General features: G+C 65.0%; 122 protein-coding genes, 1 tRNA gene and 1 other RNA gene (1 of these 124 cut by a window edge). 70 read left to right on the top strand and 54 right to left on the bottom strand.

Annotation, left to right across the window (positions count from 1 at the left end; genetic code table 11):
• The 5 genes from minC to AUL32_RS09630 all read right to left on the bottom strand — a co-directional run.
• Positions 1-388: the 5' portion of a septum site-determining protein MinC gene (gene minC / locus AUL32_RS09650; RefSeq protein WP_061977849.1), read on the bottom strand. It extends 362 nt beyond the left edge of the window; the window shows 388 of its 750 coding nt (coding positions 1-388); the start codon lies at positions 386-388; its stop codon lies off the left edge, out of view.
• Between the two features lie 212 nt (positions 389-600).
• Complete coding sequence (purU, locus tag AUL32_RS09645; protein WP_062114186.1) at positions 601-1,464, bottom strand: formyltetrahydrofolate deformylase; 864 nt, start codon at positions 1,462-1,464, stop codon at positions 601-603.
• A gap of 108 nt (positions 1,465-1,572) precedes the next feature.
• A complete protein-coding gene (locus AUL32_RS09640; protein WP_062114184.1) occupies positions 1,573-2,334 on the bottom strand; it encodes an SDR family NAD(P)-dependent oxidoreductase in 762 nt (253 codons plus the stop codon).
• Between the two features lie 84 nt (positions 2,335-2,418).
• Entirely contained in the window at positions 2,419-2,895 is a 477-nt protein-coding gene (locus AUL32_RS09635) for a TspO/MBR family protein (RefSeq protein ID WP_062114181.1), read from the bottom strand.
• Positions 2,896-2,907: 12 nt separating this feature from the next.
• Positions 2,908-3,405, bottom strand: coding sequence for a DUF3429 domain-containing protein (locus AUL32_RS09630; protein ID WP_062114178.1), 498 nt, complete (start codon positions 3,403-3,405; stop codon positions 2,908-2,910).
• Between the two features lie 134 nt (positions 3,406-3,539).
• On the opposite strand from AUL32_RS09630, the gene AUL32_RS09625 reads away from it, so the two are divergent.
• Both AUL32_RS09625 and AUL32_RS09620 read left to right on the top strand, forming a co-directional pair.
• Positions 3,540-4,664, top strand: a complete 1,125-nt coding sequence (locus AUL32_RS09625) for a glycosyltransferase family 4 protein (RefSeq protein ID WP_156421403.1) — start codon at positions 3,540-3,542, stop codon at positions 4,662-4,664.
• Between the two features lie 172 nt (positions 4,665-4,836).
• Positions 4,837-5,988, top strand: coding sequence for a DegT/DnrJ/EryC1/StrS family aminotransferase (locus AUL32_RS09620; RefSeq protein WP_062114300.1), 1,152 nt, complete (start codon positions 4,837-4,839; stop codon positions 5,986-5,988).
• Between the two features lie 37 nt (positions 5,989-6,025).
• Here the strand turns inward: AUL32_RS09620 and AUL32_RS09615 are convergent, their stop codons facing one another.
• The 4 genes from AUL32_RS09615 to rfbC are packed head-to-tail and all read right to left on the bottom strand — an operon-like array spanning position 6,026 to position 9,504.
• Positions 6,026-6,985, bottom strand: coding sequence for a rhamnan synthesis F family protein (locus AUL32_RS09615; RefSeq protein WP_062114172.1), 960 nt, complete (start codon positions 6,983-6,985; stop codon positions 6,026-6,028).
• A complete protein-coding gene (gene rfbD / locus AUL32_RS09610) occupies positions 6,982-7,866 on the bottom strand; it encodes a dTDP-4-dehydrorhamnose reductase (RefSeq protein ID WP_062114169.1) in 885 nt (294 codons plus the stop codon). The genes AUL32_RS09615 and rfbD overlap by 4 nt, the downstream gene beginning before the upstream one ends.
• Positions 7,867-7,871: 5 nt before the next feature.
• Complete coding sequence (gene rfbB / locus AUL32_RS09605) at positions 7,872-8,930, bottom strand: dTDP-glucose 4,6-dehydratase (RefSeq protein ID WP_062114166.1); 1,059 nt, start codon at positions 8,928-8,930, stop codon at positions 7,872-7,874.
• Position 8,931: 1 nt separating this feature from the next.
• The gene (gene rfbC, locus AUL32_RS09600; RefSeq protein WP_061976553.1) at positions 8,932-9,504 is read right to left on the bottom strand and encodes a dTDP-4-dehydrorhamnose 3,5-epimerase; all 573 of its coding nucleotides are present in this window, start codon (positions 9,502-9,504) and stop codon (positions 8,932-8,934) included.
• A gap of 141 nt (positions 9,505-9,645) precedes the next feature.
• On the opposite strand from rfbC, the gene rfbA reads away from it, so the two are divergent.
• From rfbA to AUL32_RS09570, 6 genes are all read left to right on the top strand, one after another.
• A complete protein-coding gene (gene rfbA / locus AUL32_RS09595; RefSeq protein ID WP_061976554.1) occupies positions 9,646-10,518 on the top strand; it encodes a glucose-1-phosphate thymidylyltransferase RfbA in 873 nt (290 codons plus the stop codon).
• 146 nt (positions 10,519-10,664) lie between these two features.
• Positions 10,665-11,504, top strand: coding sequence for an ABC transporter permease (locus AUL32_RS09590; RefSeq protein ID WP_062114163.1), 840 nt, complete (start codon positions 10,665-10,667; stop codon positions 11,502-11,504).
• Between the two features lie 6 nt (positions 11,505-11,510).
• Positions 11,511-12,266 (top strand): ABC transporter ATP-binding protein, encoded by a 756-nt coding sequence (locus AUL32_RS09585; RefSeq protein ID WP_061976556.1) that lies wholly within the window; start codon positions 11,511-11,513, stop codon positions 12,264-12,266.
• 405 nt (positions 12,267-12,671) lie between these two features.
• On the top strand, positions 12,672-14,084 hold the full coding sequence (locus AUL32_RS09580; RefSeq protein WP_192847447.1) for a circularly permuted type 2 ATP-grasp protein: 1,413 nt from the start codon (positions 12,672-12,674) through the stop codon (positions 14,082-14,084).
• A 121-nt stretch (positions 14,085-14,205) separates the two neighbouring features.
• On the top strand, positions 14,206-15,147 hold the full coding sequence (locus AUL32_RS09575) for an alpha-E domain-containing protein (RefSeq protein ID WP_061976558.1): 942 nt from the start codon (positions 14,206-14,208) through the stop codon (positions 15,145-15,147).
• 137 nt (positions 15,148-15,284) lie between these two features.
• The gene (locus tag AUL32_RS09570) at positions 15,285-16,031 is read left to right on the top strand and encodes a proteasome-type protease (RefSeq protein WP_062114158.1); all 747 of its coding nucleotides are present in this window, start codon (positions 15,285-15,287) and stop codon (positions 16,029-16,031) included.
• Positions 16,032-16,042: 11 nt separating this feature from the next.
• On the opposite strand, the gene AUL32_RS09565 is transcribed toward AUL32_RS09570, so the two are convergent.
• Positions 16,043-16,405 (bottom strand): gamma-butyrobetaine hydroxylase-like domain-containing protein, encoded by a 363-nt coding sequence (locus tag AUL32_RS09565; RefSeq protein WP_061976560.1) that lies wholly within the window; start codon positions 16,403-16,405, stop codon positions 16,043-16,045.
• A gap of 107 nt (positions 16,406-16,512) precedes the next feature.
• Between AUL32_RS09565 and moaA the strand changes: the two genes are divergently transcribed.
• Both moaA and AUL32_RS09555 read left to right on the top strand, forming a co-directional pair.
• Positions 16,513-17,547: a GTP 3',8-cyclase MoaA gene (moaA, locus tag AUL32_RS09560; RefSeq protein ID WP_062114156.1), complete on the top strand. Its 1,035-nt coding sequence runs from the start codon at positions 16,513-16,515 to the stop codon at positions 17,545-17,547.
• Between the two features lie 75 nt (positions 17,548-17,622).
• Positions 17,623-17,859, top strand: a complete 237-nt coding sequence (locus tag AUL32_RS09555; RefSeq protein WP_061976562.1) for a YMGG-like glycine zipper-containing protein — start codon at positions 17,623-17,625, stop codon at positions 17,857-17,859.
• A 166-nt stretch (positions 17,860-18,025) separates the two neighbouring features.
• Here AUL32_RS09555 and AUL32_RS09550 read toward each other — a convergent pair whose 3' ends face one another.
• A complete protein-coding gene (locus AUL32_RS09550) occupies positions 18,026-18,295 on the bottom strand; it encodes a hypothetical protein (RefSeq protein ID WP_061976563.1) in 270 nt (89 codons plus the stop codon).
• Positions 18,296-18,600: 305 nt separating this feature from the next.
• Between AUL32_RS09550 and AUL32_RS09545 the strand changes: the two genes are divergently transcribed.
• From AUL32_RS09545 to AUL32_RS09520, 6 genes are all read left to right on the top strand, one after another.
• Positions 18,601-19,509, top strand: coding sequence for a DMT family transporter (locus tag AUL32_RS09545; protein WP_062114154.1), 909 nt, complete (start codon positions 18,601-18,603; stop codon positions 19,507-19,509).
• The gene (gene mobA / locus AUL32_RS09540) at positions 19,506-20,126 is read left to right on the top strand and encodes a molybdenum cofactor guanylyltransferase (RefSeq protein WP_062114152.1); all 621 of its coding nucleotides are present in this window, start codon (positions 19,506-19,508) and stop codon (positions 20,124-20,126) included. The genes AUL32_RS09545 and mobA overlap by 4 nt, the downstream gene beginning before the upstream one ends.
• Positions 20,127-20,233: 107 nt before the next feature.
• A complete protein-coding gene (locus tag AUL32_RS09535; RefSeq protein WP_062114150.1) occupies positions 20,234-21,031 on the top strand; it encodes an ABC transporter substrate-binding protein in 798 nt (265 codons plus the stop codon).
• Positions 21,032-21,235: 204 nt separating this feature from the next.
• On the top strand, positions 21,236-21,949 hold the full coding sequence (locus AUL32_RS09530) for an ABC transporter permease (RefSeq protein ID WP_062114297.1): 714 nt from the start codon (positions 21,236-21,238) through the stop codon (positions 21,947-21,949).
• Positions 21,946-22,734, top strand: coding sequence for an ABC transporter permease (locus AUL32_RS09525; protein WP_061976567.1), 789 nt, complete (start codon positions 21,946-21,948; stop codon positions 22,732-22,734). Before AUL32_RS09530 ends, AUL32_RS09525 begins: the two co-directional genes overlap by 4 nt.
• A 73-nt stretch (positions 22,735-22,807) precedes the next feature.
• Entirely contained in the window at positions 22,808-23,677 is an 870-nt protein-coding gene (locus tag AUL32_RS09520) for an NAD(P)-dependent oxidoreductase (protein ID WP_062114294.1), read from the top strand.
• 19 nt (positions 23,678-23,696) lie between these two features.
• Here the strand turns inward: AUL32_RS09520 and AUL32_RS09515 are convergent, their stop codons facing one another.
• Both AUL32_RS09515 and AUL32_RS09510 read right to left on the bottom strand, forming a co-directional pair.
• Positions 23,697-24,182, bottom strand: a complete 486-nt coding sequence (locus AUL32_RS09515) for an Lrp/AsnC family transcriptional regulator (RefSeq protein WP_062114147.1) — start codon at positions 24,180-24,182, stop codon at positions 23,697-23,699.
• 56 nt (positions 24,183-24,238) lie between these two features.
• Positions 24,239-24,802, bottom strand: coding sequence for a uracil-DNA glycosylase family protein (locus AUL32_RS09510; protein WP_062114144.1), 564 nt, complete (start codon positions 24,800-24,802; stop codon positions 24,239-24,241).
• Between the two features lie 205 nt (positions 24,803-25,007).
• Here AUL32_RS09510 and AUL32_RS09505 point away from each other — a divergent pair, with 205 nt between their 5' ends.
• From AUL32_RS09505 to AUL32_RS09495, 3 genes are read left to right on the top strand one after another with little or no spacing between them, the layout of a single operon-like run.
• Complete coding sequence (locus AUL32_RS09505) at positions 25,008-26,513, top strand: sensor histidine kinase (RefSeq protein WP_062114141.1); 1,506 nt, start codon at positions 25,008-25,010, stop codon at positions 26,511-26,513.
• 47 nt (positions 26,514-26,560) lie between these two features.
• Complete coding sequence (locus tag AUL32_RS09500) at positions 26,561-26,764, top strand: DUF1289 domain-containing protein (RefSeq protein ID WP_062114139.1); 204 nt, start codon at positions 26,561-26,563, stop codon at positions 26,762-26,764.
• A gap of 1 nt (position 26,765) precedes the next feature.
• Entirely contained in the window at positions 26,766-27,461 is a 696-nt protein-coding gene (locus tag AUL32_RS09495; RefSeq protein ID WP_062114136.1) for a retropepsin-like aspartic protease family protein, read from the top strand.
• A 6-nt stretch (positions 27,462-27,467) separates the two neighbouring features.
• On the opposite strand, the gene AUL32_RS25165 is transcribed toward AUL32_RS09495, so the two are convergent.
• Positions 27,468-27,620: a hypothetical protein gene (locus AUL32_RS25165; protein ID WP_156421135.1), complete on the bottom strand. Its 153-nt coding sequence runs from the start codon at positions 27,618-27,620 to the stop codon at positions 27,468-27,470.
• A 52-nt stretch (positions 27,621-27,672) separates the two neighbouring features.
• A complete protein-coding gene (gene dusA, locus AUL32_RS09490) occupies positions 27,673-28,695 on the bottom strand; it encodes a tRNA dihydrouridine(20/20a) synthase DusA (RefSeq protein WP_062114133.1) in 1,023 nt (340 codons plus the stop codon).
• A gap of 293 nt (positions 28,696-28,988) precedes the next feature.
• Here dusA and AUL32_RS09485 point away from each other — a divergent pair, with 293 nt between their 5' ends.
• The 7 genes from AUL32_RS09485 (at position 28,989) to AUL32_RS09455 (ending at position 36,566) form a co-directional block, all read left to right on the top strand.
• On the top strand, positions 28,989-29,270 hold the full coding sequence (locus AUL32_RS09485; RefSeq protein ID WP_019996367.1) for an acyl carrier protein: 282 nt from the start codon (positions 28,989-28,991) through the stop codon (positions 29,268-29,270).
• Positions 29,271-29,409: 139 nt separating this feature from the next.
• Positions 29,410-30,606, top strand: a complete 1,197-nt coding sequence (locus AUL32_RS09480) for a beta-ketoacyl-ACP synthase (RefSeq protein ID WP_062114130.1) — start codon at positions 29,410-29,412, stop codon at positions 30,604-30,606.
• A gap of 67 nt (positions 30,607-30,673) precedes the next feature.
• Positions 30,674-31,960, top strand: a complete 1,287-nt coding sequence (locus tag AUL32_RS09475) for a beta-ketoacyl-ACP synthase (RefSeq protein WP_062114127.1) — start codon at positions 30,674-30,676, stop codon at positions 31,958-31,960.
• Positions 31,961-31,982: 22 nt separating this feature from the next.
• A complete protein-coding gene (locus AUL32_RS09470; RefSeq protein ID WP_061976576.1) occupies positions 31,983-33,032 on the top strand; it encodes a zinc-binding dehydrogenase in 1,050 nt (349 codons plus the stop codon).
• Entirely contained in the window at positions 33,029-33,949 is a 921-nt protein-coding gene (locus AUL32_RS09465; RefSeq protein WP_062114124.1) for a lipid A biosynthesis lauroyl acyltransferase, read from the top strand. Before AUL32_RS09470 ends, AUL32_RS09465 begins: the two co-directional genes overlap by 4 nt.
• Positions 33,950-34,055: 106 nt before the next feature.
• Entirely contained in the window at positions 34,056-36,011 is a 1,956-nt protein-coding gene (locus tag AUL32_RS09460) for a putative bifunctional diguanylate cyclase/phosphodiesterase (RefSeq protein ID WP_062114122.1), read from the top strand.
• Positions 36,012-36,236: 225 nt separating this feature from the next.
• The gene (locus AUL32_RS09455) at positions 36,237-36,566 is read left to right on the top strand and encodes a response regulator (RefSeq protein WP_061976579.1); all 330 of its coding nucleotides are present in this window, start codon (positions 36,237-36,239) and stop codon (positions 36,564-36,566) included.
• A 230-nt stretch (positions 36,567-36,796) separates the two neighbouring features.
• On the opposite strand, the gene AUL32_RS25595 is transcribed toward AUL32_RS09455, so the two are convergent.
• Positions 36,797-36,943: a hypothetical protein gene (locus AUL32_RS25595; RefSeq protein WP_187301269.1), complete on the bottom strand. Its 147-nt coding sequence runs from the start codon at positions 36,941-36,943 to the stop codon at positions 36,797-36,799.
• A gap of 341 nt (positions 36,944-37,284) precedes the next feature.
• On the opposite strand from AUL32_RS25595, the gene AUL32_RS09450 reads away from it, so the two are divergent.
• Positions 37,285-38,235, top strand: a complete 951-nt coding sequence (locus AUL32_RS09450) for a lysylphosphatidylglycerol synthase transmembrane domain-containing protein (RefSeq protein WP_062114119.1) — start codon at positions 37,285-37,287, stop codon at positions 38,233-38,235.
• Between the two features lie 64 nt (positions 38,236-38,299).
• Here AUL32_RS09450 and AUL32_RS09445 read toward each other — a convergent pair whose 3' ends face one another.
• The gene (locus tag AUL32_RS09445) at positions 38,300-39,139 is read right to left on the bottom strand and encodes a DUF1194 domain-containing protein (RefSeq protein WP_062114117.1); all 840 of its coding nucleotides are present in this window, start codon (positions 39,137-39,139) and stop codon (positions 38,300-38,302) included.
• Between the two features lie 232 nt (positions 39,140-39,371).
• Here AUL32_RS09445 and AUL32_RS09440 point away from each other — a divergent pair, with 232 nt between their 5' ends.
• Positions 39,372-41,105, top strand: a complete 1,734-nt coding sequence (locus AUL32_RS09440) for a hypothetical protein (protein WP_156421402.1) — start codon at positions 39,372-39,374, stop codon at positions 41,103-41,105.
• A gap of 84 nt (positions 41,106-41,189) precedes the next feature.
• Here the strand turns inward: AUL32_RS09440 and AUL32_RS09435 are convergent, their stop codons facing one another.
• The 6 genes from AUL32_RS09435 to AUL32_RS09410 form a co-directional block, all read right to left on the bottom strand.
• Complete coding sequence (locus tag AUL32_RS09435; RefSeq protein WP_062114114.1) at positions 41,190-42,662, bottom strand: aspartate aminotransferase family protein; 1,473 nt, start codon at positions 42,660-42,662, stop codon at positions 41,190-41,192.
• 13 nt (positions 42,663-42,675) lie between these two features.
• Positions 42,676-43,689: an NAD-dependent epimerase/dehydratase family protein gene (locus tag AUL32_RS09430; protein ID WP_062114112.1), complete on the bottom strand. Its 1,014-nt coding sequence runs from the start codon at positions 43,687-43,689 to the stop codon at positions 42,676-42,678.
• The gene (locus AUL32_RS09425) at positions 43,689-44,129 is read right to left on the bottom strand and encodes an EamA family transporter (protein WP_061977853.1); all 441 of its coding nucleotides are present in this window, start codon (positions 44,127-44,129) and stop codon (positions 43,689-43,691) included. The genes AUL32_RS09430 and AUL32_RS09425 overlap by 1 nt, the downstream gene beginning before the upstream one ends.
• A gap of 87 nt (positions 44,130-44,216) precedes the next feature.
• Positions 44,217-45,572, bottom strand: a complete 1,356-nt coding sequence (locus AUL32_RS09420; RefSeq protein WP_082659471.1) for an FAD-binding oxidoreductase — start codon at positions 45,570-45,572, stop codon at positions 44,217-44,219.
• Positions 45,565-47,007, bottom strand: coding sequence for a UbiA family prenyltransferase (locus tag AUL32_RS09415; protein WP_062114110.1), 1,443 nt, complete (start codon positions 47,005-47,007; stop codon positions 45,565-45,567). Before AUL32_RS09415 ends, AUL32_RS09420 begins: the two co-directional genes overlap by 8 nt.
• 176 nt (positions 47,008-47,183) lie before the next feature.
• A complete protein-coding gene (locus AUL32_RS09410; protein ID WP_061976587.1) occupies positions 47,184-47,486 on the bottom strand; it encodes a YkgJ family cysteine cluster protein in 303 nt (100 codons plus the stop codon).
• A gap of 313 nt (positions 47,487-47,799) precedes the next feature.
• Here AUL32_RS09410 and AUL32_RS09405 point away from each other — a divergent pair, with 313 nt between their 5' ends.
• Positions 47,800-48,981 carry a site-specific integrase gene (locus tag AUL32_RS09405; protein ID WP_082659469.1) on the top strand — a complete coding sequence of 394 codons (1,182 nt, stop codon included), beginning with the start codon at positions 47,800-47,802 and terminating at the stop codon, positions 48,979-48,981.
• 6 nt (positions 48,982-48,987) lie between these two features.
• On the opposite strand, the gene AUL32_RS09400 is transcribed toward AUL32_RS09405, so the two are convergent.
• Positions 48,988-49,320 (bottom strand): hypothetical protein, encoded by a 333-nt coding sequence (locus AUL32_RS09400; protein ID WP_156421401.1) that lies wholly within the window; start codon positions 49,318-49,320, stop codon positions 48,988-48,990.
• 157 nt (positions 49,321-49,477) lie between these two features.
• On the opposite strand from AUL32_RS09400, the gene AUL32_RS09395 reads away from it, so the two are divergent.
• Positions 49,478-49,699, top strand: coding sequence for a helix-turn-helix domain-containing protein (locus AUL32_RS09395; protein WP_062114104.1), 222 nt, complete (start codon positions 49,478-49,480; stop codon positions 49,697-49,699).
• Positions 49,700-49,765: 66 nt separating this feature from the next.
• On the opposite strand, the gene AUL32_RS09390 is transcribed toward AUL32_RS09395, so the two are convergent.
• The 5 genes from AUL32_RS09390 to AUL32_RS25160 all read right to left on the bottom strand — a co-directional run bounded on the left by AUL32_RS09390 (position 49,766) and on the right by AUL32_RS25160 (position 52,039).
• Positions 49,766-50,347 carry a hypothetical protein gene (locus AUL32_RS09390; RefSeq protein WP_062114101.1) on the bottom strand — a complete coding sequence of 194 codons (582 nt, stop codon included), beginning with the start codon at positions 50,345-50,347 and terminating at the stop codon, positions 49,766-49,768.
• Positions 50,344-50,661 carry a hypothetical protein gene (locus AUL32_RS09385; RefSeq protein WP_062114099.1) on the bottom strand — a complete coding sequence of 106 codons (318 nt, stop codon included), beginning with the start codon at positions 50,659-50,661 and terminating at the stop codon, positions 50,344-50,346. Before AUL32_RS09385 ends, AUL32_RS09390 begins: the two co-directional genes overlap by 4 nt.
• A gap of 42 nt (positions 50,662-50,703) precedes the next feature.
• Positions 50,704-51,327 (bottom strand): peptidoglycan-binding domain-containing protein, encoded by a 624-nt coding sequence (locus tag AUL32_RS24505; protein WP_082659467.1) that lies wholly within the window; start codon positions 51,325-51,327, stop codon positions 50,704-50,706.
• Positions 51,251-51,703, bottom strand: coding sequence for a hypothetical protein (locus AUL32_RS09375; protein ID WP_062114093.1), 453 nt, complete (start codon positions 51,701-51,703; stop codon positions 51,251-51,253). The genes AUL32_RS24505 and AUL32_RS09375 overlap by 77 nt, the downstream gene beginning before the upstream one ends.
• A 66-nt stretch (positions 51,704-51,769) precedes the next feature.
• Positions 51,770-52,039 (bottom strand): hypothetical protein, encoded by a 270-nt coding sequence (locus tag AUL32_RS25160; RefSeq protein ID WP_156421400.1) that lies wholly within the window; start codon positions 52,037-52,039, stop codon positions 51,770-51,772.
• A gap of 469 nt (positions 52,040-52,508) precedes the next feature.
• Between AUL32_RS25160 and AUL32_RS09370 the strand changes: the two genes are divergently transcribed.
• The 14 genes from AUL32_RS09370 to AUL32_RS25140 all read left to right on the top strand — a co-directional run bounded on the left by AUL32_RS09370 (position 52,509) and on the right by AUL32_RS25140 (position 60,430).
• Positions 52,509-52,736 carry a DUF4160 domain-containing protein gene (locus tag AUL32_RS09370; RefSeq protein WP_062114090.1) on the top strand — a complete coding sequence of 76 codons (228 nt, stop codon included), beginning with the start codon at positions 52,509-52,511 and terminating at the stop codon, positions 52,734-52,736.
• Positions 52,729-53,205, top strand: coding sequence for a transcriptional regulator (locus AUL32_RS09365; RefSeq protein ID WP_062114087.1), 477 nt, complete (start codon positions 52,729-52,731; stop codon positions 53,203-53,205). Before AUL32_RS09370 ends, AUL32_RS09365 begins: the two co-directional genes overlap by 8 nt.
• A gap of 1 nt (position 53,206) precedes the next feature.
• The gene (locus AUL32_RS09360; RefSeq protein WP_062114084.1) at positions 53,207-54,070 is read left to right on the top strand and encodes a hypothetical protein; all 864 of its coding nucleotides are present in this window, start codon (positions 53,207-53,209) and stop codon (positions 54,068-54,070) included.
• Between the two features lie 71 nt (positions 54,071-54,141).
• A complete protein-coding gene (locus AUL32_RS09355) occupies positions 54,142-54,552 on the top strand; it encodes a hypothetical protein (RefSeq protein WP_156421399.1) in 411 nt (136 codons plus the stop codon).
• A 57-nt stretch (positions 54,553-54,609) separates the two neighbouring features.
• Entirely contained in the window at positions 54,610-55,032 is a 423-nt protein-coding gene (locus AUL32_RS09350) for a hypothetical protein (RefSeq protein ID WP_062114078.1), read from the top strand.
• On the top strand, positions 55,032-55,232 hold the full coding sequence (locus AUL32_RS09345; protein ID WP_062114075.1) for a hypothetical protein: 201 nt from the start codon (positions 55,032-55,034) through the stop codon (positions 55,230-55,232). The genes AUL32_RS09350 and AUL32_RS09345 overlap by 1 nt, the downstream gene beginning before the upstream one ends.
• A gap of 11 nt (positions 55,233-55,243) precedes the next feature.
• Entirely contained in the window at positions 55,244-55,447 is a 204-nt protein-coding gene (locus AUL32_RS09340) for a hypothetical protein (protein ID WP_062114071.1), read from the top strand.
• Complete coding sequence (locus AUL32_RS25155) at positions 55,444-55,716, top strand: hypothetical protein (RefSeq protein ID WP_156421398.1); 273 nt, start codon at positions 55,444-55,446, stop codon at positions 55,714-55,716. Before AUL32_RS09340 ends, AUL32_RS25155 begins: the two co-directional genes overlap by 4 nt.
• 17 nt (positions 55,717-55,733) lie before the next feature.
• The gene (locus AUL32_RS09335) at positions 55,734-56,138 is read left to right on the top strand and encodes a deoxycytidylate deaminase (RefSeq protein ID WP_062114069.1); all 405 of its coding nucleotides are present in this window, start codon (positions 55,734-55,736) and stop codon (positions 56,136-56,138) included.
• A gap of 48 nt (positions 56,139-56,186) precedes the next feature.
• Positions 56,187-56,336 carry a hypothetical protein gene (locus AUL32_RS25150; protein ID WP_156421397.1) on the top strand — a complete coding sequence of 50 codons (150 nt, stop codon included), beginning with the start codon at positions 56,187-56,189 and terminating at the stop codon, positions 56,334-56,336.
• An 8-nt stretch (positions 56,337-56,344) separates the two neighbouring features.
• The gene (locus AUL32_RS25960; protein WP_244497767.1) at positions 56,345-57,736 is read left to right on the top strand and encodes a dATP/dGTP pyrophosphohydrolase domain-containing protein; all 1,392 of its coding nucleotides are present in this window, start codon (positions 56,345-56,347) and stop codon (positions 57,734-57,736) included.
• Positions 57,733-58,389 (top strand): helix-turn-helix domain-containing protein, encoded by a 657-nt coding sequence (locus AUL32_RS09325; protein ID WP_082659461.1) that lies wholly within the window; start codon positions 57,733-57,735, stop codon positions 58,387-58,389. Before AUL32_RS25960 ends, AUL32_RS09325 begins: the two co-directional genes overlap by 4 nt.
• Before the next feature lie 69 nt (positions 58,390-58,458).
• Positions 58,459-59,091 carry a hypothetical protein gene (locus tag AUL32_RS25145; protein WP_156421396.1) on the top strand — a complete coding sequence of 211 codons (633 nt, stop codon included), beginning with the start codon at positions 58,459-58,461 and terminating at the stop codon, positions 59,089-59,091.
• Between the two features lie 79 nt (positions 59,092-59,170).
• Positions 59,171-60,430 (top strand): PIN-like domain-containing protein, encoded by a 1,260-nt coding sequence (locus AUL32_RS25140; protein ID WP_156421395.1) that lies wholly within the window; start codon positions 59,171-59,173, stop codon positions 60,428-60,430.
• Between the two features lie 88 nt (positions 60,431-60,518).
• Here the strand turns inward: AUL32_RS25140 and AUL32_RS09320 are convergent, their stop codons facing one another.
• Both AUL32_RS09320 and AUL32_RS25135 read right to left on the bottom strand, forming a co-directional pair.
• Entirely contained in the window at positions 60,519-63,482 is a 2,964-nt protein-coding gene (locus AUL32_RS09320; RefSeq protein ID WP_082659459.1) for an Ig domain-containing protein, read from the bottom strand.
• Positions 63,482-63,733, bottom strand: coding sequence for a hypothetical protein (locus tag AUL32_RS25135; protein ID WP_156421394.1), 252 nt, complete (start codon positions 63,731-63,733; stop codon positions 63,482-63,484). The genes AUL32_RS09320 and AUL32_RS25135 overlap by 1 nt, the downstream gene beginning before the upstream one ends.
• 248 nt (positions 63,734-63,981) lie before the next feature.
• On the opposite strand from AUL32_RS25135, the gene AUL32_RS25130 reads away from it, so the two are divergent.
• Positions 63,982-64,935 carry a hypothetical protein gene (locus AUL32_RS25130; RefSeq protein ID WP_156421393.1) on the top strand — a complete coding sequence of 318 codons (954 nt, stop codon included), beginning with the start codon at positions 63,982-63,984 and terminating at the stop codon, positions 64,933-64,935.
• A 9-nt stretch (positions 64,936-64,944) separates the two neighbouring features.
• Positions 64,945-65,292 carry a hypothetical protein gene (locus AUL32_RS25125; RefSeq protein WP_156421392.1) on the top strand — a complete coding sequence of 116 codons (348 nt, stop codon included), beginning with the start codon at positions 64,945-64,947 and terminating at the stop codon, positions 65,290-65,292.
• A gap of 66 nt (positions 65,293-65,358) precedes the next feature.
• Here AUL32_RS25125 and AUL32_RS09315 read toward each other — a convergent pair whose 3' ends face one another.
• The 7 genes from AUL32_RS09315 to AUL32_RS09290 all read right to left on the bottom strand — a co-directional run bounded on the left by AUL32_RS09315 (position 65,359) and on the right by AUL32_RS09290 (position 72,534).
• The gene (locus tag AUL32_RS09315) at positions 65,359-65,637 is read right to left on the bottom strand and encodes a hypothetical protein (protein ID WP_062114060.1); all 279 of its coding nucleotides are present in this window, start codon (positions 65,635-65,637) and stop codon (positions 65,359-65,361) included.
• A gap of 128 nt (positions 65,638-65,765) precedes the next feature.
• Positions 65,766-65,942 carry a hypothetical protein gene (locus AUL32_RS25120; protein WP_156421391.1) on the bottom strand — a complete coding sequence of 59 codons (177 nt, stop codon included), beginning with the start codon at positions 65,940-65,942 and terminating at the stop codon, positions 65,766-65,768.
• Between the two features lie 67 nt (positions 65,943-66,009).
• Positions 66,010-68,928 (bottom strand): toprim domain-containing protein, encoded by a 2,919-nt coding sequence (locus AUL32_RS09310; protein ID WP_062114057.1) that lies wholly within the window; start codon positions 68,926-68,928, stop codon positions 66,010-66,012.
• 1 nt (position 68,929) lies between these two features.
• Positions 68,930-69,346 carry a VRR-NUC domain-containing protein gene (locus AUL32_RS25115; RefSeq protein ID WP_062114055.1) on the bottom strand — a complete coding sequence of 139 codons (417 nt, stop codon included), beginning with the start codon at positions 69,344-69,346 and terminating at the stop codon, positions 68,930-68,932.
• Between the two features lie 28 nt (positions 69,347-69,374).
• Positions 69,375-69,668: a hypothetical protein gene (locus AUL32_RS25590; RefSeq protein WP_062114052.1), complete on the bottom strand. Its 294-nt coding sequence runs from the start codon at positions 69,666-69,668 to the stop codon at positions 69,375-69,377.
• Entirely contained in the window at positions 69,665-71,254 is a 1,590-nt protein-coding gene (locus tag AUL32_RS09295) for a DEAD/DEAH box helicase (protein ID WP_062114049.1), read from the bottom strand. Before AUL32_RS09295 ends, AUL32_RS25590 begins: the two co-directional genes overlap by 4 nt.
• 2 nt (positions 71,255-71,256) lie before the next feature.
• Positions 71,257-72,534 carry a DNA-methyltransferase gene (locus tag AUL32_RS09290; protein ID WP_062114048.1) on the bottom strand — a complete coding sequence of 426 codons (1,278 nt, stop codon included), beginning with the start codon at positions 72,532-72,534 and terminating at the stop codon, positions 71,257-71,259.
• Between the two features lie 459 nt (positions 72,535-72,993).
• Between AUL32_RS09290 and AUL32_RS09285 the strand changes: the two genes are divergently transcribed.
• The 14 genes from AUL32_RS09285 (at position 72,994) to AUL32_RS09225 (ending at position 80,565) form a co-directional block, all read left to right on the top strand.
• A complete protein-coding gene (locus tag AUL32_RS09285; RefSeq protein ID WP_062114044.1) occupies positions 72,994-73,647 on the top strand; it encodes a helix-turn-helix transcriptional regulator in 654 nt (217 codons plus the stop codon).
• A gap of 113 nt (positions 73,648-73,760) precedes the next feature.
• The gene (locus AUL32_RS09280; RefSeq protein WP_156421389.1) at positions 73,761-74,291 is read left to right on the top strand and encodes a hypothetical protein; all 531 of its coding nucleotides are present in this window, start codon (positions 73,761-73,763) and stop codon (positions 74,289-74,291) included.
• The gene (locus tag AUL32_RS25110) at positions 74,288-74,464 is read left to right on the top strand and encodes a hypothetical protein (RefSeq protein WP_156421388.1); all 177 of its coding nucleotides are present in this window, start codon (positions 74,288-74,290) and stop codon (positions 74,462-74,464) included. Before AUL32_RS09280 ends, AUL32_RS25110 begins: the two co-directional genes overlap by 4 nt.
• The gene (locus AUL32_RS09275) at positions 74,461-75,432 is read left to right on the top strand and encodes a YqaJ viral recombinase family nuclease (protein ID WP_062114033.1); all 972 of its coding nucleotides are present in this window, start codon (positions 74,461-74,463) and stop codon (positions 75,430-75,432) included. The genes AUL32_RS25110 and AUL32_RS09275 overlap by 4 nt, the downstream gene beginning before the upstream one ends.
• Positions 75,429-76,373 carry a hypothetical protein gene (locus AUL32_RS09270; protein ID WP_062114030.1) on the top strand — a complete coding sequence of 315 codons (945 nt, stop codon included), beginning with the start codon at positions 75,429-75,431 and terminating at the stop codon, positions 76,371-76,373. The genes AUL32_RS09275 and AUL32_RS09270 overlap by 4 nt, the downstream gene beginning before the upstream one ends.
• 3 nt (positions 76,374-76,376) lie before the next feature.
• Positions 76,377-76,583 (top strand): helix-turn-helix transcriptional regulator, encoded by a 207-nt coding sequence (locus tag AUL32_RS09265; protein WP_062114028.1) that lies wholly within the window; start codon positions 76,377-76,379, stop codon positions 76,581-76,583.
• Between the two features lie 183 nt (positions 76,584-76,766).
• Positions 76,767-77,273 (top strand): HNH endonuclease, encoded by a 507-nt coding sequence (locus AUL32_RS09255; protein ID WP_062114022.1) that lies wholly within the window; start codon positions 76,767-76,769, stop codon positions 77,271-77,273.
• Entirely contained in the window at positions 77,263-77,736 is a 474-nt protein-coding gene (locus AUL32_RS09250) for a helix-turn-helix transcriptional regulator (RefSeq protein WP_062114019.1), read from the top strand. Before AUL32_RS09255 ends, AUL32_RS09250 begins: the two co-directional genes overlap by 11 nt.
• Positions 77,736-77,978 carry a Thoeris anti-defense Tad2 family protein gene (locus AUL32_RS26515; RefSeq protein WP_062114011.1) on the top strand — a complete coding sequence of 81 codons (243 nt, stop codon included), beginning with the start codon at positions 77,736-77,738 and terminating at the stop codon, positions 77,976-77,978. Before AUL32_RS09250 ends, AUL32_RS26515 begins: the two co-directional genes overlap by 1 nt.
• A complete protein-coding gene (locus AUL32_RS09240; protein WP_062114008.1) occupies positions 77,975-78,817 on the top strand; it encodes a thymidylate synthase in 843 nt (280 codons plus the stop codon). Before AUL32_RS26515 ends, AUL32_RS09240 begins: the two co-directional genes overlap by 4 nt.
• 83 nt (positions 78,818-78,900) lie before the next feature.
• A complete protein-coding gene (locus AUL32_RS09235; protein WP_156421387.1) occupies positions 78,901-79,428 on the top strand; it encodes a hypothetical protein in 528 nt (175 codons plus the stop codon).
• A gap of 162 nt (positions 79,429-79,590) precedes the next feature.
• Complete coding sequence (locus AUL32_RS09230) at positions 79,591-80,013, top strand: hypothetical protein (RefSeq protein WP_062114003.1); 423 nt, start codon at positions 79,591-79,593, stop codon at positions 80,011-80,013.
• Between the two features lie 11 nt (positions 80,014-80,024).
• Positions 80,025-80,336, top strand: coding sequence for a hypothetical protein (locus AUL32_RS25105; protein ID WP_156421386.1), 312 nt, complete (start codon positions 80,025-80,027; stop codon positions 80,334-80,336).
• On the top strand, positions 80,329-80,565 hold the full coding sequence (locus AUL32_RS09225; protein ID WP_062114001.1) for a hypothetical protein: 237 nt from the start codon (positions 80,329-80,331) through the stop codon (positions 80,563-80,565). The genes AUL32_RS25105 and AUL32_RS09225 overlap by 8 nt, the downstream gene beginning before the upstream one ends.
• A gap of 90 nt (positions 80,566-80,655) precedes the next feature.
• On the opposite strand, the gene AUL32_RS09220 is transcribed toward AUL32_RS09225, so the two are convergent.
• The 5 genes from AUL32_RS09220 to AUL32_RS09200 form a co-directional block, all read right to left on the bottom strand.
• Positions 80,656-80,731 (bottom strand) — tRNA-Lys (locus tag AUL32_RS09220).
• Positions 80,732-80,878: 147 nt separating this feature from the next.
• The gene (locus AUL32_RS09215) at positions 80,879-81,307 is read right to left on the bottom strand and encodes a PilZ domain-containing protein (protein ID WP_062113999.1); all 429 of its coding nucleotides are present in this window, start codon (positions 81,305-81,307) and stop codon (positions 80,879-80,881) included.
• Positions 81,308-81,520: 213 nt separating this feature from the next.
• Positions 81,521-82,540, bottom strand: a complete 1,020-nt coding sequence (gene ilvC, locus AUL32_RS09210) for a ketol-acid reductoisomerase (RefSeq protein WP_062113997.1) — start codon at positions 82,538-82,540, stop codon at positions 81,521-81,523.
• Positions 82,524-83,189: a TetR/AcrR family transcriptional regulator gene (locus AUL32_RS09205; RefSeq protein WP_082659486.1), complete on the bottom strand. Its 666-nt coding sequence runs from the start codon at positions 83,187-83,189 to the stop codon at positions 82,524-82,526. Before AUL32_RS09205 ends, ilvC begins: the two co-directional genes overlap by 17 nt.
• Positions 83,190-83,322: 133 nt before the next feature.
• Complete coding sequence (locus tag AUL32_RS09200) at positions 83,323-84,450, bottom strand: ATP-dependent DNA helicase (protein WP_061976591.1); 1,128 nt, start codon at positions 84,448-84,450, stop codon at positions 83,323-83,325.
• Between the two features lie 194 nt (positions 84,451-84,644).
• Here AUL32_RS09200 and AUL32_RS09195 point away from each other — a divergent pair, with 194 nt between their 5' ends.
• Positions 84,645-85,562: a sugar phosphate isomerase/epimerase family protein gene (locus AUL32_RS09195; protein ID WP_062113989.1), complete on the top strand. Its 918-nt coding sequence runs from the start codon at positions 84,645-84,647 to the stop codon at positions 85,560-85,562.
• Between the two features lie 64 nt (positions 85,563-85,626).
• Here AUL32_RS09195 and AUL32_RS09190 read toward each other — a convergent pair whose 3' ends face one another.
• From AUL32_RS09190 to miaA, 6 genes are all read right to left on the bottom strand, one after another.
• Positions 85,627-86,220: a LysE family translocator gene (locus AUL32_RS09190; RefSeq protein WP_062113986.1), complete on the bottom strand. Its 594-nt coding sequence runs from the start codon at positions 86,218-86,220 to the stop codon at positions 85,627-85,629.
• A gap of 79 nt (positions 86,221-86,299) precedes the next feature.
• A complete protein-coding gene (ilvN, locus tag AUL32_RS09185; protein ID WP_061976594.1) occupies positions 86,300-86,881 on the bottom strand; it encodes an acetolactate synthase small subunit in 582 nt (193 codons plus the stop codon).
• Between the two features lie 60 nt (positions 86,882-86,941).
• Positions 86,942-88,735 (bottom strand): acetolactate synthase 3 large subunit, encoded by a 1,794-nt coding sequence (locus AUL32_RS09180; protein WP_062113983.1) that lies wholly within the window; start codon positions 88,733-88,735, stop codon positions 86,942-86,944.
• Between the two features lie 202 nt (positions 88,736-88,937).
• Complete coding sequence (locus tag AUL32_RS09175; RefSeq protein ID WP_082659454.1) at positions 88,938-89,786, bottom strand: DUF1206 domain-containing protein; 849 nt, start codon at positions 89,784-89,786, stop codon at positions 88,938-88,940.
• Between the two features lie 73 nt (positions 89,787-89,859).
• Complete coding sequence (locus tag AUL32_RS09170) at positions 89,860-90,633, bottom strand: transporter substrate-binding domain-containing protein (RefSeq protein ID WP_062113977.1); 774 nt, start codon at positions 90,631-90,633, stop codon at positions 89,860-89,862.
• 98 nt (positions 90,634-90,731) lie between these two features.
• Positions 90,732-91,649, bottom strand: coding sequence for a tRNA (adenosine(37)-N6)-dimethylallyltransferase MiaA (miaA, locus tag AUL32_RS09165; protein ID WP_062113974.1), 918 nt, complete (start codon positions 91,647-91,649; stop codon positions 90,732-90,734).
• An 18-nt stretch (positions 91,650-91,667) separates the two neighbouring features.
• Here miaA and serB point away from each other — a divergent pair, with 18 nt between their 5' ends.
• Together serB and AUL32_RS09155 are read left to right on the top strand one after the other, a co-directional pair.
• The gene (gene serB, locus AUL32_RS09160; protein ID WP_062113971.1) at positions 91,668-92,549 is read left to right on the top strand and encodes a phosphoserine phosphatase SerB; all 882 of its coding nucleotides are present in this window, start codon (positions 91,668-91,670) and stop codon (positions 92,547-92,549) included.
• Positions 92,549-93,103 (top strand): GNAT family N-acetyltransferase, encoded by a 555-nt coding sequence (locus tag AUL32_RS09155; RefSeq protein ID WP_062113968.1) that lies wholly within the window; start codon positions 92,549-92,551, stop codon positions 93,101-93,103. Before serB ends, AUL32_RS09155 begins: the two co-directional genes overlap by 1 nt.
• Before the next feature lie 3 nt (positions 93,104-93,106).
• Here AUL32_RS09155 and AUL32_RS09150 read toward each other — a convergent pair whose 3' ends face one another.
• The 4 genes from AUL32_RS09150 to AUL32_RS09135 form a co-directional block, all read right to left on the bottom strand.
• Positions 93,107-94,777, bottom strand: a complete 1,671-nt coding sequence (locus AUL32_RS09150) for a DegQ family serine endoprotease (protein WP_062113966.1) — start codon at positions 94,775-94,777, stop codon at positions 93,107-93,109.
• Between the two features lie 245 nt (positions 94,778-95,022).
• On the bottom strand, positions 95,023-96,057 hold the full coding sequence (hflC, locus tag AUL32_RS09145) for a protease modulator HflC (RefSeq protein WP_062113963.1): 1,035 nt from the start codon (positions 96,055-96,057) through the stop codon (positions 95,023-95,025).
• Positions 96,057-97,283 (bottom strand): FtsH protease activity modulator HflK, encoded by a 1,227-nt coding sequence (gene hflK, locus AUL32_RS09140; RefSeq protein WP_062113960.1) that lies wholly within the window; start codon positions 97,281-97,283, stop codon positions 96,057-96,059. Before hflK ends, hflC begins: the two co-directional genes overlap by 1 nt.
• Positions 97,284-97,466: 183 nt before the next feature.
• A complete protein-coding gene (locus AUL32_RS09135; protein WP_062113957.1) occupies positions 97,467-98,009 on the bottom strand; it encodes a dihydrofolate reductase in 543 nt (180 codons plus the stop codon).
• A 189-nt stretch (positions 98,010-98,198) separates the two neighbouring features.
• On the opposite strand from AUL32_RS09135, the gene thyX reads away from it, so the two are divergent.
• The 6 genes from thyX to AUL32_RS24495 all read left to right on the top strand — a co-directional run bounded on the left by thyX (position 98,199) and on the right by AUL32_RS24495 (position 102,621).
• Positions 98,199-99,146 (top strand): FAD-dependent thymidylate synthase, encoded by a 948-nt coding sequence (gene thyX / locus AUL32_RS09130; RefSeq protein ID WP_202814390.1) that lies wholly within the window; start codon positions 98,199-98,201, stop codon positions 99,144-99,146.
• Positions 99,147-99,250: 104 nt separating this feature from the next.
• Positions 99,251-100,663, top strand: coding sequence for a sensor histidine kinase (locus AUL32_RS09125; protein WP_192847446.1), 1,413 nt, complete (start codon positions 99,251-99,253; stop codon positions 100,661-100,663).
• Positions 100,664-100,747: 84 nt separating this feature from the next.
• Positions 100,748-101,114: a transfer-messenger RNA gene (gene ssrA, locus AUL32_RS09120) on the top strand.
• Between the two features lie 53 nt (positions 101,115-101,167).
• Entirely contained in the window at positions 101,168-101,776 is a 609-nt protein-coding gene (locus AUL32_RS09115; protein ID WP_061976606.1) for an SspB family protein, read from the top strand.
• Positions 101,777-101,782: 6 nt separating this feature from the next.
• Positions 101,783-101,971: a DUF4169 family protein gene (locus AUL32_RS09110; RefSeq protein WP_062113952.1), complete on the top strand. Its 189-nt coding sequence runs from the start codon at positions 101,783-101,785 to the stop codon at positions 101,969-101,971.
• On the top strand, positions 101,968-102,621 hold the full coding sequence (locus AUL32_RS24495; protein ID WP_082659448.1) for a ribbon-helix-helix domain-containing protein: 654 nt from the start codon (positions 101,968-101,970) through the stop codon (positions 102,619-102,621). Before AUL32_RS09110 ends, AUL32_RS24495 begins: the two co-directional genes overlap by 4 nt.
• A 544-nt stretch (positions 102,622-103,165) precedes the next feature.
• On the opposite strand, the gene AUL32_RS09100 is transcribed toward AUL32_RS24495, so the two are convergent.
• Entirely contained in the window at positions 103,166-106,900 is a 3,735-nt protein-coding gene (locus AUL32_RS09100; protein ID WP_082659446.1) for an AsmA family protein, read from the bottom strand.
• 195 nt (positions 106,901-107,095) lie between these two features.
• Between AUL32_RS09100 and AUL32_RS09095 the strand changes: the two genes are divergently transcribed.
• Positions 107,096-109,054 (top strand): ATP-dependent helicase (locus AUL32_RS09095; protein WP_062113946.1); only part of this gene is annotated, 1,959 nt, incomplete at its 3' end.

Raw genomic sequence — 109,054 nt, 5'->3', positions numbered from 1 at the left:
CGGGCGCGGCCTGCGGCGCGCTGCCGGGCTTGGTCGGCGCCGCGCTCGTCTCGTCCGGCATCTCGATATCGGCCGCGTTGCGGCCGCCCCGCATTTCGGGCGGCATTCCGGGTCCGAGAATGGAAGGCAGCGCGCCTTCGATGCCCATGACGCGGACATTGCGCTTGTTCAGTTCGCTGAGGAGCTCGGCCAGCTGCTCGCGGGTGATCGGCAGGCCGGCCACATCAAGGACGATGGGTCGGCCGAGAAAGAAGCCCGTGGAGCGGCGGGCGAGATCGTCCAGCTGTGCCAGCCAGTCGCGGAACGGCAGCTCGGGCGACAGGACCAGCGCCAGGAAGGATCGGCCGCGGAGGCGGACCGCTTTGCGGTTCGGTAGGACTTCGGTCATCTTCATTAACGCTTTGTTGCTGGTGGAGTTAAACCCCTCAGCCTTAACTGAGGGTTAACTCTCGGCCGAAGAGAGGCGGACGGAGGGAACAAACGGCGCGATGGGCAAGCGATCGGACTCTCGCGACCTGCTGGCGGAAACAGAAAAGGCATCCCCTTCAGAGGGATGCCTCCGATCTCTCGCGTAGGGTCGCAGCGGGAGCCGCGCGCCGATCAGTCGCGGAAGATCACCGTCTTGTCCTTGTTGGGGATCACGCGGTTCTCCAGATGCCAGGCGATCGCCCGCGACAGGACGCGTCGCTCGATGTCGCGGCCCTTGCGCACCAGGTCGTCCGGCGAGTCCTGATGCGAGATGCGCTCCACGTCCTGCTCGATGATCGGCCCCTCATCGAGATCGGCCGTCACGTAATGCGCCGTCGCGCCGATCAGCTTCACGCCGCGCCGATGCGCCTGGTGATAGGGCTTGGCGCCTTTGAAGCCGGGCAGGAACGAATGGTGGATGTTGATGCACTTGCCCGAAAGCCGCGCTGAGAGCTCGTCCGACAGGATCTGCATGTAGCGGGCGAGCACCACGAGATCGGCGCCGGTCTCCTCTACGACGCGGACGATCTCGGCCTCCTGCTCGCGCTTGGTCTCGCGCGTCACAGGAAGGTAGTGAAACGGGATGCCGTCGAAATCGTGATGCGCATAGGTCTCGCGCGGATAGTTGGCGACGATGCCGACGATGTCCATGCGAAGCTCGTCGATGCGCCAGCGGTAGAGAAGATCGGCAAGACAATGGTCGAAGCGCGATACGAGGATCAGCACCTTCTGCCGATCTTCGGCCCCCGAAATGCGCCATTCCATGCCGAAACGCTCGGCGATGGCGCCGAAGGCGCCGGTCAGGCTCTCGATCCGCACCACGGATTCCACCATGGCGAAGCGCACGCGCATGAAGAAGCGGCCGGTTTCGGGATCGTCGAACTGGTGCGCCTCGCGAATATCCGCACCATTGTCGAAGAGATGACGCGACACGGCGGCGACGATGCCCGGGCGGTTCGGGCAGGACAGGGTCAGGATATGGTCGGGGCTGGGCACGAAGGCACTCCGGCGAAGACGGGAAACTGACCCTCCCCTAACCGATCGCGCCGCAGCATGAAAGAAAGCCGGCGGCGCGACGGTCAGGTCAGCGTGTCGCGATCAGGATCAGATCGACCCTGCTTCGACCATGTAGTTGTTGGCCGTGCACATGGCCGAGTCGTCAGACGCCAGGAACAGAACCATGCGGGCGAGATAGACCGGATCGATCGGCACGGGCAGGCACTGGCGCTTGAGATGCGCGTTCAGTGCCTCTTCGGTTACCCAGAGCGTCTTCTGGCGCTCTGTCATGATCCAGCCCGGCACCACGGTGTTGACGCGAATGCGGTGCGGCCCGAGGTCGCGCGCGAAGGAGCGCGTCATACCGTGCACGGCAGCCTTGGAGGTCGTGTAGACCGGCATTCCGCCGCCCGCTTCCCACCAGGAATTGGAGCCGAAATTGATGATCGACCCGCCGCCAGCGGCGATCATGCCGGGCGCGACGGCCTGGATGGCGAAGAACATGTGACGCAGATTGGTGGCGATCCGCTCGTCGTAATAGTCGGGCGTCACGTCCTCCCAGCCGTGCCGATCGTCCCGCGCGGCGTTGTTGACGAGAACGGTGGCGGGGCCGAGCCGGGCGTCGAGTTTGGCGAAGGCGGCGCGCAGGGCTTCGATGTCGCGCAGATCGCAGGGCTCGAAGGCGACCTCGTGCCCCTCACCCGTCATGGTCTCCGCGAGCTTGGCGCCGCCTGCCGCGTCGATGTCCACGAAGCCGACGCGCGAGCCCTGGTCCGCGAAGGCGCGCACCATGTCGGCGCCGATGCCGGACGCCCCGCCCGTGACGAGCACCGTGCGTCCGCGAAGGCTGGGATAGATGGCAAACGACATGGTGTTCTCCCAAAGGCGTGCCGGTGTCCGGCTACTTGAAACCCGGGGCTTGGGCTCTGCGCTCCGGCCGGTCAAGTCTTCCACTTAAGCAAAAACCCCGCGATCGCGGTTCAAGCGCCAGACCGAAAGGTTGAGCGCCCCGGCGATGCAGACCCAGGCGAGGTAGGGTACGAGAAGCAGCGCCGCCGCATGGCTGTGCGGCCAGAAGGCGAGGATGTTGGCCGCGATAGCCAGCGCCAGCAGCGTGATGTCGAGAAAGGCGAGATCGGGCCGCTTGCGCCCGAAGAAGAGCATCGACCAGAGAAAGTTCAGCACCATCTGCACGACGAACAGGCAGAAGGGGATGAGCACAAACCCCGCCTCTCGCCAGACCAGCCAGCCGCTGACCGCGATCAGAAGATAGAGCACGCTCCAGACGATGGGAAAGGCGCGGTTGGGCGGCGTCCAGGACGGCTTGACGAGCGTCCGGTACCAAGTGCCCGGCCGGAACACGATGCCGCTCGCCGCGATCAGCGCGGAGAAGAGAACGAAGCCGACAAGGATCAGGATCGACGTGGTCATGACAAAGCCTCCTCAGGCGAAGCCCGCGACCCGCAGGCCGAGCAAGGCGCGCGACAGGACCGCCAGTCCCATCTGATAGGGCCGCAACCCGGCGAAACTGCTCGGCACCTCGCCGGAACGCGCGGCCAGCGGGTCCAGCACGGCGAGCGAGAGATAGGCAAGGATCAGAACGACCGTCGCAGCCCCGAACCATTGCGCGCCCGTCAGGAGGATCGAGCCGAATCCTGCCAGAAACAGCCAGAGCATCATGGCGAGCTGCGAAATCGTGGCGCCGTCCGGTATGCGGAAGCTGACGCCGCGCCGGACGCCCGACAGGAAGGTGACGATCGCGCCGGCCCAGATCAGCGTCAGCGGCAGCACGGCGTCCGACCGCGCCGGCCAGACATAGAGGGACACCGCGCCGGCCGCGATCGGGACGATCGCGGCATAGGCGAAGAGGATGTCGATCAAGGGCGAACGGGTCGGTTCGCGGACGGGAATGGCGATCGTATCGGAGGCGCGCTGGTTCATGAAGTGCGAGCTAGGGGCCGCGTCCTTCGATTCTACTGCCGCCCCGGCTTTTCGACGCCATCCTCGTAGCGGCCCTTCCGGCCGCCAGCGGCTCGGGTTAGAGCAGGCGCATCGTCTCGAACACGGTCCCCGACTTGCCGAAGCTGCTTTTCGTCGTCACCGAAGACTGGTTCTTCGCCTCCCACTTCCTGCCCATGGCGCGCGTCGGGGTCGAAATGGGCTGGGAGGTCGTGGTGGTCGCCCGCGTGCGCGAACATGCGGGGGCGATCGAGGCGGCTGGCGCGCGGGTCGTGCCGCTGGAGGCCGAGCGGCGCAGCGTCAATCCGCTGCAGGCCCTCGCCACCGCCCGCAAGCTGGCCGCAATCCTGAAACGCGAGCGGCCCGATCTCGTGCATTGCATTTCGCTGAAGCCCATTCTCGTGGGCGGCCTCGCCTGCCGCATGGCCGGCATCCGCGCCCAGGTATTTGCGCTGACCGGCCTCGGCTTTCTCGGCGCGCGGCAGGACGGCGCCGGGCGCCTCGCCCGACGGGTTCTACGCCTTGCGGTTCGCCGCGTGTTGGAGACGAAGGGCACGCATTATCTCTTCGAGAACCGCGACGACCCCCGGCTTCTCGGGCTGAGCCTCGACGATCGACGGGTCACGATCGTCAACGGCGCCGGCATCGATCCCGATCGCTATCCCGCCACATCCCTGCCCGTCGGCGCGACGCTCAAGCTAGCCCTTGTTGCGCGGCTTCTCTGGTCCAAGGGCGTGGAGACGGCGGTGGAAGCGGTTCGCCTCGCCCGCGCCCGAGGCTGCGATGTCGCGCTCGATCTTTATGGCGCACCTGATCCGTCCAACCCCAAGGCCGTTCCGCTAGAGACCTTGCGGGAGTGGACGGAAGGCGATGGCGTCCGATGGCTCGGCGCGACGCGGGACGTCGCCTCGGTCTGGCGCGAGCACGATCTCGCCATCCTGCCCTCGCGGGGCGGCGAAGGCCTGCCGCGGACGCTTCTGGAATCCGCGGCCTGCGGGCGCGCCGCGCTGACCACGGACGTTCCCGGCTGCCGCGATCTCGTGCGCGACGGGGTGGACGGCTACGTCCTGCCGGTCGGCGACACCGAGGGTTTCGCGCGGCGCATCGAAGCTTTGGCGAGCGACCGCGCTCTGCTGCAATCCATGGGGAATAGCGCTGCCGCCCGCGTGCGAGGCTCCTACACCGAGCGCCACGTCATGGAGACGATTGCCGCTCTCTACCGTCGCCTCGTCGCCAGCTGAGGCGAAACGGCGGGGGAAAAGCTCGTCCTTTCGACATCACGCGCGGGTCGCCCGGGCGCATCAAACGTGATGCAGCGGCGCCACGCCCCGCTTGGATTTTTTCGCGCAATTCATTAGCGCTTTGCGCACCCGGAGGCGCCGGTCGCCCCCGGTTCTAAAAAAGGACGACATGATGACCCAAGCGATTCCGTTCATCGATCTGGCGACGCAGCGCGATCTCATCCGCGAGGGGATCGAGGCGCGTCTCGGCCGGATCATGGATCAGGGATCGTTCATCCAGGGGCCGGAGGTCGCCGAGTTCGAGGCCGGGCTGTCGGCCTTCAGCGGCATGGCGGAGACCGTCTCCTGCGCGTCCGGCACCGACGCGCTTCTGATGCCGCTCATGGCCTGGAACATCGGGCCGGGCGACGCCGTCTTCGTTCCCAGCTTCACCTTCGCGGCGACCGCCGAAGTGGTGGGCCTCGCCGGGGCGACCGCCGTCTTCATCGAGGTTCTGCCCGACACGTTCAACATCGATCCCGAGCACCTTCGCCGGACCGTCGCCGCCATCGCCCGCGCCGGCGAGTTGCGCCCGCGCGCCATCATCGCGGTGGACCTTTTCGGCCAGATCGCGGACTACGCACCGATCCGCGCGGTGGCCGACGAGTTCGGCTTGAAGCTCATCTCGGACGCGGCGCAGGGCTTCGGCTCGACGCGCGGAGGGCATCTGGCCGGCCATTGGGCCGACGTGCTGGCGACCAGCTTCTACCCCGCCAAGCCGCTCGGCTGCTATGGCGACGGCGGTGCGATTCAGACTGACGACGCCGAGCTTGCCGCGATCCTGCGCTCGATCCGCGTCCATGGCGGGGGCAGCGACAAATACGACAATGTTCGGCTCGGCCTCACCGCGCGGCTGGATTCCTTTCAGGCCGCCGTTCTCAACGAGAAGCTTGCGCTCTTCCCCGGCGAGATCGAAGCGCGCATGCGCATCGCCGCCCGCTATGGCGAGCATCTGGCCGGCGTCGCGCCGCAGACGATCGCGGGCGACGTCGTCTCGACCTGGGCGCAATATACGATCCGCGTCCCCGGCGGGCGGCGCGATGCGTTCATGGCCGAGATGAAGGAACGCGGCGTTCCGACCGTGATCTATTACGGCAAGGCCCTGCACCAGCAGACGGCCTATCGTCGCTTCCCGGTCGGCGGCAACGGGCTGCCCGTGACCGAGGCGCTTTGCGGCGAGGTCGTGAGCCTGCCCATGCATGCCTATCTCGACGAGGCAGTGCAGGACCGCATCGTCGAGGCGGTGGCGGACTCGCTGCGCGCGGTCGGCCTGCCCGCCGCCTGAGATAGAAGCGGGCAAGGCGCACCCGGCGCCCTGTCCGTCACCCGGCCTTGGGGCCGCGCTCGCGTCTCATCATCAGGCGGAAGCCGACTCGTGCGACGGCGAAGAGCGGGCGCGGCAGGTGGTGATAGAGATGATGCGCCACCAGCATCAGGCGCGGATGCCGGCGCCAGAGGTCCGGTACCGGGAGAATGAACGGGTTCTCCAGCGGCCGCAGTTCCGAGCGGGCCAGCGCTCGCAGGTCTTCCAGCGACGCGCCTTCGCGCGCTGCCCGGCGCAGCGCCGGAACGGCCTCGGCGGCCGTCGCGACCGTTCCCCGCCGCTCCGCGAGAAGCGCGAAAAGCCGCTCCAGCGCATGGGCCGTGGTGCCGTCCAGCTGGCCCTTCTCACGCTCGAACAAGGTTTCCAGCTTGGGCTCGGCCAGCGCTTCCAGCGCGCTGCGCCGAAACCAGAACATGGAACTGGCGGCGAAATGATCGGCCTCCAGCGCCTCCAGATCGAGCGGCAGTCGCAGCGCGGCCGCGACGCGCCGCAGCGCCTTCGCGTTGAGCCCGATCCGGCTTTCCAGAGGCAGCATGTGGTTGGCCGGGGCGACGAGGCCGAGCCTCGGCTCTTCCTCCATCAGGGCGAGCACGTCCGGCCCGGTCGCGGCTTCGTCGCGGCGAAGCAGGGTGCCGGTGAGGTGTTTGCGCCAGGCTTCGCCATCGCTGCGGTGCTTGGAGCGCTTGGTGTGGAGCTTCAGCCCGACCGAAAAGCTCGGGCCGACCTCGCGCAGCGCCCGCAGGAACGGCAAGACGTCCCGCCCCCGGTTCTCCACGTCGATGCGCCGCTGGCGCACGAGATGCGGGCTCTGCACCGTAACCAGTTCCAGCGCCGGGTTCGGGCAGGTCACCACGACCTCGAACGGCCGATCGAAGCTCTCGGCGATCTCCAGCGCCATCTCCGCCCAGACATCGGCGTAGAAGGCGTGGACGAAGATGACGGGAACGTCCGGCTTCAAGGCGCTTCGTTCGAGGCGAGTGCCGCCATGCAGCGGCTCACGCCGTCCGTCCAGACCGGCAGAGAATGGCCGAAGGCGGCGCGGAAGCGCGCGGTGTCGAGCCGCGAATTGGCGGGCCGGCGGGCCGGCGTCGGATAGTCCGCCGTGGTGATGGGCTCGACGCGAACCGTCTTGCCGCCCGAGGCGGCCAAGCGCTCGAACACGGCCTCGGCAAAGCCCGCCCAGGTCGTCTCGCCCTCGGCCACCATGTGGAACGTGCCGCGTGCCTCCGGTGCGTCGGAGACGAGCTTGCGGGCCACCGCCACGATGCCTTCCGCGATATCGGGCGCGTAGGTCGGCGTTCCCCGCTGGTCGCCCACCACACGCAGCTCGTCCCGCGTCTGCGACAGGCGGAGCATGGTCTTCAGGAAGTTCGCGCCATAGGGACCGTAGACCCAGGCCGTGCGCAGAATGGCGTGGTTCGGGTTCGCTTCCGCCACGAGCCGTTCGCCCTCCAGCTTGGAGCGGCCATAGACGCCCTGGGGCCCGGTCGGGTCGGTCTCGACGTAAGGCGCGCTCTTGTCGCCGGCAAAGACATAGTCGGTCGAGATGTGGATCACCGGAAGGCCGGCGGCCGCCGCAGCGGCGGCGGCGTTCCCCGCCCCTTCGGCGTTGACGGCGAAGGCCGCCGCTTCCTCGCTCTCGGCCTTGTCCACCGCCGTATAGGCGGCGGCGTTCACCACCACGTCCGGCCGGTGCTCGGCGATCGCGAGGTCGAGCGAGGCGCGGTCGGTGATGTCCAGCGCCGGGCGCCCGAGCGCCACGACCTCAAGGTCGCCGCGCGACAGAGCCAGAAGCGCCTGCGCGACCTGACCGTCGCGCCCCGTCACGAGAAGCCGCATCCCGCTCACCCCTTCGCGCCGAGGCGCTGGCCGCTATAGCGACCCTCGCGGATCGGCTGCCACCAGTCCCGATTGTCTAGGTACCAACGGACGGTCTTCTCCAGACCCGTCTCGAACGTCTCCTCGGCCTTCCAGCCGAGTTCGGTCTCGATACGCGTGGCGTCGATGGCATAGCGCAGGTCGTGGCCGGGGCGATCCGTCACGAAGTCGATCAGCGAGCGGCGCTCCGTGCCGTCCGCCAGCGGCGACAGGCGGTCCAGCGTGTCGCAGATCGTCTCGACCACGGCGAGGTTCGAGCGCTCGTTGCGCCCGCCGATATTGTAGGAGCGGCCGATCTCGCCCTTGGTCGCGACCAGCGCCAGCGCGCGGGCGTGATCCTCGACGAAGAGCCAGTCGCGCACGTTCTCGCCCCGGCCGTAGACCGGCAGGCGCTTGCCCTCCAGCCCGTTCAGGATGATGAGCGGGATGAGCTTCTCGGGGAAATGATAGGGCCCGTAATTGTTCGAGCAGTTCGAAAGCACCACCGGCAGATGGTAGGTGTGGTGCCAGGCCATGACGAGATGGTCGGACGAGGCCTTCGACGCCGAATAGGGCGAGGACGGCGCGTAGGGCGTGTCCTCGGTGAAGAGGCTGTCGTCCAGCGGCAGGTCGCCGAAGACCTCGTCGGTCGAGATATGGTGGAAGCGGAAGGCCGCCTTTCGCTCGCCCGTCAGCTCGGACCAGTAGGCCCGCGCCGCTTCCAGAAGCTCGTAGGTGCCGACGATGTTGGTCTGGATGAAGTCGCCCGGCCCGTCGATCGAGCGATCGACATGGCTTTCGGCGGCCAGATGCATGATCGCGTCGACCTCCTCCCGGCGAAGGATGTCCAGCACGAAGGCGCGATCGAGAATGTCGCCCTTCACGAAGGTATAGCGCGGGTCGCCTGCGATCGAATCGAGCGAGGACAGGCTCGCCGCGTAGGTCAGCTTGTCGAGATTGACGACGGAATGCTCCGTGTCGTTCACGAGATGCCGGCAGACGGCCGAACCGATGAAGCCGGCGCCGCCGGTGACGAGGATCTTCATGTCAGGCCTCGTTCTCGTAGACGAAAGGAGATTCGATGTCGCGAAGGTTCGGCGCCGCCTCGTCCTTGGCGGACAGGACCGGCTCGCGTCCGCCGAGCGGCCAGTCGATCGCGAAGTCCGGGTCGTCGAAACGGATGGAGCGGTCGTGTTGCCCGCTATAGGGCGCGCTCACCTTATAGAAGACCTCGGTGTGCGGAACGAGCGTGACGAAGCCGTGTGCGAAGCCGACCGGCACGAGGATCTGGTTGAAGCTTTCGGCCGAAAGCTCCAGCGACACCCACTTGCCGAAGGTCGGCGAGCCCTTGCGGATGTCCACCGCCACGTCGAGGATCTTGCCGCGCAAGACGCGAACCAGCTTGTCCTGGGCGAAGGGCGGTTCCTGATAGTGCAGGCCCCGCAGCGTAAACGCCTCGGCGGAGTAGGACTGGTTGTCCTGCATCCAGTCCTTGTCGACGTTATTGGCGCGAAGTCGGTCGCGGTTGAAGGTTTCCGAGAAGAAACCGCGGTCATCCCCGAATTTCCTCGGCACGATTTCCAATACGTCCGGAATAGCCAGAGCGCGGACTTCGAGCATGAAACAACCTTCGCCTGTTGGTTTTGAAAGCGTTTAACGCTATTGCCCGGCTTGCGGCAAGAAGGGAAGCAGCGCAGCTTGGCTCCCGCCTGCCGGCTTGAACGGTTGGTTAATGTCGACAGGACGGATGGAGCAGTGGCGATGAAGGGCATCATTCTGGCGGGCGGAAGCGGCACGCGGCTGCATCCGATGACGCTGACGGCGTCGAAGCAGCTCCTGCCGGTCTACGACAAGCCGATGATCTACTATCCGCTGTCGGTCCTCATGCTGACCGGCATCCGCGACATTCTCATTATTTCCACGCCGCACGACCTGCCCCGCTTCCGCGCCCTGCTGGGCACCGGCGAGCGCTGGGGCATGAAGTTCACCTATGCCGAGCAGCCGAGCCCGGACGGGCTCGCGCAGGCCTATCTCATCGGCGAGGAGTTCGTCGGCGGCGAGAAGTCGGCGCTGATCCTGGGCGACAACGTGTTCTACGGCCACGGCCTGCCGGAACTCCTGGGCAGTGCGGTGACGCGCGACAAGGGCGCCAGCGTCTTCGCCTATCATGTGAACGACCCCGAGCGTTACGGCGTCGTGGCCTTCGACGAGGCGGGCCGCGCCACGTCGATCGAGGAAAAGCCCCAAAACCCCGCCTCCAACTGGGCCGTCACCGGGCTCTACTTCTACGACGGGCGCGCCTCGGAGTTCGCCCGCGCGCTGAAGCCCTCGCCGCGCGGCGAGCTGGAAATCACCGATCTCAACCGCGTCTATCTCGAGGAAGGCTCGCTCAGCGTCGAATGCATGGGCCGGGGCTTCGCCTGGCTCGACACGGGCACGCCCGATTCGTTGCTGCAAGCGGCCGAATTCGTGCGCACGCTCGAGCATCGCCAGGGCTTCAAGGTCTGTTGCCCGGAGGAGATCGCGTTCAATCTCGGCTTCATCGACGCCGACCAGCTGACGCGCCTTGGCAAGGAACTCGGCAAGAGCCAGTACGGCGTCTATCTCCAGAAGATCGCCCAGGGCGGCCTCTGACCCCGGCCGCCTCGCGCTTGTTAGCAGCGGGGCGAATGGCTACTAGCTGAGAAGTCCGGGCGATCCGTCGCCCGGCAGCCTCCCGCTGCCCGCGTGCCGTGGAGGCGCCGGACCATCCGGCCCCGACAGAAGGACCATCGGATAGCATGGCTTTGACGGACGCTCCTGTTTTCGTCTCCACCGGTCACTCCGACCGGAAGGCCCGGATGCGCGAATGCGTAGCGGACTTTTCCAAGGGTCTGGGGATGCGCGAGCTCTGGCTGTTTCTGGGCTGGCGGGACGTGCGCAAGCACTACCAGCGCTCTGTGCTCGGCCCGTTCTGGCTGACGCTCTCCATGGGCCTCATGGTTCTCGGCCTAGGCATTCTCTATTCGCAGATCTTCGGACAGGCGATCCACGACTACCTGCCCTTCCTGGCGATCGGCTTCATCATCTGGGGCCTCATCAGCGGCCTGATCATCGGCGCCTGCGACGTCTATTCCGGCGCGGCCGCCTCGGTGCGGCAGGTGCGCATGCCGCTCAGCATCTACGTCTTCCAGTTCGTCTGGCGCCAGTTCATCACCTTCGCCCATAACTTCATCATCTATATCGTGGTGGCGATCTTCTTCGGCCTTTCGCCGGGGCTGAACGTGCTGATGTTCGTGCCCGCCCTCGTTCTGGTGGTGCTGAACGGCTTCTTCGTCACCATGATCCTGGCGCCGCTCTGCGCGCGCTTCCGCGACATTCCGATGATCGTGCAGAGCGTGGTGCAGATCGTCTTCTTCATGACGCCGATCCTGTGGGACCCTAAGCTCGTTCCCCAGCGCGCCGTCTTCCTTCAGGCCAACCCGTTCTACCATTTCATCGAGATCATCCGCGCGCCGCTTCTCGGCCGCGTGGCCTCGCTGGAGAACTGGACGATCTGCCTCGGGCTGACCGCAGTTCTCGGCTTCCTCGCCTTCCATTTCTTCGCGCGCTATCGGCCGCGCATCGCATATTGGGCCTGATCCCGAATGGCTTCGATCCAGTTCGAGAACGTCTCGGTCGACATTCCCGTCTTCAACGCGAGCAACCGCTCGCTGAAGAACAATGTCCTGTCCGCCGCCACCGGCGGCCAGATCCAGCCGCGCGACAGCGGGCGCATGGCCGTGCGCGCCATCGACAACCTGTCCTTCGAGCTGACGCATGGAACGCGGGTCGGCCTCATCGGTCATAACGGCGCCGGCAAATCCACCATGCTGCGGGTCATCGCCGGCATCTACACGCCGACAGGCGGGCGCGTGACGGTCGAGGGCGACGTCGCGCCGATGTTCGACATCGGCTTCGGCATGGACCCGGACGCGACGGGCTGGGACAACATCATCCTACGCGGCATGCTGCTTGGCTATTCCAAACGCGAGATCCAGGAAAAGGCGCGTGACATCGCGCTCGTCAGCGATCTCGGCGAATTCCTCGACATGCCGCTGCGGACCTATTCGGCCGGCATGTCCACCCGCCTCGCCTTCGCCGTCTCCACCTCGATCCGGCCCGAGATCCTCCTGATCGACGAGGGCATCGGCGCAGGCGACGCGGCTTTCCTGGCCCAGGCGCGCGAGCGCATGCAGCGCTTCATCAGCGAGGCCGGCCTGCTCGTGCTCGCCTCCCATGCCGACGACCTCCTGCGCCAATGGTGCCGGACCGGCATCTGGATGGAGCACGGCCGAATGCGCATGCATGGCGAGATCGAAGAGGTTCTCGCCGCCTATCACGCCTCGCTCGCGGGCGGTTAAGCTTCACCCCCTTCCCGACCCCGAGGGCACTTCGGGTTGACCGCGGATGGCTCGCTTTGAGCTTGGGGGCTGGCCGTATTCGATCGTTCGGGTCGCTCTGGCTGAGTCGCGCATCCCGCTTTCGCTCGGGCCTCGCCTGCGGGATCTCTGCCCTCGGCTTGAGCAGAGGGCGAATGACGAGCACTGCGACAGAGCCACAACCTGCCCGTTCATCGATTCTCGTGGGTGTTCCCGCGCCGTTCGATCAGGGAATGGGCAGCGACCGCTCAAACTCTGGGCGCGATGAACTCGCTTTGGGCATCTCCCCGTTCCGAACCTCAGGAATATCGGGAATGCCACCCGGCGAGGCTTGGCATTTGCCCGGTTTGGCCCATTCTTGTCGGGTCGAAACGCGGGGGGTTGGGGTTGAGTGCATTTGACGAAATGCTGGCGAGCGAAGCGGGCGTGCGCGAGCCGTATCGACGGTTCCAGTCCTGGTTCGAGACGCAGGTTCCCCAGACCCTGGCCCGTAAGGCCGGCGAGGCCGAGGGCTTCTTCCGACGCACCGGCATCACCTTCAACGTGTATGGCGAACAGGAAGCGGCCGAGCGCCTGATCCCCTTCGACCTCGTTCCCCGCATTATCGCCGGCCGCGAATGGGCCCGCCTTGCCGAGGGCATCGAGCAGCGCGTGACGGGCCTTAACGCCTTTCTCGACGATATCTATCACGATCAGGAAATCGTGAAGGCCGGCATCGTTCCCGAACGCCTCATCAAGGGCAACGAGGCCTTCGTGCCCCAGATGAAGGGCTTCCGCCCGCCCGGCGGCGTCTACACTCATATCATCGGCGTCGACATCGTGCGCACGGCCGAGAACCAGTTCTATGTCCTCGAGGACAACGCACGCACCCCTTCCGGCGTCTCGTACATGATCGAGAACCGCGAGACGATGATGCAGATGTTCCCGGAACTGTTCGCGCAGAACCGGGTGCGGCCGGTGGAGACTTATCCCCGGCATCTGCGCCGCTCGCTCCAGGCCGTCGCCCCCCCGGCCTGCAAGGGCACGCCACGCGTCGCCGTGCTCACCCCCGGCATCCACAATTCCGCCTATTACGAGCATGCCTTCCTGGCCGACCAGATGGGCGTCGAGCTGGTCGAAGGCACGGACCTCAAGCTGGTGGACGGGCGCATCGCCATGCGCACCACGCAGGGCTATCTGCCGATCGACGTGCTCTACCGGCGCGTGGACGATGCCTATCTCGACCCGCTCGAATTCAACCCGGACTCCGTGCTCGGCGTGCCGGGGATCATGGATGTCTACCGAAACGGCGGCATCACCATCGCCAACGCCCCGGGCACCGGCATTTCCGACGATAAGGCGATCTATTCCTACATGCCGGAGATCGTCGAGTTCTACACCGGCAAGCCGGCGATCCTCGAAAACGTGCCGACCTGGCGCTGCGCCGAGGAACAGAGCCTCGCCTATGTGCTGGAGCACCTCGACGAACTCGTGGTGAAGGAAGTCCATGGTTCGGGCGGCTACGGAATGCTGGTCGGCCCCGCCGCCTCCAAAGGCGAATGCGAGGCTTTCGCCGCCAAGCTGCGTGCCCGGCCCGGAAACTACATTGCCCAGCCGACCCTCGCGCTCTCCACCGTCCCGATCCTGACGGAAAAGGGCCTCGCCCCGCGCCACGTGGACCTTCGCCCTTTCGTGCTCGTGTCCGACACGATCAAGATCATTCCCGGCGGGCTCACCCGCGTCGCTCTCAAGGAGGGCTCGCTCGTGGTGAATTCGAGCCAGGGGGGCGGCACGAAGGACACTTGGGTGTTAGAGGACTGAACCGGAGGCGGCAGGTCGGGCGGGTTCCCGCTCGGTCCCTGTCGCTCCCTTCACCAGCCCTTCCGCTCCCGGCGGAAGTTCCCGGCGGCGCGCCGCGCAAACAGGATCAGAATCGCGACAGATGGCACTTCTCGGACGCACCGCCAACGGACTCTTCTGGATGCAGCGCTATATCGAGCGGGCCGAGAACATGGCCCGGCTTCTCGACGCGGGTCTTCGTCTGTCGCTGACCAATCTTTCCGCCGAGCCCGACGAATGGCAGTCCGTTCTGGTTTCGGCCGGCGTCGAGAACGGCTATCTCGCCAAATACGAGAGCTTCGAGCCGGCGCAGATCATCGACTACATGCTGCGCGACTTCGACAATCCGTCGAGCGTCCTGTCCTCCATGGGTACGGCGCGCACCAACGGGCGCATGGTGCGCACGGCGCTGACGCGCGAGACGTGGGAGGCAATCAACGAAAGCTGGTTGATCCTGCGCCAGCAGTTGGCAAGCCCGGTCGACGATCTGCCGGCCATCCTCGACCTCGTGAAGGCGCGCACAGCGCTGATCCGAGGCTCGTTCTACGGAACGATGCTGCGCAACCCGATCTTCGACTTCTGCAATCTCGGCACCTTCGTGGAGCGAGCCGACAACACCGCCCGCATCCTGGACGTGAAATACTGGGTGCTCATGCCCCGGCATTCCTCGGTCGGTTCCTCACTCGACAATTATCAATGGGGCTCGATCCTGCGCTCCGTCTCGGCGCTGCGCTCCTATGCCTGGGAATACGACGCGGATCTGAGGGCCGTCGACATCATCGATTTCCTTCTCCTCAACCGGCGCATGCCGCGCTCGCTTGCCTATTCCTATCGCTGCATCCACGACAGTCTGGACTATCTCGAACGCGCCTATGGGCAGGAGCGCGAGTGCCACGCCACGGCCCGCGCCATCTCGGCCCGGCTGGAGCAGCACACTGTCACCGAGATCATCGAGGCCGGGCTTCACGAATTCCTGGAAACGCTGATCCTCGACAACAACCGCCTGTCCAACGAGATCGCCCGAGACTTCAGCTTCTATTCCTGACCTCCCCATCCTGAAGGCTCGCGCAAGCTCTGGGGCCGTTTCGCGGCGCCGGGGCTTGTGATTGCGCCCGCGCACCGGCATATCCTCGCGCCCAAAGGCCCGTCCTCCGTCCACCCGGGGTCTCAGGAGCAGTCGAAGTGACCTATTGCGTTGGTCTTCTTCTCAATCGCGGCATGGTCTTCATGTCCGACACCCGGACCAATGCCGGGATCGACAACATTTCCGTGGTGACGAAGCTGCGCACCTGGAACGTGCCGGGCGATCGCTTCATCTGCCTCATGTCGGCCGGCAATCTGGCGACGACGCAGTCCACCATCTCGCTTCTGGAAGAGCGAGGCCTCGCCCCGCACCAGCGCACGCCGACGCTTCTGACGCAGCCGAGCATGTTCCAGACGGCCAAGCTCGTCGGCGAGACGCTGCGCGAGGTGATCTCCTATACCAACGAGCCCGGCAGCGAAGGCGGCAGCCGCTTTCTCGGCTCCTTCATCCTCGGCGGCCAGATCAAGGGCGGGCGCCCGCGCCTGTTCATGATCTATCCCGAAGGCAATTTCATCGAGGCAGGACCGGACAATCCGTTCTTCCAGATCGGCGAGCACAAATACGGCCGGCCGATCTTGGTGCGCACCTACGAGCCGGAGATGGCGCTGGAAGACGCGGTGAAGCTGCTGCTCGTGTCGTTCGACTCCACGATCAAGTCGAACCTCTCGGTCGGCCTGCCGATCGACCTTCAGCTCTATGAGACCGACCGGTTGGAAGGCGGCCATCGCCAGCGCTTCGACGATCGCGACCCCTACTACCGCCAGATCTCGGAAGGGTGGGGCGACGCGCTGAAATCGGCCTTCGACCAGCTTCCGCCTTTCAACGCCGCGCCGGCGAAAGCCTGACGACCGAACCCTTACGGATCGCGGCTGAGACCCTTGGCCTCCAGCTCGGCGAGATAGGCGTTCCACAGCCGCTCGCCGTCCCGCGCGAGCTGCAGGAGGTAGGACCAGGTGTAGATGCCGGTGTCGTGCCGATCGTCGAAGACGATGCGCACGGCATAGTGACCGACCGGCAGAATATTGGCGATCGCGACATCGCGCTTGCCGCCGAGCGTCACGCGCTGGTCCGGCGAATGGCCTTGCACCTCGGCCGAAGGCGACAGGACGCGCAGCATCTCGGCCGAAATCTCGGCCGCCGGCGCGCTGGGAAAACGCAAGGTCAGGCTCCGCCGGTCGGGCGAAACACGAATTTCCTGGGGGATCGGGCCTGCGGACATCGGGATTCTCCTCGGGCGCGGTGATGCGCCGGCTTGACCCGGTTGGCAAGCCTTTCCACATTCGGCTGACGACGCGAAGGAAAGGACGGCGGCTCCGGTCGCCCAGCATGAGCATCATCAAGCCTCTCGCCCCGTCCGCCGGCAAGCCCGCGCTGATCGATCCGTTCCAGCGGGCGATCACCTACCTCCGGGTTTCGGTCACGGACCGCTGCGACTTCCGCTGCACCTACTGCATGGCGGAGGACATGGAATTCCTGCCCAAGCGCGACCTGCTCACGCTGGAAGAGCTCGACCGCCTGTCCACCGCCTTTATCGAGCGCGGCGTGCGGCGGCTGCGGCTGACGGGCGGCGAACCGCTGGTGCGCCGCAACGTCATGAGCCTCATCCGCTCCCTGTCCCGGCATCTCAGGAGCGGGCAGTTGGACGAGCTGACGCTGACCACCAACGGCTCGCAGCTTCAACGCTTCGCGGGAGAGCTGGCGGACTGCGGTGTGCGCCGGATCAACGTGTCGCTGGATACGCTGGACCCCGACAAGTTCGCCCACATCACCCGGCGCGGAGAACTGCCGGCCGTGCTCGCCGGCATCGACGCCGCGCTGGCGGCCGGTCTCAAGATCAAGCTCAACGCGGTCGCGCTCAAGAACTTCAACGAGGGCGAGTTGCCTTTCATGCTGCGCTGGGCGCACGAGCGCGGCATGGACATGACGGTCATCGAGACCATGCCGCTCGGCGAGATCGACGAGGACCGCACCGACCGCTACCTGCCGCTGACGCTGGTGCGTAAGCGGCTGGAGGAGCGCTTCACGCTTGTCGACATTCCCTACAAGACCGGCGGCCCGGCGCGCTATGTCGAGGTGGCCGAGACCGGCGGCCGGCTCGGCTTCATCACACCGATGACGCATAATTTCTGCGAAAGTTGCAACCGCGTCCGCATCACTTGCACCGGCACGCTCTTCATGTGCCTGGGACAGGAAGACGCGGCCGATCTGCGGGCTGCGATGCGCGGCTCGGAGGGCGACGAGGCCCTGCACCGCGCGATCGACGAAGCGATCGGGCGCAAGCCGAAGGGGCACGATTTCGTCATCGATCGGGCGACCAAGCGCCCTGCGGTTTCGCGTCACATGAGCGTGACGGGCGGCTAGCGGACAAAGTGGAACCGAGGGGGTGAACGCGGCGTTTGCCCGACATGTTAACGCCAGCGTCCGAAAGGCCCCGCCATGAAACCTCTCGTTAAATCCTCGCTTGCTCTCGGTGCGATCATGATGCTCGCGACCGGCTGCACCACGACAGAGCGCACGGTGGGTGGCGCTGCGATCGGCGGCGTAGGTGGCGCGGCCGTGGGCAATGCGGTCGGCGGCTCGGGCGGCGCGATCATTGGCGGCTTGGCCGGCGGCACCGCCGGCGCGCTCATCGGCCGCGAGTCCGGCCGCCGCGCGAATGGTTATTACTACTAGGCCTGTTTCGGCGAAGAATTGCAAAACACCCGCTTCCGACCTTTGAGGGTCGCAAGCGGGTGTTTTGGTTTGAATAGAGTACCTATGCCGCAGAGGGGGAAAAGGGCAGATGCCCTTCCCTCCACGATCAGCCTGCGATTTCACACACCTTGTAACCGCCTCGCGACTAGTCGCGACCGTCGCGATAAGCGTTCATCGCGCCGGCCGGCGAGATCGCATAGGCTCCGCCAGAGGAAGAGGACGGCAGCGCCGCCGCGAAAGCCAGCGGCATGACGCTCGCCGCCATCGCACTTGCGGCGGCTACGCCAAGGCTGCCGGGGCTCGCCAGCGGGGTGCTGGCGGTGTCGACGCGGGTCGGCTCGGCCCAGGTCGCGCGCCATTGCGCCAGTTGAAGCGTGCGCAGCGTGTCTTCGGTGGAGGCAAATCGATTGATCATGACGGGCGATCCAAACTCGAACCAGAAGCGGTCTATCCCAACAGTTTCGATGCATGCCGGTTGCGACGAGTTCCGAAAGATTAGCCGGCTCCGCCTTTCGGATGTCTTGGAGCAAAACCTAAGATTATAGGCATCGCTCCGATCGCTCTTTGAGGAGCAAGACCATGGGCGTGCTCGTGGCTGAGCGATCGACGCGGGCCATGACAAGCCCGGCTCCCATCATCCCTTCCCCGACATCGCCGCTCGCCTTCCACGGTGCGAGTCTCTAGAAGCGCCTCAACCGTCGCAGCCAAGCGGACCCGATCATGCCCCCATCAGGCGGCTTCCTAGCCGGTGAGAACGCGCGCGCCAGTCTTCTGATGATCGGCGCCATGGCGTGCTTCTCACTGAACGATATGATGGTGAAACTCCTCTCGGCCACGATGGACTTTCCGCAGATCATGGCTCTCCGCGGCGTGATCGTTTCGACGCTCCTGATCGCGCTGGCCCTTTATCGCGGCACGCTGCGCCCGCTCGGCAGACTTCGCCATCGCAGCGTTCTCCTGCGCACCTTGGCCGATATCCTGACCACCGTCTCCTACATCTCCGCGCTCAAGCATCTGCCGCTCGGAAACGCCTCGGCCGTGTTCCAGGCGCTCCCCTTCACGATCACGATCGGCGCCGCGCTGTTTCTGGGTGAGCGGGTGGGCTGGCGGCGCTGGCTGGCCATCGCGGTCGGCTTTCTCGGCGTTCTCGTGATCCTCCGACCCACCGGCGACGGTTTCAACATCTATGCCGTCTGGGTTCTGGTGTCGGTCGTCTTCGCGGCCATGCGCGATCTCGTGACACGGCGCATGCCGGCTTCGATCTCCTCGCTTCAGGTGGCGACGGTAACCTCCATCGCTGTCGCGACCACCGGCTTTCTCATGCTCCCCGCCGTCGGCTGGTCACCCGTCTCTGCCACCAACTGGCTGACGCTCGTGTTCGCGGCCTTTGCCATCGGCAGCGGCTATATCCTGATCGTCGCCTCCATGCGCACCGGGGACATGAGCTTCGTCGCTCCCTTTCGCTATTCCATCCTTCTCTTCGCCATGCTGCTCGGCGCCACGGTCTTCGGCGAGCGGCCGGACGTCTACGAGATCGCCGGCTCGCTGATCGTGGTGGGGAGCGGGGCCTACACGATCCACCGCGAAGGCGTGGTTCGCCGCATGGCGCGGCGGGCCGCAGCGGCGTGAGGCTGTTCGGCGCCGTGCTGGCGGGGGGGCGCGCGACGCGCCTCGGCGGCGTGCCCAAGCCCCTGCTGGAGGTCGGCGACCGAACCATGGCAGACCGCGCGCTCGATCCGCTCCGCCCTCACGCAGAGCGGCTCTTCGTCTCGACACATCAGGGCGCGCTCTATGCGCCGCTCGGGCTCCACACGGTGGAGGATGGCCGGCCTGAGAAACTCGGGCCGCTGGCGGGCCTCGCCGCGCTCGCCCGCGCCATCCGGCAGGAGACCGACGCGCCCTTCTGGCTTCTCACCGTGCCTGGAGACACGCCCTTTCTACCGCCCGATCTGGCGATGCGGCTGCTGGATGGTGCTGCGCCCGGCGAGGTTCGGGTGGCGAGCTTTCTCGGCCGCTGGCAACCTACCGTCGCGCTCTGGCCGGGCGAAGCGCTGGAGGGCCTGCCGGACTGGCTGGAAATTCCTGGGCGCGATCTGTCGATTCGCCGCTGGATCGAGCGCCATCCCCACCAGCCCATTGCGTTTCCGCCCGTCTCGCAAGCGCCGGACGGCGATCCGTTTTTCAACGTCAACACACCGGAAGACCTGGCGCGCGCACGCGGCTGTTTCGAGCCGGGGGAAAGGTGACCGCGACCGGAGCGAAGGCTTGCCAACGGGCGAAGCGAGCCCTTATTGCTTGTGGAATGGGCATGCCCTTTTGTCGGGCTGCCAGGCTTCTGCGAGAAGGTTGAGCCATGCGATCCATCAAGACGGTTCTTTTCGCCCTGTCGGCGCTGGCGCTGACCTCGTCCCTCGCCTCGGCGCAGGAAAGCGACGCCAACAAGACCTGGACGGAGGTTCGTATCGGCTCCGAGGGCGCTTATCCGCCCTTCAACTCGCTCGACTCGTCCGGCCAGCTCAACGGCTTCGACATCGACATCGCCAATGCGCTCTGCGCCGAGATGAAGGTGAAGTGCACCTTCGTGACGCAGGACTGGGACGGCATCATCCCGGCCCTCCAGAACGGCCGCTTCGACGCGATTATGTCCGGCATGTCGATCACGCCCGAGCGCGAGAAGCAGGTCCTCTTCACCAACAAGTATTTCAACACGCCCGGCGCCGTCGCCGTGCCGAAGGACTCCAAGATCGCCGACATCTCGGCCGCCTCGCTGGCCGGCAAGACGATCGGCGCGCAGGCCTCCACGACCCATTCCCAGGCGGCGGAGAAGTTCTTCCCCGACGCCGACGTGCGCGTCTATCCCACGGCCGAGGAATACAAGCTCGACATCGCGAACGGCCGCCTCGACGCCGTGACCGATGACATCGTCGTGCTCGGCCCCTGGCTGGAAAGCACGGAAGGCGCCTGCTGCAAGTTGCTCGGCACGCTGCCGATCGACGAGAGCGTCTATGGCAAGGGTCTAGGCATCGCCGTTCGCCAGGGCGACACGAAGCTGAAGAAGATGTTCGACGACGCGATCGTCGCGATCCGCGCCAACGGCACCTACAAGACGATCCAGGACAAGTACTTCAAGTTCGACGTCTACGGCGGCTGAGCCATCGGCACCAGATGCCGGGCGGGGTGAGCGGCGGTTGAGCCGCCGCCCCGCCCTCTCCACTTCCTCCGCCGCGCGGGAGGGTCGCGCCGCCGATCTTCCAAGCTGGCGCGCGAGGTGCTACCAGCGGCCTCCCGAATTCAAGGCCAGGGAACCGATGAGACCAGTCCGCAGAGGCGCCCTTCGCTGCGTCCGGTGCGCTTCGTGACGAGCGACTATCTCACGCTTCTGTCCTACGGCGCGGACGGCTGGGGCGACGAGCTTCTGTCCGGTCTTCTCGTCACCTTCTCGCTGGCGCTGGCGACCCTGCCCCTCGGCCTCGTTCTCGGCCTTGCCCTGGCGTTGGCCAAGCGCGGTTCCGATCCGGCCTTGCGGCTGTCGGCCAATGTCTACACCACGCTGTTTCGCGGCCTTCCCGAGCTGCTCACGCTGTTCCTCGTTTATTACGGCGGGCAGAATTTGCTGAATTCCGTCAGCGGCGCGCTCGGCTTCGGCAATATCGAGATTTCCAGCTTCCTCGCCGGCATGATCGCGCTCGGCCTCGTGTTCGCGGCCTATTCCAGCGAGGTGTTCCTGTCCGCCTTCCAGGCCATTCCGAACGGGCAATGGGAAGGCGGCCGGGCGCTCGGCCTGCGCGAGCGGCGCATCTTCCGGCTGGTGGTCTTTCCCCAGCTGCTGCGAATCAGCCTGCCCGGCCTGTCCAATGTCTGGCTAAATCTTTTGAAGGACACGGCGCTCGTGTCCGTGGTCGGCCTCGCCGACATTCTTCGGCAGACCGGCGTCGCGGCGCGGGTGACGCGCGAATCCTTCTTCTTCTTCGCGCTGGCCTGCGTCCTCTACCTCCTCCTCACCTTCGTCTCCTCGATCGCGCTTCGGCAGTTGGAGCGCTGGACCCGGCGCGGGGAGATGGCCCGATGAGCGTTCGAACCTTCGTTTCAAGGTCGAGCTGGGGCGGCCTCGCCACACTCGGCGTGTGGCTGGCAGGCGGTATCGGCCTCGTCGCCTATCTCGTGTCGGCGTGGAACCCCGATCTCGTCGCGCGCTATGGGCCGCTCTACCTCCAGGGCCTTCGCACCACGCTGATTCTCGTTTCCTTGTCCTACCTTTTCGGCATGGCGCTGTCCGTGCCGCTCGCCGCCGGGCGCCTGTCGCAGAACCGGCTGGCGCTGGCGCTGACGGGCGCTTATGTCGGCTTCTTTCGCGGCACGCCCCTGATCGCCCAGCTCTTTCTGATCTACTACGGCTTCGGCAGTTTCCGCCCCGCCTTCGAGGCGGTGGGTCTCTGGTGGTTCTTCCGCGAGGCCTGGTACTGCGCGGTGCTGGCGCTGGCGCTGAACACGGCGGCCTATCAGACCGAAATCCTGCGCGGCGCGATCCTCAGCATTCCCAAGGGCCAATGGGAGGGCGCTCGCTCGCTCGCCCTGCCGCGCTGGGTCACGCTTCGCCGGATCATCGCACCGCAGGCGCTCATGGTCGCGCTGCGCCCCTATGCCAACGAACTAATCCTGATGGTGAAGGCCTCGGCCATCGTCGCCATCATCACGGTGTTCGATCTGTTCGGCGAAACGCGGCGCGCCTTCTCACGCTCCTTCGACTTCCAGACCTATGTCTGGGCTGCGTTGTTCTATCTCGTGATCGTCGAGATCGTGCGCAACCTGACCGCGCTCGCCGAGAAGCGCCTGACACGGCACCTCCAGCGCTGATCTTGTCGCTCCGCCACTGGGCGGAATGATGCTATGGGGCAGCCAACCTCCATCCATGCGAAAGGCACGCGGCGTGGCGAAGACGGCTTTCATCGGACTGGGCGTCATGGGCTTTCCCATGGCCGGGCATCTCACGGCCAAGGGCGGGCACGAGGTCACGGTGTTCAACCGCACGACTGACAAAGCCGAGCGCTGGGCGAGCCAGCATGGCGGCGCCTTTCGCGCCACCCCGCGCGAGGCGGCCGAGGGCGCAGACTTCGTCTTCGTGTGCGTCGGCAATGACGACGACGTTCGCTCCGTCGTGCTGGGTGCGGACGGCGCCTTGGCCGGCATGAAGCCCGGCGCCACGCTGGTCGACCACACCACGGCCTCGGCCGAGCTTGCCCGCGAGCTCGACCAGGCGGCGCGCGAGAAAGGCCTGCGCTTTCTCGACGCTCCGGTGTCGGGCGGTCAGGCCGGCGCGGAGAACGGGGTTCTCACCGTCATGGTCGGCGGCGAGAGCGAGACATTCGAGGCGGCGCGGCCGGTGATCGATTCCTACGCCCGTATGGTCGGCCTCATGGGCCCGGCGGGCTCGGGCCAGCTTGCCAAGATGATGAACCAGATCTGCATTGCCGGGCTGGTGGAAGGGCTCGCCGAGGCCATTCATTTCGGCCAGAAGGCCGGGCTCGACATCGCCACCGTCGTGGACGTCATCTCCAAGGGCGCGGCCGGCTCCTGGCAGATGGAAAACCGCCACAAGACCATGGCGGCCGGGCAATACGAGTTCGGCTTCGCGGTGGAATGGATGCGCAAGGATCTCGGCATCTGCCTCAGCGAAGCCCGCCGCAACGGCGCCTCGCTGCCCGTCACGGCGCTGGTGGATCAGTTCTATGCCGAGGTCGAGGCCGGCGGCGGCAAGCGCTGGGACACGTCCTCGCTCCTGTCGCGCTTGAACCGCTGACGCCGCATTTGCGGGAGGCTTAAGCCTCCCGCTGGTCCTTCTCCAGGATCATGTAGTCGAGCGGCAGTTCTGTGGTCGTCTTGATGCGCTCCATCGCGAAGGCCGAGGACACGTCGCGAATGTCGATCTTCGAGATCAGCCGCTTGTAGAACCCGTCATAGGCCGCGATATCGGGCACGACGACGCGCAGGAGATAATCCACGTCGCCGCTCATGCGATAGAAATCAACGACTTCCGGGAATTCATTCACCACTTCCGAGAAGCGCTTCAGCCATTCCGACGAGTGCGAATGGGTGTGGATCGACACGAACACGGTGACGCGCGTGTTGACCTTGTCGGGATCGAGGATCGCGACGCGCCGGCGAATGACCCCTTCCTCCTCCAGCTTCTGGATGCGGCGCCAGCAGGGCGTGGTGGACAGGCCGACCCGTTTGGCGACATCCGCCACCGCAAGGGTCGCATCCTCCTGAAGCAGCCTCAGGATCTTCTTGTCCAAACGGTCCATGGCCGCCTCTCACATCTGCACAACGTGCACTTTGTACAACAGGCGGGCACGTCTTGTCAGAGCAGGCGCGCGATCCTCCGCCGAAGTTCGGGCAAAATCGTCTCCTCGAACCAGGGATTGCGCGAAATCCATCCGCTGTTGCGCCAGGACGGATGGGGAAGCGGCAGAATCGTCGGCCCTTCGCACACCTCGCCCGCACCCGCCCGCCAGAGGTCCAGCGCCTCCGCAACGCTGCGCCCGGCCAACCCCGCTTTCCCCAGGTGCCAGAGCTGAGCGGTGCGGCCGACCGCCAGGATCAGCCCGAGCTGCGGCATGGTTGCGAACACCTCCCCATGCCAGCGCCGGCGGCATTCCGGGCGGGGCGGGCGGTCGCCGCCCTTCGGGTCGGTTCCGGGAAAGCAGAAGCCCATCGGCACGATGGCGATGCGAGTCGCGTCGTAGAACACGGCCTCGCCGACGCCCATCCAGGCCCGCAGGCGGACGCCGGACGGATCTGTGAAAGGCCGGCCGGAGCGATCGGCGAGATTGCCGGGCGCCTGCCCCGCGATACAGATGCGCGCGGTGTTCGACAGAGTGAACACGGGATTGGGCTCGCGCTCCAGCGGCGCGCCGAGCGGCATATCTCGGCAGATACGGCAGGCGCGAATCCGCCGATCGAGCGAGGCAATCGCACCGCATGGTGCGTCCGGCTGGGTCACAGCGGGCCCCTTTTCGTGCGCGGGATGTCGTTCCTTGCGGCTTGTCACCAGCTCTTAATCCAATTTCTTAAGCTTTTCGCAAGAGCATGAGGGACCGTCTGCGCGGCAACCTCGTGTTCTAGAATTCATGTCCATTGCGGCCCCTCCTTCCCTGAACGAGAAGCTGCCCCGGCGCGGGCAGGTGCCGCGGCGTGGAGATGTCGCGGAGACCGTGCGCTCGGCGCGCGACCGGCTTCTTTCGCCCGCCGGCCTGCCGCCGCGCATCGAGCTGGCGCTTCTGCGCCAGCATGTGTCGCAGCTTTTTCTCGGCCTGCCCGTGGTCGCGACGATCGTCGCGACGCTGGCGATCGCCATCGGGCTGCGCGAGACCTTGTTCGCCTGGAGCTGGATCGCCGCCAACATCGCCGGCTGCGGCCTCCTGGTGCTGGCCGTGCTCCGCTTCGAAACCTCGAACCGGCCGATCTTTCAGGCGCTGGCCTGGAAGCGTCTGTTTCTGGTCGTGCATTTCTTGGCGGGGCTGCCATGGGCGCTGCTCTGGCTCTGGCCTTTGTGCGGATCGTGCGGCCTCGTCGATACGCAGGCCCTGCGCTTTGCCGCCTCCATGGGCGCGGTGGCGACGATCGCGATCATCGGCGCGGCGCTAGGCGGTGTCGTGGTCGCCATGTTCCTGCCCTTGATCGGCGCCCTTCTCTACCGACTGGCGACCGGCACGGACGTTCTGGATCAGGCGATGCACGGGCTACTGATCGGCGCCGTTCCGTTTTTCGCCCTGGTCGCCGACCGGCTGCGCAAGGGCGCGGTGGAGCGGCTGCGCCATCAGGCCGAGAAGGACCAGCTCGTGTCCGAGATCGAGACCGCGCGCATCCAGTCCGACGAGGCGCGCCAGCGGGCCGAGCACGCCAATCTCGCCAAGTCGCAGTTCCTGGCGACGATGAGCCACGAGTTGCGCACGCCGCTCAACGCCATTCTGGGCTTTTCCGAGGTCATCACCAACGAGATTCTCGGCCCCGTCGGCAATGCGACCTACAAGGACTATGTCCACGACATCCACAATTCCGGCCAGCATCTCCTGGATCTCATCAACGAGATCCTGGACCTGTCGCGCGTCGAGGCCGGCCGCTACACGCTGAACGAGGAGCCGCTGCTTCTAGCCGACACCGCGCGCGAGGGCATCGGCTATGTCCAGATGAAGGCTGACACCAAGCGCATCTCGATCGTCTCCGAGTTCGAGCCCAACCTGCCGCAGCTCTGGGGCGACCAGCGCTCGCTGCGACAGGTGGTGTTGAACCTTCTGTCCAACGCGGTGAAGTTCACGCCCGAGGGCGGCCGCGTCGTCTGCCGCGTGGGCTGGACAGCCGGCGGCGGGCAATATGTCTCGGTCAGCGACAACGGGCCTGGCATCCCCGAGGACGAGCTTCCGACCGTCCTATCCTCCTTCGGGCAGGGATCGAGCGCGATCAAATCCGCCGAACAGGGAACGGGCCTCGGCCTGCCCATCGTCCAGGCGCTGATGGCCCTGCACAATGGCCGGCTGGACCTCAATTCCAAGCTAGGCCACGGCACGGAGGCCATCGCCATCTTCCCGCATTCGCGGGTGCTCGAAGTCATGCCGGCGTTACAGGATTTCGTCTGACGAAACCTTCATTTGCGCCATCCCCGACCCCGCCCCATCTGACCGATATGTCGACCCTCTCCCCTCCCACCACCTCGCCCTGCATCAAGGTCTGCGTCATCGAGCCCGCGAGCGGCTGGTGCCTGGGCTGCGGTCGCACGATCGAGGAAATCATGGCCTGGGGCTCGCTCAACGAGGGGGACAGGCTCACGGTCATGGCCGGGCTACCGGAGCGGATGAGCGCGCTCGCGGCAGGGCAGGAGGCGAGCTGACATGCGCTTTCTCGCCATCCTGGTCGCCCTCTTCGCGGGCATCGTCCTTCATTGGGCCTATGGCGCGGGCGAGCCGGTGATCGCGGGGCTCGACAGCGACCGCACGGCTTCCCTCCTTTATCTTGGCCTGTGGTCGATGCTCCTCGGCAGCAGCGTCTTCGTGCTGTTTCGCCATCGCTGGGGTGAGGCGTTTCGTGCGCTCGTCATCTGGGGCTTCGCCTTTCTCGTGCTGATCGGCGCCTATGCCTATCGCGACGAGTTCGCAGCGGTGCGCAACCGCGTCATGGCCGAACTCTGGCCGGGCTATACCGTCAGCGCCGGCACGGGCGGCGAGGTCATGGCCGTGCGCGCCGACGACCGGCATTTCCATGTCGACGCCAGTGTGAACGGGCGCCCCGTCTCGTTTCTGGTGGACACCGGCGCCAGCGTCGTGGCGATCGACCCGGCGGTGGCACGCCGGATCGGCATCGACACCGACCGCCTCGCCTATACCAGCCGCATCCAGACCGCCAACGGCGTCGCCCGCGCGGCGGAGGTGACGCTGGAAAGCGTGCGCATCGGCTCGATCGAGCGCCGCAACGTGCGCGCCGTGGTCTCGGAAGGCTCGACCATCGGCAGCAGCCTTCTCGGCATGAGCTTCCTCGGCACGCTCGGCTCTTTCGAGTTTCGCGGCGACCGGCTCATCCTTCGCGATTGACGCGATCTACTTCGAGATCATGCCCAGGAAGAGATAGCCGACGATCGACAGATTGCCGATCAGGCCGAACGCCAGAACGACCCAGATGAACAACCAGAGCGGCGAGCGCTTCGGCTTGGAGAATGGGGCGGGCGGCGGGCTGGGGCGTTTGGCCTTCAAGACGACGGGTCCTTTTCGATTGCGGCGAGGTAACGGAAAACGAGTGCCGCCGTCAGGCCGCGTTCTCGGCAGTGGGCGGGGCGAGTTCGACATGCGAAAACGCCTCCAGGATCAGGTCCGGCGTGGCGTCCGGCCGCCCGGCGCGCTCCGACAGGATCTGCCGCCAGCGCCGGGCGCCGGGCTGGCCCTGGAACAGACCGACCATATGCCGCGTGACTTGGGCGAGACGCCCGCCCCGCGCCATATGCGCCGCCGCGTAGTCCACCGTCTGGCTCAGAAGCGCGGGGTAGTCGACGGGCTGCGCCGGACGGCCATGGATCAGCGGCCCGACCTCGGCGAGATCCGACGGATTGCCATAGGCGCCTCGTCCCATCATCACGCCGTCCAGACCCGGAAGCTGCTCCGCCGCCATGCGCACGCTGGTCAGGCCACCGTTCAAGCCGATGAACATACCCGGCATGCGCGCCTTCAGACGATGAACGCGGCCGTAGTCGAGCGGCGGGATGTCACGGTTTTCCTTGGGGCTGAGGCCCTGGAGCCAAGCCTTGCGGGCGTGGACCCAGATGGCCGAGACGCCGGCCTCGGCGGCCGCATCGGCCAGCGCGTCGAGCGCGGCTTCGGGGTCCTGCTCGTCCACCCCAATGCGGCACTTCACCGTCACCGGAATCGACACGGCGTCGCGCATCGCCGCGAGACATTCGCCCACCAACGCCGGCTGCAGCATGAGACAGGCGCCGAACGCGCCGGACTGGACCCGGTCCGACGGGCAGCCGACATTGAGATTGATCTCGTCGTAACCGAACCCTTCCGCAATGCGAGCCGCCTCGGCGAGCTTGGCGGGATCGGAACCGCCCAGTTGCAGCGCCAACGGATGCTCCGCCGCGTCGAAGCCTAGCAGCCGTTCGCGATCACCATGCAGGACGGCGTCCGCCACGATCATCTCGGTATAAAGCAGCGCGTCCGGCGCGAGCAGCCGGTGGAAGAAGCGACACCGTCTGTCCGTCCAATCGATCATCGGCGCGACGGCGAAGAGCGGGCCTTGCGAGTAATGAGAGGGGCGTGGGGGGGCGGACATGGGACGTGCGGCTCTTCCGGTCTGACGGCTCCCGCCGGTGGAGGCGGCGTGCGGCTGGCGTCTGACCCCGACCGGGCCTGGGCGCGCCGACGGGAGCGGCATTTTCTTGGGCTTGCCCCTATATGCGTGACAAGACAGGCTTGCGCCACCCGCCGAAGGCTCGGGCGGGTGCGCGCTTGGCCATCCCGACCCGAGCGATCGGGGGCCTGGGCGCGGTGTGCTTTGCAAAATCGCCGTGATTGCCTATAGGGTCCCGACTCGATCAGCCAGCGCTCTTTGCGAAGGAAACCGTCTTGACTTCAACGTTCGACCGGGTTGCCGACATCATCGCCGAAACGAGCGAGATCGATCGGGACAGCATCACGCCGGAAAGCCACACGATCGACGATCTCGGCATCGACTCGCTCGACTTCCTCGACATCGTCTTCGCGATCGACAAGGAATTCGGCATCAAGATCCCGCTCGAGAAGTGGACCCAGCGCGTCAATGAGGGCGAGGCCAACACGGAAGAATATTTCGTGATGAAGAACCTCTGCGCCAAGATCGACGAGTTGCGCGCCGCCAAGGGTGCCTGACCCGAGCACTGACGAACAGGATGCGCCGGCCGATCCGACGCATCCACGGATACGACGACCGACCCTCCGGCGAGCGCCCTGGCGTTCGCGACCTCGATCCGGCGCCTGCGCGCGTCCGGTTCGCGCTGAGAGACCTTTGATGACCCAAGCCGCCCGCGACGTTCTCATCACCGGACTGGGACTGGTTTCCTCCCTCGGAGAAGGCGTCGAGGCGCATGTCGCGCGGCTGACCGCGCCGGGAACGCCGCAGCCGGTGCTCGAGGCGGAGCGCTTCGCCCCTTATCTCCTCCATCCCCTGCCCCAGATCGACTGGAGCCGCCAGATCCCCAAGAAGGGTGACCAGCGGCAGATGGAGACCTGGCAGAAGCTCGGCGTCTATGCCGCGGGCCTCGCGCTGGAGGATGCCGGCATTCCCGCCGACGAGGCGACGCGCGCGGGCATCGACATGATCGTCTCGGCCGGCGGCGGTGAGCGGGACCCGGAGGTGGACGCGCTGGTCATGTCGCGCGCGCGCGGCCTCGCCGAGCCGCAGCCCCTGATGAACGAGCTTCTGTCGAGCGAGCTTCGCCCGACGCTGTTTCTCGCCCAACTCTCCAATCTCATGGCCGGCAACATATCGATCGTCCATAAGGTGACGGGCTCCTCGCGCACCTTCATGGGCGAGGAAAGCGCGGGCATGTCGGCGGTGCAGATCGCCAGCGCCCGCATCCGCTCGGGCCAGAGCCGGGTCTGCCTCGTGGGCGGCGCCTTCTCGGCCGAGCGCAAGGACCTTCTGACCAATTACGAACTCGGCGGCTTCCTCTTGCGCGACCAGTGGCTTCCGGTGCCGAGCCGCGCGGGCGAGACGGCGGGCCTCGCGCCCGGCAGCATGGGCGCGTTCCTGATCCTGGAAGACGCCGAGCACGCGGCAGAGCGCCATGCCACGGCCTATGCCAAGCTGCGCTTCGTGGCGGGCGATCGCGGCGGGCGGGACGATTCGGCCTTCCGCCGCCGCTTCGGACGCCTGTTGGACGAGGCGGATGCACGGGACGAAGAGCTTCTGGTGCTCTCGGGCGCGACGGGCCTCGACGGCGTGACCGAAGCCGAGACCGAGCTTCTGCGCGAGCACTATCCTCACGCGGCCCATCGCGCCTATGGCACGGCGATCGGCCACGGGTTCGAGGCGCATTTTCCGGCCGGCGTGGCGCTCGCCGCCGCACTGCTCGCGGCCCGCAAGCTGCCCTCGCCGGCGGCGGGCGGCGAGGAGCGGCCGGCCGAATTCGAGCCAAAGCGCGCGCTGGTGACCGGCGTCGGCCATGTGCGCGGCGAAGGCGTCTGCCTGATGGAAGCGGTCTGAGGCGGGCTTTAGCCCACCTCACCCACGGATCGGCGCGGCGCACCGTGCCAGGGACGAAAAGACGATCATGGCTTCAAGCGATCTCGATTTCCTCGGCCGCCCGGTGGTCGCCATCACCGGCATCGGCGTCGTGTCCTCGCTCGGGCGCGGCGTCGCCGACAATTGGTCGGCGCTGGTGTCCGGCCGCTCCGGCATCCACACGATCACGCGCTTTGCCACTGACAATCTGCGCACCACGATCGCCGGCACGGTGGACTTCATGGCCGTCGAGCCTTGGAGCGGCATCGATCTTTCCTATGCGTTGGCGGAAGCGGCCGGCACCGAGGCGATCGCCATGGCGGGCCTCGACCCCACCGGCTTCGACGCGCCGCTGTTTCTGGCCGCCCCGCCGATCGAACTGGAATGGTCGCAGCGCCTGGCGCTCGACAAGCTGACCGGCGAAGCGCGCGAGGAGGCCGGCTATGACCGGCTGATGGAACTCGCCCGCCAGCACCGCTCGCGCGCCGTCTACGACCTCACCCTCTTCGGCGGCATTTCCGACCGATTGGCCGACAAGCTCGGCACGCGCGGCCTGCCCGTCACGCTGTCCACCGCCTGCGCCTCTGGCGCCAGCGCCATCCAGCTCGGCGTCGAGGCGATCCGGCGCGGCGATGCCGAGCGATGCATGGCCATCGGCACCGACGGCTCGGTCGGCGCCGAGGCGCTGATCCGCTTCTCGCTCCTCTCGGCTCTCTCGACGCAGAACGAGCGCCCGGAAAAGGCCTCCAAGCCTTTCTCCAAGGATCGCGACGGCTTCGTCATGGCCGAGGGCGCAGGCGCGCTGGTGCTGGAATCGCTGAGCGCCGCCAAGGCGCGGGGCGCCACCATCCTCGGTGTTCTGCTCGGCGTCGGCGAGAAGGCCGACGACTTCCACCGCACCCGGTCCAAGCCGGACGGCTCGCCCATCATCGCGACGATCCGCGCCGGGCTGGAGGATGCCGGGTTGCAGCCGGCCGACATCGGCTATGTCAACGCCCATGGCACCTCCACGCCCGAGAACGACCGGATGGAGTACACCGGCCTCTCCGCCGTGTTCGGCGACGTGCTGACCGGCGTGCCCGTCTCCTCCAACAAGTCGATGATCGGGCACACGCTGACGGCGGCCGGCGCGATCGAGGCGGTGTTCTCGGTGCTTTCCATGCGCGAGGGCACGCTGCCCCCGACGATCAACTACGACCAGCCCGACCCGGCCATTCCGCTCGACATGGTGCCCAATGCGGCGCGCTCGGCCGATGTTTCGGCGGTTCTCTCCAATTCCTTCGGCTTCGGCGGCCAGAACGTCTCGCTCGTGATCGGGCGCGAGCCGCGTAGCTAGGCTCTAAAGGGTTCATTTCTCCATGCAGGCTCTGCAGCTCGTCGCCGACAAGGATCTTCGCCGCGTCGAGATCGACGAACCCGGCGCGCCCGGCCCCGGCGAAGTCACCGTCCGCATCCAGGTCGTGGCGCTCAACCATATCGACGTCTGGGGCTGGCGGGGCATGGCCTTCGCCAAGCGCAAGATGCCGCTGACGATCGGGGCCGAGGCTTCGGGCGTGGTGGAGCGGCTGGGCGAAGGCACGTCCGGCCTCGTGCCCGGCCAGCTCGTGTCGATCTACGGCGCGCGCACCTGCGGCCTGTGCAAGGCCTGCCGCGAGAAGCGGGACAATCTCTGCGAGCACGTCTCGGGTGTCCACGGCTTCCATCTCGACGGCTTTGCGCAGGAACGGGTGAACCTGCCGGCCCGCCTTCTCGTCCCCGCTCCTCCGGGCTGCGACGCGGTCGGCGCGGCGCTCGCCCCCGTCACCTTCGGCACCGTGGAACACATGCTGTTCGACAATGCCAAGCTGGAGCCGGGCGAGACGATCCTCGTTCATGCCGGCGGCTCCGGCATCGGCACGGCCGCGATCCAGCTTGCCAAGCGCCATGGCGCAACCGTCATCACCACGGTCGGCTCCGACGACAAGATCGAGCCCGCACGCGCCCTCGGCGCCGATCATGTGATCAATTATCGCACCGACCGCTTCGAGGGCGTGGTGCGCAAGCTCACCAAGAAGCGCGGCGTCGATGTCGTGTTCGAGCATGTCGGCAAGGACACGTTCGCAGGGTCCATGCTCTGCATGAAGCGTGGCGGGCGGCTCGTCACCTGCGGCTCCACTTCGGGCGTTTCCACCGAGATGAACCTGATGATGCTGTTCCAGCAGCAGCTGAAGCTCATGGGGTCCTTCGGTTGCCGCATGGAGAACATGGCCGACGCCATGCAGAAGATGGCGCGCGGCTTGGTGAAGCCGGTGATCGACACCGAAGTCGGGCTGGACGACATCGCCGTCGCGCTCGACCGGATGGAAGGGCGCCGCGTCTTCGGCAAGATCATCCTCCACATGGACCGTGGGACCGGCACCGCCGGATGAACCCGACGCTCGCCAAGGCCTGGAAGATCCAGAAGAAGACGCGCGACTTCCTGGCCGCCAAGGCGCTGTTCGCGATCCTGCGCGTCCTGCGCCTTTTTCCCGCGCGTCAGGGACTGGAGGCGGCCGACCGTCTCGCCCGGATGATCGGCCCCCTCACCTCGCGCCACAAGCTGGCGGTCGAGAATCTGAAGCTCGCCTATCCCGAAAAGGACGCGGCCTGGGTCGAGACGACCGCTCGCGCCAATTGGGGCCAGATGGGGCGCATCGCGGCCGAGTACGTCTTCCTGGACGAGATCTTCGACTTCGACCCCGCGCGGCCGCCGGGCGAAGGGCTGATCGAAGTCGATGGGATCGACCTCTTCCTGGAACTGCGCGACAGCGGCAAGCCGATCATCTTCTTCACAGGCCATCTCGGCTGCTTCGAGCTCTTGCCGATCTGCGCCGCGACCTTCGGCCTCGACGTGACCGCGCTGTTCCGACAGCCCAACAATCGCTATGTGGCGCGCGAGGTGCTGGCCGCGCGCAAGACGCGGGGCGGGCACCTCGTGCCCTCCAAGGCGGGCGCGGCCTGGGCGCTTGCCAGCATTCTCGACCGGCAAGGTAAGGTCGGGATGCTGGTGGACCAGAAATTCGCCAAGGGCGTGCCGACGACCTTTTTCGGCCGCCCCTGCCGCACCAACCCGCTCCTGCCCAAGCTGGCCCGTCAGTTCGACTGCGACGTCTACCCCGCGCGCTCGATTCGCTTACCCAACGGACGCTACAGGCTGGAACTGCAGCCCCGGCTCGACCTGACGCGCACGGAGACCGGCGAGATCGACATCGCGGCCAGCTGCCAGCAGTTGAACGACGTGGTGGAAGGCTGGGTACGCGAGCATCCCGACCAATGGATGTGGTTCCATCGCCGCTGGCAGACGTAAGCCGCGAGCCGGATAAGGGAAAACCCGACCTTCCACGAGCACGAGGCCGCCCGGGCCAAGGATTTTTAAGGTTCTTCGTCTAAGGCTATCGGCAAGGGGAATGCCGATGCTTCGGAAACTGGGACGCAAATATGCCTCGACGGTGGCCGGCGCGATTGCCTTGCTGGCCGTGGTCGCGGCTGCCGGCTTCTATGCCGGACAAGGAGCGGTGGAATCCCTCGTGCAAGGCGAGGTAGAGACCAGGGCTCAGCGTTTCGCGTCCTTTCTGCTCGAAAATGGCCCCCAGCTCGACGCCCTCCTGACGGGCCTTTCCCGAACCGCCGACGCCGAGGTCGAGGCCCGCAATGCGGGCGCGGCGGCCAATCTCGTCAATTTCTCGATCTTCGACGCCAATGGGCACGAGGTCTTCACGCCGCGTTCGACGCGCCAGGAATGGCTCTTGCGCGAGCGCCCGGGCGGCACCGCAACGGGCGTTTCGCTTTCGACAGACTACCTGGAGAAATCCGGCCCTTGGATCGCAGTGGACGGCGCATCGGGCAGCAAGCCGACGGCGACGCTTCCCCTGTTTCGGGACGGCCAGCGCATCGGATTTCTTTCCGTCAGCCCCGACATGGCAGAGGAACGGCAGCGTTTCGTGTCCGACATCTCGTCGGTTGCCGCCAGCCTCTTCGGGGCCGCCATCTTTGCGATCGGCGTTCCCGCCGCGATCTTCTTCCTGCGTCGCCGGATGATCGAACAGGTCAACGAGCGCATCGAATTCCTCGACAATTTCGACCCCCTGACGCACCTTCTCAACCGGAAACGCTTTCAGGAACGGGCCGATAGCATTCTGGCGACGTCGCGCGCCACGCGCGAGCGCATGGCTCTTTGGGCGATCAACGTCACCAGCCTGTCGGACATCAACAGCGGCATGGGGCAGCAGGTCGGCGACGAGTTGCTGCGCACCCTGTCGGAGCGCATCGGAGCAGTGATCGACAAGGCCGATCTATTCGGCCGGATGAGCGGCGGCGACTTCCGCCTGCTCCAACGCAACAATCTGAGCGGCGTGCAGGCCGTGGAAACGCTCGCGCAGAAAATTCGCGAGACGGTGGAGATGCCGATCGAGATCGCCGGCCATACGATCGTGCCCAAGCTCGCCATCGGCGTGTCGCTCGTTCCCGATCATGGCCGCAACATTTCCGACATCGAGCGCCATGCCGATCTTGCCCGCACGGCGCACACGGAGGGCAAGTCCGGTTTCTACGCCGTGTTTGATCCGTCCATGGATGTGGAAGCGCATCGCCGGCGGCAGATCGAGCGCGACATGCGCATTGCCCTCAAGAACGACCGGTTCGAGCTCTTCTATCAGCCCATCGTCGGCGCCTCGGACGGCGTGCCCAAAGGTTACGAGGCGCTGATTCGCCTGCCGGACGACCAAGGCGGATTCATCTCGCCCGGCGAGTTCATCCCGATCGCCGAAGCGCGCGACCTGATGAAGCCCATCAGCGACTTCGTGATCGACGAGAGCATCCGCCAGATCGCGCTCTGGCCCGAGCATCTCTACATGTCGATCAACCTCTCCCCAGCGCAGTTCCAGGACAACGATCTCGTCGAGATCGTCAGCTCGGCGCTCCAGCGCCACGGGGTCAGCGGCAACCGGCTTCAGATCGAGGTGGTGGAAACGTTGCTGCTCGAGCGCAGCGACATCGTGCTGCACCAGTTGCGCGGCCTGAAGCAGCTCGGCATTTCCATCGCCATGGACGACTTCGGCACGGGCTACTCCTCGCTCGGCTATCTCTGGCGCTTCCCGTTCGACACGTTGAAGATCGACCAGTCGTTCATGCTCGCCTTCGACGCCGGGGAAGCCAATGTCCGACAGATCCTCGAGACGATCATCTCGCTCGCCCACAATCTGGGCATGCGCGTCACCACCGAAGGCGTCGAGACGGCCGAGCAGGCGCGCATGCTCGCAGCTCTGCATTGCGACGCTCTCCAGGGCTTCCATTTTTCCCGGCCCAAACCCGCGCGGCAGATCGACATCGCCCCGAATGCGACCCTGCGCAAGGTCGAAGCCGCCGCTTGAGACCGTAAGACATGGCCGCCGGCAAGCATCATGGCTCGCTACCATGCGGACTTATCGAGGCCCCTTTCTCTTTCCTGGCAAAGTCGAACCTCCTTAATACCCTGGCCACACGCGAGAGCTTGTTAAGAGTTAAATAATATTTACTTTAAACTGGAAATATTCTCAGCTCTTACGCGAACCGAACCGAAGTCGGCGCATTCTATCTTCAGGCAACGGAGTTGTGTGATGCGTGTCCTGATTGTCGAAGACGAACCGCTGATCGCGATGGATCTGGAAGACTTGGTGCTGGAAGCGTCCAATGCCGACTGCGTCTGGGCTCGCGATGTCGCGGGAGGCTTGATGCAGGTGGCCCGTGGCGTCGACTTCGCCCTTCTGGACTTCGACCTCGGTGGGCAGACCTCTCTCCCGGTGGCCCTGCGTCTGCAGGCGCAGTCCATCCCCTTCTGCTTCGTGTCGGGCAGCCTGTCCGACGTTCCGCTTTCGCTGCGGGCTGTTCCCAGCATCGCCAAGCCTTTCCGCCCCGCCGACATCCGGCGCTTGCTCGCTGTGGCCTGACGGCACGAGACGCAGTTCAGCCTTTCAAGGAGAGTCGATCTGGCGCCGCGCCCGAAAAGGGCACGGCGCCAATTTCGTTTGCTATGCGCAAAACTCTCATATGACGACGTTGAATGGCTGGAACATCATTCTGGTAGCATTGGCTTTCGTGCCGGACATGCCAAAAAGGCTGAACCGTCCATCGACGGTTCAGCCTTTCAAGATTGTCTTCGAGAGGAAGCGGCCTGCCGTTAGCGCGCGACATCTTTCACGGCTGCGCCCGTCGCATCGACGGTGTTGCCGACGTCGCGGCCGACGCCACGAACGGTGTTGGCGCATGCCGAAAGCGCCAGAGTGGCGACCAGGGCGAGAGCGACGGAAGTGACGCGACGGGGCATGCTGTGCTCCTATGGACGATGTTCTGGCCTCAAAACAAAGCTGCGGCGATTTGGTTCCCACAATTTCGTCACCTTCGCGACATGGCGAGGTCACGCACTGGGGATAGGCCCGACAGGATTGGGCGCGACGGGAGCGGCCGGGTTCGCCTGCGAAACCAGCCGGCCTTCGTTCGCGTCCTTGCGAGTGGGAAAATGGCTTTCTTCAAAGCCGCGTGTGCCCGATCCGTTTGCTTTGCCTTCACCATTTCAATGGCTTATGTGGCAAGGCGTTGGCAGCAGGAATACCGCGTCGAACGGCCGCCGGAAGGCGGGCCGGCGACACGGGGCGGGAAGGGATTCGCATGAAGTTGAAGGATGCCATCTGGCCCGTGATCGGCATCGGCGCCGTCGTATTTTCATGCTGGCTCCTGTTCCGCGAAGTGCGGACCATCTCGCTGGACCAGATCTGGGCGAGCTTCACGGCCATCACGGGATGGCAATGGACGGGCTCGCTCGCCAGTGCGGCACTGGCCTATGTCATGCTCGCCTATTACGACCGGTTGGCGCTCCGCCATATCGGCCGCTCGGTGCCCTTCCCCTTCATTGCCGCGACATCCTTTGCCACCTATGCGCTGTCGCACAATATCGGCGCTTCGGTGTTCTCGGGGGCCGTGGTGCGCTATCGCGCCTATCGCTCGCGCGGCCTGTCGGGCTCCGAGATCGCGCTGCTGATCGCCTTCTGCTCCTTCACCTTCGGCGTCGGCGTGCTTCTCGTCAGCGCCGTGTCGCTGCTGATTCAGCCGGACATCATCCAGCGCTATTTCGACATCCACTCTTCTGTGCCCCTCTTCATCGCGGGCGCGATCGTGGTGGCCATCGCCTTCTACGTGTTCGGGAGTTTCAAGGGCTTCCAGCCGCTGACCATCGGCAAGTTCCACCTACACTATCCCCGCCGCGACGTGGTGATCCGCCAGTTGATCGCCGCTCCGCTCGAAATCGTGGCCGCCGCCAGCATCATCTATTTCGCCCTTCCCCCAGAGCATAATCCGGGCTTCGTGGTGGTTCTGGCGATCTTCGTCGTGTCCTTCTCGCTGGCGCTCGTGTCCCATGCGCCGGGCGGCCTCGGCGTCCTGGAAGTGACCTTCCTCGCCGGTCTGTCGGACGTTCCGGAAACCAACGTCCTCGCCGCGCTCCTCGTCTTCCGCATCCTCTATCTTCTGATCCCCTTCGCCATCGCGATCGTTCTCGTGCTCCTGTTCGAGCAGAGCGCCCTGTGGCGTCGCAAGTCGGCGGACGGCTCCTCGCAGAACTGAGCGCGTCGGGCGCCCGGCCCGCGCAGCGAGCGGGCGCCTCGGCGCCGATGCGGCAAGGCCGGTTCTAGTTGGCAGGCCCCGCGTCGGTCGGCACCCGCCATTGCCGCTCGCCGTCGAGGCAGGAGCCCTTGTCCGGCGCGCCGGCGGTGAGCACGATGCGCGCCGTCTTGCGCGGCTTGTGCGGTGTAAGCTCGGCGAGTTCCAGAACCAGCTTGCGCCGGATCGCATCGGGAAACTGGCGCCACTCAGTGACCGGGATCATGAAGGCGCCGGGGCCGCCGATCACGCATTGGCTGTAGTAGCGGTCGAGATCGGGCATCGATCCCCAGGCGTTAATGTCCTCCGCGCCGCCCTGCGTCATCAAGGGCAGGCCGTTGATGACGATGCCTTGAGCCACCGCCGCGTCGCGCGCATCCAGCACCGGGCGACCCTGGTTGTTCGCGCCGTCCCCCGAGATGTCGATGACCCGCCGATCGCCGGCATAGCCATTCCCCTCGAACAGCTTTGCGGAAAAATCGATCGCGGCCGAGATCGAGGTGCGCCTCTGGCGGTCTGGCTCGGCCGTCGCCAGAAGCGTGGCGAAGCGCTCGGCGCTTTCCTGGCTGTGGATCAGCGTCCAGGGAATGACGACGTTCTGGGTGAGATCGCCCGCCCATTCCACATAGGTGACGGCGACCCGCCCGTTGAGCCCGTCGCGGACAGCGTCCAGCACCTCCTTGCTGCGCCAGGCCGCGACATAGCCTTGGCGCTGGATGGCCTGCTCGTCCTCGTTCATCGACCAGGAGATATCGACCGCCATCACCAGTTCGACATCGACGGGCAGATCCTCGGCCGCAGCCGGCCTTCCCTCCTCGATCGCGAGAAGGGCGAGGCATGCGAGCAAGGGGGTCCAAACGCCGCGCATGGAGGGATGGTGAAGTCTTCCTTACGATTTCGCAACAGGCTGGGCGCGACTTTTTCGCAAGGCGCCTCCCGGCCTTGGGCGAAAGGTCCGAAGGGCGATCAGCTTTGAAACACCCCTTTTTTGCACGGCTTAGCGCGAGAAAATGCGTTCTTTCACATGGTCGTTCACCAGTCGTAACCGCGTTCGCGGCAGGATGGGTACAACCCGTTCGCAACTTCCGAGACCCGCGGATATGTCCACGACGCCCCTGTCACGTCCGCTTGGCCCCAGGTCCCACCCGTGGCTCCACTGGCTGTCTCGGCGCGGCCATGGGCCGCTGGTGCTCTTCGTGCTGGCGGCCTGTCTCGTCGGGCTCTCGCTGCCGCTCACCCTGCCGCTCGGCCCGTTCTATTGGGACACCGTTCTTTATCTCGACGGCGGCAACCGCGTCCTGACAGGGCAGATCCCCTCGACGGACTTCTTCGCGCCGGTCGGCCCGCTCGGCTACTGGCTGTTCGCCGGCGGGCTTCGGCTTTTCTCGCAGCCGCAACCCCTGCTTCTGGCGCATTGGATGATGTTTCTCGTCACCCTGCCGCCCTTCCTTCCCGTCCTCCTGCGCGTGGCGAAGGAGCGACCGGCCCTCGCCTGGGGTCTCCTCCTACCGCTCGTGTTCTTTCAGCTCCTGCCCCTGAACGTCGAGCAGTTCTCCACCTTCCCGAGCTTCGACGGCTACGGGATGTACAACAGGCAGGTGTCGCAGGTTCTCTATGTGCTCGTCGCTGCCCTTCTGTTCGAGCGCCGCGCCGGGCTGCTCCTATTCGCGATCGCCTGGTGCTGCACGGCGCTGTTTCTTCTGAAGATCACCGGCTTCATCGTCGCCGGGCTGATCTGCCTTCTCGCCTTCGCGGCGGGCCGCGTGCCGCTGCGCGTCGCGCTGGGCGCGGTGGCTTGCTTCCTCCTCGTCCTGGCCGGGCTGGAGCTTCGCTTCGCGCTGGTCAGCCGCTACATTCTCGACATCGCGGCGCTGGTTCGGCTGAACGAGGGCGGCCTTGCCTCGCGTCTGGTTCAGGCCGCGTCGATCCATTTCGGGCTTTTCGGCGCAGGCTGCGCGCTTCTGGTCGGGCTGCTCGTCACCCAGTGGACCTCGGTGCGCGAGAGGCTGACGGTGCTCGGGGCGCGCCGCGATCTTCCCTCGCTCGCCGCCGTGCTGGATCAGGACATCGTCTGGCTCATCGTGCTGCTCGCCGGCGGCATTTTCTTCGAGTCGCAGAACACGGGCGATCAGGCCTTTCTCTTCCTCTGGCCGTTGCTCTTGCGCATTCTGTCGGGGCCGGCGGGGCGCTCCCTGCCCGTTCTCGTGCTGGTCGGCGCGGTGGCGCTGCCGCCCTTCGTCAACGTGGCGCACCGGGCGGCGCGCGCGCTGATCGGCCAGATCTACTATGTCGACCTGCCGCTGCCCAACCTGAAGATCCTCGCCCAAGTGAACCAGCGGCCCGAACTGGTGGAGCGCGCCGAGGTCAATCTCGACATTCTCGGCCGCCGCAAGGAAACCTACGAGGCGTTTGCAGAGCACGGGCAGCTGCCGATCTATGCGATGTATGCCGATCTCGATTTCCAGGCGACCTGGCTGCTGGCGACCGATCAGGCGGTCTCGGCCATCCAGGCCTTTGAGGCGCGGGAGGGCGTGCGGTTCGAGACGATCATGACGCTCAACTTCACCAACCCCTTTCCCTATCTTCTCGACCGGCAGGCGCCGCGACGGATCGCGATCGGCGCCGATCCCTCGCGCGCGGTCCCGCCGCCCGACGCGGAGACGATCGCCGCCGTTCGCGGCACCGATCTCATCCTCTACCCCACCTGCCCGATCACGCCCGCCAACATCGCCCTGCGGACCATCTACGAGGCGGGTCTTGCCGGTCACCGGACGGTGGAACTCTCGCCCTGCTGGACCGGATATGTCCGGGAAGGCCTTCTCGAAAACCGATGAGCGTTGGCGCAGACGCGCAAACGAAAAGGCCGGGTCCTCGAAGGACCCGGCCTTTTTTGCTTGAGCTGGATAGCGGAGCTTCGCTCAGCCGATCTGCGTCTTCACGAAATCCTTGACGATCGAGACGATGCCCCGGCCGAGAAGCGCGTCGAGCGCGTCGCAGAACTGGTCGACATGCTCCGGGCCGCAGATCAGCGGCGGCTCCAAGCGGATGACGTTGCGATTGTACTCGGTGAAGGCCACGAGACAGTCGTAGTCCTTGAGCAGGAGCGCGCCGACGAAGCCCGACAGCGAGCCCTTCAGCTTCTCGTCGAGCAGCGCCACCATCGGCCGAAGCGCGAAGGGCAGCGTCTGCGAGAAGTCGTGGAACTCCAGGCCCACCATCAGGCCGCGCCCGCGCACATCCTTGACGATGCTGGGATATTTCGCGTGGATCGCGGTCAGGCGATCCTTCAGATAGGTGCCGACGGCCGCCGCGTTGCCGATCAGATCCTCGTCGTAGAGCGTGTTCAGCGCTTCGATCGAGGTGGCGCAGCCCTCGCCGATGCCGCCGAACGTGGCGTGGGCGTGGATCATCGCCGTCTTCGGCGTGCCATAGGCCTTCATATAGACGTCGCGGCGCGCGACCATCGCGGCCATGGCCGCCTTGCCGCCGCCGAAGCTCTTGGCGAGCGCCGTCACGTCCGGGATCACGCCGTGATGCTCGAAGGCGTAGAAGCGCCCGGTGCGGCCGTAACCACACTGGACCTCGTCCGCCACCCAGATCACCCGGTGCTGGTCGCAGAGCGCGCGAACGCCCTGCCAATATTCGGTCGGCGCCTCGATGATGCCGCCACCGCCCTGCACGGTTTCCAAGACCACGACCCCGACATCGGGATCTGAGCGCACCACGGCCGTCAGCGCCTTCAGGTCGCCGAAGGGCACGCGATAGGTGTTCTCCAGCAGCTTGAAGTCGCCGCGATAGAGCGACGAGTCGGTCAGCGACAGGACGCCCTTGGTCTTCCCGTGGAAGGAGTTCTCGGCATAGACGATCTTGCAGTTGGTGCGGCCCGAGGCGCGCTCGGCGACCTTGATCGCCGCTTCCATGGCCTCGGAACCGGACGAGCCGAGAAACACCATGTCGAGCTCGCCCGGGCTGCAGGCGGCGACATTCTTGGCCAGCGCCGCCGCATATTGCGACAGGAAGGCGATGGCGATCTCGTGCCGCTTCTCGTCCTGAAACTGCTTGCGCGCGGCGAGGATGCGGGGGTGGTTGTGGCCGAAGGCCAGCGAGCCGAAGCCGCCGAAGAAGTCGAGAATCTTCCGGCCGTTCTGATCGAAATAATACATGCCCTCGGCGCGCTCGACCTTCACCTTGTGAAAGCCGAGCAGCTTCATGAAATGAAACTGGCCAGGGTTGATATGCTCCTTGAACAGGTCCGCCATGGTGGCGAGATCCATCGCCTTGGCCTGTTCGAGGGAGAGCATGGCGGGCTTGGGCGGCCCGCGCCGGGGCGCCGGGGCGGGCGCGTCAGTGGCGTCGAGACGCGGAGCGGTGGTCATCGGGCGATCAAGCATCGAAGCTCAGTCCTCACTCGGCCGGATGGGGATAGGCGGAGCCGGGAGCCGAGTGCCCCACCTTCTTCGCGCGGTATTCGCTATAGGCGGCGATCAGCATGTCCTCGTCGCGGTACTGCGGCACCCAGCCGAGATCGCGCCTGCCCTTGGACACGTCGAGAACGCATTCCTCGTCGGCGATCAGGTACTGCTCTGGGTCCATCAGCGGCTTGTTCAGCCAGTCGAGGAAATCGAGCGTGCGCTTCACCGCGAAGCCCGGCGTCGGCACGAGGATCGACTTCGATCCGGCATGGCGCACGAGGTCACCAAGAAGCTTCCTGACGGGCGGAGGGTTCAGCGAGCCGAGATTGTAGGCCTCGTTCGGCACGCCCGCCTTCCAGGCCAGGCGCGCGGCCTCGGCGCAGTCGAACACCGAGATGAACTGATAGGGGTTGCGCCCCGAGCCGATCATCGGCACCGGCAGGTTCGCGTCGATCAGCTTGAACAGCTTTTCCAGAATGCCGAGGCGGCCCGGCCCGATGATGAGGCGTGGGCGAAACAGCGAGATGCGCATGCCGCGCTTGCGCCAGTCGGCGGCCAGATGCTCGGTGTCGAGCTTGGACTGGCCGTACTCGCCGAGCGGGGCCACCGGATGGTCCTCGGTCATGGGCGTGACGACCGTATGGCCGTAGATCATGTCCGTGGTGAAGTGGACGAGCTTGTCGGCGCCGGCCCGGTCCATCGCCTCCATGATGTGCTTCGTGCCGTCGTAATTGACGGGATAGAAGAAGTCGTGCCGCTTGGCCCGCACCTGGATCGGCGACAGCATCTTGGCCGACAGGTTGTAGACCATGTCATCCGGCGCGATCGGCGCGGCCATCACGGCTTCGCGGTCGGTCACGTCGAGCGTGAGGTGGCGCACGCTGGCGTAATGCGGCAGGTCGCTCTTGGCAATGTCGAGGACGACGACCTCGGCGCCCTCCTCGGAGAGCTTCTGCGCGAGGTGACGGCCGACGAACCCGTCGCCGCCGAAGATCACATGTTTCATCACCGGTTTCCTTCGATCGAATGGGTCTGGGCTTGCGCGGTCTGGGGCGCCTCGTCCGCCACGGTCTGGCTGCCGCCCCGGGCGATGAAGACCGTGCCGAGGCAGATCAGCGCGATGCCGCCGATGCGCGCGGGCGTCAGCGCTTCGCCGAACAGCGTCCAGGCGGCGAAGGCCACCACGACATAGGCCAGCGACAGGAAGGGATAGGCGTAGGACAGCTCCACCTTGGACAGGACGAAGAGGTGCGAGGCCATCGAGATCACGAAGGTCAGCAGTCCCAGGAACACGAAGGGGCTGAAGACGATCTGCAGGATCTTCAAAAGCGGATTGACGCCCGCGAAGGACAGCGGACCCAGTTGCATCATCCCGTGCTTCAGGAGGATCTGCGCCGCCGCGTTGGTGAACACGGTGAACAGGATGAAGGGAATGTAACGGCTCATGCGCGCGCCCTTTCGTTCGAGCGCCCGAACCATGGCGCCGGGGGAACTGTTCGGGAGTTAAGACGGGAATGGTTTTCGCTCACAACCTCAACAAACACTTTCTGACGCTGGGGTAGCGGCGTCGAGGGAGGGGAGAGGCAGGCGAAGCGCCGTGCGGCGCCAGAAGTCCGACAGAAGCGCGGGATCGCGCAGAGCCTCCAGTTCGCGCCAGCGCGGAAAGGACGCGGCGAAGGTCGCAGGCGGCATGCGCGCGTCCTTGTAAGGGTTCACCCGCCCGCCGGCTGCCACGACGATCGCATCGAGCCTATCCAGAAGCCGTTCGGTCCGGGGACCGAGATGGGGGAAGTCGAGCGTCAGCGTGTAGCCCTCCGTGGGAAAGCTCAGGAGACCGGGGCTTTGGAGAGCGCCGAAGCGCTTCAGCACGGTGAGGAACGACCCCTGCCCCGCTTCCAGAGCCGTTTCCATCAGGGCGCGCACGGTCTCGGCCGCATGGCGCGTGGGAACGAGGCTCTGGTGCTGGTGCAGACCGCGCGGCCCGTAAAGTCGGTTCCAGCCGCCGATCCGGTCCAGCGGGTAGAAGAAGCCGTCGAAGGGCACGGTGCGCCGGCTCGTTCCGGGGCGGGCTTTGCGGAAATACAACTCGTTGAAGGCGCGAAGGCCCAGGCCCCGCAGTGGGCTGACCGGCGGCGTCCAGGGCACGGTGGCGAGCGGAGGCCGGGCGCGGCCCGTGCGGTCTCCCTCCGCCGCATGGTCGCCGCAGATGAGATGCCCGCGCCCGAAGGAGGTGCCGCGCGCCAGGGAGTCGATCCAGGCGACGGCGTATTCGTGGCGCTCGTCCGCCGCCTCGGCCTGCTCGAAATAGTCCGACAGGCGGTTGAAACGCTGCGTCGTCTCGACGATCGAGGCGGAGCCGACGCGCATCAGGCGCAGGCGCAGGCGCGTGACGAAGCCGGTGAGGCCCATGCCGCCGATCGTGGCGCGGAAGAGATCGGCATTCTCACTCACTGAACAATGCAGCGTGCCGCGATCCGAACGCTCGAGCTCGAAGCTCTCGACCCAGCGCCCGAACGTGCCCCTTCGATGGTGGTTCTTGCCATGGATGTCGTTGGCGAGCGCGCCGCCCAGCGTGACGAATTGCGTGCCGGGCGTGACCGGCAGGAACCAGCCTTGCGGCACGACCCGCTCCGTCACCTCGCGCAGCAGAACGCCGGCATCGGCATCGAGCAGCCCGGTCTCGGTGTCGAACCCATGAATGCGCGCGCTCTGCGCGGGCGTCAGAAGCCAGCCGGAGTCGTTGAGGCAGCTGTCGCCATAGGAGCGGCCGTTGCCGTGCGGCAGCATCGTTTCGCCGGCCCCCGCCAGCTTGCCGCCGAAGGGCCGTCGCCTGCGCCCGCCCGGCGGCGGCGCGATCGTCCTGCCCCAGTTGTCGCCGGGGTCACGCATAGGCGGCGGCCAGGAAGAGCAACGCGCCGAGGCCGACCATGATCTGCGAGCGCCAATCGCGCAGGATGAAGACCACGGGATCGTCATGCATCTCGTTGCGCTTGGCGAGAACCCAGATGCGCACGATGATGTAGAGAACCAGCGGGCAGAGCGGCCAGATCAGATAGGGATGGGCCTGAAGCTGCCGGATTTCGGCGCTGTCGATGTAAAGGGCCAAAACCAGCACCGAGGCGAAGCCCGAGGCCATGCCGGCCTGCGCCAGCGTGTCGAGATCGGCGGGAACATAGCCTCGGCCCGTGGTGCGGCGCGAGGCGCCCTCACCGAACTCGGCCAGCTCGACATAGCGCTTCACCAGCGCCAGCGAGAAGAAGAAGAACAGCGAGAAGGCCAGGAGCCAGAAGGACCCCACCGTATCGGCCGAAGCGGCGCCCGCCAGGATGCGCAGCGTGTAGAGCCCCGCCAGCGTCAGCACGTCGATCAGGAGCATGCGTTTGAGCGCGAAGGAATAGGCGGTGGTCAGCACGAGATAGATGCCGAGAACGGCGGTGAACTCGATCGGCAAAAGCAGACTGAGGCCGAAAGCGGCCACGAACAGCCCGACGCCCGCCGCCACGCCGATCGGTATGGGCACCTGCCCGCTGGCGAAGGGCCGTCGGCGCTTGGTTCCATGGCGACGGTCCGCCGCGAGATCCAGAAGATCGTTGAAGATATAGACCGAGGACGCGGCCATGGAGAAGCAGACGAAGGCCAGCATTCCCGCCAGCACCATCGGCACGTCGACATATTCGTGGTTCAGGACGATGGGCACGAAGAGAAGAAGGTTCTTCATCCACTGGTGCGGACGCATCGCCTTGAGAAGGGCGCGGGGCAGGTTCCCCTCACCCTGGATCAGCCGGCTGGCGCGCGCGCTTTCCCGGTGCCAGCGCGCGGCCGCCCGGTCCGGCTGGACCACGGTCACGCCCTCGGCGGCGTCGAACAGGCAGAGATCGTCGCGCGAATTGCCGATATAGTCGAAGGGGGCGCCGGCGCGCTCGGCCGCGATGCGGTCGAGCTTGCGCTCGGCGGAGAGATTCTCGTCCCGGTTGCTGGCGATCACCCGATCGAACAAGCCGAGATGGTCGGCCACGCCCTGCGCCAGCCGCTCGTTGGCGGCCGTGGCGAGAACGATGGTGCGCCCGGTCTCGCGCTCGGCGCGCAGGGTTTCGACCACCTCCTCGCGATAGGGCCAGGTCGCGGGATCGACCTCGATCCCGGCTGCAAGTTCATGCTTGAGAACGGACTTGCCGGCCAGCAGCCAGCCGAACAGGCGCCAGGCCTGCAAGGGATTCTGGCGGGCGAACAGAAACAGGCTTTCCCAGAGCAGGTCGCTGCGAATGAGCGTGCCGTCCAGATCGACATAGAGAGGCCGATCGGTTCTTGCCTGGAGCGTATCCATCTGCGGCCGTCGTCGCTTGGTGAAATCGGACCCTATCGTTCCACCCTGGCGGGTTTCGTTCGCGTAAATCCGCCCCCCACGATTCGGTGAACTGAGAACACCGTGAAGAAGCGCTTAAGAAAGCTGTCGCATTCCGTTCGATCGCCGCTCCCCGCCTCCGCTTGCGAAAGCCCGGGTCAGTGGGCCAGCCCGTGGGCAGCGCGCGCCATCAGGCATTCCTCGTCGCCCGGCTGGCAGGTGCGGCAGACATGGGGGCGCAGCGGATAGATACCGCATCCCGTCCGCTGGCCGACGATCCCCGTCAGCGCCATGCAGCGCTCGCCCTCGCAGCGCATGCCGGACAGGTCGGCCGACACAAGTTCGGCGGGAATGCGATCGAGCTCCTCGTCGGTCTCGGTGGAGAAGCGCGGCCATTCCGAGGAATAAGAGCAGCAGGCGCCGCAGCTTTGGCAATCGAAGGAAGATGCGTCCGCCGCCATAGTCTCAACCTTTCGAACGCGCTCATCCCGCACACAAGCAAACCGGAGAGCTAAACAAGGGCGCGGGACCCCGGAGGGGACGTCTTGACTTCATCGGAAGGAGGAATGGTGGGTGATGTAGGGATCGAACCTACGACCCGCTGATTAAGAGTTAGGTTGCCGTTTGCAAATCGCAATATCAGGGCGTATCGCGGAATATCAATTTCCACAGCTTCTAGCCCTTTGAGCGATTGCAAAATATCAACGCGTATCGCCTTATATCATCCGTTGTCATTCAGCCGCTACCAGCGTGCTACCAGACAGAGGACCGACTATGGCGCAGCAAGCTGGCGCGAAGCCGCCGACCAAAGGGGCACCAGGCACCTCTTGGAACGACCCGAAGACGCCAGGACTCCGGCTGCGCTTCCTCGAAACCAAAGCCGTCTGGTATCTCTATTTCCGAACTAAGGCGGGACGGCAGCGGAACATGAAGCTGGCGGACGAAAGCGTCCTCACGCTGACCGCTGCCCGCGATCGAGCCCGCGCCTTATTGGAGGCGGTCGCCCGAGGCGAAGACCCGGCGCAGGACATGGCTGACCTCGCGACCCGCGCCACCCTGCAAGACCTGCGCAACCGCCATATCGAGGAGCACGCAGGGCTCAAGAACAAGGCGAAATGGAAGAAGGACCAAGAGGCGCTTTGGGACAAGCATGTCCTCCCCTTCCTAAAGCCGGCCCTTGCGGTCGAGGACGTGACCGAGAACCAGATTGGCCAGCTGCATCACAAGATGCGCCGCACGCCGTTTCAGGCGAACCGCTGCATGGCGATGCTGCACAAGGCGTTCAACCTGGCGGAAAAGTGGGGCATGCGACCGCGCGGAACGAACCCCGTTACGGTCGAGCGCTACCCCGAGAAGAAGCGGAAGCGGAAACCTCACGCCGAGGAGGCCATTCGCCTTCTCAGTGCCCTCGACGGCATGCGGGCGACTGATCCTCACTTCGTGGGCTTGGTCGAACTGCTATGCCTGACAGGAGCCCGCCTCGACGAGGTGAAGTCGGCACGGTGGGATTGGGTGAAGCCGGACGGATTGCATCTGCCAGACTCGAAGACCGGCGAGAAGGTCATTGCCCTGTCGTCCCATGCCCGCGATGTGCTGGCCGCCATCCCGAAGAAAGAGAACAACCCTTACATCATCTGCGGCCGACGCCACGGGCGCCCGCTTGTGAACGTCTCGAAGCCGTGGGCGAGGCTCATGAAGGCCGCTAGCATCGAAGAGAACTTGCGTCGGCACGACCTGCGGCGATTCTTCGCCAGTGCGGGGCTGTCGAGCGGTTTGGGGCTGAGCCAGGTTGGAGACCTTCTCGGGCACATGGAGCCGGCGACGACCAAGCGCTACGCCTTCCTCCTCACTGACGCGGCCCAAGAGCTTGCAGAGCAAGCGTCGCAAGGGGTCCGCAATATCATGACGGGAGGCGGTAAGGTGACCCACCTACGCGTGGCAGGGGCAGGCAGTTGACGGGACTCAGTTCCCGTCGACGCCTTCGATGATGACGTAGAAGCAATCCGGGTTGCCCTTCGGCCGAACGCATGCGGCGCCCGAGAACATCGCGACATCGTCCAGAAAGACGGTCTGCCCCTTGTCGAAAGTCGTGCATTCCCCAGTCACCACCCTGGGCGTGAGGAAGGCAATGAACGCGTCTTTGTCCCCTTGACGCATGAGTCGGTAGACCTTGGACATGTCGTCCTTGTCCTTGCAGCCGATGACGTCATCCTTGATCGTGGCGGCGCCTGCGGGTGCTGCCAGTGCGAGTGTCGCCAGGGTGGCGAGTAGAAGTCGATGCATGATCTCTCTCAACGTGAGCCCGATTTCAGGTACAGTCTCACGTTGTGCCGGTCAGAGCCATGGGGAATAGGTATCGCCTATGCGCTTTGCACATATAGGTGGATGCATCGCGCGTCATGGTTGACCGCCCCCTAACCCCTTTCATACTGGATGAAAACAGGGGCCAGCCATGTCGGAAGCGCGACGCGAACTCACCATGCTCATGGAGGAAACGAAGACGACGCAACGTCGTTTGGCCGACCTCTTGGGCGTGTCCTATACCACCGTCAATCGTTGGTTTTGCGTCGCCACTCGGAGCGATGCCCTCGACCCGCCCTTCTACGCCGTCAACTTCATGCGGGCTTACATCCAACTCAACCCGCGTGCCCGCGACGGCTTGCCGGTCGGATAAGAAAAGGGCGGCAGGGTAGACGCGGCATCGCCTCCCCCACCGCCCGGCCGCCGCGAACGGCGGACTCTATTCCATCAGCGCCGTCCTTCGAGCCCGGCAGTGAGCGCGGACGGGAACTGGCTTGGAGCCGCCGCAGGTCGGCGCCGATTGCGGCGCCAGATAGGATAGCCCGCCGGCTGTCGGCGTTCCGGGGATGATTTCGAAATCCCGCTCCTGAACCTGACGCGAGAGAGGATTGATGAAGCGCTGCCACGGATTGCATTCATAGAGAAGCGTCGCGCGGTAGCGGGCCGGGCCAGGGGCCGCCGCCAAGGGAATGGGGACCGTGATGGTGAACTCGTCGGGGCCTTGGTGGATGTAACGCGTATCGCTCTCCACCGTGTAAATCTGCCCCTTCTGGTCGACGACGAAACGATGTCCCGTAAGCTGGCAGGAACGCGCCCAGGTGACGCGGTAGCGGATGGAAAAGTCCTCGCCCTGCCGCACCACAGGGGTCGAGATTTCCGCCTCGCTTTCTACGACCGGCTTGGTGTCGAACCACGCCCAATAGATCGAGATGCCGAAGACAGGGGCGATGAGCAGGTAGCCGAACCAGTCGAGAAAATGCCTGGGCTTGAAGAACGACAGGAGGCGAGTCGTCTTGCTCATGGCTTTGCTCCGAAGTGCGCGATGGCTGCGGCGATGACGCCGATGGCTGCGATGGCTGCGGAAACCTTGATGATGAAGTCGCGGACCATGCCGATGGTCTCAAAGACCCGAAGAGCGACCATCAGCTTTTTCCCGTTGCGAATCAGGTCGCGGAATGAGTCGATCGCTTCGTCCTCGCCCAGGATTTTCGCCGCGTCGTTGAGCGCCTGCTTTTGATCCGGGTCCAGCTTCGACCAGAGATAGAAGAAGTGGACGTCCTCTTCCTTCATCGTGATCGTCCGCGTGGCCGGCGCGCGGGGTTCATCGTCGATCATGTTTTCCCCGCGCTATTCCCGGCAGTGCTGCGACCCGCTCGCTTAGGAGTTGGCGGGCGCCTTGTAGGCTGAATACGCGGCCCAGGCGCCGGCCATGAGGACCGTGACGACGAGCGTTCCAGCGAGGATCACGGCGGGCTCGAATACCCATGCCGGAAACCATCCAGTCCGCTCGGCGATAAGTGCGATGGCGCCAGGGATCGAAGCGCCTTTCGCGGCACCCTTGGCGGCACCCACAGCCTTGCTGACGCTCGCGAGGACGGCAGGAAGGTCCGCCTTGACGGCAACCGTGGTGAGCGCCGGGCCGCCGTTGTGGCCAATGGCGGCGATGGGCGCCGGGGCATCGACCGGCTCGTCCCGATCCGAGAGAGCGCGCAGCGTGCGCGGGCCGGCGAAGCCGTCGTCCTTGAGGCCCACCGAGCGCTGGAACTCCATGACCGCCGCCTCCGTACCCGGCCCGAAGATGCCGTCCGGCACGCCGTCGCCGTAGAAGCCAGCGGACTTGAGGTCGCGTTGCAGCTGCTCGACCGCCTCGCCCTTCGGCGAACCGGGCGGGCTGAGTTGGAATGCGGCAATTCCGTTCGGCGTGTTACGCCGCCTTGATCGCAGCGAGAATGTCGGCCTTCGACTTCGAAGGATCGATGGTGATGCCCCTGGCCTTGGCATAGTCGACCAGTTCGGCCTTGGTCATCTCGTCGAGGTCGGGCTCGGGCGAAGCGTCGGAAAGATCATTGTCGCCGGCCTCGCCAGCGTCAGCCGAGTCGCCCTCGGCGGCGAAGCGGACTTCGGCGTCGGACTGACCTTCGGTCTCGCCGTGGATTTCGGCCGTGGCGGTCGCGGTGATGGGATTGACGCCAGACAGGCCGACGATGCCAGCACCACCCGAGGAAGCGAGCGGACGATCGCCGAAAGCGCCTGCCCGTTCGAGCCGGCCGTAGACGACTTCGGAAGTGCCTTCGGGAACGGCACCTTTCGCGAACTGCTTGGCAGCGCCACTGTCGTCGGCGACGGTCACGGGGCGCTGAATTTCACGTTCGGACATGGATGCCTCGGGGCAAGCGTTGACACGTTTGCGCCAACATATGCCCGAAGTTTGCAAATCGTCAAGCTACTCGACGCGCCAGATGCGATAGCCGTTGACCGGCTTGCCCTCGTCGTCGGTCTCGCTACGGGCTTCGTAGGTGAACTTGCGATCAAGCTTTGCCCCATGTTGCAGGCACCCGGCAGCTGCCGTGTTGCGGTTCCGAACGAAGAAGCTTTCGCCCACTTCGAGAGAGGACCAAGGCAGATTGGGCGAGCGACGCTTGCGCTCTCCGATAGGTGCAGGGATGTCGTTTCGTATTTTAACCATTTGCGCATTCCAAATTGCGTCTAGCAATTAAAACTGGCCTTCCATGGCTGGAATGTCAACATACACCTTGTGGCGCAAGGGTTTGCGGCTTCGCCGCGAGGGCCGCATACACGCTCCTAGAACTTTCATAGCCCTAACCCACTGTTTTTATTATATTCTATTTTTCTAACAAGAATAGATAGATAGATAGAGGCTTATAATGCGCGCTTGTCTGCGCATGCTGGCATGGGCGCGCATGCATGCATGTTAAGCTATCTACTTTTCGGAGCCCAAACCGCTAGAATTCTAGAACACAATGGAAACAGGGGGTTGGATGTATGAAAACCTGTATGGAACCCTGTATGCGGGCCATATGTATGCGAATTCGAGCCCGATCCGCGTGCCGCTGCATCACGCGCGGGCGGAATGGCCGTTTGCAAAACGTCAAAATCTGGTAGTGCGCATATTGCACTAGTGCGCTCAATGCACTATCTTGTTGGTATCGAAAGGGACACCGATGCCAACCATCACCACCATCGGCAACATCAAAATCGTGGTCTTCGCGGACGATCATAACCCGCCGCACTTCCACATTCTGACGCCAAACGGGAATGCACTGGTCTCCATCGCCACCCTTTCCGTCATTCGCGGTAGCATCGACCGCAAAGACCTCCGCGCCGCGCTCGATTGGGCCGGTTCGAACCAAGCCCTTCTTCAAGCTGCATGGGAGCATTACAATGGCTGAGGACCGCATCACGGTGGGGCGCCCCATCCCCAGCATTATCCAAGCGTCTTTTCCGGTCGACCATCCCTATGGCGACCGCGTCGTCTTCATCATGTGGGACCGCGATGGCAAGATCGAGAGCGAGTGCATCGACCTGGCGCCGGCCATCTGGAACCACCGTCACTTTCTGCCACTCCGAAAGGATGACACGCTCTTCTGTCAGGGCTTAGTTGCCCATTACGGTGGCGCGCTCGCCTGGCCCGGTGACATCGAGCTTTCGGCCGAATGGATTGATCGCCTCCCGCGCACGATCATGGACAACGCGGAATTTCGCGCGGCCATGGACAAGTTGGGCATGACACTCGACGGCATGGCCGAGACGTTGGGAATCGGCCGGCGCACCATCGCGCATCTCCGCAAGGACATGCCCATTCCCCATGCTGTCGCGCTTGCGACCCGCTTTCTTGTCCAGAACGCAGAGCAAGCCTGACATGCTGACCGCCGCCATCATGGAAAGCCTGACCTTCTCGGCCTCGTTCGGGGAGGTCGACCTTGAGCCGACGTTCTCGCCGATGCTGGCTCGGCCGGTTTCGATGGATGCGGTGAGCTTTCCGGTCCTCGCCTCGCCCAAGCTCGACGGCATCCGCTGCGTGATCCGTGAGGGCCGTGCGCAGACCCGCGAGAACAACGACATTCCGAACGCCTTCATTCGGGCTGCGCTGGTCGGTCTACCTGACGGGCTCGATGGTGAGATCATCACCTACACAGCCGGCCAAGCGGACTGCCTTGAGGACATCCAGTCCAAGGTTTCGAGCGAGGACGGCCAGCCCGAATTCGTGTTCCATGTGTTCGATGACTTCGCCGAGCCGAGCACGCGCGCAGACGAGCGGCATGCGGGAATCGCCAAGCGGGTCGCTGGCCGTTCATGCGTCGCGGTGGTGCCATCGGCCCTGGTGGAAGACCTCGCAACTCTCGAAGCGTTCGAGGCAAAGAGCGTGGATCAAGACGGCTTCGAAGGCATCATGATCCGTAAGCCGGACGGCGCCTACAAGTTCGGCCGCTCGACCGTCCGCCAAGGGCTCCTGCTCAAGGTGAAGCGGTTTCAGGACGACGAGGCGGAAATCGTCGCGGTCGTGCAGGAGAACGACGCCGCGCGCGTCGGCGCCTTCATCGTCGTGTGGAAGGGCGTCCGGTTCAAGCTCGCGGCCGGCGGCTCCCTCGACAGTCGCGCTCGCGCCTGGAAGAACCGCGCTTCGCTGCCTGGCCAGCGGGTGACGTTCCGCTATCGCGGCCTCACGACCAATGGCACCCCTCGCAACGCTTCGTTCGTCTGCATCCGGTCGGACCTTTTTTGATCCGCGCATAGTTTGCATATTGCAAACGTGGTTTGCGTGGCGCATAGTTTCGCCATTCGCGGCTTGAACGGGTGAGCTTCAATGTTCTGCCGCGTCTGCAACGATTGCAAAACGTCAACAGGATTGATCCCATGAGTTTCCGAAGCATGATGATGGCCGCTCTCGGCGCCGGCATGTCGAAGGTCGAAGCCTTCCGGCATATTCCGGCCTACCTGCGCGGGTTCGGCCCCAAGTCGCTCCGCGTCCGCGACCGCAGCAAGTATCGGCTCCCGCATTCCAGCAAGCGCGAGGCCGCGCGGCACGCTCGCCGCCAGGATCTCGAAATTCATCGTCACGGCGCTCCGCTCGCGCGGGCATTCGTTCCCGCTCCGGCCGGCCCTGGCATGACGCCGCGCGTGACCCGGCAGCAGCGTCGCCGAGCGTGGCTCCTGCGCCGCAAGGCAATGGGATACCCGCGAAATCGGCCTCTCTCGCTTGCCTGACGGTTGACCGGCCGGCGCTTCCGGCGCCGTCCCATCAACCGCCAGAGGAGGCAGAATATGGCAGACCAGCAAACGAACCCGCTCGATCTCAAGTGGAAGTGGTGGCATGGCGACCGCTCCAACGAGGAAGCGAGCGCTATAGGACCGTATTCAACCCGCGAGAGCGCCATAGCGAACGCAAAGGGGTACGGGCATCAAAAGCCCTACGTCTTCGAAGCGACGACGACGCTTATCCTCTCGGATTTCATCGACGCCGAAACCCTTCTGAACGACATTGAAGAGAGACGGCTGAATGACGGCGAACTTGCAGAGGATGACGATGGCCCTTGGTTTGAGGCCACGAAGGAACAGGCTGAGGACTTGAAGAAGCGCCTCAAGGCGGCGGCCGACGAATGGCAACTCGCCCACGACCTGCATTTCAGAGGCTACACTTTCATCGACTACCGGAATGAATCCGATGTCCCGGCGGACGACGCCTAATGCGGACGCTCCTCCGCATCCCTGCCACCCGCTGGACCCGCGCCATCACGATCGGCGCCCGCCGGCATGACCGAGATGGCCGGTTCAACCCGAACGCCACGGTCATCATCGGCGACCTCGGGCTCATCGCGGCCATCTCGTTCATCTTCACCCGCCACCCGCTCGACGGTGCGCGCTTCCACTTCAACCGCTTCGACTAAGGACGCTGCACATGGCGATCAAACGCGACCGCATCATTGACGTTTTGCAAATGCGCCGCCGGGCTCTTGAGGCTTCGGCAATTGCCATGTGCGCCGCCTTCTTCATCATCTGCGCCGGGGCGGGTCTCGACCGTTCCCGGCACGCGGACCTCGCCGACCAGGAGAAGAATGCCGGCGGCTTCTACCGCTCGGCGCATTTGGAGGCGGGGCGTTGATCGAGTCGGAGCGGCACGTCCGCAAATATCTCCGCTGGATCGCGGACAATCACATCGTCGAAGCCGGTTGGCGCCGCGACGGACGGCCTGCCTTTGGTCATCCCGAAGACTGGAACCAGCATCGCCTTGCCAGTCGCGATAGCTCAATCACCGTGCCTGCTGACGTTCACAGCGCAGCAATGCAGTTCGTCGCTGTAGGCCCGTTGGATGGCAGCATGTTCGTCCTCAATACTGCCGGCGAGGCATTTTTAAGGGGAGCCGAGACATGATCACACCCGCCCACCTCATGGGCTTCGCCGACCACGCCGCCAAGGCGTCGAAGGATCAAACTAAGGTGGGCGCGGTCCTCGTTCGCGACCGGCGCGTCCTTCTCACCGCATTCAACGGGCCGCCGGCTGGCGTGCGCGACCTGCCCGAGCGGTTCGAGCGCCCGATCAAGTATCTTTTCGCCTCCCATGCCGAGGCCAACCTTATTGCCTTCGCTGCCCGGTCGGGGATCACGACCGAGGGCGCCGAGGTCTACACGACCCATTTCCCCTGCGCGTCCTGCGCCCGGTCTCTCATTCAAGCCGGGATCAAAAACGTCACGTTCGGCGCGGGGGCGTTCATGGCGCTCGACGCCGAGCGGCCGAGCGTCCTGGCCATGTTCGACGAGGCCGGGGTTCACGTTTTCGCCCTTGATGAACCCTAGCGCGCGACTTTAGCGTTTGCAAAATACAAACCCTGCGAGGTGAAGCATATGGCTTTTGACATTCACTCCCCGAGCGTGCGGGTCACGCGCCGCGAGATTTTCGCCCATCCCGCGTTCTCGGCCGTTGTCGTCGCCGCAGCCGGCTTTCTGGTCGCCTTCGCGGTCGTCGTCTGGAAGCTCGTCGAGGTGTTCGCATGAGCGCTCCCTTGGAACGCGGCACGCCCGTCGCGATCGAGCACGACGGATTCCGCGGTGTCGTGATCGGCCACTATGAACGCCTCGACGGCAAGCGCGGCGTCGTCCTTCAACAGGATGGAACGAAGGTCGTTCACGTCTACGGCGAGAAGTGGGTGCGGCCGGCGGACGACCTCGAGTCCTGCCTCGCCTGCAACGAGCCGATGAAGGCCGGCGACAAATACCTATGGGACGTGAGCGGCGACCCCATCCATGCCGGCTGCGCCGGGCCGGAGCGCGAATCCTATACGAAGGGCGACGGCGAGCCGCTTGGGCCGGATGATCCCATTCCGACGCCGTTGACGTGGCAGGATGCCCCCAACCCCTCACCGGCCGCAAAGAGCGGGGAGGCCCGAGCCGGCATCTACACCGCCAGCAAGACCAAACACGCACCCGTTTGGCAGGACTATCGGGCACGCGGCTGGCCGATCAATTCCACATGGATTGACGAGGCCGGCCCCGGCGAAAGCGCTGACCTGTCGGACCTTTGGGACCGCTGCATTCGTGAGGCGTCCACCGCCTCTGTGCTCGTCGTCTATCGCGAGGCAGATGACGTTCTCAAGGGAGGTTGGGCCGAGGTCGGCGCGGCCTTAGCCTGTGGCGTGCCCATCTATGCGGTGGGTATCGAGGGCTTCACGATCGCCAAGGATCGGCGCATCGAGCACTTCGAGACGCTGGATGATGCCATGGATGCAGCGGCGCGTCTCGCGGCCTTCTCTGCTCGCTTCCAGGCGGTCTGCGACACGCCGGAATACCGCGCACTTGAGGCGATGTGTTCACCCGCCCTCGCCACCCCTTCACCCCAGCCGGCAGATGCCTTGCGGGAGGCGCTGGAAACCTACTATGCCCGGCAGATCGAATGGTCTCGGGCGACGTTCGGCCCCGCCCTGCGCACGGGTGGCGTCATCGATCATATCCGCAAGGAACTGCGCGAGATTGAGGCGCAGCCTCACGACCTGTCCGAATGGGTGGACGTTATCATTCTGGCGATGGACGGCTACTGGCGCCATGGCGGCACGGCGGAAAGCCTCATGCCCTCGCTGCTCGCCAAGCAAGCCAAGAACATGGCCCGCAATTGGCCCGACTGGCGCACCATGAGCGAAGATAGCGCAATCGAGCATGATCGATCGGGCGAGCCCGCCGCCCTCACCGAGCCAGCCCCGGCCGGGGAGGCAGTGGAGCCGGAAGGCGCCGAGCGTCGAACTATGGAATTCCTTGTTGCCCGCTTTGGTGGCCATGGAGTGACGATCGTTCGAGATGGAGAGCGGTTGATCGGTTACAGCCTCGGTCGGCGCGGAACCATTGCCATGCGCGACCTTCTTGCCGCCGTCCCCTTCGCTTCTAAGGAGTATGGCGCCGAATGAGCGCCATTCTCTCCCCCCCTCCCGTCGCCAAGCGACCCGCAATGCGCGACATCGCGCGCATCGTCGGCAACCGGCTCGAAGTCTCGATGGCCGAGATGAGGGGCGCCAGCCGCGCCCGTCGCATCACCCTGGCCCGCCAGATTGGGCAGTATCTCTGCCGCTCCCTGACCGAACAGTCCTTACCGCAAATAGGCATGATCTTCGGCGACCGGGATCATACGACGGTACTGCACGGTGTGCGCTCGGTCGAGGCGCGCATTCTTGTCGATCCGGTGTTCGGCGAGTTGGTCGATTCCATCCGCCAGGCCATCCTTGCGACGGTCGAGGATGGCGACACACCACCATTCGACAGGGCCAAGGCGCTCGCCCAGCGCATTGCCGACGAGGGCGTCGCGAACGCCTCCTATTCGGACATGTTGAACCTGGCGTCCATGTTCCTCAAGCACGCCGCGCCGGAGCCGTCCGACGCCCCGAAAGCGGTCGAGGTCGTCCCCGTGGCGCCGCCGGCCCCCCCGAGTCCAGTTCTCGATCTGGTTCGGCCCGTCATCGCCGCGCATGAGCGCTTGCAGTCCGACCTCTATACGAGCGCAGAAGCTGCCGCGCGAGACAACGTCATCTCGGCTGTCGGCCGTCTCGCGAAGGCGCTGCCGTAAGCGAAGGAATCACCTTGGGGTTGAAAGGTTACCTTGCTAGGTTGGGACCAATCTGGCGAGGGGACAATCGTGGGAGCTGACTTCTGGACGATTTTGGGAGCGGTCGGGTCAGCAGTCGGAGGATTCGCGACCATCGCAGCAGCCGGTCTTGCCGGGCGTATTGCCTGGCTGACTGCGTATGGTGCCAGACCTTGGATAAGCGCTTTTATGTTCGGACGAGAGGCGTTGAACCCAGAAAAAACGATCAATGCACAAACGCTCGGCTTGACCATCACCAATAGACAAAAAGTGCCCGTCCGGATTTATCGAATAGACGTCTGCGTTCCCGGCGAAGTTTTCACAGGCGAAATTAGAGACCCTAAGCTCCGTTTGAATGGCGAAAATTTCGGATCATTCTTAGTGATAGCCAGCCAAGCCAAAGGCGATGTCATGCAGCTTCGGATCAAGCAAGAAATAGCGCCCGGACTTTCATACGGCTTTGAATTTCACGCACTGGTCGAGGGTCGAGGCGCGGGCGTCGGAAGCGCTCGCTACATGGCGTTCATGCAAAGAGACGAGCCACATGTCGCGTCATTTTGGATAGAGCGTGTTTTCGATTTCAAAGGTCTCGACAACGGATTTCGCCGAAAGCCGCCAAGGTCGCTGCGCTGGACCATCGCCAAAATGCGCGATTGGCTGTCGCATTCCCATCGCTGGAAATGAAAATCATGACGACGTAGCTCAGCAACAATCATTCGCACCCGAACGGTTTTTTCCAATTCAAAACGTCAGAAGCCTGAACATGCGATCTCAGTTCCACAGTCGATTCCCCCTCAGCGAAGCTCAAATCAACGATATGTGGGCCAATGCGCTGATCGTGCTGGATACAAACGTACTTGGCAGAATGTATCGATATAAAGCGAAATCAGCTGATGAATTTTTAGGTTTATTAGAGAATATCATAGATAGAGTTTGGATACCGTATCAAGTTGCTTGGGAATACATGAACGTAAAAGATACGAAGATAGAAGAAAACAATAAACTTTACGAAAAGATTGTTGTAAACATGCGCAAAAACCTTACTGAGGCCGAGCGCGAGGTTAACAGCATCCGCGATATTGGAATTCACCCGCACATTGACATTGAGTCTCAAATATCTGCGGTTATTTCCTCTGCATCTACGGCGTTAAGAGCAGTCGAAGAGAATTACAACGCGGCTTCTACCAAGGATTATTTCATAAGCATACATGAACGCATTGGAAACATCTTTGAAGGGCGGACTGGCGCAGCACCATCTACCGAACAGCTTCAAATTTGGATCAGTAACGGAAATGCTAGATTCGACGGCAATATTCCGCCAGGTTTAAGAGATGTTGAAACCAAACGCAAGAAAGGTCGGCCGGAGAGAGAGGTATTTGGCGACTATCTCATTTGGGAAGAAATACTGTTAAAATCCGAAGCAGATTTTCGGGATGTCATATTTGTAACCGAGGATGCGAAAGACGACTGGTGGCTTAAAGAGGGTGGAGAAACAGTTGGTCCTTTACCTCTCTTACGTGAGGAAATGATGAACCGAACTCAACGGAACGTACATTTCTACCGAGCAAGTCGATTCCTTAAGCTGGCGAAAGAAAAATTTGCCGCAACTGTTTCTGAGGATACAATTGCCGATATCGCACGTGACTACGCTAGGGATGAGCAGCAGGTGCATTTGTCTTTTTTCGAAGAAGCAGAAAAATTGTTGCGTCGACACGGCGCAACCGTGCCGACCCTAAATTACCTAGGGAAAACTGTTTTTTACTTTACTTTGAGATCAAAACTTCAAGAGGTGTATGACTCAAAGATTAAACAACGAGATGAGCTTATTGAATTTATGCGGAATAATAGTCGTGCCATCGAGCAATTCGCTCATGAGTTTGAAGAACCCCTGCCGCACGGTATGAATCATGACCAAGGTCATCTTGATATAATACAAGCTGGAGCAAACGCACAGGAAGCAATAAACTTTCTAACTCATGATATTGAAGAGATTTCGAGACTTGCGTCTCGGCCATTTTTCTAAAACGGCTGATCTTTATTTCAAACATGGCCTCGAAAAAGCAAAAGCCCGGCGATTGTCCGGGCTTTCGATTGCGTATGAATAGTTGGATTTAGCTTACTGCTCCGACCGCCTTCATCCAGTTATTCAGGGATGTGTAGAGGCAAGCGGCTTCCGCCGTCGTTAGGTCCTCTCCAGCGTGCGAAGCACCTACTCGGCCGTCAGCATAGACGTTATTGCCGCGCAGGATTTCGAGACCAGAGGGCATGGAAGTGGAAGCCGTAGGGTTAGTCGCGGCCGATGCGCCATCGGCATAGATATTACTCGCCGATGCGCCGCTTCGATTGACGATGCCATGACGGCTGGTTGCCGCAGGAAGCCCCGAGGCACTGAAACCACCGGTCGTCTGATTAATGCGCCCGCCGACGCTTGTTGCTCCGACGCTAATGTTCGAGCGATTGTTCGAAGCGCCAAGATCGATATTCCCGGCACTGAACTCAAGCATGTAGACGCCGATATGGGCGTTATTGGTCTGGTATCTCGCACCCGTTGCAGCGCTCGGGTTGAAATTCGAAGCGCCAAACTTCGTCGATCCGTCGCCCTTGTAGCCGCGATCTTTGAGGAACCCCGGATATGTGGCGGTGCTCGTCGAGGTGATCGTGTAGGCGGTGGAAACGAGATTTAGGCGGGCTGCCTCCTCTGAGTGCGCGCCATGGATATACAGGTAGTCGAGTTTCGGAAGGAGCGTGCTAACCTTTTTCAAATCGGTATAGAGCTTGTCATAGAGACCGCGCCGCTTGTCGCTTGGCGAGGCGGTAAGGCGCCCGACAAACCCGGCGGCCTCCGTGTTCGTGAAGGTGTAGGACGGCAAGAATGTCGCCACGATAGGACGGAGTCCGCCGACGTCGATTTCCTTCGCAAGGGGCGTGTTGAAGTGGGTTTCGTCGGCCGAATTGGTCGCGCGCACCACTGCACCAACGGGATGCGCGAGCGATGTGGCTTCACCGCCGAACGTGACGGTATAAGGTCCGGTGCCCGCAACGCTGATAACGCGGAAGGCGCCGGTTTTCGTACCAATAGGCTCGACATTCGTCGTGCCAGGCTCGATCACGAAGCACTCGTCGATATCCGGCTTCTGATCCATGACAAAAGTCGTGGTTCCGGCCGTGTGTGCGGTGGTCAGCGCGGCGGTGAAAGTGCGAAGCTTCCACTTGCTCGGCCCAGATGCGCTATCAGAACAGAACGTCGCAACATCCAAGAGGATGTCAGCACCATTCGCCTTGCCGATGCGAGCGCGGATCGCATCATTCACACGATCTTTAACGCCCCCAAGTTCGAAGCCAAGCCCGCCGACACCTGAGGTCGCGAAGGGGGTCTGATGCTCCAAGTCGGTAGCGCGCCAGTTGCTCAGGATATTGTCGCCGCTAGCGTTTTTCGTTCCAGATGAGATACGCGGCGGAATAGTGCCCTGAATAACGGCGGTGTGCCCATCGGCTTTTCGCTCGGCGTAGAAATCCGCAAAATCGGCCAAGATCGGGGCCTCGTCCCGCCCGCCGTTGACGTCGTTATTCCCCAAGCCGCAATAGGTGAAAGTGCAGAACTTCGAATAGGCGCGCGACATATAATGGTTGCTGGCCCAATGACCGATCTGACGGCCTCCGAGCGAATGGCTGAAATAGGGGATACCCTGCGCGAAGAGTGAGCGCTTCGCGTAGTTGCCGCCATCCCGGCCGTCGCCGCCGCCATCCGACAACCGATCAGTGATTGAATCGCCAGCAATGAAGCATGAAGGAGCCTGCGTCTTCCCATCGACCGGCAGGCCAACCACCATGACGAAGCTTGGCATGTAGAGAGAGGCGCCACCGCTCGGCTGACCGATGACGCCCTGCTGTTTTGCCAAGGTTTCAGGGTCCGTCGTCACCACTGCGGAGTCGTAAAGGAACGACTGGCCGATGGTCTGGCCCGGGCTATAGACCGTAGGCGAAAGGCCGTTGATCCTACCGACCGTCGTCACTTGGGGCTCGTCCGAGTCCTCGAATTCCTTTAGGCCGAACATAGCCGGAGTGATTTCGTCGATGAATTCGAGATCACGGGCGGCCGGTATTGTGAACGACTTTTGCCCTCCGTAGGTGCCCACGACAACAGGGATCGGCGCTCCGGGAATCTCCACCGCAACGGCCAGGATTTCGAGAGGGGGGCCGGATTGCTCTTCGCGGCTCGTGATAGTGTCTAGGCGCATGGTCGAATAGGCGATGCGTAGCGATTTTTGAGAACAACGACCCAGCTTAGCGGGCTTCTTCGTTATGAAGCGATCACGAGTACCCAGAGAGTTGGGACCGCCGTAGGTGTAGGAGGCGTTATTGACCTGTCCGGCCATGCTGCAAACGCGATAGCCGGCGGCCAAAACTGCCGGCCAGTTGCCTTTGACGATGCCGTTGACCTTGGCCGTGCTGACATTGCCACTGTTGGTCGCGTTGGGATGGGTTTCCGTGATCGTGATATCGATCACGTCAGCCGATCCGATCGTTCCGATCGACGATCGGCAGACATAGGCGTTCGTGCCGTCGTCGATTAGCCGAAGCTTGTTATCTGTCGACGTGAGCGCGAGCGTCGAACCAACGGTTCGGCGTGCTACGCGGAAAAGGCGACCGCCGTCCGTCTCGTCGGTATAGACGTTGAAGCTTCGATCAGATGCCGTTTGGAATAAGTTGTTGAGACTGACCGTTGGATCGGTCACAGAGATCGACAGGCCGGTAAGTGATGCCTGCCCACTCTCATCTCGTACCGTGATTCCGATATTGGTCGTCGTTCCCGCAGAAGTCGGTGTACCTGTAATGGCACCCGTAGCAGACGAGAACGATAGGCCGGCAGGCATGGAGCCCGTTAGAGTATAAGACTTAACGCCTGACCCACCCGAAACAACGGGAATGAAGTTGAATGCCTGGCCAAGCAGAGCCCCCGAAGGGATGCCGGAAATGACGAGTGCGGCGATGCCGGCAACAGTCGGCTGCGCCCCAACCGAGTTGAGACGCATTCTCGTCAGATTAAGACCCGAAAAACCCTGCCCGTTCTGCATCACGCGGCCGTCCAGGCAACCTTGTCGCCGGGCTCGACGAAGAAATGCTCCGTCGTGTTCGCCGGCAGGAAACGGCGCGGGTCGGCCGCAGCGTTCGGAGTGGCGCCGAACGCCACCCACGCGTCAACACCGCATCGGACGCTCGCGAGGGGCGTACCCTTGCCGATCGAGCGAGCCGGAGCCGTCACGGCCGAGGTGCCTGCCGCCGCAATAGTCTGCGATGCAGCCGTCGAGTTAACGAGGACCGGCATGCTTTCGCCGCCAGGCCCGGAGGCTCCGGCGTATCCGAAAGCGATATGAAGGCCAGAAAGCGCCATGGTGAACCCCGTGGTGGCAGCATTTGCGTCCAACTCTCATACAGGGGTCCCCTTCGCCTGCCATTGGCGTTTGTTTGGCTCACTTAAGCGCGGTCATCACCCAAAATGATCCTGGACCAGTCCTTGCGATATGTAGAATTTTCAATAGCAATAAGTGTTATGACGTAAATGGAGATGTCCGCATGGCCACCTACGAAAACATGAACGTCGGCATTGACAACATTCCACCAGAAATGAAGGCGGTTGTCCCTTATTCCGTGACGACCAGTGAGTTTGAAACCCGCCTACGCGAAGGTGGGACGATGGAACTGTCGGGAAGCGTCTGGAAGATCGGAGATGGCCCAGATTTCGAAGCAAATAGCGCCTCTTTCATCGCATTGGACACCCTCACGCTCACGAACTCACAGATAGTAACATATGGGAATACGCTAACAATATTTGTAAATCGCCTCGTGTGCAACAACTCGGAATTGATAAGCTTTCCGGACGACGTCGTAGAAGCTTGGAGAGGCGCAGATGGTAATTATACCGGAGCGCGCGGAATGCCTGGGAGTCCGGGGGATTCCGGCGGCGCTGTATCGATACATGTTCTCCAAGAAATCGAAGGTACCTTAAACGTAAACCTTCGAGGCCAAAATGGCGGGACAGGCGGAGACGGTCAGAAGGGCGATAAGGGCGCAACCGGACCACGTGGTCAAAATGCTGTATCGATCTGGACCGAATGTAAGAGATCAGGTCAGGACGGTGGAGTCGGCGCAGTAGGTTTGCCCGGCGGAAACGCGGGAGATGGCGGTTCAGGCGGCCAAGGCGGAGTTTTCTACCTGTTCCGGGTGAATGAAAAAATCAGCAGCGCTTCGTATTCATTCTCCGCAAGCGGTGGCCGAGGAGGTCGGCCAGGCCATCCGGGGATTGGAGGGGATGGCGGAGACGGAGGAGAAGGCGGTCACGGTGATGGTTGGTGCGGGGGCGGCAATCGTGGTTCACAAGGACCGCAAGGACCTACTGGCGCAGAGGGTAACCCTGGCGCGGACGCTGGTGACGGCACCGTCATAGCCAAGTCGATCCCGCTCGAAGTCTCCATCAGAATCGCAGCGTCGGGAGGCGTTCTCACACGCGAATCCGCAGATACGTTCTGAGGCTATGTGATGAGCGTGAACTCGGTGGTGGAATTCGAGAGCCTTCAAAGAAGCTCTGATGGAAATGTGATCGGGTCAGTCTTCCTCAAAATTTACGGAAAACTGGCGGGAATTGAGTTCGAGAAACGTCTTGAAGAAAGAACCTTTAGTTTTCCAAGCGGTGGAAGCCAAGAGGTTTACAAAACCAAGTTCACCTACCGGTCCTTGGAGTTCGAGGTTCACGCGCGTGTCCACGAAGAAAGCCAGGGCCAGTGCTGTGTCCAAGGTCATCTTCACATCAAGCCCATAGTTGGTGGAGGTGTCGGAGTAGAGCTAGCTCCGAACTGTCACCCTATTCCCGATATGGCAACTGGTTGACCCTCCATCCGCACCGCCACCACTAGCGCGAAAGACTGGCGTTCTGAGAGTATGAACTAATCGTCCTTAGTTCTCCTTCCAGACGGGCCGCCGGATAATGTCGACGCGGACAAGGCGCCTGACCCGGATCGTCATGCGCTCGGTCGCCGTGGGCTCGACGGCCTGCACTTCCGTCGCGTCGCGGTGAGAGCAATCCTCGCACATCAGGCGGCCGATGAGGCTGTCGACCTCGACATTGCCGAGGAGGATTTGCATGTCGCCAGGCTCGTAATAGCGGGTGCGCCGGCAGTAGTTGCAGCGGACTCGAACCAGCCGACGCAGGTCATGCACCTCGCTCAGTTTCAACCCGATTTCCCCACGACGCGGCATGGAACGGATAGAGAACGGATGATGCGGTTTGACAAGTCCTGATACGGAAAAGGCCCGCCGGGTCAGGGCGGGCCTTGTGGATAGTCGCGGCTCGATGCCGCCTGTCAGGCGGCCTGACAGGCGCCCGGCCGGACCTTGCGCACCTTCTCGGCCGAGTCCTTGGTCGTCAGGAAGAGGCCATCCTTGCCGGTGACTTCGGCAGTGATGGGGGTTGTGGAGCGGCCGGGCTTGAACGAGACTTTGTCGCCGATATTGAACGAGGGGGCGGGCGTCGAACTCATGATGTCCTGCGAGATTGGTTGCTCTGTATCAACATGCATGATGCATAGTTTGCGAAACGTCAACGCCTCATGCGTCGTTTTCCGCAGGGTCTCGGTCGCCGACCAGCGCATCTAACGGCAGGTCGACATAGGGAGTGTTCACGCCGACCGCGAAATAGCAGTTCCCCTTGGGCGTGACGGCGCCGTCGACGTTGCGCAGGAGCGTGCGGATGTTGGTGCCAGCCCATTCCGTGCCGCGCAGGACGCGGGACTTTAGGGCTTCCGCCGTGGTGCTGACAAAGACCGAGGCCCGGCCGCCGCCCAGGTTCACCTTAATCCCCATTCTCCCGAGCGCCTTCTCGGCGGCTTTCTTCTGCTTGTTGTCCACCTCGATCTTGCGGCCGAAGCCATGCGGATCGTCCTGCAAGACCTTGTCCGGCCCGAGACATAGGTCGATGAGTTCGCCGACCGTGCGTTCCCAATTGCCGCCCTCGGGCGTGTTGTTCTTCACCAGATAGCCCGTGAGAACCTGCAAGAAGCGGTCTTGATCCTTGACCGCATTCTTGGCCGTGTGGTCGCCCCACTCGTTGCCGCGAATCCACGCAAGCGCATCCTCGAACGTGATGGCCTTGGTGCTGTTGAGGAGGAAGGCGCCGGCCAAGAGCGGCCCAAGCTGGTCGCCCAAGCGCTTCACCCCGAAATGCGTGGTGGCCGCCTCGGTGAACTTGTCGACGTTCGCCCGCAGCGTCGGCAAATGCAGGATGGTGCGCGCCAGGAGTTTGCGGGAGAAGGTCGGGTCCATGAGTTTGGAGATGCGCCCGAGCAGCGCCTCGTAGTGCTTCTTGTTCGCGGCCTCCTGTTCGACCGTGTCCGCGTCGGGCTTCGATAGGGTCAGCTGCGTAAAGCGGGTCTCGTCGGCATAGCCTTCGATCTGCGTGTTGATCGAGGCGAACACGAACATGGAGCGGGCGCGATAGCCCTTGGTTCGCTGGTTCGATGTACCCTTGCGGATGATGCCGTCCTGTTCGCTGGCGGCCACGCGCGCCAGGTCGAGGATGGACCGAATGCGGGTCTGCGAATGGAGGTCGCGCGGCTCGGCCTCATCGAAGACGACCGGCAGCGCATCCATGCCGAGCGCACCGCGAATGCCGGCCTCAGTCGTGGCACCGACGACCGTGATGGCCGAGGTGCCAAGCGCGCGCTTGATGATCTTGTCCATGACGGTCGACTTGCCGGCGCCCGCCGGCCCGTTGACCCAAATGTGGGGCCGCCAGTTGAGGAACCCGCAAACGGGCGCGACGACGCAGAAGCCGGCGAGGAGGTAGCCGGACAAAGGCGAGTTCCACCGCAGGGCTTTGCAGATGGTCAGGAACTCGCGAGCGTCGTCCGTGGTCGTCGTCTCCTCGACCTTTACCGCGATCGGCTCGCCGGCATCGTAGACCAGCTTGGACTTGTGCCGAGCGATGGCCGTCTCGCGACCATCCACGACCAGTCTATCGCCCGCATGAAAGATCGCTGTCGTGTCCTCGAACCACGCGCCTCGCCCTCGAACCCGGTTGTGGGCCACGAACTTGCCGCGCCGTTTGCAAGACCGGATGCACGCGTTGACGGCGGCTTTCCAGTCGACGCCGCCTTCCTTGCCCTTGCCGGGGAACTCGACCTCCCACCACTGCAAGGGGGCGAGGATCATGAGGTTTTCGGCCTTGTGCGAGGACGCGCCAAGCTCGATGACCTGGGCGACGTCGCCGGGCTGGTAGAACATGCTCTTGTCGTCGATCCCCAGGCAGCGGAAGTGCGGCGCGCCGAAGTCCGCCATGGGGTCGACATCGTCTTCGCGCTCGCCGCCCGGCTGGTGGGTCTCGCCAGGGTCCTCGCCAGGATTTCCATAGTCGTCGGGCGAGGCCGGCGGGGGGATGTAGTCCGGCACCTGCCGACGCGCGCGCTCGGCAGCGAAGTCGACGACGTTGGCCGGCATCGGATGCGAAAGCGCCTCACGGACGCTCTCGATACCGTGGAAGCGGAAGAGGTCGTCGAAGTCCTTGAAGTCGCGTGGTGCCTCGCCATTGGCCTCAATCGCGGCATCGTCGAAGACAGGACACGCGACCATGCCGTCTACGACCTTCGCAGCCTCGCGGGCCTTGGTAAGGCCGGGGTTGTCGACAGGGGTCCGCGTGAAACGATCATTGTCCGCCGCGAAGACCAAGCCGGCCTTAGGATACTTCTGGCGGATGGCTTCCGCGACGCTCTTGAGGTTGCCCGAGTCGAGGGCGACCACGACAAGCGTGCCCATGGCCTCATGCACGCGGGCGCAGGTCGCATAGCCCTCGCCGATGATGATGGTGCCGGCGGGGTCCTCTGGCTTCTTGCCGATCGTGTGATAGGAGCCGGCTTTCGGCGTGCCCTTGATGAAGAGCTTTTTGCCCGTGTCGTCGATCGTCTGGCCGCCGACGAGGGTGCCGTCCGGTCGGTAGATTGGGACGAACAGAAGCCCCGCCTTGGCCCGGCGATTCGGCTTCTCCGAGTCGTGGACGGAATAGCGGACGTCTTCGGCCAACTGGCGCAAGCCCGGAAAGACCGGCAGGCCCTTGCGCGCGAGATACGGGTGCGCAGGATCAGCCTTTTTCGTTTTCGCCATGATCGCAACGGCGGCGGTCGCGGCAGCATCGGCGGCGAGGCGCCCATCCTCCCGGCGCTGCGCGGCGGCCTCGTCCATACGCTGCCGAAGGACGGCGCGCTCTTCGGGCGTCATCTTCTGCGGGCGCTTGACCGTCCATGTGTCCTCGATCCCGAGCCGCCAGTCGCCGAAGTGGCCTGACGCGGGCTCGTCGAGGTGAAGGGTGGAATAGACGTCCTTCTTGCCGCGTCGTTTGGGCTCGGTCGAGTCGACCCGGTGCAGCTTCCCGTCTGCGATGGGATGGCCGCCAGCCGTGTCGATATGGATTCCGGCCGAGCGCATCGCGTCGAGGAATTGAGCGACGGCGTCACCGTCGCTGGCTGGCATCGGCATGCTAGGCGCCCCATGATTTGATGGCTGCGACGGCGTCAGCGACGCTGCGCGCGATGGCGGCGAAGCCCCCCGACTTCCGCACGACATCGACGAAGTTCTTTTGCTCGGGCGTGGCCCGGCCAGTGCCGTCCTTGATCTCTACCGCCGTGAAGACAAGGACCGTCCGTCCGACCATTTCCGGCGTGACCACGACGGGCGTGCCACCGATGATGTCCGAGGAGCCGGTGCAGAGGCCGGCGCGCAGCGGGCGCGCGGCCATGACGACGCGCTCGCCGCCCTTGGCCCGATAGGTCTGGCCTGCGGAAAGCTCGAATGACTTGCCCGCCCAGCCGGAGCCGGTGTTGTTCCGCCAGACAAGCGACCCGGCGCGCGAAAGCGCCAGGAGGCAAGAGTTCATGAGGCCGGTGCCGGATGTCATGAGTGAGGGTCCGAATATGCGCGATGCGTCATCCCTTGTCGCCTGACGTTTGCAATTCGTCAACGTCGTTCGCGTGCTGGCGGGCGCAAACCGAGGCGTAATGCCGGAACACTTCGTCCGCCTGGGCCGGGCCATAGACCCTGACCATCTCGACCGCCAGCGCATCGAGCATGCCAAAGGCGGCACTGTCTCGGCGACCAGCGGCTAGCCCCAACACCTCTGCCACCGCCTTGCGGCCGGCGTCGCGGGTCAGCTTCATCGTGAGGGCCGTTCCGGCATCAAGCTCGCCGGTTTGGACGTGGTCGAAATAGCTCTTGGTCATGCGTATCGCCTCGCGGTCGTTTCGTGTCGGGCCGCCCATACTTTCTCGGCCCAGGCTTTGGGGTCTTTGCGGCCACGCAGCGTACCGATTCGGACGAGGTCTTCGAGCGTGTTCGCTTGTTCGTTCTCGGCTTTCTCCTCACGCCCTTTGAGGACGTGTTCGGCCCACTTCTGCGGGTTTCTGATCCCGCGTGCCCTCCCCTGTTTGACGAGGTCGTCGAGGGTTCGCGCTCGGCCTTGGTCCTTCCGGGTTTCCAGCTTGGCGGCCTTAATCTCGACCTCTTGAAGCTCGCCGGCCAACTCGGTGACGGTGCGGCCCATGGTGGGATACTGGTGGCCGCAGTTCGGGCAGGCCGGCGCCGGCTGGTGAACCCGGTAGCAGGTTGGGCACTGGCGGACGGGGTTCGAGGGCTCGTCGTTGTCGTTCGAGCCGCGCTTGCGCTTCACTCGCCCGTCGAGCGTCCAGTCCCGTTCCTGGCACGGAAGTCCATGCCCGCGCCCGCCCTCCTCTTTCGGCCGCGTGTTTCCGGCATGGTCAAGGAGGATTGCGAAGGGCTTCGGTCCGGCGGCGATGGCCATGCGACGACCCTCGACAGATGAGAGGTCGAAGCCTGGCGCGTAGACGGCGCGCAACGCGCGGCCCACCTGCTGGATGAAAAGGGCGAGCGAGTCGGTCGGACGCAGAAGGATGGCCACCTCGATCGCAGGCAGGTCGAAGCCCTCGGACACAAGATCCACCGAAGAGAGGACTTGGATTTCGCCCCGTTCGAACGCCTTGATAAGCGCCTCGCGGTCAGCCGATTCCCCGTCGATGTGCGCGGCCCGGTAGCCTGCGGCCTGGAATTGCGCGACGACCTGCAACGAGTGCTTGATGCTGACGCAGAAGACCATCGCGCGGCGACCGTCCGCCAGGCGGCGATAATGCTCGATGGCGTTGCCGGTCACGGCGGTCGTGCCGATGCGCTCCTCGACCTCGCCCCGGTTGAGGTCGCCGCCCGTGCGCTTAACGCCCGTGAGGTCCGGCGCGCTCGGCGCGAACAGGCGATAGGGTGAGAGGTAGCCATTATCGATGAGCCAGGACGTCGACGGCCCCTTCACCATCGACGAGAACCAACGGCCGAGCCCCGTGCCGTCAAGGCGTTCCGGGGTCGCGGAAAGGCCGACGACGTAGGTCCCGGCCGCCTTGAAGGCGTCGATGACGTCCGCCCAGGTCTTGGCGCCGGAGTGGTGCGCTTCGTCGACGATGCAAAGGTCAGGCGCTTTATGCTGGTCGAAACGAGCCGCGAGCGTGGGGATGCTCGCAATCTGGATGGCCTCATGACGATTGCCGGTGATGCCGGCGGCGATGAACCCGTAGGTGAGTCCGGCCTTGTCGAAAGTCTTGGCCGTTTGGAGGAGGAGTTCCTTGCGGTGCGCTAGGAACATGACCCGCTTGCCCCGCTTCGCGGACGACGACGCCATGAAGGTGGACAAGACCGTTTTGCCCAAGCCGGTCGGCGCCTGGATCAGCGTCGATCGATGCGCGGCGAGTTCGGCGCGCGCGGCGCGGATAAGTTCGGACTGGTGGGGATATAGCTGGATCGTCATGACTACCGCGCGGATGTTTGCATTTTGTCATCACTCTTCGCAAACAAAGGCAACCCCTCTGCCGCTGCCGGCGTCGTCCTGGCACGCTTCTTTTCGTCAGGGCCGGCGAGAACGAGCGACATGCGCTTTGCGATCATCGCTTGGTATTCCTCCTCTCGCTCGACGAGGATGGCGTTGCAGCCCTCCCAATAAGCAGCTTCGCCGGTTGTGCCGGTCCCAGCGAACGGGTCGAGCACGGTGCCGCCGCGCCGGCAAACGAGACGGATGCACCAACGCATGACATCGACGGGCTTAATGGTCGGATGCCCGAGCCCGTGGCGGTCGTCGCCATCGGCCTTGGCCGAATAGAAGAAGCGAGAGGCCGAGAACTCGCCGACCGCCGGAAACGCCGCTACGACCTCCTCCGACCCGTCATGAAGAAGGTTGGCCGGGAAGCGGCCGGAGCGTGCTTCGCTCAAGACCGTTTCGAGGCCGCGTCGGGCTTCCTTTGTCTCAGGGGCGCCGAGCTTGTTGCCATGGATCGCGGCGAGCGATTGAAGTTGCGTCCGCACCGACTCTTCGCCGACCTTGCAGGCGCCGACGTTGAGCGCGCCCGTGCCATGGGCAAGGCAGTTCTCGGCGACGGTGCCGTCGAGGCTCTTGCGCGCCAGGACGATGGGCTCCCATGCGGGCTTGAGGGCCGTGCCCCAGCCTTCCCATTCGGCGGCCTGCGGGGTCGCGGCCCGCGTTTCGCGCCGAATATCTTCGGCTGCGCCTATGCCACTGAGCGCGTTTTTGCCGCCGAGCGTCCCCTTCCATCCCGTCTTCCGTTCGCTGACGACTTTCGGTTCGGCCCCGAGCTTTTTGTCGATCGCCTTCGACACGTTGTGCGACTTGGGGAACCCCGTCCCATAGACCCAGGCAAGCTGGTCACGGATGTCGAACCCAGCCCCCTCAATCGCCACGGCGATATGGTGATAGGTCCGCGTGCCGGAGAAGGCGACGACATGCCCACCAGGCTTGAGGACGCGATAGCACTCCTGCCAGAACTCGACCGAGAACGCGCGTTCGCCAGTGTCCCATTCCTTGCCCATGAAGCCGCGAGAGGCGCGAGCGAACGCCCCATCGGTCCCGAACTGCGCGGGCGCGGCGCCCTCCTTCCCGAATCGGTTGACGATCGATGTGAGAGCGTATGGAGGATCGGTCACGATGGCGTCGACGCTACCCGATGCGATGAGTCGCAGCCGGTCGAGGCAGTCGCCAGGATGAAGGGCAATTCGCCCTCCCAGGTATGTGGACAAGTCCACCCTCGAAGCATGAGACATAGGAATATAAACCTTTCTGTTCCCCTGTGGATAATGGCTAGAACCGAGCGTTGGAAATCCATATTTCGCAGGGCTTTCCGGGTCGTCTTGACCCCTGTGGGAAAGCCATGGAAGCACACTTTTCACGCGAGCGTGCCTTGGTTTGTTCTTGTAATGTTCCGGTTCTGAGGTAATCATTCCTCCTGTCACTGCCTGAGTGAACATGTCGCGGAGAGGATGCCCCCTCCCCTTCGCGCGGAGCCCCCAGCCAGACCGAATGAATTGACGCCACGCAAATGCGCGGGCGCGCGACATCGCGCGTTCACCAATTTCATTGGAAAACGTCACCGAGGGAGTGTTACGAGTGATCTTCGATGATACGAAGCAATATGCGTTGATACGCCGCAACCTCTACGGAGGTGGAATTGCGGTTCGCAAACGGGTGGGGGCACTCAGATGGTCGATGAACAGAACGATGCCGTTGACGAGGCAATTGCCGACGCGGTTCGCAAGCCGGATCAAAAGTGGTTCTCGGATCGCATCCGCGACCGCAACCTCACGCAGCGAGCGCTCGCCAAGCTCCTTGAGATGGACCCGTCGAGCCTGTCGCTCCTCCTGCACGGGAAGCGTCGCATGAGGGTCGAGCAAGCCGCCGAAATCGCTCGTCTGCTCAACGTGCCCGTTGAAGATGTCATGCGCCGTGCCGGCGCAGACGTCCTGGGTTCGAGCGAGCGGAACAGCATCCCGTTGGTGGGCTGGATCGATGCCGATGGCGTCGCCAAGATCGATTGGACGAAGAGCGACCATCGCGTCGACTTCGACACCGACCTGCCGCCCACAGCCGCCGCGATCCAGTATCGCACCGCGCAGACCAAGGCCGACATGTTCGACGGCTGGCTCGCTGCCATTCTGCCGCCGCGTGCGCCAGAGGAAGGCGCCATGATTGATCGCATGTGTGTGGTTGGTCTCAAGGGTGGCGGGACGTTGCTGCGCCGCGTGCGCCGGGGCTACACGCCCGGCCGCTATACCCTGATTTCGGTTTTCGTTGATCCCATTCACGATGCCGAACTCGCCTGGTTCTCGCCGGTTTTGTTCATCCGGCCGGTGTAATCAAACCGCATCATTTTTTATCGCGGCGTCGCTTCCGTTGTTGACCTATCGCACTTCCGTTGACATTGTGCAAACGGAAATGACGAAACGCAACGGCGTGAAGGTCGCGATAGATGAGCGTGCAACTGAGGGTCGGGGGTCGTTACCGCCTGACAGATGGCAGCAAAATTGGTCCGATGACGGAAGACCATTCTCTCGGTCTTCGCTATCGGTTCCAACACAACGGGTCCTTCTACAGCGACCAGGGGGAGCGGTTTCGAGGCAACGGCCCCAATGTGGCAGAGGAGTTGCCTGCCGAGACCTCGCCGGAGGAGCCGCCGGCATCCGTTGCCGTGGTAGAGCGTGAGGGCGACTACGCCGTCCTACGCGACATCCTCGACGAAGCGTTCGCCCAGGCCGCCAGCGGCAAGGGTCAGGAACGCCATGCGAACGGCCAGCGGTTCGAGGATCAACCCATCCTTCGCATCGCGCAGGAGGAAGGCGCCGGGTTTCTGACCGGCCAGGCGAAGAAGAAAATCACCGAGGCGCGCGGCATGGTCGAGCGCCGCCAGTACGGCGCGGCCGAACGCGAATTCCTCGGCGCCATCGTCTATATCGCAGCGCGCATCCACCTCCTGCGCCAGATGAAGGGCTCGGGCGCATGAACGGCACCTTTGTTGTTCTGGCGGCCCTGACAATGGTGACGGCGTCGACCTTCATCAGCATGGACGAAGGCGCGTACCGTGCGAAGCATGGCGGCTTCCCTGCCGGCATCCTCTACTCGATGTTCGCTAGCTGGGCCGCCATCGGCATGCTTGCCTATTGGGGTGCCGCATGAGCAAGCGAGTTCCCCACTCCCCCTCTTCGTGGTTCTGGCCGCGCAAGGAATCGACCTGGCACAAGCTCCGTGCCGGCGACATCACCGCAACGTCGGCAGCGGCCCTGTTCGGCGTCTCCCCTTACATGACCCCGTTCGACCTCTTCCACCGCCTAACCGGCGCCGTGGAAGTCGTTATCGAAGAAACCGAGCGAATGCTTTGGGGAAAGCGTTTGCAAAATGCAATCGCCGATGGCATCTGCGAGGACAAAGGATGGCGCATCGTCGATGCCTCGCTATTCCTCTATGCCCGCTCGATCGCCTTCCCCGGCATGGGCGCCTCGCCCGACTACATCATCGAGGACATCGCCCGTCCCGAGCGCGGCCTCGGCTGTCTCGAAATCAAAAACGTCGACAAGTTCGTCGGCATGGACGAGTGGACGGACACAGAAGCACCCGTCCATATCGAGATGCAGGTGCAGCACCAGCTTGAGGCATGCGACCTCGGCTGGGGCGCTATCGGCGGACTGATCGGCGGCAACACGCCGAAAGTCTACGAGCGCGAGCGCGACCGGGAAGTCGGCGAGGAAATCGGACGCCGCTGCGTCGAGATGCTGGACCGGGTGAAGCGCAGCGACGCGCCCGACCCCGACTTCCTGGCGGACTACGACACAATCCGCACGCTCTACCGCAACGCCACCATCGGCAAGCAACTCGACCTCGACGAGGCCGACCGCTTCGAGTCCGACCGCGTCCTCGCGCTGATCGAGGCGGCGAGCGCGGCCAGTGTCGCCGCCAAGCATGCCGACGAGGACAAGAAGCGGGCGCAAGCCGAACTCCTCGTTGCGATCGGCGACAACGAACGCGTCATCGGCCGGGGCTTCAAAGTCTCTGCCGGCACGACCCACAAGTCGGAACAAACGGTCGTCATGCGCGCGACCAGCTTCCGCAACCTCCGCATCACCAAAGCCAAGGAACAGACCGCATGAGCGATTCCACCGCTGTCACCGTCGCGACTCCCGCCTCCCACGCCCCGGTTTCCGTCTTCACGTCGATGGCCTCTTTCGAGTCCGCGCAGCGGATGGCGAAAGCCCTGGTCACCTCCGACCTCGTCCCCGACGCCTACCGGGGCGAGAACAAGGTCGGCAACGCCCTGATCGCCATGGACATGGCGCAGCGCATGGGCCTCTCGCCCATGGTCGTGATGCAGAACCTTCACATCATCTCGGGTCGGCCGTCGTGGTCCTCGGCCTTCATCATCTCCGCGCTCAACTCCTCCGGCATGTTCTCGCCGCTTCGGTTCAAGGTCACGCCGCTCGGCAAGCGCAAGGTCGACTACGACACCTGGGAAGGCCCGAAAGGGAACCGCCACAAGGTCAAGAAGACCGTCGAAATCGATGACGTCGAGTTCGTCGCCTATGCGGTCGAGCGCGGCACGGGTGAAATCCTCGAAGGCCCGCCGGTCTCCTATTCGACGGCGGTCAAGGAAGGCTGGTTCACCAAGCCCGACTCGAAGTGGCAGACGATGCCCGAACTCATGGGCCGCTACCGCGCCGCTGCGTTCTTCGGTCGCCTCTACGCTCCGCACATCCTCAACGGCATGCAGACCGACGAGGAAGTCCTCGACGTCGACGACTTCAAGGTCGTCTCTCCTGCCCCTGCCGCTGTCGCCAAGGACGAGCCCGCCAAGCCCGATGGGCGCCCGGCTGGCATCCACGCGGCCATGAATCGGGGGAAGGCCGAGACGCCGAAGAAGACCACGTCCCGCGTGAAGCCGGCGGCCGAACCGGAGCCGCAGCCGGAACCCGAGCAGGAAGTTGAGGAAGTCGAAGCCGAGGTCGTCGGAGAGGCCGAAGCCGCTGACGATGGCGTGCCGTTTGACGTCGACCACGACGATGGCGACGGCGACGACGGCTATGAGCCGGCCTGATCCATGTCCGAGGAACTCCTCACCACTCAGGAGGCCGCCGAGCGCTTGCGCTTGTCGGTCCCCACCCTGGCCCGCTGGCGGGTCCAAGGTTCCGGGCCGGTCTACATCAAACGCGGCGCCCGCGTTTTCTACCGGCCCACCGATCTCGACAACTTCATCCAGGCAAGCGCGCGCAGCCAAACGCGCGGGGAGGAAACCCATGCGCGATAACGCTCTCTTCTCTGCCGTCGTCGAGGTTCGCGGCATCACCGAACGCGAAGTCAGAGTCCGCGTCCCCGCAACAAACCGAGAGGCTGTCTTGTCTCTCGCCGTGGCCGATGTGGAGCCGCGCGGTGATGGCTGCGCCGATCTGACAATGCCCATGGTCTTGGCGGCCGAGGCGGGCCTCGCGTGATGGTTCGGGACCTTGAAGCCTTCAAGGCTTGGCTCATTCGGTGTGGGGCCGAAATCCTGGCCCCCACCAGCATGTGGGAGGTGCTGCGCGTCCGCACCTTCTCGGGCGTGCATGTCGTCCACCGGAACCGAAAGGGACGCCAGCGCTGGCCGGATGGCTTGGTCGAGATTGCTGACCTCTTCCTCGACGGCGGCAACCCGGCTCTCTCGCCCACGGCCCGCACGCGCCGCTCGTCTCACCTTCGGCAGCGCTACCCCGTTCTGCGGGCGCGCGACGGCGCCGGGTGCTTCTACTGCGGCAGCTTCGTGCCGGCACCGGACGACGCTTACCTGCCGGATTACGAGCCGACCGTCGAGCACCTTGTGCCGATCGCGCACGGCGGCCCGAACCACCTCTCCAACACCTTCCTCGCCCACAAACGCTGCAACAACATCGCCGGCAATCTGTCGGCGGTCGAGAAGATCACGCTTCGGGAGAAGATGCGGGAGGCCAAGAATGGCCAGTAGCCTCGCGCCCGATAGCGTCAATCTCGTTCGCCAAATCGACGCTCTGCATGCCCTCACCATCGTCCGCATCGAACGAGGCATGTCCTCGCGGTCCCTCTGCGAACTCGCCAACCTCAGTTCGAACAGCATCGCCGAATGGCGCCGGGGCCGGCGGGCGCCGCAGCTTTCGAACTTCATCCGGCTTGCCCAAACGCTGGGCTACGAGGTCGTTCTCGTCGATGGCAAGGATGCGGCTACGGACTTCCGCGACCTCACCGCCTGCATTGATCGCATCGACGTCGAGCGCCGCGCCAAAAAGGTCGGCCTCTATGAGATGGAGTTGCAGGCCGGCGTCTCAGTGCGGACCTACTATTCCTGGTGGAACGAGGACCGCATCCCGACCATCGCCAACCTCGTCGCCCTTGCCGAGACCTTCGGCTTTTCTGTCATCATGAGAAGGGTGCCGGTCGGCACTGACGCGTGATGGACTTCCCGGCCGCTATGCGCGCCGTCCTGGCAGGCGACGCAGTCCGGCGGGATGCATGGGGGCCGCGCCGAGCCGTTCGCCTTCTCAAGGCTCCATGGAACGGCACCGACGAAATCCTCGCCATGGTCGACAGGCTGAACCGAGGCGATGTCCCTCCCTACCCCTACGGCCCGCGCGGGGAAGACGTGCGCGGCACCGACTGGACCATCACCACCATCCAAGAAAGGGCTTCGGCATGAGCCTTCATGACACCAAATATGGAAACCTGCTGCAATCGCTTCTGGTCGGAGGCGAGACGCGTGAGGATCGGACGGGGACCGGCACGCTGGCCCTCTTCGGCAGCATGACGCGGTATGATCTGCGAGAGGGCTTCCCGCTCCTGACGACGAAGCGTGTCCACTTCCCGAGCGTCGTGGCCGAACTCGTCTGGTTCCTATCAGGCTCGACGAACATCCGCGACTTGCAGGCGATGGGCTGCACGATATGGGACGAGTGGGCGGATGAGGATGGCAACCTCGGCCCCGTCTATGGGCGCCAGTGGCGTGCTTGGTCTATCGATGACCATCATCCGTTGCCATCACGCTACCTGCGTGGGGAACGCTCGACCTTCGACCAAATCGCCGCCGTCGTTCGGGGTCTTCGCGAGAACCCTACATCTCGCCGCCACATCGTCTCGGCTTGGAACGTGGCGGACCTCCCCGACATGGCGCTCCCGCCGTGCCACGTCCTCTTTCAATTCCACGTCTCGCAGGGCCGCCTCTCCTGCCAGCTTTATCAGCGGTCGGCCGACGTGTTCCTCGGCGTGCCGTTCAACATCGCGTCCTATGCCCTTCTGACGCATCTTGTGGCGCGCGAAGTCGGCCTTGAGGTCGGTGAGTTCGTCCACACCATCGGCGACCTGCACCTCTACCTCAACCACGTCGAGCAGGCCCAAGAGCAATTGCGTCGCCTGCCGCGCTTCGCCCCTCGTCTCGTCATCGCACCGGACGCGCCTGGCATCTTCGACATCCGACCCGAACACATCAGCCTCGCCAACTACGATCCGCATCCCGCCATCAAGGCCCCGGTCGCGATCTAACCCTTCCTTTTGATCCCATATCGGACGATTCCAATGGTTGCAAAACGTCAACTTACCCCCGCCCCGGTGTCATTTCGGCTACGGTGCAGGCATCCTCTCTCCTTGCTGCTGCTAAATCCGCATGCGCGGTTCAGGCACGCGAGTTCAGCGTCATCCCCATCCTCCATTGCCTCACTCTGATCGCCAGGGCTGACGGGCTTGCGGTCGAGTATCGTGGAGTGGATTTCATGGCTCGGGCGGAAGCAGCCGGCTCCGGCGAGGGATGCATCGTCGTGCCGGCGCGTGCGCTCCTGGCGTTCCTTGGTGCTGTCACCTCCGACGAGGTGAAAATCGCCAAGGCGAAGGACGATCCTCGCGCCGTCTTTTCGGCCGGGACGCAGTCGATTGCCATCGGATGCCTTTCGGCCGCCGACACGCCGACTAAGAAAGCGCCAGGCGAGCCGATCCGGCGACTCGTCCTCGGCGAAGGCGTGCTTGCCAGCCTCCTCGATATGACACTGCCTTTCGTCTCGTCTGAGGAGACGCGCTACTATCTCAACGGCGTCGCCATGAACGTCGAGGGCAACGTGCTGACCGCAGTAGCGACGGACGGGCACCGCCTGGGCAAGTGACAGACCACGCTTGCGAACGAGGGACCGGACGTCCCCTCATCAATCGTCCCGCGTGAGACATGCAAGCTTGTCGCGACGCTCATTCGCGGGGCCGAGGTCGATGTCACCTTCTACGCCAAGGCGGTCGAGTTTCAGACGCCGACATTCTATCTGCGCTCGGACTTGATCGACGGCACCTTTCCGGCATGGCAGCGCGTCGTCCCGGCGGTCGGAGCCCACGAGCTTTTGTTCAACGGGAGGTCTGCGGCGCGCTTCCTGCGGGCGGTCAAGGGCATCACGAAGGAGCGCGGGCGAGCGGTGACGATCCGCGAGAGCAACGTCGGTGTCGCGTTCAAAATGCAGGCGGCCGACTACGACATCGAGTTCGCTGACATGGTCGAAGGTTCGGTCTCGGGCGAGCCAAGAATCGTCGGGCTCAATGCCGGCTATCTCGCCGCCATCATCAAGGTTCTCGGTGGGGGCGACATCACCCTGAACATGACCGATCAAAGGTTCGACGCCGAGTGCGCAGACTCTCCAATCCGCATCACGTCCACCAATTCGGCCGAGGGTGACATCGTCGTCCTCATGCCCATGCGGGTTTGAGGAGGCTGACCATGATCGATGAGCTTTCCATGGATGCCCGCATCGTCCTCAAATCGTGGTTTGGCTGGGGGCCGAAAACGACGGTCACTGTCGGAGGTCAGGATGCGCAGTCCGTCCTTACCGATCGCGGCAAAGCGGCTGTCGATGAATTGATCGCCGCCGGCTTCATAACGGCCGAACCCGTTCTCCATCACCCAGGACGCATGAGCTACCGGGGGACTTCGAAGACTCAGCCCCGGTTGACCGAAGCGGAGATGCGAGAGCACGGGAAATGGAGCGCTACGGGACCCAACCCAGCACGGAAAGGCCCCGCCAATGGTTGAGAAGCACACCGTCCACCTGCGCAATGGCGGCAAGGTCGTGATGGAAGGCGACCGCTGCGAAATCCATCTAGCGGGTCCTATCGTTGTCCATCGCCGGCATTGGATTCGCCTCTTGTCGCCAAGAGAGGAAGTCGACAGGACGCTCTCCTACGGCGAGAGCCGAGGGGTCGAAGCGGCGCTCGAAGAGGCGTTTACCGCCGTCCCGATGACGGTCTACCCGGACGACTGATCGCTACCACGCAAAAGAGCCGCTGCTACCAGTGCGCTACCACACAAAAACGAAGGGCGCCCATTGGGCGCCCTAAATCGTTGAAAAGAATGGTGGGTGATGTAGGGATCGAACCTACGACCCGCTGATTAAGAGTCAGCTGCTCTACCAACTGAGCTAATCACCCGAAGCGCTGTGTTTCGCGCTCTTCAGTGCCGGTCGGCGTCTGTGAGGCGGTGTATACGCAGGGCGATTGGCCCTGTCCACCCTCTTTTTGCACCGCCCTCGATTTTTCTCGTTTGTACTTGTGGGACAAGGGCTTGCAGCGGATGCCTCAGCCGCGGTGCCAGGGAAGGCGAGAAGCGATGGAGATCGGCAGCGGCTTGGCGAAGAGGCGAAGCCCTTCCTCCGACTCGGCCTGGGCCGCGAGACCCGCCATCGAGGCGGCGTGGGGCACGACACTGACGGTCTCTTCCCCGTCAAGCGCCACGTCGAGGAAATGGATGCCGGCGAAGAGCTCGCGGCGGTAGACCAGCTTGGCGGGACGGATCGCCTCGTCGTCGCCCATGCGGAACTCGAAATGCTTGGGCAGCGGCACCGAACCGTCGATCGTCAGCAGGGCGCCGGTCGCGGAAATGTTGCGAACGATGCAGTCCACCGTCGAATAGCGGTTGTTGAACAGAATCTGGGCGCGCTTGAAAATGCGGGTTCGAGGCGCGACTCGCCGTTCATTGCTGTCGGATTCCGGTTGCGCGAGAGCCATCACTCCGTTCCTTCGCCGATTTCACGACGTAGTTTTAGCTCGCAATGGTTTGTGCTCCCTGAATCCCCGGCCGCGAACTGGCGGCATCCCGTTCTTTTTTCCGGCCGTTTGCTGTTCCTGAACGAAATCGCCCGCCGGACGCGCAAGGCGGCCGGCGGGCGATCGTGATTCGAGAACCTCGGCGGGGCGCGAACGGCGCCCCGAAGGGATCGATTAGTTGCGGGCCTTGTCGACCAGCTGGTTCTTGGCGATCCAGGGCATCATGCCGCGCAGCTTGGCGCCGACTTCCTCGATCTGGTGCGCGTCGTTCACGCGGCGGATGCCCTTGAAGCGGGCGGCGCCGGAGCGATACTCCTGCATCCAGTCGGAGGTGAACTTGCCGGTCTGGATGTCCTTGAGGACGCGCTTCATCTCGGCCTTGGTCTCGTCCGTGATGATGCGCGGGCCGGTCACGTACTCGCCCCACTCCGCCGTGTTGGAGATGGAGTAGTTCATGTTGGCGATGCCGCCCTCGTAGATGAGGTCAACGATCAGCTTCACTTCGTGCAGGCACTCGAAATAGGCCATCTCGGGGGCGTAGCCGCCCTCGACCAGCGTCTCGAAGCCGGCGCGGATGAGCTCGACCAGACCGCCGCAGAGCACGACCTGCTCGCCGAAGAGATCGGTCTCGCACTCTTCCTTGAAGTTGGTCTCGATGATGCCCGAGCGGCCGCCGCCGACGCCGCAGGCGTAGGAGAGCGCGAGCTCGAGCGCGTTGCCGCTGGCGTCCTGATGAACGGCCACGAGGCAGGGCACGCCGCCGCCCTTCTGATATTCGCCGCGCACGGTGTGGCCGGGGCCCTTGGGCGCGATCATGACGACGTCGACGCTCTTCTTCGGCTCGATCAGGCCGAAATGGACGTTCAAACCGTGCGCGAAGGCGATGGCCGCGCCGTCGCGCAGGTTGTCGGCGATCTCGGCCTTGTAGATGTCGGCCTGCAGCTCATCCGGCGTCGCCATCATCAGAAGGTCGGCCCAGGCGGCCGCTTCCGCGACATTCATGACCTTGAAGCCGTCGGCCTCGGCCTTCTGGCGCGTGGCGGAACCCTCCTTGAGGGCGATCGCGACGTTGCCGGCGCCCGAATCCTTGAGGTTCAGCGCATGGGCCCGGCCCTGGCTGCCGTAGCCGACGATCGCGACCTTCTTGGACTTGATTAGGTTCAGATCGGCATCGCGATCATAATACACGCGCATGGGTGTTTCCTCTCTCGTTGATGGGTGCGGCACGGGCCGCTTCGTGGGCCCCGTAAAGGGCCAGGAACTGCTGCGTCGCACGCCGGGCGTCCCGGTCGATCTCCGCGTCAGTGATGGGGGTTCGGTCGCCGAGCAGGAGGCGGATCTGCACGTCCCGCACGACGAGGCCGAAGAAAGTGCCGAAGGCGAGGTCCGCGTCGTCGAAGGCGAGCAGCCCCGCCTCGTGCGCGAGATCCAGGAAGGGCCTCAGCCGCGCGCGCAGCGCCACCGGGCCGTTTTCCAGAACGATCAGCCCGAGATCGTGATTGTCCGTGCCCGCCTGCCCGACGGCCACGCGGTTGAGCGCGATCGAGGTGCGGCTGGCGATGACGCGCAGCCAATCGGAGGCGAACTGCTCCAGCCCCTGCACCAGCGATTCCGGGCACAAGGTCTCGCGGCGCATCGGCAGCGCCCGCACCTTCGCGGCCTGCCACTGCACGGTCGCGGTCAAAAGCCCGTCGCGCCCGCCGAACCACTTGTAGAGCGTTTCCTTGGAGCAGCTGGCGCGGCGGGCGACGGCTGTCATGGTGAGCTTGTCGCCATCCTCGACCAGCAGCGACAAGGCAGCGTCGAGCACCGCCTTCTGGCGCTCGCTCAGGGCCTCATCCATGGGGAAGATCGCACTCATCACCGCTCGACTCTTCGCCGCTCGCGTTTCGCCAGCTGCCCAATACGTACCGTACGTTACGGTTCGCACTACACAAGGCGTGAACGAGAGGCAAGAGGGCAGAGCGCCGGCTCGGCTATTTCACGACGATCAGACGCTCGGCGGCGCGGGTGATGGCGGTGTAGAGCCAGCGCTCGCGCGATTCCTTGAAGGCCCAGCTTTCGTCGAAGAGCATGACGTCGTCCCATTGCGAGCCCTGCGCCTTGTGCACGGTCAGGGCATAGCCATAGTCGAAATCGTCGTAGCGCTTCTTGGTGGCCCAGGGGATCTCCGCCGTCGGATCCTCGAAGACCTGCTTCAGGAGCTTGATCTTGGCCATGCCCTTGTCGATGTCGTCATCGTCGGGCTTCACCAGGAGATTGGTGCCGGGCTTCACGGTTTCGGGCGAGGCCGTCATGACCTGCCAGAGCGAGCCGTTGAGCAGGCCTTTGGCCGGGTCGTTTCGCAGGCAGACGAGTTTGTCGCCCGACTGCGGCAATGCGCCGGTGAAGCCCTTCAACTCGCGCAGGCGATTGTTGTAGAGGCGGCGCGTCCGGTTGGTGCCGACCAGAACCTGATCGGCCGCCAGCACCTCGTCGCGGTCCACCTCCCGCTTGGTGATGACGCGCGCGGCGCCATGGTCTCCGAGCTGCAGCTCGCGCCCTTCCCGCGCATCGAGCGCCAAGGCGAGAATCGGATTGTCTCGCGCCTGGCGGTGGATCTCGGTGAGCAGGAAGTCCGGCTCGGCTTCGGTGAAGAAGCCACCGCCCGAAACCGGCGGCAACTGGCCGGGATCGCCCAGAACCAGAATCGGCGTGCCGAAGGACAGGAGATCGCGCCCCAGCGCCTCGTCCACCATGGAGCACTCGTCCACCACCACGAGCTTGGCCTTGGCGACCGGGCTCTGGCGGTTGAGCGAGAAGGTCGGCGAGACGCGCGCCGTGCCCGTCGTCTCGTCCTCCGAGGCCTCCTCGCCGCGCGGGCGATAGATCAGGGAGTGGATGGTCTTGGCCGACTTGGCGCCCTTGGAGCGGAGCACCTGCGCCGCCTTGCCGGTGAAGGCGGCGAACTGCACGCCGCCCTCCACCCCTTCGGCGAAGTGGCGCGCGAGCGTCGTCTTGCCCGTGCCGGCATAGCCGAACAGGCGGAAGATCGGCTGGTCGCCGCGCCGCAGCCAATCGGCCACACGCGTCAGCGCCTCGTCCTGCTGCGGAGAGAATTTCATGGCGCGAGGCGTCGCAGAAAACCGCGCCTTTGCCAAGCACTCGATGCAACCGGCGGCGCGCCGACGGCGAGGATCGAGCAGGTAGCATTGTAAAACCGTCATGGGCGCGAACTATGAGCAGTCTCGCGGCCGATCCACCCTCCCCGTTCGGGACGGCGGCCTTTCCCAGCGCCTCCAACCGAGAGACTCGCTCCATGTCCGGCATCATTTCCGCCATCGGCTTCTGCAACAACACCGGCCCCGGCGATCTGTCGACGCTCGACGCCTCGCTGCGCGCGGTCGCGAATACGGGCGCCGACGCATGCGAAATCGGCATCTATGGCGAGGAGATCATCGCCGGCGGCCGCGTCATCGAAGAGCGCCTCGCCCGCGTCGCCGCCATCGCTTCCAACTATCGGTTCCGCAAGCTGTCGCTGCACGGGCAGATCGTCTCCAACTTCATGGACCGCGAGAATCTTCACCTTCAGAAGGGGGTGGTGCGGGCCATGTTGGAGCTTTGCGATCGTCTGGGCGCCGGCGTGCTGGTGCACCATTGCGGCTCGGCCCAGCTGACCGAGGGCGTGACGCCGGCCGATCTCGACCAGATGGAGCGCGAGGCGCTGTTCGAGATGGCGGAGGTCGCCAAGACCTACGGCACGCGCATCGTTCTCGAAAACATCTTCACGACCGAGCCCGGCCAGTATCGCCAGACGCCGACCCAGGTCGCCGAAACCGTGCGCGCCGTCGGCCACGCCAACCTCGCGGCGCTGATCGACTTCGGCCATGCCTATATCGAATCGCGCTACAAGGGCCTCGACTTCCGCGCCGAGCTGCGCGCCATGGCTGACGTGACCGGCCACCTGCATGTGCACGACAATTTCGGCCTGCCTTACACGACGAAGACCTTCTACCACCGGGCCGAGGCCACGGCGCTCGGCATCGGCGATCTGCACCTGCCGCTCGGCTGGGGCGATATCGCTTGGGAGGACATCTTCTCCGAGCTGACCTTCCTGCCCGACACCACCCTCATCATGGAAATCGGCGCGGAGCGCTTCGCGGCCGAGCAGCCCGCCTGCCTGGAGCGCGCCCGCAAGCTGGCCGACCTCGTCAACGCGCGCAGCATGGCCGCCTGAGCCGAACCATCATAGCAACCAGCCGGACCAGTGATGGGGTTCGGCTGGTCGCTTCTCGCCAAGCTCAGCGCAGCATCGGCCAGAGCGTCGCCACCAGCGCGAGCCCCATGACGATGTTGAAGACGCGCAGTCGCCTGGGGTCGGAGAGAAACCCGCGCAGCGCCACGCCGAAGCCGGCCCAGATGGAGACGCTGGGAAAGTTCACCAGCGCGAAGGCGGTGCCGACCAGAAGCACCGAGACGTCAGGCGATTCGGCCTGCGTGTAGGCGCCCATGGCGACCAGCGACATGGCCCAGGCCTTCGGGTTGACCCATTGGAAAGCTGCGGCCTGCCCGAAACTCAGCGGCTGGCCGCCCACCTCCGCCTTTCCCATCGAGCGCGAAAAGGCGATCTTCCAGGCGAGCCAGAGCATGTAGAGGACGCTGAGGAACTTCAGCGCGGTCTGGAGCGCGGGCACCGCATGAAGCAGCGCGCCGAGGCCGAAGCCGACTGCGAGAAGCAGCGAGAAGAAGCCGATCGCGATGCCCAGCATATGCGGGATCGTGCGGCGAAAGCCGAAGTTCACGCCCGATGCCATCAACATCATGTTGTTCGGCCCCGGCGTGATCGAGGTGACGAAGGCGTAGACGAGCAGACCAAGAAACAGGTCGAGAGGCATGGAAAGCTCCGGGCGCGCCAGCGCGCTGCCCGGAAGCGGGAGCGTCAGACGCCTAAGACAGAAGAAAAGGCCGAAATCATCAACTCTCGTGCGCCGCTTCGCGGCCGCGCGCCATGGCGGCGACGCCCGTGCGGCAGACCTCTACGAGGCCGAGCGGCGCCATGATCTGGATGAACTTCTCGATCTTGGAGCCCTTGCCTGTGATCTCGAAGACGAAGTGGTCCGTGGTGGAGTCGACCACCTTGGCGCGGAACACGTCGGAGAGACGCAGCGCCTCGACCCGGTCCTCGCCTTTTCCGGCCACCTTCACCAGCGCCAGCTCGCGCTCGATCGGGCCGTCGTCGCCCAGACCCACCGCGGTCTTGGTGAGATCCACCACGCGGTGAACCGGCACGATCCGGTCGAGCTGGCTCTTCAGCTGCTCGATGACCGCCGGCACGCCGCGCGTCACCACGGTGATGCGCGAGAGATGCTTGTTGTGGTCGGTCTCGGAGACGGTCAGGCTCTCGATATTGTAGCCGCGCCCGGAGAACAGGCCGATGACGCGCGCGAGCACGCCCGGCTCGTTGTCGACCACGATTGATAGGGTGCGCGATTCCGGCGAGGGCTTCTCGTCGGTGATGAAATAGGCCGAGGCTGGCGGCTGGATCGGTAGGTTCATGGCAAAGGCTTCTCGAAAAGCGAGCGGGGTTCGGCGGGGCTTATGCCCCGCCGCGCGATGTCAGACCAGCGCCTTGCCCTTGGCATCGATGGCGTTGGCGACGACGTCGTCGCTCGCCTCGTCGGGCAGCAGGATCTCGTTATGCGCCTTGCCGCTCGGGATCATCGGGAAGCAGTTGGTGAGATTGGCGACGCAGCAGTCGAAGATGACCGGCCGATCGACCGAGATCATCTCCTCGATCGCGGCGTCGAGATCGCCCGCCTTTTCCGCCCGGATGCCGACGCCGCCATAGGCCTCGGCCAGCTTCACGAAGTCCGGCATCGCCTCCGAGTAGGAATTGGACAGGCGGTTGCCGTGCAGGAGCTGCTGCCACTGGCGGACCATGCCCATATACTGGTTGTTCAAGATGAACACCTTGACCGGCGCGCCATGCTGGACGGCGGTCGAAAGCTCCTGCGTCATCATCTGGATCGAGGCGTCGCCCGCGATGTCGATGACCAGCGCATCGGGATGCGCAATCTGAACGCCGACCGCCGCCGGCAGGCCGTAGCCCATCGTGCCGAGGCCCCCGGAGGTCATCCAACGGTTAGGCTCCTCGAAGCCGTAGAACTGCGCGGCCCACATCTGATGCTGGCCGACCTCCGTGGTGATGAAGGTCTTGCGGTGCTTGGTCAGCTCATAGAGGCGCTTGACCGCGTGCTGGGGCATGATGACATCGCCTTCCTGGCGATAGGCCAGGCAGTTGCGCGCCTTCCAACGGCCGATCTTGGCGTTCCACTCGGCCATCGCCGCCGGGTCGGCCTTGGCGCCGCTGTCGCGCCAGATCGAGACCATGGCCTCCAGGACATGCGCGACGTCGCCGATGATCGGCAGGTCGACGCGCACGTTCTTGTTGATGGAGGACGGGTCGATGTCGATGTGGATCTTCTTGGAGTTCGGCGAGAAGGCGTCGAGCCGGCCGGTGATGCGGTCGTCGAAGCGCGCGCCGACGCAGATCATGACGTCGCACTCATGCATGGCGAGGTTGGCCTCGTAGGTGCCGTGCATCCCCAGCATTCCCAGCCAATTGTCGCCCGACGCGGGATAGGCGCCGAGGCCCATCAGGGTCGAGGTGATGGGAAAGCCGGTCATCGCGACGATCTCGCGCAGCACTTGCGAGGCGTGCGGACCGGAATTGATGACGCCGCCGCCGGTATAGAAGACCGGGCGCTTGGCCGACTTCATCAGATCGACAGCCGCCTGGATGCGGCCGCGCTCGGGCTCGACCCGCGGCTGATAGCGCTGCTTGGCGCGCGAGAGGCTCGGCGGCGTGTAGGTGCCGGTCGCGAACTGCACGTCCTTCGGAATGTCGACGACGACCGGGCCAGGACGGCCCGAGGTCGCGACATGGAAGGCCTCGTGCAGGATCTCGGCGAGATCCTCGACATTCTTGACCAGCCAATTGTGCTTGGTGCAGGGCCGCGTGATGCCGACCGTGTCGCATTCCTGGAACGCGTCCGAGCCGATCAGCGTGGTCGGGACCTGACCCGTGATGCAGACGAGCGGGATCGAGTCCATCAACGCGTCCTGCAGGGGCGTGACGGCATTGGTGGCACCGGGGCCGGAGGTGACCAGCATGACGCCCGGCTTGCCGGTGGAGCGGGCATAGCCTTCGGCCGCATGGCCGGCGCCCTGCTCGTGGCGAACGAGGATGTGCTTGACGTGGCTCTGCTGGAACAGGACGTCGTAGATCGGGAGGACCGCGCCGCCGGGATAGCCGAACAGGTGTTCGACGCCATGGTCCTTCATCGCCTGGACCACCATCTGGGCGCCCGTCATCTGGCGGGTCCCGGTCTCCATCATCATCTCGTTCATCGTGCGGCCTTTGAGGGTTTCGTGCCGGTCGGCGCGGCGTGTCGAATTTCAGGCAATAAAAAAGGCCCTCCGAGGGGCCTTGGGTTGCGCACACGTGGCAAAAGCCGGACGGTCCCTAGACCGTCTCGCGTGTGCGCCTGCTTACGAGGAGAATGAGCTTCTTCGACATGGGAGCGGACGTTAGTCGCCCGCCCCGCATCCGTCAAGCCGCTCCGCGCGCCTTTCGAATCGCCTCGCTCGGGTCGAGATCGGGCGAGCGGATATGGCCGTAGCGCGCCAGGAGCAAAGCATAGAGGCCGAAGGCGACGAGCCCGAGCCCGGTGGTCGACAGGATCGCCCAGCCATAGGGCCAGGAGCCGATCTCGCCGAGCGCATCCTCCAGGCCCGGCGTATGGTCCGGCGTCCAGCGCGAGGCGCCGGTGAAGAACAGAACCGCGATCGCGGCGAAGACGAGCCCGCGCGCCACGAGGCCGAAGCGGCAGAGCGCGATCATCCACCCGGCGTGGGCGGCGGGAAGCGAGAGAAATCGCAGGAAGCTGCCGTCGAAGGCCTTCTTCACCTGCGCGCCCGCGACGCCTAGCATGACGAGCCCCGCCGGCAACGTGAACCAGGGGCCAAAGACCGGACCCCAGCGGTCGAGAATATCGGACCCGCCCTCCCCGCCGCCGACGGACACGCCGAACAGGAGCGAGGCGGCGTAGAGCGCGAGGAACGTATAGGCGAGGCCCGAGACGAAGCGGCCGATGCGTGTGAAGATGCCCTTGGCGTCGCGGCCATAGCCGTCCGCGTCGAAGATGGCTTGAACGAAGCGCCAGAGCGCGAAACAAGGCAGCGCGATCACGAGGAGCACCAGCATCACACCGCCGAAGGGCGAGCCGACGATGCGCGAGATCGCCTCCTCCTCGCTCAGCGTGTTGCCGCCGGCGAAAGCGGTGCGAAAGGCGAAATAGCCGATCGTCATGAACACGGCGGCGCGGGCGAGATAGCCGAGCCGCGCGCCCTTCTCGATCGCGTCCCGATGATCGCGGATGCCCATAGGCGTGCTCGACATGGCGTTCCCCCTTTGCGGGTCAGAACGGCACCACGCGATCGCGGGTTCCGCCCTGCCCGACCGGGCAAGCGTCTCACTTCATATTGGCATCGACGATCCGGTCGAACTCGCCGGTCGCCTTGGCCAGATGCAGCCATTGGTCGACATAGGCCTTGAAGGCGCCGTCGCCGCGCGGGAGCATGATGCCCATCTCGCCATATTGCAGGGGCTGGTCGGGGTTCACCGCACAGAGGCCGGGATGCAGCTTTTCCTGCAGCTTCACCTCGACCGATTCGGCCACCATCACGTCGGCCCGCCCTTCCAGGATTTCCTTGAAGATCACCCGGTTGTCGGGAAAGAGCTGGATCGCGGCCTTCTCGAAGCTGGCGCGGGCGAACTTCTCGTTGGTGCCGCCGGGATTGACCACGACGCGCGTGCCCTCTCGGTCGATCGCTGCGACGGTCTGATATTTCGACACGTCCTCGCAGCGCACGATCGGCGCCTTGCCGTTGACGAGATACATCTGGCTGAAGCCGACCTGCCGCTGGCGCGGCAGCGTCACGGAAATGCCGCTCAAGGCCACGTCGCACTTGGCGTTGAAGTCCACGACGAGGTCGGACCATTTGGTCGGCACGAAGACCGCTTCCGCCTCCAGCGATTTCGCCAGCGATCGGGCGAGATCGATGTCGATGCCGGTGAACTCGCCCCCGTCGTCCGCCCGGTACGAGAAGGGCCGGTAGTCGCCCGTCGTGCAGACGTTCAGCACCTTGCGCTCCACCACCTGATCGAGCCGGCTCGGCCCCTCGGCAAAGGCGGCGGGCGCGCCGAGAAGGGTGGCGGCGAGAAGGGCTGAAACGAGGGACTTCATCGATCGGGAACCTCTTGGGATGGATAGGGTCGAAGGCTACACAGGGCGGCAAGGCCCGTCATGCCCTTTCGGGAAATCGACGCTAAGCAGCCGGGGTCTCAAAACCTTTCCGTGAGGTCGGCGAGCGCTTGCGCGGGGTCGGCGAAGCGCAGCCAGGACGCGTCGAACTGGTTTCGGAACCAGGTTTCCTGCCGCTTGGCATATTGGCGGGTGCGGGTCACCGCGAGGTCGCGCGCCTCGCCTAAGGTCAGTTCGCCCGCGCGCATCCGCTGGAGCTCGGCAATTCCGATCGCGCTGGCGGCCAGTCCCGTCGCGGCCTTGGGGCGAGCCGAAAAGGCGGCCGCCTCGGCTTGCGCTCCCTCCAGCAGCATGGCGTCGAAACGTTGGGCGATGCGTTGGCGCAGGAAAGCGCGGTCCGGCGCCAGCACGATCTTCAGCGCGCCGTCCGCCTCGACCAGCCCTGCGCCCGCGCCCTTCTGCAGCGTGCCGAGCGCCGCGCCCGTCGTCTCGACGAGTTCCAGCGCGCGCAGGATGCGCTGCGGATCGCTCGGCCGGATGCGCTGGGCGGCCTCCGGGTCCCGCTCGGCCAGCACCGCGTGGAGCGCTGCCGGCCCCTCCTCCACCAAGCGCGCGCGCCAGCGCTCGCGGATCTCGGCCGGGATGTCCGGCAGCGCGTCGAAGCCGCCGAGCAGCGCCTTGAAGTAAAGGCCCGTGCCGCCGCAGAAGACGGGCACGAGGCCCCGCGCGCCGAGGTCGGGCAGCAGCGCCTCCACCTCGCGCATCCAGATGCCGGCGGAATAGGACTCCTCGGGCGAGACATGGCCATAAAGGCGATGCTCGACGCCGCCCATTTCCGGCTCGGTCGGCCGGGCGCTGAGAATGCGCAGGCCCTCGTAGACCTGCATGGAATCGGCGTTGACGACCGCACCGCCGAAGAGCCGGGCGAGCGCCACGGCCAGGGCCGACTTGCCGCTCGCGGTCGGCCCGGCTATCAGGATCGCCTTCGGCTTTTCCATCGTCAGGCCCCGTCCCCCATGTATGTCGTCACCCTTCTGTCGTCGCGGCAGGACCCCCGCGTTTCGCGCACTCTCGTGAACACCGCCGCCGACCTGATCGGCGAGGTGGACATCCAGTGGCTGGAGACCGAGATCGCCTGCGATCTCGTCACGCAGGAAAAGCCCGACGCGACGCTGATCGACCGCCTGAAGCGCCTGGCGCTGGACGAGGCGGTGGACTGCGTGGTGCAGGAGGTGGCCGGACGGCGCAAGCGGATTCTGCTGGCCGACATGGACTCCACCATGATCGAGCAGGAATGCATCGACGAGCTGGCCGCCGCGATCGGGATCAAGGATCAGGTGGCCGCCATCACCGCGCGCGCCATGAACGGCGAGATCGCCTTCGAGCCCGCGCTGCGCGAGCGCGTCGCGCTGCTCAAGGGCCTGCCGACATCCACCATCGCCGACGTGATCGAGCGCCACATCACGCTGGCCGAGGGCGGGCGCGAGCTCGTCGCCACCATGAGGGCCAACGGCGCCCACACCGCGCTGGTCTCGGGCGGCTTCACCGCCTTCACCTCCGTCATCGCCGGCCGGCTGGGCTTTTCCGAAAACCGCGCCAACATCCTGAACATGGCGGGCGAGACGCTGGACGGCACTGTGGCCGAGCCCATTCTCGGGGCCGAGGCCAAACTCCAGGCGCTGCGCGAGATCGCGGCCTCGCTCGGCCTTTCGCCAGCGGACGCGATCGCGGTCGGCGACGGCGCCAACGACCTGCCAATGATCCTGGCAGCAGGCACGGGTGTCGCCATCCACGCCAAGCCCTCGGTCGCGGCCAAGGCGCCGGTGCGGATCGACCACGGCGACCTGACCGCGCTTCTCTTCCTCCAGGGCTACCGGGCGAGCGAATTCAAACGCTGATGGAGGGCCTTCGCACGGAGCGGCTGGTGCTGCGGCGCTGGGTCGAGAGCGACCGCGCGCTGTTCCATCGCCTGAACCACGACGCCGAGATCATGCGCTTCTTTCCCATGCGCATGACCCGGGCCGAGGCGGACGCCACGATGGACCGCTGGAACGCCGATCTCGACACCGACGGGATGGGCTTTCTGGCCGCCATGCGCCTGTCCGACCGCCGCGTCATCGGAGTGATCGGGCTCTCGCCCGTTGTCGAGCCCGTCTATGAGTTCGCGCCGAGCGTGCAGATCGGCTGGCGGCTTTTGCCGGAGGCGCAGGGGCAAGGGCTCGCCACCGAAGGCGCGCGCGCCTGCCTCGACCATGGCTTCGGCCGCCTCGCTCTGCCCGAGATCGTCTCGCAATGCGTGGTGGAGAACCGGGCGTCGGAAGCAGTGATGCTGCGCCTTGGATTGCGCTTTCGAAAGACCTTCGACCACCCGCGCGTGCCGCGCAGCCACCCGCATCTCCTGCGCCACAGCCTTTATGGGCTGCGGCGCGAGGATTGGCTGGCGAGCGGCTGACAGTCAGTCGATCGGCACCACGACGAGGCGAAGGTCGCCCGCCCGGTCGGCCACCAGAAGCAGCGCGTTCTTGCGCCCGTCCGCCTTGGCCTTGGCGAGCTTGGTTCTCGCCTCCTCGGCGTTGGCGACCTTTTCCTGGCTGACCTCGCGGATCGTCATACCGGGCTCCAGACCTTTATCGGCCGAGGCGGAGTTCGGCACGACCTCCGACACGACGGCGCCTTGCGCCTCCGCCGGCAGATCGAAGCGCTTACGCGTTTCGTCGCTGAGATCGGCGAAGGTGAGGCCAAGCAGCGGGCCGGCGCTCGCCGTCTCGGTCTGCTCTTCGGGCGCGTCGTCCTCGTCCTGATCGGTCTGGTTCTCGGCCGCTCCGCTGTCTTCCAGCCGGCCGAGCGTCACGTCGACATTGACCGGGACGGCCGGCGCGTCGAGGGTCTGTTTGCGCAGGATCTCGAGCTTCACGACCTTGCCGACCGGCGTTTCGGCCACCATGCGCGGCAGATCGCGCGAGGTGGCGACGGCCTTGCCGTCGAAGCGGCGAATGACGTCGCCGATCTCGATCTTGCCGATGTCGGACGGCCCCTGCGGCACGACGCCCATGACCAGCGCGCCGGCCGCGCTCGGCAGTCCGAGGCTTTCGGCGATCTCGTCCGTCACCTCCTGAAGCCGCAGGCCGAGCCAGCCGCGCCGCGTTTCACCGAACTCGCGAAGCTGCGCCACGACGTTCTGCGCCAGCAGCGAGGGAATGGCGAAGCCAATGCCGATCGAGCCGCCGGTCGGCGAGATGATCGCCGTGTTGATGCCGACGACGCGCCCATACATGTCGAAGAGCGGACCGCCGGAATTGCCGCGATTGATCGCCGCATCCGTCTGGATGAAATTGTCGTAGGGGCCGGCGTTGATGTTGCGCCCGCGCGCCGAAACGATGCCGACCGTGACCGAGCCGCCGAGGCCGAACGGATTGCCGATCGCCATGACCCAGTCGCCGATGCGCACCTGCTCGCTGTCGCCGAAGGGCACGGCGGGAAGCGGCGTCTCGGACTCGACCTTCAGCACCGCGATGTCGGTCTTGGTGTCGATGCCCACGATCTTGGCGTCGAGCTGCTTGCCGTCGGCGAAGTTGACGGTGATCTCGTCCGCGTCGGCGATGACGTGGTTGTTGGTGATGATAATGCCGGACGGGTCGATCACGAAGCCCGAGCCGAGCGACTGCACCTTGCGCGAGCCGTCGCCGCGCTCACCTTGCAGGAGATCGTCGAAGAACTTCTGAAGCGGTGAGCCGTCCGGGGCGGTGAGCGGCGGCACGGGCGCGGAGGGCGCCGGCTTGGGATCGGTTTCCGAGTCCCCGTCCTCGGACTCGCCCGCCTCCACGGTCTGCGAGGTCGAGATGTTGACCACCGCGCCGAGCAGGCGCTCGGCGAGATCGGCCACCGAGGCCGGCCCCTGCATGCGCGGCTGCGCCGAGCCGGGAGCCGCCGGCGCGGCCGGGACGCCCGAGGCGTTCGGGTTCACCGTGTCGGCGGCCGGCGGCTGGGGCGCGATGGGCTGACCCTCGGAGGGCGGCGCGATCACCCCCTGCGCAAAGGCCGGCACCGGCAGCAGAGCCACCGTCGAAAGGAGCACGGCCAAGGCGCGGATGCGCCCACGGGCGCGTCGGGGAAGTGTCTCGTTCATCAAGCGATCCGTGCCGTTGCAGCCAGAGGGGTCCGCGCCATCGGGGCCAGGCCCGAGCGGGCCGAAGCGGGATTCGACCTTATGTCGAGGCAAGCGGATAAAAGCGACCGAATCAAGAAGCGCCGCGCGCCATCCCCCGCTCTCTGGGGCTGAAAGCGTGGCAGGGAGCCCGCGCCGGGTCGGTGCACAGGCTCTTGAAGGCGAACCGCCCGCGCTCATGAAGGGCGCGGGCGGTTCGAGATCGGTCAGTTGGCGGGCGCGGTGGCCGGTGCCTGAGGCGGCGCCGGTGGCGCCGGCACGGCGGCCGGTGCCGGGTTCGGCGCGGCCGATCCAGCCGGTCCCGGAGCCGCACTCGGAGGCGTCGGAGCGGACGTCGCCATGGGCGTCGAGGGGAGATTGCCCCGCGCGGTGCCCGACTCGAAGTAGCGGAAGAACTCCGTGTCCGGCGACAGCAGCATCGTGGTGCCACCCTTCGACATCGCCTCGCGATAGGCCTGGAGCGAGCGGTAGAACTCGAAGAACTCCGGGTTGGCGCCATAGGCGGCGGCGAAGATGGCGTTGCGCTCGGCCTCGCCTTCGCCCTGCAGGATGGTCGCATCGCGCCGTGCGGCGGCGACGGTCTGCGTCACCTCGCGGTCGGCGCCGGCCCGAATCTCTCGCGCCGAAACGCGGCCCCTCGCGCGAACCCGCTCGGCCTCGGCCAGACGCTCGGCCCGCATGCGGGCATATGTCTGCTGCGAGACCTCCTGCGTCAGGTCGGTGCGGCGGATGCGCACGTCTTGAAGATCGATGCCGAGCGAAGCGGCGTCGGGGCGGATCTGATCGCGCACCTCCACCATCATCTGCCCGCGCTGCTCGGACAGGGCCGACTGGAAGTCGCGCAAGCCGTAGACGCGGCGGATCGCCGCGTCGAAGCGCGTGCGAAGCCGCTGCTCGGCCTGCGACACCGAGCCCGACAGGGTCTGGCGGAAGCGGGCCGCATCCGAGATGCGATAGACCAGGAAAGCGTCCACCTCATAGAAGGCGCCGCCGGACACCTGAACGCGGATATTGTCGAGGTCGAGCCGCAGAAGTCGGTCCGGCAGCATGGAGACATTGTCCGCTCCGGCGAAGGAGAAGGGCATCTTAAAGTAGAGGCCGGGCTCGTTCGCCACGCGCTGGATCTCGCCGAAGCGCGTCACCACCGCCTGCTCGCTTTCGCGAACGATGAAGACCGAGTTCCAGAGCACGAAGAGGACGAGGGCGAGACCGACGAGAACGCCGTAGAAGCGGTTGCTCATCAGTTGTTCCCCTGCGCAGGCGTCGAGACGGAGGCGGTGGTGCCGGTAGCCGGCGCGCGCGTGGTGGCGGCGGTCGGCGTGCCCGCGCCGAGCGTTGCGCCGGGCGCGCCGGCCGGGCGCTGCTGCTGCAGCTCGTTCAGCGGCAGGTAGGGCACGACGCCCTGCCCGCCGGCGGACTGGCGGTCCATGATGACCTTGTTGGAATTGGCGAGCACCGCTTCCATCGTTTCCAGATACAGGCGCTCGCGCACGATCGCCGGCGCCCGCTGGTACTGGGCGAGGATTGCGGTGAAGCGCTGCGATTCACCCTGCGCTTCCTGCACCACGCGGTCCTTGTAGGCGGCGGCGTCCTCGCGGATCTGCACGGCCTCGCCTCGGGCGCGGCCGGTCTGCTCGTTGAGGTAGAGGCGCGCTTCCTCGATGAACTGCGACTCGTTCTGCTCGGCGCGCTGCACCTCCTCGAACGCGTCGGCCACCTCGGACGGGGGTGCCGCTTCCTCGATCGAGATCGCGTTCACCACCAGACCCGCCCCATAGGTGTTGAGCGTCGTCTGGGTGATGAGGCGGACCTGCTCGGCGATGCCGGCGCGATCGTCGCGGAACACGTCCTCGACCGGCCGACGGCCGACGACCTCGCGCATGGCGCTTTCGGCCACCTGCCGCAGGAGCGACTGCGGGTCCTGCACGTTGAACAGGAAGGCTTTGGGATCTTCCACCGAGTAGAGAACCGCGAACTGCACGTCGACGATGTTCTGATCGCCCGACAGCATGAGGCCGGACGAATCGCCCGCGCGCTGGCCGCTGCCGATGGTGATCTGGTTTTCGACCACCGGAACGGTCTCGACCGTTTCGAAGGGCCACATCACGAAGTGGAGGCCGGGCTGCGACAGCTCGGCGCGCGGCTTGCCAAACAGAAGCTCGACCCCGACCTCGTCGGGCTGCACGGTGTAGACCGCGTTCATCAGCCAGACCACGGCGAGGCCGGCGATCGCGAGGCCGCCAAGCGCCAAGCCGCCGCCCGACCCGCCCGAGCCGCCGGGACCAGAACCACCGCCGCCGCCCGGCAGGGCGCGGCGCAGCCGGTCCTGCCCGCGGCGCAGAATGTCCTCGAGATCAGGCGAGTTGTTGCCGCCGGGCTTCGGCCCCTGCGGCCCCTGGCCCCAAGGGCCGCCGCCACCGCCGCCGCCCTTCCAGCCGCCATTCCCCGTCTGATTGCTCCAGGGCATGAATGTCCTTCCAATGGATTCAGCCGGGCGCCCAAGCGGCGGCGCGGCGTGTCGAACTCGTCGAAATGCTTATAGGAACTCGAAAAACCGCTTTCAACGAGCGGCCCCCGCTTTCAGGCCAGAGGCGGAAGGCATGGTTAGCGCCGCGCTCCCGCTCCGGTAGCGCTTCGCCGCCCGCTCACGTCAGCCCGGCGCGGACTGCTTCACCCGGCTCCAGGTCTCGAAGCGGATCGGCGCGCTATCCCTTGGATTTTGCGGCGGAGTCCGGATTTCAAGGCGCGCGAAACCCTCCGTCTCGAAGGCGGGAAAGAACGTGTCGCCCTCGGGTTCGGCCTCCACCAGCGTCAGCTCGATCCGGTCCGTCAGCGGCAGAAAGATGCGGTACATCTCGCCTCCCCCCGCCATCACGATTTCGTTCGCGCCGCGCGAGGCCGCCATCATACGCGCTGCCTTCACCGCCGTTTCGGCATCCGGCACGGTGAGGACGCCCGCCGCCTCGAAGTCGGCTTGGCGCGTGAGGACGATCGTGTCGCGCCCGTCCAGCGCCTTGCCGATGCTCTCATAGGTCTTGCGTCCCATGATCATGGGACGGCCGAGCGTCAGCTCGCGAAAATGCCGCAGGTCGGTCGGCAGCGTCCAGGGCATCTCGCCCTTCGACCCGATCACGCGGTTGCGCGCCATGGCGACGACCGCAACAAGTTGGGGAGGAGGTTCGAATTGGGTCATAAGGGGACTCGTCATGAATGAGCCCCTAACTAGAAAGGTCGGCAGCGGAAGAAAGCGCGACTCGGCGCGTTCACCCTTCGCAGCCTCCCGGCAGGCATCGTTAGGAAGCCGTAAAGGCCGCAGACCTCATAACCGAATGAACAGCGATACGCGCGGCGCGCCGCCGGGTCGAAACAGGAGATGCATCCGTTGAGCCAGTTCACCAGCGAGCAGATCGCGGAGATCGAGCAGCTGCGCGGGGCACGCGCCTCCACCATCCGCCCGGTTTCGGACGGGCTGGAGGACATTCTCTACCAGCCGATTCCCGTGCTCGATCACGGCTTCATCCGCGTCGTGGACTACATGGGCAACGACGACGCCGTGGTGCAGGCGGCCCGCGTTTCCTATGGGCGCGGCACCAAGCGCGTGTCGGAAGATCGCGGCCTCATCCACTATCTCCTGCGCCATTGGCACACGACGCCCTTCGAGATGGCCGAGATCAAGCTGCATGTGAAGCTGCCGATCTTCGTGGCGCGTCAGTGGATTCGCCACCGCATGTCGAGCGTCAACGAGTATTCCGCGCGCTACTCCGTGCTCGACCGCGAGTTCTATATTCCCGAGCCGCAGCATCTGGCCGCCCAGTCCGCGTCCAACCGGCAGGGGCGCGGCGAGATCCTGCAAGGCGAGGAAGCAGCCGAGGTGCTCGACCTCCTGCGCCGCGACGCTGCCCGAAGCTACGACGACTACGCCCTGATGCTGAACGAGGGCGGCGCGGACGCGAGCCGCAAGGGCCTCGCACGCGAATTGGCTCGCATGAATCTGTCGCTGAACTTCTATACCCAATGGTACTGGAAGGCGGACCTGCACAATTTCATGAGCTTTCTGCGCCTGCGCGCCGACCCGCATGCGCAATATGAAATCCGCGCCTATGCTGACGTGTTGATCGACGTCCTCAAGCGCTGGGTTCCGCTGACGCATGAAGCCTTCCTCGAGCATCGCTTCGGCGCGGCGCAGCTGTCCGCGACCGCGCTTACCGCGGTTCGCCGGATGATCGCGGGCGAGCCGATCGATCAGGCATCGAGCGGCCTCACCAAGCGCGAATGGGGCGAGCTTACCGCCGTGCTCGGCCTGGACGAGAGCGGCGCCTCGGCGAAATAAGGTCGCCCATGCAAGGCCCCGCCGGCTTCGAACCGACCGGGCCTTCTCGCAGATTTCGCCCGTCACCCTATATTCCGTGCCAACAAGCCAGGCGGGGACGGAGCATGGAGGCAGGGACACCGGCGCACAGAGGCATTCCCTCGCTTCCTGTCACCATGGTTCTGGCTGGCGTTTCGGCCATCCTTCTGATCGTCGTCGCCTCGATCGCCATCTGGTCCAGCACCATGGCGCGTGGCGGCGTGGAGGGTTTGCGCGACACATCGCTCGTGCAGTCGAGCGCCCTCACCTTTCTCAGCCGCCTTCAGGACGCCGAAACCGGCCAACGCGGCTATATCCTGACCGGCAATTCCACGTTCCTAGAGCCTTACGAGCGCTCGGTGGGCCAGGTGCCGGCCGATCTGGAGCGCTTGAAAAGCGCGACGGCCGACGATCCCGAACAGGCCCGGCAGGTCGATCACCTCGGCGAACTCCTGAACGCCAAGATCCAGGAACTGACCCGCACGGTGATGCTGGTGCGCGACGATCGGCGCGACGACGCGCTGGCGCTGGTCTCCGCCGCCGGCGGCAAGGCGGCGATGGACGACATCCGGCTTGTGGTCCGTCATATTCTCCAAAGCGAGGACGAGAAGCAGCTCGAGCGCGAGGCGGCGCTGGCGCGCTGGACGCGCGTCTCGACCCTTGCCATCGCGGCCTCCGCGCTCGTCGCGCTCGTGCTGGTCGCCATCACCTTCCGGGTCGGGCAAAGGCAATACGCCGTGTCGGAAGACATGCGGCGCCGGCTGGCGGAGGCCAACGACCGACTGGAGGCTGAGGTCGAGCGGCGCACCAGCGAGGCGGAGGGCGCGCGCGCCGAGGCGGTGCGGGAAAAGGAGCGCGCCGTTTCCGAGCGCTCGCGCGTCGAGCTTCTCCTGCAGGACGTGAACCACCGTGTCGGCAACAATCTCGCCATGGTCTCGGGCATGCTCGGCCTGCAGATTTCGGCGACGGGCGACGCCAACACGAAGATGCAGCTGCGTGCCGCCCAGGAGCGCGTGGCGACCATCGCCAATGCGCAGCGGCGGCTGCGGCTGCGCGACGACCTGTCCACCACGCGGGCGGACGAGATCGTGGAAAGCGCCCTGTCGGACTTGCGCGCGACGCTCGGCCCCGATCGGCCGGTGGAGATCGAGGCGCAGCTGGAGCCGATCGTGGTGGACGGGCGGGACGCGATCTATCTCGCCATTCTCACCAATGAGATCGTCATGAACGCCGTCAAGCACGCGTTCGAGGGGCGTGAGCGCGGGCGCATCCTCGTTTCGCTCGCGCGGGCCGAAGAGGGCGTGTGTCTGACGGTCGAGGACGACGGGCGCGGCATGGCGTCTCCGGCCGCGCTCGGAACGGGCCTCGGCACCAAGCTCGTCACCCGCCTCGCGCGCCAGTTCGGCGGGGAGCCGGACATTTCCTCGCGGCCGGGCGGGGGAACGCGCATCGCCCTGCCCCTGCCCCATCTCGGCGCTCCGCTCGGTGCAGGCGTTTGAACTGGGCGTGCGGGTCTCGCCCAGCCGGCATTCGAGCCTTTGGACCGAACATTCCTTGCTCCGAGGTTGCGAGTTTCGATTTCAGGCCTTTCCACCACTGCCGCGAATGCCTATATTCGCTGTGCTGGGCTCGTCCTGGCTATGGCAATAAACTGCCGATGTAATAAACCTTTCGGACCCGGGGGCGGTACCCGGCGCCTCCACCTGAGCCCACTTCGCGAGCGTTGCATCGTGGGTTGAGGCGGGGGCGAAATAGGATCGACGAGGGCGTAAAGATCGGACTTTTGCTCGGCATGGTACCACCGTCATCGGGCTGTAAAAGTAGTTGCCAACGACAACTATGCGGAAGTCCGTCTCGCCGCTTAATGCGGTGCGATAGCTTCAAATCAAGCCCTGGGGGTTCGCACTTCTAGGCGGGGCTCGGAGGCGCCTGGCAACAGAAGCCTCCACTTCTTTTTTAGAGCGCCAGTCCGGCGACCATGTCTGCGAGTTCAGGACGACCGAATGGGTCAGGATCTTATCCGTTACGATGTTCTGGCGCAGGATGCGCTGCGTGGAGTGATCCGCAAGGTGCTGGGCGAGGTGGTGAAGACCGGCCTGCCCGGGGATCATCATTTCTTCATTACGTTCCTGACCTCGGCTCCCGGCGTGCGCGTGTCGTCGCGGCTGCGCGAGAAGTATCCCGAGCTGATGACGATCGTCATCCAGCACCAGTATTGGGACCTGTCGGTCAACGACACCGCCTTCGAGGTCGGCCTCTCCTTCTCCGACATCCCCGAGCGCCTGCTCATTCCCTTCAGCGCGATCCGTGGTTTCTACGATCCGGCGGTGAATTTCGAACTCGAGTTCGACGTGCGGGACATGGACGCCGCCAATTCGCAGGGCGAGGAAGCGGCCGCCCCGACCGCACTCGCACCGGTCTCCAGCGTTCCGGCCCCCGCGCCCGTCGTAGCCGCTGCGCCCGCCAAGGCACCGGCCAAGGCCGCGAGCCCTGCCAAGAACAGCAGCAAGGATGCGGCCAAGGATGTGAAGGACGCGGAACCCGCCGAGGACAAGCCGGCTGAAAAGTCCGCCGAGGTCGTTTCGCTGGACGCGTTCCGCAAGAAGACCTGATTCGCCATGGGCGAGATCGTCAATCTCCGCCTCGTGCGCAAGCGCTCCGAACGCGCCTGCGCCGAGACCAAGGCCGCTGAGAATCGCGCCCGCCACGGCCGAACTAAGGCCGATCGGGAACGCGACGAACTCGGCAAGGACCGGGCCGATCGCCTGCTCGACGGCGCCAAGCGCGAGCCCCCCGCTTCCGAATGACCGAAAAGCGGTCGCTGTCGATTCGTGGCCACCGCACCTCGATCAGCATCGAGGAGCCGTTCTGGCTGGAACTCAAGCGATTGGCCGCCCGAAACGGGTGCTCGGTCGCGGAATGCGTGGCCGAGATCGACGGCGTGCGTGACCCCAACACCAATCTTTCCTCCGCCATCCGCCTCCATGTTCTGGCCGCCGCTCAGGCGCGGGCGGACAGTCCGACCGAGCGCGGCGACCCCAGCCACGTCACGCTGTCGCATGTCCATCTCGGCATTGCGGATTTCGATCGCGCCCTCCGGTTCTGGGCGGCGGTGGCACGCGAGATGAACCTGCGTTTCCGCTTCGAGGATGCCGAGCGCGGCTGGGCTGGCTGGCAGCCGGCCGAAGCCGACCGCCCGCTCTTTCTGATCGGCCGTCCCTATGACGGCGGCCCCGCCTCGCCGGGCAACGGCGCGATGGTGGCGTTCAATCTCGGCTCGCGCGGGGCGGTCGATCGAACCCATGCCTTGGCTCTGGCACTGGGCGGGCTAGACGAAGGCGGCCCCGGCCTCCGCCCGCACTACCACCCCCATTATTACGGCGCCTATTTCCGTGACCCCGACGACAACAAGATCGGCTTGGCTTGCCACCAGCCTGAAGAGGCAACGGCTCTATGACGGAAGCCGGTATTTCGGGAACATGCCTGGAGGTTAAGCCGGCCTTTGCCTGCTCAGGCATTCCATCTTCTGGGACCGTAACGAAAGCGACCTGACCAAAGGGTAAAGCGCGGAAAAAGCACGAGCCTGATTTGCAAGGGATGATAGGGCTGCCGTCTGAGCACCCCAGAGGCCACGCATAGGTGCGTTTGCGACCGATCGCTAGGACGATCAGGCATGATCCGTTGCGTGATCTTTAATCGCATTCCTGCTTCGGGCGGCAGCGAAGGTGCCAAATCAGATCGTGCTGTCGCTGTTCAGACATCGCTTCTGCATTCAGGCGAAACCTGCTGAGAACAAGCGGATAGCTCTTGTCCGCTTATGTCGTCGCAGATAGCACGCACCGCGCCTCAGCATTACCCCCAAGCCTCGTCCCTAGCGACCGACAAGACATCACTCCTATCCTCCTGCCAGCGAGTCTGGTCGTAGGCTCCCAAGCGCTGCCTTCCATCGAGAGAGACAGCGATTGCACCTACGCTCCTATCTCTCAGTCCCCTTGCACCGCTCAGAACCGCGTCGGATTCTGGACACCGGGAAGATTCGGGAAACCGCTCGGCGAGGCGGGTTGCGGCACGGTCACGGGCGGGGCTTCGAGATCGAGCGTGCCGGTCGCGGCGGATGGCGGGTTCGGCGTGGCGGCGGCTTCGCTGGCCGCGCGCCGACGCTCGGTCTCGACCCGGGCGGCCTCCGCGCGAGCCGCCTCCGCACGAGCGGCCTCTGCGCGCTCCAACTCGGCGCGCCGGGCTTCCTCCTCGCTTTTCAAGCGTGCGTCGCGAAGCGCGTCCCGCTCTTTCGCCCGCGCCTCGTAGAAGCGAACTTCGCGGCGCAGGCGCACGGTTTCGCGCAGCGCCTCTTCGAGCGTGCGAACCCGCGCCTGCTCGATCTGATAGGCGCGGGAGGCGAGATAGCTGGTGAGAGGACCGACGCCGATGTCGCGGCGCGGCTGCGAAAGCGTGCCCGAGAGCGTGTAGACAAGGGCCGGATCGGGGGCGTCCACGACGTCCTCCTCCGCAGGCTTGGGAAGCGCGATGTCGATGCGACCCGACAGGACGCGGTCAGCTAGCGCGACGCGCGCTTCGCCGTTGAGGGTCAGGCCGCTGGCCTGCGCCTCGGCTGGCCCGATCTGCAGCGTGCCGTTGCCGAGCCGCAGCCCGGCCGACACCGTACCGAGATCGAGACTGCTCGCCGTCTGAGCCTCGCCCACGAGACGCGCGACTGCCTCGTCCTTCGCGCTGAAGCCTTTCTCGTCGGCGGCGGCGAGAACGGGTCGCATCACGTCAGGCGAGGTGCCGAAGAGCTTGGCGTTGCGCAGCGAGGCGTTTCCGGTTCCGTCTGCCGAAAGGCGCAGTGCCTGCCAACTCTGCCCACCTGCCTGGAAACTCATGTCAGCATCGAGCAGGCCGGACAGGATGGCGCCCTCCCCGCCTCCCAGTTGCACCGGCCGGTCGGCCAGGCGCCAGGTCCAACGCGTGCCGACAAGGCCGCCGACATTGCTGAACCGGCCGCTGCCCTCCACCCGTCCTTCGCCGAGCCCGGCCTCGAAATCGCTGACGGTCAGTTCCGTGGCCGTGCCGCTCACATTCGCCTTGAGATCGCGAAGAGAGCCAGGCGCCCCCTCCAGCGTTTCCGCCTCCAGCGCCAGCCGGAAGGCGCGCTCGGGCAGGAAGGGCGCGGCGAAGGGGTGGGTGTCTGCGTCCGCGCCTTCCTGCGCGACGCCCGTCAGCAGGGTGAGCAGCCAGTCGGCCGAGAGATGGTCGAGCCGCAGCTTTCCGATGACGCCGCTGCCACCGGCCGCCGAAAGCTGCCCGGTGAAGCGATTGTCGGCGACATGACCCTCCGCCTCGTCCAGAACCCAGTCGCCGCCGAACCATTTGAGCTGGGCCTTGGCGTCCACCGGCAAGGCATCGACGCCCTGGCCGAGACCGAGGCCCAGCGTCGTCAGCCAAAGGCTAGCTTCTTCGCTGCGAAGCGCAAGGCGCGCGTCGAGTGAGGCGAGGCCCGCCTCCGCCAGCGCCGCCGTGCCCTCCAGCGTCAGGCTGGAGCCCGGCGCCTCCGCGCTCAGCGAAACGCTCGCCCCCTCGCTCGGCGCGCCGGAGGACACGAGATGCAGGGCGAGCGGACCCGGCGCGCCGAGATCGAGCGCGGGAAGGCCGACCTGCCCGAGAAGATCCACCGGCTTGTCGTTGCGCAGCACCATGTCCAGCCCGAAGCGCCCGTCCTTCCAAGCGGCGGCGAGGCCGTTTTCCAACGCGAGCTTGACCGTGAGCGCCGTGCCCCCCGCCTGTCCGCTGAGTTCGGCCACGAGATCGTTTCGGCCGGCAGCGGTAATCGGCGAAGCCGTGCCGCTCAGCGACAGCGGCCCGAGCGCCGTGCCGCGCGCGGCCACGAGTTTGAGAAGCGGGCTCTCCGGCAGGCGCGTCCGCAGGAAGGCGAGGAAGCGGGCAGGCTCGTCGGCGGAAAGCTCGACGCTGAGATCGGGCACCGGGGCACTCGACACGGTAGCGATTGTGCCCTCGGCGTGAATGTCCGCGCCTGCGAAGCCGTTGGCGTCGAAGGCGCTGATGTCGAGAAGGTCGCCCGACAGCGTCACGTCCGCTTCCACACTGTCGGCCTGCATACCGGCGTAGCGCAGGGGCGCGGCGGAGAGTTGCAGCTCGGTCCGCTCCGCCTCGCCCTCGGCCTGCGGCCGCAGCCGGGCCAGCGCCAGAAGCGGTTCGAGATCGACCGCGTCGCCGCGCAGTTCGACCGCCGTCGCCACGCCCTCGGGCCGCACGGTTCGGTTCACCGTGCCGCGCAGAACTTGTCCGCCGAGATTGAGTTCGAGCTGATCGAAGCGCTGCGTGGCGGCGCTCAGCTCCACCTTGGCCTGGAGGCCGGCCTGCTCCAGCTGCGCCAGACTGGCGGTGCCGCCGAGCCCCGCCCAGTTGAAGAAGGTTGCCGGTTGGCGCGCGGCGAGAAGCAGCGATCCGCGAAAACCGGGCGTTGCGCCGAGTTCCGCGACGCCCGAGGCCTCCACCAGCGTGCGGCCCGGCAACTCGCCCGACATGCGGTCGATCGACCAGCCGCCCTGCGACGGCGAGCCGGAAAAACGCACCTCGCGGATCGGCGTGTCGCCGATCGTCACGATCGGCAGGGCAAGGCGCACGCGGCCGGGAAAGGGACTCGCCGGCAGACGCCGCAGGGCAGCGCGCACGGCCTGCACCCGGTCGGTGAAGCTCGGCGCCGTTCCCGCTTCGGTGCCGGTCGGGGCGATCTGGTCGAGATCGATGTCCTGGCCAGAAAGGTCGATATCGAAATGCGGGATCGGTGCGAGGTTGAGGGACGCCGCGCCGGTGACGAGATAAGGCGTTTCGCCCTCGCCCACGGAGGCGCGAAGGTCAGACAGGGCGATGCGCTGGGTGGAAAGCTGAAAGCCGCCGTGAAGCTGGATGGCGGGCCAGGGCGTCACCGCGCGAAGGCTCGGCTCGGCCAGCGGCGTGCGCAGGGTCAGCGTTCCATCCACGAGCGGCTTGCCCGGCACGCTGGAGGCGATGCCGGACACGCTGACCGAAAGGCTCGGCGAATCGGACTCGGCCGTCACGCGAAGCGACAGGGTTCCGTCGCCCGGCGCGATGCCGGTCGACAGGCTGACGCGCAACGGTTGGTCGTTGAGGCGCAGCGTTCCCGTGCCGGAGATGGGGCCGAGAAGCGAGCGGGCGGACAGATCGGCGTCGATCGCATCCAGCCGGACGCGGCGGTCGAGCCTGCGGTCGGTCAGGAGAACCGAGCCGTCGGCGATGCGCACCTTCTCGAAAACGACCGGCAGGCTGGTCGGCAGGCTGGAAGCGGCGATCGGCCAGCGCACCGCGCCGCCGGCATCGACGGGCAGCGACAGGCGCGGCGCGTCCAGCTCGGTGTTGAAGATGCGGACTTCGCCCGACAGGAAGGGCGCAAGCTCGGCATCCATGCGGAAGGCCGCCATGGTCAGAATCGGGTCGGCCGCCTCCCCCACCACGACGTCGTTGAAGGCGATGGAGGGAAAGGGCAGGAGCTGGGCGGAGACGGCGCCGCGCACCTCGACCTTGCGCCCGACGAGGCGCGAGGCCTCCGTCTCGAACGCCGTGCGATAGCCCGTCCAGTCCACGAAGCGCGGACCCACCAGAAGAGCTAGAAGACACGCGATCAGCAAGCCGCCGAAGACGATGAACAGCCGCAACGCCTGAGCCTTCCCCTCGAATTTCGCTCGAATCACGGGGCGCATGCCCCAACCTCCGGAAATCCTAACAGTTTTGCCGCCCGGCGGTCATGCGGCTTGCGCGCATCGGCGATCAACTTGCCAAGCGCGGCAAACAAAGGCTTGCGGGCGAGGATCACGAAGCCGGCGTGCGAAATCCCCCTTCACTCCGTGGGGCCTGTTCCCCTAGTGTTCCCGGAAGAATCCATTAAGTAGTCGGCCATGACCGAGATGACCGATCCATCCGCGCCGCCCCCGAAGAAATCCTCCGGCATCGCCGCGCGCGCTCTGGCCGCCCGCGGCGGCCCCGTGGCGACGCCGGCGGCCGACTATCTCGCGGGCCTCAATCCCGAGCAGCGCGCCGCCGTGGAGACCACGGAAGGGCCGGTTCTGGTTCTGGCGGGCGCGGGCACGGGCAAGACACGGGTGCTCACCACGCGCATCGCCCATATCCTCAGCCAGCGCCTCGCCTACCCCTCGCAGATCCTGGCCGTGACCTTCACCAACAAGGCCGCGCGCGAGATGAAGACGCGCATCGGGCTTCTCGTCGGCGGCGAGGTCGAGGGCATGCCCTGGCTCGGCACGTTCCACTCGATCGGCGTGAAGATCCTGCGCCGCCACGCCGAACTCGTGGGGCTGAAGTCGAACTTCACCATTCTTGACACGGACGACCAGATTCGCCTCATCAAGCAATTGCTGCAGGCCGAGAATCTAGACGACAAACGCTGGCCGGCGCGCACCTTCGCCAATCTTCTGGACGGCTGGAAGAACAAGGGGTTGACGCCGGAGACGATCCCCGAAGGCGACGCGCGCTCCTTCGGCAACGGCAAGGGGCGCGAGCTCTACCGCGCCTATCAGGCGCGGCTGGCGACGCTGAACGCCACCGATTTCGGCGATCTGCTTCTGCATCCGATCGCGATCTTTCGCGACCATCCGGACATCCTCGCCGACTATCATCGGCGCTTCCGCTACATCCTGGTGGACGAATATCAGGACACCAATGTCGCGCAGTATCTCTGGCTGCGGCTGCTCGCCCAAAGCTCGCAGGTGCGCCGCGACGCCGGCCAGGACAAGGTGAACGTCTGCTGCGTCGGCGACGACGACCAGTCCATCTATGGCTGGCGCGGCGCGGAGGTGGACAATATCCTGCGCTTCGAGAAGGACTTTCCGGGCGCGAGCGTGATCCGCCTGGAGCGCAACTATCGCTCCACCGCGCATATCCTGGGCGCGGCCTCCGGCCTCATCGCCGTGAACGAGGACCGGCTGGGCAAGACGCTGTTCACCGATTTCCACGACCCAGAGCAAGAGAAGGTCGCCGTCAACGCGGGCTGGGATTCGGAGGAGGAGGCGCGCTCGATCGGCGATGAGATTGAGCAGCTACAGCGCAAGGACCACAAGCTGAACGACATGGCGATCCTCGTGCGCGCCTCGTTCCAGATGCGCGAGTTCGAGGATCGCTTCGTCACGCTCGGCCTCAACTACCGCGTCATCGGCGGCCCGCGCTTCTACGAGCGCCAGGAGATCCGGGACGCGCTGGCCTATTTTCGCTGCGTCTGTCAGCCGGCCGACGATCTCGCCTTCGAGCGCATCGTCAACACGCCCAAACGGGGCCTCGGCGACGCGGCGCTGAAGCTCCTGCACGAATATGCCAGAGCCAAGGGCATGCCGCTTCTGGCGGCGGCGGGCGATCTCGTGCAAGGCGACGAGCTGAAGCCGCGCCCGCGCGCGGCGCTGGCGGAGGTCGCGCGCAACTTCGACCGTTGGTCCGGCCTCCTGTCCACGACACGCCACACCGATCTCGCCGAGATGATCCTCGACGAGTCCGGCTATACCGAGATGTGGCAGGCCGACCGTTCGGCCGAGGCGCCGGGCCGGCTGGAAAACCTCAAGGAGCTGATCCGCTCCATGGACGATTACGAAAGCCTGCCCGGCTTTCTCGAGCATATCGCGCTCGTGATGGACACCGAGCAGAACGCCCAGACCGACGCCGTGTCGATTATGACGCTGCATTCGGCCAAGGGCCTGGAGTTCGAGACCGTGTTCCTGCCCGGCTGGGAGGAAGGCCTGTTTCCGCACCAGCGCTCGTTGGACGAAGGCGGGCGCTCGGGGCTGGAGGAGGAACGGCGCCTTGCCTATGTCGGCATCACGCGCGGCAAGCGGCGGGTGAAGATTTCCTTCGTC

The organism is Aureimonas sp. AU40 (assembly GCF_001463785.1).
Lineage (GTDB): Bacteria > Pseudomonadota > Alphaproteobacteria > Rhizobiales > Rhizobiaceae > Aureimonas.
Note: the sequence above shows the minus strand (reverse complement) of the source record. Positions and strands in the feature narration are given on the sequence as shown.

Coding starts and splice junctions, on each gene's coding strand:
- AUL32_RS09640 (WP_062114184.1), bottom strand. CDS start 2,334: ATGTCGTTTGCCATCTATCCCAGCCTTCGCGGACGCACGGTGCTCGTC.
- AUL32_RS09635 (WP_062114181.1), bottom strand. CDS start 2,895: ATGACCACGTCGATCCTGATCCTTGTCGGCTTCGTTCTCTTCTCCGCG.
- AUL32_RS09630 (WP_062114178.1), bottom strand. CDS start 3,405: ATGAACCAGCGCGCCTCCGATACGATCGCCATTCCCGTCCGCGAACCG.
- AUL32_RS09620 (WP_062114300.1), top strand. CDS start 4,837: ATGACCCAAGCGATTCCGTTCATCGATCTGGCGACGCAGCGCGATCTC.
- rfbD (WP_062114169.1), bottom strand. CDS start 7,866: ATGCGGCTTCTCGTGACGGGGCGCGACGGTCAGGTCGCGCAGGCGCTT.
- rfbB (WP_062114166.1), bottom strand. CDS start 8,930: ATGAAGATCCTCGTCACCGGCGGCGCCGGCTTCATCGGTTCGGCCGTC.
- rfbC (WP_061976553.1), bottom strand. CDS start 9,504: ATGCTCGAAGTCCGCGCTCTGGCTATTCCGGACGTATTGGAAATCGTG.
- rfbA (WP_061976554.1), top strand. CDS start 9,646: ATGAAGGGCATCATTCTGGCGGGCGGAAGCGGCACGCGGCTGCATCCG.
- AUL32_RS09590 (WP_062114163.1), top strand. CDS start 10,665: ATGGCTTTGACGGACGCTCCTGTTTTCGTCTCCACCGGTCACTCCGAC.
- AUL32_RS09585 (WP_061976556.1), top strand. CDS start 11,511: ATGGCTTCGATCCAGTTCGAGAACGTCTCGGTCGACATTCCCGTCTTC.
- AUL32_RS09575 (WP_061976558.1), top strand. CDS start 14,206: ATGGCACTTCTCGGACGCACCGCCAACGGACTCTTCTGGATGCAGCGC.
- AUL32_RS09565 (WP_061976560.1), bottom strand. CDS start 16,405: ATGTCCGCAGGCCCGATCCCCCAGGAAATTCGTGTTTCGCCCGACCGG.
- moaA (WP_062114156.1), top strand. CDS start 16,513: ATGAGCATCATCAAGCCTCTCGCCCCGTCCGCCGGCAAGCCCGCGCTG.
- AUL32_RS09555 (WP_061976562.1), top strand. CDS start 17,623: ATGAAACCTCTCGTTAAATCCTCGCTTGCTCTCGGTGCGATCATGATG.
- AUL32_RS09550 (WP_061976563.1), bottom strand. CDS start 18,295: ATGATCAATCGATTTGCCTCCACCGAAGACACGCTGCGCACGCTTCAA.
- AUL32_RS09545 (WP_062114154.1), top strand. CDS start 18,601: ATGCCCCCATCAGGCGGCTTCCTAGCCGGTGAGAACGCGCGCGCCAGT.
- AUL32_RS09535 (WP_062114150.1), top strand. CDS start 20,234: ATGCGATCCATCAAGACGGTTCTTTTCGCCCTGTCGGCGCTGGCGCTG.
- AUL32_RS09525 (WP_061976567.1), top strand. CDS start 21,946: ATGAGCGTTCGAACCTTCGTTTCAAGGTCGAGCTGGGGCGGCCTCGCC.
- AUL32_RS09515 (WP_062114147.1), bottom strand. CDS start 24,182: ATGGACCGTTTGGACAAGAAGATCCTGAGGCTGCTTCAGGAGGATGCG.
- AUL32_RS09510 (WP_062114144.1), bottom strand. CDS start 24,802: ATGCCGCTCGGCGCGCCGCTGGAGCGCGAGCCCAATCCCGTGTTCACT.
- AUL32_RS09505 (WP_062114141.1), top strand. CDS start 25,008: ATGTCCATTGCGGCCCCTCCTTCCCTGAACGAGAAGCTGCCCCGGCGC.
- AUL32_RS09500 (WP_062114139.1), top strand. CDS start 26,561: ATGTCGACCCTCTCCCCTCCCACCACCTCGCCCTGCATCAAGGTCTGC.
- AUL32_RS09495 (WP_062114136.1), top strand. CDS start 26,766: ATGCGCTTTCTCGCCATCCTGGTCGCCCTCTTCGCGGGCATCGTCCTT.
- dusA (WP_062114133.1), bottom strand. CDS start 28,695: ATGTCCGCCCCCCCACGCCCCTCTCATTACTCGCAAGGCCCGCTCTTC.
- AUL32_RS09480 (WP_062114130.1), top strand. CDS start 29,410: ATGACCCAAGCCGCCCGCGACGTTCTCATCACCGGACTGGGACTGGTT.
- AUL32_RS09475 (WP_062114127.1), top strand. CDS start 30,674: ATGGCTTCAAGCGATCTCGATTTCCTCGGCCGCCCGGTGGTCGCCATC.
- AUL32_RS09470 (WP_061976576.1), top strand. CDS start 31,983: ATGCAGGCTCTGCAGCTCGTCGCCGACAAGGATCTTCGCCGCGTCGAG.
- AUL32_RS09465 (WP_062114124.1), top strand. CDS start 33,029: ATGAACCCGACGCTCGCCAAGGCCTGGAAGATCCAGAAGAAGACGCGC.
- AUL32_RS09460 (WP_062114122.1), top strand. CDS start 34,056: ATGCTTCGGAAACTGGGACGCAAATATGCCTCGACGGTGGCCGGCGCG.
- AUL32_RS09455 (WP_061976579.1), top strand. CDS start 36,237: ATGCGTGTCCTGATTGTCGAAGACGAACCGCTGATCGCGATGGATCTG.
- AUL32_RS25595 (WP_187301269.1), bottom strand. CDS start 36,943: ATGCCCCGTCGCGTCACTTCCGTCGCTCTCGCCCTGGTCGCCACTCTG.
- AUL32_RS09450 (WP_062114119.1), top strand. CDS start 37,285: ATGAAGTTGAAGGATGCCATCTGGCCCGTGATCGGCATCGGCGCCGTC.
- AUL32_RS09445 (WP_062114117.1), bottom strand. CDS start 39,139: ATGCGCGGCGTTTGGACCCCCTTGCTCGCATGCCTCGCCCTTCTCGCG.
- AUL32_RS09440 (WP_156421402.1), top strand. CDS start 39,372: ATGTCCACGACGCCCCTGTCACGTCCGCTTGGCCCCAGGTCCCACCCG.
- AUL32_RS09435 (WP_062114114.1), bottom strand. CDS start 42,662: ATGCTTGATCGCCCGATGACCACCGCTCCGCGTCTCGACGCCACTGAC.
- AUL32_RS09430 (WP_062114112.1), bottom strand. CDS start 43,689: ATGAAACATGTGATCTTCGGCGGCGACGGGTTCGTCGGCCGTCACCTC.
- AUL32_RS09425 (WP_061977853.1), bottom strand. CDS start 44,129: ATGAGCCGTTACATTCCCTTCATCCTGTTCACCGTGTTCACCAACGCG.
- AUL32_RS09420 (WP_082659471.1), bottom strand. CDS start 45,572: ATGCGTGACCCCGGCGACAACTGGGGCAGGACGATCGCGCCGCCGCCG.
- AUL32_RS09415 (WP_062114110.1), bottom strand. CDS start 47,007: ATGGATACGCTCCAGGCAAGAACCGATCGGCCTCTCTATGTCGATCTG.
- AUL32_RS09410 (WP_061976587.1), bottom strand. CDS start 47,486: ATGGCGGCGGACGCATCTTCCTTCGATTGCCAAAGCTGCGGCGCCTGC.
- AUL32_RS09405 (WP_082659469.1), top strand. CDS start 47,800: ATGGCGCAGCAAGCTGGCGCGAAGCCGCCGACCAAAGGGGCACCAGGC.
- AUL32_RS09395 (WP_062114104.1), top strand. CDS start 49,478: ATGTCGGAAGCGCGACGCGAACTCACCATGCTCATGGAGGAAACGAAG.
- AUL32_RS09390 (WP_062114101.1), bottom strand. CDS start 50,347: ATGAGCAAGACGACTCGCCTCCTGTCGTTCTTCAAGCCCAGGCATTTT.
- AUL32_RS09385 (WP_062114099.1), bottom strand. CDS start 50,661: ATGATCGACGATGAACCCCGCGCGCCGGCCACGCGGACGATCACGATG.
- AUL32_RS24505 (WP_082659467.1), bottom strand. CDS start 51,327: ATGCCAAGGCCAGGGGCATCACCATCGATCCTTCGAAGTCGAAGGCCG.
- AUL32_RS09375 (WP_062114093.1), bottom strand. CDS start 51,703: ATGTCCGAACGTGAAATTCAGCGCCCCGTGACCGTCGCCGACGACAGT.
- AUL32_RS09370 (WP_062114090.1), top strand. CDS start 52,509: ATGCCAACCATCACCACCATCGGCAACATCAAAATCGTGGTCTTCGCG.
- AUL32_RS09365 (WP_062114087.1), top strand. CDS start 52,729: ATGGCTGAGGACCGCATCACGGTGGGGCGCCCCATCCCCAGCATTATC.
- AUL32_RS09360 (WP_062114084.1), top strand. CDS start 53,207: ATGCTGACCGCCGCCATCATGGAAAGCCTGACCTTCTCGGCCTCGTTC.
- AUL32_RS09350 (WP_062114078.1), top strand. CDS start 54,610: ATGGCAGACCAGCAAACGAACCCGCTCGATCTCAAGTGGAAGTGGTGG.
- AUL32_RS09345 (WP_062114075.1), top strand. CDS start 55,032: ATGCGGACGCTCCTCCGCATCCCTGCCACCCGCTGGACCCGCGCCATC.
- AUL32_RS09340 (WP_062114071.1), top strand. CDS start 55,244: ATGGCGATCAAACGCGACCGCATCATTGACGTTTTGCAAATGCGCCGC.
- AUL32_RS09335 (WP_062114069.1), top strand. CDS start 55,734: ATGGGCTTCGCCGACCACGCCGCCAAGGCGTCGAAGGATCAAACTAAG.
- AUL32_RS25150 (WP_156421397.1), top strand. CDS start 56,187: ATGGCTTTTGACATTCACTCCCCGAGCGTGCGGGTCACGCGCCGCGAG.
- AUL32_RS09325 (WP_082659461.1), top strand. CDS start 57,733: ATGAGCGCCATTCTCTCCCCCCCTCCCGTCGCCAAGCGACCCGCAATG.
- AUL32_RS25140 (WP_156421395.1), top strand. CDS start 59,171: ATGCGATCTCAGTTCCACAGTCGATTCCCCCTCAGCGAAGCTCAAATC.
- AUL32_RS09320 (WP_082659459.1), bottom strand. CDS start 63,482: ATGCAGAACGGGCAGGGTTTTTCGGGTCTTAATCTGACGAGAATGCGT.
- AUL32_RS25135 (WP_156421394.1), bottom strand. CDS start 63,733: ATGCCGGTCCTCGTTAACTCGACGGCTGCATCGCAGACTATTGCGGCG.
- AUL32_RS25130 (WP_156421393.1), top strand. CDS start 63,982: ATGGCCACCTACGAAAACATGAACGTCGGCATTGACAACATTCCACCA.
- AUL32_RS25125 (WP_156421392.1), top strand. CDS start 64,945: ATGAGCGTGAACTCGGTGGTGGAATTCGAGAGCCTTCAAAGAAGCTCT.
- AUL32_RS25120 (WP_156421391.1), bottom strand. CDS start 65,942: ATGAGTTCGACGCCCGCCCCCTCGTTCAATATCGGCGACAAAGTCTCG.
- AUL32_RS09310 (WP_062114057.1), bottom strand. CDS start 68,928: ATGCCGATGCCAGCCAGCGACGGTGACGCCGTCGCTCAATTCCTCGAC.
- AUL32_RS25115 (WP_062114055.1), bottom strand. CDS start 69,346: ATGACATCCGGCACCGGCCTCATGAACTCTTGCCTCCTGGCGCTTTCG.
- AUL32_RS25590 (WP_062114052.1), bottom strand. CDS start 69,668: ATGACCAAGAGCTATTTCGACCACGTCCAAACCGGCGAGCTTGATGCC.
- AUL32_RS09295 (WP_062114049.1), bottom strand. CDS start 71,254: ATGACGATCCAGCTATATCCCCACCAGTCCGAACTTATCCGCGCCGCG.
- AUL32_RS09285 (WP_062114044.1), top strand. CDS start 72,994: ATGGTCGATGAACAGAACGATGCCGTTGACGAGGCAATTGCCGACGCG.
- AUL32_RS09280 (WP_156421389.1), top strand. CDS start 73,761: ATGAGCGTGCAACTGAGGGTCGGGGGTCGTTACCGCCTGACAGATGGC.
- AUL32_RS25110 (WP_156421388.1), top strand. CDS start 74,288: ATGAACGGCACCTTTGTTGTTCTGGCGGCCCTGACAATGGTGACGGCG.
- AUL32_RS09275 (WP_062114033.1), top strand. CDS start 74,461: ATGAGCAAGCGAGTTCCCCACTCCCCCTCTTCGTGGTTCTGGCCGCGC.
- AUL32_RS09270 (WP_062114030.1), top strand. CDS start 75,429: ATGAGCGATTCCACCGCTGTCACCGTCGCGACTCCCGCCTCCCACGCC.
- AUL32_RS09265 (WP_062114028.1), top strand. CDS start 76,377: ATGTCCGAGGAACTCCTCACCACTCAGGAGGCCGCCGAGCGCTTGCGC.
- AUL32_RS09255 (WP_062114022.1), top strand. CDS start 76,767: ATGGTTCGGGACCTTGAAGCCTTCAAGGCTTGGCTCATTCGGTGTGGG.
- AUL32_RS09250 (WP_062114019.1), top strand. CDS start 77,263: ATGGCCAGTAGCCTCGCGCCCGATAGCGTCAATCTCGTTCGCCAAATC.
- AUL32_RS26515 (WP_062114011.1), top strand. CDS start 77,736: ATGGACTTCCCGGCCGCTATGCGCGCCGTCCTGGCAGGCGACGCAGTC.
- AUL32_RS09240 (WP_062114008.1), top strand. CDS start 77,975: ATGAGCCTTCATGACACCAAATATGGAAACCTGCTGCAATCGCTTCTG.
- AUL32_RS25105 (WP_156421386.1), top strand. CDS start 80,025: ATGATCGATGAGCTTTCCATGGATGCCCGCATCGTCCTCAAATCGTGG.
- AUL32_RS09225 (WP_062114001.1), top strand. CDS start 80,329: ATGGTTGAGAAGCACACCGTCCACCTGCGCAATGGCGGCAAGGTCGTG.
- AUL32_RS09215 (WP_062113999.1), bottom strand. CDS start 81,307: ATGGCTCTCGCGCAACCGGAATCCGACAGCAATGAACGGCGAGTCGCG.
- ilvC (WP_062113997.1), bottom strand. CDS start 82,540: ATGCGCGTGTATTATGATCGCGATGCCGATCTGAACCTAATCAAGTCC.
- AUL32_RS09205 (WP_082659486.1), bottom strand. CDS start 83,189: ATGGATGAGGCCCTGAGCGAGCGCCAGAAGGCGGTGCTCGACGCTGCC.
- AUL32_RS09200 (WP_061976591.1), bottom strand. CDS start 84,450: ATGAAATTCTCTCCGCAGCAGGACGAGGCGCTGACGCGTGTGGCCGAT.
- AUL32_RS09195 (WP_062113989.1), top strand. CDS start 84,645: ATGTCCGGCATCATTTCCGCCATCGGCTTCTGCAACAACACCGGCCCC.
- AUL32_RS09190 (WP_062113986.1), bottom strand. CDS start 86,220: ATGCCTCTCGACCTGTTTCTTGGTCTGCTCGTCTACGCCTTCGTCACC.
- ilvN (WP_061976594.1), bottom strand. CDS start 86,881: ATGAACCTACCGATCCAGCCGCCAGCCTCGGCCTATTTCATCACCGAC.
- AUL32_RS09180 (WP_062113983.1), bottom strand. CDS start 88,735: ATGAACGAGATGATGATGGAGACCGGGACCCGCCAGATGACGGGCGCC.
- AUL32_RS09175 (WP_082659454.1), bottom strand. CDS start 89,786: ATGTCGAGCACGCCTATGGGCATCCGCGATCATCGGGACGCGATCGAG.
- AUL32_RS09170 (WP_062113977.1), bottom strand. CDS start 90,633: ATGAAGTCCCTCGTTTCAGCCCTTCTCGCCGCCACCCTTCTCGGCGCG.
- miaA (WP_062113974.1), bottom strand. CDS start 91,649: ATGGAAAAGCCGAAGGCGATCCTGATAGCCGGGCCGACCGCGAGCGGC.
- serB (WP_062113971.1), top strand. CDS start 91,668: ATGTATGTCGTCACCCTTCTGTCGTCGCGGCAGGACCCCCGCGTTTCG.
- AUL32_RS09155 (WP_062113968.1), top strand. CDS start 92,549: ATGGAGGGCCTTCGCACGGAGCGGCTGGTGCTGCGGCGCTGGGTCGAG.
- AUL32_RS09150 (WP_062113966.1), bottom strand. CDS start 94,777: ATGAACGAGACACTTCCCCGACGCGCCCGTGGGCGCATCCGCGCCTTG.
- hflC (WP_062113963.1), bottom strand. CDS start 96,057: ATGAGCAACCGCTTCTACGGCGTTCTCGTCGGTCTCGCCCTCGTCCTC.
- hflK (WP_062113960.1), bottom strand. CDS start 97,283: ATGCCCTGGAGCAATCAGACGGGGAATGGCGGCTGGAAGGGCGGCGGC.
- AUL32_RS09135 (WP_062113957.1), bottom strand. CDS start 98,009: ATGACCCAATTCGAACCTCCTCCCCAACTTGTTGCGGTCGTCGCCATG.
- AUL32_RS09125 (WP_192847446.1), top strand. CDS start 99,251: ATGGAGGCAGGGACACCGGCGCACAGAGGCATTCCCTCGCTTCCTGTC.
- AUL32_RS09115 (WP_061976606.1), top strand. CDS start 101,168: ATGGGTCAGGATCTTATCCGTTACGATGTTCTGGCGCAGGATGCGCTG.
- AUL32_RS09110 (WP_062113952.1), top strand. CDS start 101,783: ATGGGCGAGATCGTCAATCTCCGCCTCGTGCGCAAGCGCTCCGAACGC.
- AUL32_RS24495 (WP_082659448.1), top strand. CDS start 101,968: ATGACCGAAAAGCGGTCGCTGTCGATTCGTGGCCACCGCACCTCGATC.
- AUL32_RS09100 (WP_082659446.1), bottom strand. CDS start 106,900: ATGCGCCCCGTGATTCGAGCGAAATTCGAGGGGAAGGCTCAGGCGTTG.